Source organism: Streptosporangium vulgare (genome assembly GCF_042428775.1).
Taxonomy (GTDB): Bacteria; Actinomycetota; Actinomycetes; order Streptosporangiales; family Streptosporangiaceae; genus Streptosporangium; species Streptosporangium vulgare.
Window position 1 is genome coordinate 287584 of the sequence record NZ_JBHMBS010000007.1, and the last position, 109722, is coordinate 397305.

111 protein-coding genes and 2 pseudogenes (1 of these 113 only partly in view) are annotated in these 109722 nt (G+C 71.3%); 65 read left to right on the forward strand and 48 right to left on the reverse strand.

The features are described 5' to 3' along the window. The 3 genes from lnt to ACFFRH_RS17605 form a co-directional block, all read left to right on the forward strand. Window positions 1–866, forward strand: partial view of an apolipoprotein N-acyltransferase gene (lnt, locus tag ACFFRH_RS17595; protein WP_386157770.1) — the final stretch only. It extends 901 nt beyond the left edge of the window; only the last 866 of its 1767 coding nucleotides appear in the window; its start codon lies off the left edge, out of view; it ends in the stop codon at window positions 864–866. Between the two features lie 20 nt (window positions 867–886). After that, window positions 887–1621: a polyprenol monophosphomannose synthase gene (locus ACFFRH_RS17600; protein WP_446697420.1), complete on the forward strand. Its 735-nt coding sequence runs from the start codon at window positions 887–889 to the stop codon at window positions 1619–1621. 285 nt (window positions 1622–1906) lie between these two features. Next, window positions 1907–2473 carry an FxsA family protein gene (locus ACFFRH_RS17605; protein ID WP_344744854.1) on the forward strand — a complete coding sequence of 189 codons (567 nt, stop codon included), beginning with the start codon at window positions 1907–1909 and terminating at the stop codon, window positions 2471–2473. On the opposite strand, the gene ACFFRH_RS17610 is transcribed toward ACFFRH_RS17605, so the two are convergent. Continuing rightward, window positions 2460–2903 (reverse strand): SRPBCC family protein, encoded by a 444-nt coding sequence (locus tag ACFFRH_RS17610; RefSeq protein ID WP_344744853.1) that lies wholly within the window; start codon window positions 2901–2903, stop codon window positions 2460–2462. The two genes, ACFFRH_RS17605 and ACFFRH_RS17610, sit on opposite strands and share 14 nt — an antisense overlap. 216 nt (window positions 2904–3119) lie before the next feature. Here ACFFRH_RS17610 and ACFFRH_RS17615 point away from each other — a divergent pair, with 216 nt between their 5' ends. Further along, window positions 3120–3617: a GNAT family N-acetyltransferase gene (locus ACFFRH_RS17615; RefSeq protein WP_344744851.1), complete on the forward strand. Its 498-nt coding sequence runs from the start codon at window positions 3120–3122 to the stop codon at window positions 3615–3617. Between the two features lie 134 nt (window positions 3618–3751). Here ACFFRH_RS17615 and ACFFRH_RS17620 read toward each other — a convergent pair whose 3' ends face one another. Next, complete coding sequence (locus ACFFRH_RS17620; protein WP_344744849.1) at window positions 3752–4324, reverse strand: snapalysin family zinc-dependent metalloprotease; 573 nt, start codon at window positions 4322–4324, stop codon at window positions 3752–3754. Between the two features lie 64 nt (window positions 4325–4388). Continuing rightward, the gene (locus ACFFRH_RS17625) at window positions 4389–5510 is read right to left on the reverse strand and encodes a S1 family peptidase (protein ID WP_386157777.1); all 1122 of its coding nucleotides are present in this window, start codon (window positions 5508–5510) and stop codon (window positions 4389–4391) included. A gap of 523 nt (window positions 5511–6033) precedes the next feature. On the opposite strand from ACFFRH_RS17625, the gene ACFFRH_RS17630 reads away from it, so the two are divergent. Further along, entirely contained in the window at window positions 6034–6216 is a 183-nt protein-coding gene (locus ACFFRH_RS17630) for a hypothetical protein (protein WP_344744847.1), read from the forward strand. A 183-nt stretch (window positions 6217–6399) separates the two neighbouring features. Here the strand turns inward: ACFFRH_RS17630 and ACFFRH_RS17635 are convergent, their stop codons facing one another. Together ACFFRH_RS17635 and ACFFRH_RS17640 are read right to left on the reverse strand one after the other, a co-directional pair. After that, window positions 6400–7686, reverse strand: a complete 1287-nt coding sequence (locus ACFFRH_RS17635; RefSeq protein ID WP_386157780.1) for a phosphotransferase — start codon at window positions 7684–7686, stop codon at window positions 6400–6402. A gap of 276 nt (window positions 7687–7962) precedes the next feature. Continuing rightward, a complete protein-coding gene (locus tag ACFFRH_RS17640; protein WP_386157783.1) occupies window positions 7963–8850 on the reverse strand; it encodes an MHYT domain-containing protein in 888 nt (295 codons plus the stop codon). 249 nt (window positions 8851–9099) lie between these two features. On the opposite strand from ACFFRH_RS17640, the gene ACFFRH_RS17645 reads away from it, so the two are divergent. Together ACFFRH_RS17645 and ACFFRH_RS17650 are read left to right on the forward strand one after the other, a co-directional pair. Beyond that, the gene (locus ACFFRH_RS17645; protein WP_386157786.1) at window positions 9100–9360 is read left to right on the forward strand and encodes a hypothetical protein; all 261 of its coding nucleotides are present in this window, start codon (window positions 9100–9102) and stop codon (window positions 9358–9360) included. Between the two features lie 187 nt (window positions 9361–9547). Then, the gene (locus tag ACFFRH_RS17650; RefSeq protein ID WP_386157789.1) at window positions 9548–10777 is read left to right on the forward strand and encodes a PP2C family protein-serine/threonine phosphatase; all 1230 of its coding nucleotides are present in this window, start codon (window positions 9548–9550) and stop codon (window positions 10775–10777) included. Between the two features lie 24 nt (window positions 10778–10801). Here the strand turns inward: ACFFRH_RS17650 and ACFFRH_RS17655 are convergent, their stop codons facing one another. The 4 genes from ACFFRH_RS17655 to ACFFRH_RS17670 all read right to left on the reverse strand — a co-directional run bounded on the left by ACFFRH_RS17655 (window position 10802) and on the right by ACFFRH_RS17670 (window position 14846). Further along, a complete protein-coding gene (locus ACFFRH_RS17655; protein WP_386157792.1) occupies window positions 10802–11629 on the reverse strand; it encodes an isocitrate lyase/PEP mutase family protein in 828 nt (275 codons plus the stop codon). A gap of 449 nt (window positions 11630–12078) precedes the next feature. Beyond that, the gene (locus ACFFRH_RS17660; protein WP_089205581.1) at window positions 12079–12423 is read right to left on the reverse strand and encodes an RNA polymerase-binding protein RbpA; all 345 of its coding nucleotides are present in this window, start codon (window positions 12421–12423) and stop codon (window positions 12079–12081) included. 148 nt (window positions 12424–12571) lie between these two features. Further along, window positions 12572–13927: an MFS transporter gene (locus tag ACFFRH_RS17665; protein WP_386157795.1), complete on the reverse strand. Its 1356-nt coding sequence runs from the start codon at window positions 13925–13927 to the stop codon at window positions 12572–12574. A 121-nt stretch (window positions 13928–14048) separates the two neighbouring features. Next, window positions 14049–14846, reverse strand: a complete 798-nt coding sequence (locus tag ACFFRH_RS17670; RefSeq protein ID WP_344744138.1) for a glycerophosphodiester phosphodiesterase family protein — start codon at window positions 14844–14846, stop codon at window positions 14049–14051. Between the two features lie 277 nt (window positions 14847–15123). On the opposite strand from ACFFRH_RS17670, the gene qcrB reads away from it, so the two are divergent. Further along, window positions 15124–16860, forward strand: a complete 1737-nt coding sequence (qcrB, locus tag ACFFRH_RS17675; protein ID WP_344744139.1) for a cytochrome bc1 complex cytochrome b subunit — start codon at window positions 15124–15126, stop codon at window positions 16858–16860. 23 nt (window positions 16861–16883) lie between these two features. On the opposite strand, the gene ACFFRH_RS17680 is transcribed toward qcrB, so the two are convergent. The 5 genes from ACFFRH_RS17680 to ACFFRH_RS17700 all read right to left on the reverse strand — a co-directional run bounded on the left by ACFFRH_RS17680 (window position 16884) and on the right by ACFFRH_RS17700 (window position 21458). Then, window positions 16884–17441, reverse strand: coding sequence for a TrmH family RNA methyltransferase (locus ACFFRH_RS17680; protein WP_344744140.1), 558 nt, complete (start codon window positions 17439–17441; stop codon window positions 16884–16886). A 190-nt stretch (window positions 17442–17631) separates the two neighbouring features. Further along, a complete protein-coding gene (locus ACFFRH_RS17685; RefSeq protein ID WP_344744189.1) occupies window positions 17632–18243 on the reverse strand; it encodes a class I SAM-dependent methyltransferase in 612 nt (203 codons plus the stop codon). A gap of 289 nt (window positions 18244–18532) precedes the next feature. Further along, entirely contained in the window at window positions 18533–19480 is a 948-nt protein-coding gene (locus ACFFRH_RS17690) for a VWA domain-containing protein (protein ID WP_344744141.1), read from the reverse strand. Then, on the reverse strand, window positions 19477–20457 hold the full coding sequence (locus ACFFRH_RS17695) for a DUF58 domain-containing protein (protein ID WP_344744142.1): 981 nt from the start codon (window positions 20455–20457) through the stop codon (window positions 19477–19479). The genes ACFFRH_RS17690 and ACFFRH_RS17695 overlap by 4 nt, the downstream gene beginning before the upstream one ends. Beyond that, a complete protein-coding gene (locus ACFFRH_RS17700) occupies window positions 20454–21458 on the reverse strand; it encodes an AAA family ATPase (protein WP_344744143.1) in 1005 nt (334 codons plus the stop codon). The genes ACFFRH_RS17695 and ACFFRH_RS17700 overlap by 4 nt, the downstream gene beginning before the upstream one ends. A gap of 322 nt (window positions 21459–21780) precedes the next feature. Here ACFFRH_RS17700 and ACFFRH_RS17705 point away from each other — a divergent pair, with 322 nt between their 5' ends. The 7 genes from ACFFRH_RS17705 to ACFFRH_RS17735 all read left to right on the forward strand — a co-directional run bounded on the left by ACFFRH_RS17705 (window position 21781) and on the right by ACFFRH_RS17735 (window position 28879). Further along, window positions 21781–22545 (forward strand): hypothetical protein, encoded by a 765-nt coding sequence (locus ACFFRH_RS17705; protein WP_344744144.1) that lies wholly within the window; start codon window positions 21781–21783, stop codon window positions 22543–22545. A 260-nt stretch (window positions 22546–22805) separates the two neighbouring features. Continuing rightward, entirely contained in the window at window positions 22806–23396 is a 591-nt protein-coding gene (locus ACFFRH_RS17710) for a PadR family transcriptional regulator (protein WP_344744145.1), read from the forward strand. A gap of 1 nt (window position 23397) precedes the next feature. Beyond that, entirely contained in the window at window positions 23398–24861 is a 1464-nt protein-coding gene (locus tag ACFFRH_RS17715) for an FAD-dependent oxidoreductase (protein WP_344744146.1), read from the forward strand. Between the two features lie 51 nt (window positions 24862–24912). Then, complete coding sequence (locus tag ACFFRH_RS17720) at window positions 24913–25851, forward strand: DUF2268 domain-containing putative Zn-dependent protease (protein ID WP_344744147.1); 939 nt, start codon at window positions 24913–24915, stop codon at window positions 25849–25851. A 113-nt stretch (window positions 25852–25964) separates the two neighbouring features. Continuing rightward, window positions 25965–26357 carry a ChaB family protein gene (locus ACFFRH_RS17725; protein ID WP_344744148.1) on the forward strand — a complete coding sequence of 131 codons (393 nt, stop codon included), beginning with the start codon at window positions 25965–25967 and terminating at the stop codon, window positions 26355–26357. A 315-nt stretch (window positions 26358–26672) separates the two neighbouring features. After that, the gene (locus ACFFRH_RS17730) at window positions 26673–28331 is read left to right on the forward strand and encodes a catalase (RefSeq protein ID WP_344744149.1); all 1659 of its coding nucleotides are present in this window, start codon (window positions 26673–26675) and stop codon (window positions 28329–28331) included. A 275-nt stretch (window positions 28332–28606) separates the two neighbouring features. Then, window positions 28607–28879 (forward strand): WhiB family transcriptional regulator, encoded by a 273-nt coding sequence (locus tag ACFFRH_RS17735; protein WP_344744150.1) that lies wholly within the window; start codon window positions 28607–28609, stop codon window positions 28877–28879. On the opposite strand, the gene ACFFRH_RS17740 is transcribed toward ACFFRH_RS17735, so the two are convergent. The 17 genes from ACFFRH_RS17740 to ACFFRH_RS17820 all read right to left on the reverse strand — a co-directional run bounded on the left by ACFFRH_RS17740 (window position 28872) and on the right by ACFFRH_RS17820 (window position 46688). Further along, window positions 28872–29948, reverse strand: coding sequence for a DUF72 domain-containing protein (locus ACFFRH_RS17740; RefSeq protein WP_344744152.1), 1077 nt, complete (start codon window positions 29946–29948; stop codon window positions 28872–28874). The two genes, ACFFRH_RS17735 and ACFFRH_RS17740, sit on opposite strands and share 8 nt — an antisense overlap. 251 nt (window positions 29949–30199) lie before the next feature. Then, window positions 30200–31249, reverse strand: coding sequence for an NAD-dependent epimerase/dehydratase family protein (locus ACFFRH_RS17745; RefSeq protein ID WP_344744190.1), 1050 nt, complete (start codon window positions 31247–31249; stop codon window positions 30200–30202). Between the two features lie 248 nt (window positions 31250–31497). Next, window positions 31498–32382 carry a DUF3152 domain-containing protein gene (locus tag ACFFRH_RS17750; RefSeq protein ID WP_386157806.1) on the reverse strand — a complete coding sequence of 295 codons (885 nt, stop codon included), beginning with the start codon at window positions 32380–32382 and terminating at the stop codon, window positions 31498–31500. Window positions 32383–32834: 452 nt separating this feature from the next. Then, on the reverse strand, window positions 32835–33779 hold the full coding sequence (gene bdeA, locus ACFFRH_RS17755; protein ID WP_386157809.1) for a bis(hydroxyethyl) terephthalate hydrolase: 945 nt from the start codon (window positions 33777–33779) through the stop codon (window positions 32835–32837). A 258-nt stretch (window positions 33780–34037) separates the two neighbouring features. Beyond that, window positions 34038–36929, reverse strand: a complete 2892-nt coding sequence (locus ACFFRH_RS17760; RefSeq protein ID WP_386157812.1) for a helix-turn-helix transcriptional regulator — start codon at window positions 36927–36929, stop codon at window positions 34038–34040. A gap of 257 nt (window positions 36930–37186) precedes the next feature. Then, window positions 37187–38866 (reverse strand): phosphoenolpyruvate--protein phosphotransferase, encoded by a 1680-nt coding sequence (gene ptsP, locus ACFFRH_RS17765; RefSeq protein WP_344744154.1) that lies wholly within the window; start codon window positions 38864–38866, stop codon window positions 37187–37189. Next, a complete protein-coding gene (locus tag ACFFRH_RS17770; RefSeq protein ID WP_344744155.1) occupies window positions 38859–39164 on the reverse strand; it encodes an HPr family phosphocarrier protein in 306 nt (101 codons plus the stop codon). Before ACFFRH_RS17770 ends, ptsP begins: the two co-directional genes overlap by 8 nt. Window positions 39165–39455: 291 nt before the next feature. Then, window positions 39456–40487 carry a zinc-dependent dehydrogenase gene (locus ACFFRH_RS17775; RefSeq protein WP_344744156.1) on the reverse strand — a complete coding sequence of 344 codons (1032 nt, stop codon included), beginning with the start codon at window positions 40485–40487 and terminating at the stop codon, window positions 39456–39458. After that, window positions 40484–40942, reverse strand: coding sequence for a PTS mannitol transporter subunit IIA (locus ACFFRH_RS17780; protein ID WP_344744157.1), 459 nt, complete (start codon window positions 40940–40942; stop codon window positions 40484–40486). The genes ACFFRH_RS17775 and ACFFRH_RS17780 overlap by 4 nt, the downstream gene beginning before the upstream one ends. Then, entirely contained in the window at window positions 40935–41243 is a 309-nt protein-coding gene (locus ACFFRH_RS17785) for a PTS sugar transporter subunit IIBC family protein (RefSeq protein WP_344744158.1), read from the reverse strand. The genes ACFFRH_RS17780 and ACFFRH_RS17785 overlap by 8 nt, the downstream gene beginning before the upstream one ends. A 3-nt stretch (window positions 41244–41246) precedes the next feature. Next, a complete protein-coding gene (mtlA, locus tag ACFFRH_RS17790; protein ID WP_344744159.1) occupies window positions 41247–42362 on the reverse strand; it encodes a mannitol-specific PTS transporter subunit IIC in 1116 nt (371 codons plus the stop codon). Window positions 42363–42425: 63 nt separating this feature from the next. Then, window positions 42426–43367 carry a 1-phosphofructokinase gene (gene pfkB / locus ACFFRH_RS17795; protein WP_344744160.1) on the reverse strand — a complete coding sequence of 314 codons (942 nt, stop codon included), beginning with the start codon at window positions 43365–43367 and terminating at the stop codon, window positions 42426–42428. 133 nt (window positions 43368–43500) lie between these two features. After that, entirely contained in the window at window positions 43501–44262 is a 762-nt protein-coding gene (locus ACFFRH_RS17800) for a DeoR/GlpR family DNA-binding transcription regulator (protein ID WP_344744161.1), read from the reverse strand. A 378-nt stretch (window positions 44263–44640) separates the two neighbouring features. After that, window positions 44641–45183 carry an RNA 2'-phosphotransferase gene (locus ACFFRH_RS17805; RefSeq protein ID WP_344744162.1) on the reverse strand — a complete coding sequence of 181 codons (543 nt, stop codon included), beginning with the start codon at window positions 45181–45183 and terminating at the stop codon, window positions 44641–44643. A gap of 196 nt (window positions 45184–45379) precedes the next feature. Continuing rightward, window positions 45380–45823, reverse strand: a complete 444-nt coding sequence (locus tag ACFFRH_RS17810) for a type II toxin-antitoxin system PemK/MazF family toxin (RefSeq protein ID WP_344744164.1) — start codon at window positions 45821–45823, stop codon at window positions 45380–45382. Window positions 45824–46042: 219 nt separating this feature from the next. Next, on the reverse strand, window positions 46043–46246 hold the full coding sequence (locus ACFFRH_RS17815) for a DUF5302 domain-containing protein (protein ID WP_329079480.1): 204 nt from the start codon (window positions 46244–46246) through the stop codon (window positions 46043–46045). Window positions 46247–46505: 259 nt separating this feature from the next. Continuing rightward, the gene (locus ACFFRH_RS17820) at window positions 46506–46688 is read right to left on the reverse strand and encodes a hypothetical protein (protein ID WP_344744165.1); all 183 of its coding nucleotides are present in this window, start codon (window positions 46686–46688) and stop codon (window positions 46506–46508) included. Window positions 46689–46767: 79 nt separating this feature from the next. Here ACFFRH_RS17820 and ACFFRH_RS17825 point away from each other — a divergent pair, with 79 nt between their 5' ends. Both ACFFRH_RS17825 and ACFFRH_RS17830 read left to right on the forward strand, forming a co-directional pair. Further along, a complete protein-coding gene (locus ACFFRH_RS17825) occupies window positions 46768–47214 on the forward strand; it encodes a MarR family winged helix-turn-helix transcriptional regulator (RefSeq protein ID WP_386157820.1) in 447 nt (148 codons plus the stop codon). 37 nt (window positions 47215–47251) lie between these two features. Next, window positions 47252–47479, forward strand: a complete 228-nt coding sequence (locus ACFFRH_RS17830) for an HGxxPAAW family protein (RefSeq protein ID WP_344744166.1) — start codon at window positions 47252–47254, stop codon at window positions 47477–47479. On the opposite strand, the gene ACFFRH_RS17835 is transcribed toward ACFFRH_RS17830, so the two are convergent. The 3 genes from ACFFRH_RS17835 to ACFFRH_RS17845 form a co-directional block, all read right to left on the reverse strand. After that, complete coding sequence (locus ACFFRH_RS17835) at window positions 47480–47824, reverse strand: anti-sigma factor antagonist (RefSeq protein WP_344744167.1); 345 nt, start codon at window positions 47822–47824, stop codon at window positions 47480–47482. 81 nt (window positions 47825–47905) lie between these two features. Beyond that, window positions 47906–48577 (reverse strand): response regulator, encoded by a 672-nt coding sequence (locus tag ACFFRH_RS17840; RefSeq protein ID WP_344744168.1) that lies wholly within the window; start codon window positions 48575–48577, stop codon window positions 47906–47908. Next, complete coding sequence (locus ACFFRH_RS17845; protein ID WP_344744169.1) at window positions 48574–50283, reverse strand: sensor histidine kinase; 1710 nt, start codon at window positions 50281–50283, stop codon at window positions 48574–48576. Before ACFFRH_RS17845 ends, ACFFRH_RS17840 begins: the two co-directional genes overlap by 4 nt. Before the next feature lie 86 nt (window positions 50284–50369). Between ACFFRH_RS17845 and ACFFRH_RS17850 the strand changes: the two genes are divergently transcribed. The 12 genes from ACFFRH_RS17850 to ACFFRH_RS17905 all read left to right on the forward strand — a co-directional run bounded on the left by ACFFRH_RS17850 (window position 50370) and on the right by ACFFRH_RS17905 (window position 63453). Then, window positions 50370–51734, forward strand: a complete 1365-nt coding sequence (locus ACFFRH_RS17850) for a cation:dicarboxylate symporter family transporter (RefSeq protein WP_344744170.1) — start codon at window positions 50370–50372, stop codon at window positions 51732–51734. Between the two features lie 268 nt (window positions 51735–52002). Continuing rightward, window positions 52003–52761 carry an SDR family NAD(P)-dependent oxidoreductase gene (locus tag ACFFRH_RS17855; RefSeq protein ID WP_344744172.1) on the forward strand — a complete coding sequence of 253 codons (759 nt, stop codon included), beginning with the start codon at window positions 52003–52005 and terminating at the stop codon, window positions 52759–52761. Between the two features lie 2 nt (window positions 52762–52763). Then, window positions 52764–54113 (forward strand): class-II fumarase/aspartase family protein, encoded by a 1350-nt coding sequence (locus ACFFRH_RS17860; RefSeq protein ID WP_344744173.1) that lies wholly within the window; start codon window positions 52764–52766, stop codon window positions 54111–54113. Beyond that, entirely contained in the window at window positions 54106–55053 is a 948-nt protein-coding gene (locus ACFFRH_RS17865) for a thiamine pyrophosphate-dependent dehydrogenase E1 component subunit alpha (protein ID WP_344744174.1), read from the forward strand. The genes ACFFRH_RS17860 and ACFFRH_RS17865 overlap by 8 nt, the downstream gene beginning before the upstream one ends. Next, a complete protein-coding gene (locus ACFFRH_RS17870) occupies window positions 55046–56056 on the forward strand; it encodes an alpha-ketoacid dehydrogenase subunit beta (RefSeq protein ID WP_344744175.1) in 1011 nt (336 codons plus the stop codon). The genes ACFFRH_RS17865 and ACFFRH_RS17870 overlap by 8 nt, the downstream gene beginning before the upstream one ends. Window positions 56057–56155: 99 nt before the next feature. Continuing rightward, a complete protein-coding gene (locus tag ACFFRH_RS17875) occupies window positions 56156–57139 on the forward strand; it encodes a sugar ABC transporter substrate-binding protein (protein WP_344744176.1) in 984 nt (327 codons plus the stop codon). Then, window positions 57136–58650 carry a sugar ABC transporter ATP-binding protein gene (locus ACFFRH_RS17880; protein WP_386157829.1) on the forward strand — a complete coding sequence of 505 codons (1515 nt, stop codon included), beginning with the start codon at window positions 57136–57138 and terminating at the stop codon, window positions 58648–58650. Before ACFFRH_RS17875 ends, ACFFRH_RS17880 begins: the two co-directional genes overlap by 4 nt. Further along, window positions 58640–59902, forward strand: coding sequence for an ABC transporter permease (locus ACFFRH_RS17885; protein WP_386157832.1), 1263 nt, complete (start codon window positions 58640–58642; stop codon window positions 59900–59902). Before ACFFRH_RS17880 ends, ACFFRH_RS17885 begins: the two co-directional genes overlap by 11 nt. Continuing rightward, window positions 59899–60357, forward strand: a complete 459-nt coding sequence (locus ACFFRH_RS17890; RefSeq protein WP_386157835.1) for a VOC family protein — start codon at window positions 59899–59901, stop codon at window positions 60355–60357. The genes ACFFRH_RS17885 and ACFFRH_RS17890 overlap by 4 nt, the downstream gene beginning before the upstream one ends. An 89-nt stretch (window positions 60358–60446) precedes the next feature. Beyond that, entirely contained in the window at window positions 60447–61289 is an 843-nt protein-coding gene (locus tag ACFFRH_RS17895) for an amidohydrolase family protein (protein WP_344744187.1), read from the forward strand. 2 nt (window positions 61290–61291) lie between these two features. Then, window positions 61292–62401: a Gfo/Idh/MocA family protein gene (locus ACFFRH_RS17900; RefSeq protein WP_386157838.1), complete on the forward strand. Its 1110-nt coding sequence runs from the start codon at window positions 61292–61294 to the stop codon at window positions 62399–62401. Window positions 62402–62460: 59 nt separating this feature from the next. Next, the gene (locus ACFFRH_RS17905) at window positions 62461–63453 is read left to right on the forward strand and encodes a LacI family DNA-binding transcriptional regulator (protein WP_386157841.1); all 993 of its coding nucleotides are present in this window, start codon (window positions 62461–62463) and stop codon (window positions 63451–63453) included. Window positions 63454–63546: 93 nt separating this feature from the next. Here ACFFRH_RS17905 and ACFFRH_RS17910 read toward each other — a convergent pair whose 3' ends face one another. Then, entirely contained in the window at window positions 63547–64095 is a 549-nt protein-coding gene (locus ACFFRH_RS17910; protein WP_386157844.1) for a hypothetical protein, read from the reverse strand. A gap of 2 nt (window positions 64096–64097) precedes the next feature. Beyond that, entirely contained in the window at window positions 64098–64325 is a 228-nt protein-coding gene (locus tag ACFFRH_RS17915) for a helix-turn-helix domain-containing protein (RefSeq protein ID WP_344744801.1), read from the reverse strand. A 118-nt stretch (window positions 64326–64443) separates the two neighbouring features. Between ACFFRH_RS17915 and ACFFRH_RS17920 the strand changes: the two genes are divergently transcribed. Beyond that, complete coding sequence (locus ACFFRH_RS17920; RefSeq protein ID WP_344744803.1) at window positions 64444–64806, forward strand: DUF2203 domain-containing protein; 363 nt, start codon at window positions 64444–64446, stop codon at window positions 64804–64806. 21 nt (window positions 64807–64827) lie between these two features. Here ACFFRH_RS17920 and ACFFRH_RS17925 read toward each other — a convergent pair whose 3' ends face one another. Then, window positions 64828–65238: an organic hydroperoxide resistance protein gene (locus ACFFRH_RS17925; RefSeq protein ID WP_344744804.1), complete on the reverse strand. Its 411-nt coding sequence runs from the start codon at window positions 65236–65238 to the stop codon at window positions 64828–64830. A 79-nt stretch (window positions 65239–65317) separates the two neighbouring features. Between ACFFRH_RS17925 and ACFFRH_RS17930 the strand changes: the two genes are divergently transcribed. Together ACFFRH_RS17930 and ACFFRH_RS17935 are read left to right on the forward strand one after the other, a co-directional pair. Next, complete coding sequence (locus ACFFRH_RS17930) at window positions 65318–65749, forward strand: MarR family winged helix-turn-helix transcriptional regulator (protein WP_344744805.1); 432 nt, start codon at window positions 65318–65320, stop codon at window positions 65747–65749. Beyond that, window positions 65746–66111, forward strand: a complete 366-nt coding sequence (locus tag ACFFRH_RS17935; RefSeq protein WP_344744807.1) for an MmcQ/YjbR family DNA-binding protein — start codon at window positions 65746–65748, stop codon at window positions 66109–66111. The genes ACFFRH_RS17930 and ACFFRH_RS17935 overlap by 4 nt, the downstream gene beginning before the upstream one ends. Here ACFFRH_RS17935 and ACFFRH_RS17940 read toward each other — a convergent pair whose 3' ends face one another. Further along, complete coding sequence (locus ACFFRH_RS17940) at window positions 66112–67122, reverse strand: serine hydrolase (RefSeq protein ID WP_386157850.1); 1011 nt, start codon at window positions 67120–67122, stop codon at window positions 66112–66114. Between the two features lie 152 nt (window positions 67123–67274). On the opposite strand from ACFFRH_RS17940, the gene ACFFRH_RS17945 reads away from it, so the two are divergent. The 5 genes from ACFFRH_RS17945 (at window position 67275) to ACFFRH_RS17965 (ending at window position 72759) form a co-directional block, all read left to right on the forward strand. Then, window positions 67275–68483: an LLM class flavin-dependent oxidoreductase gene (locus ACFFRH_RS17945; RefSeq protein ID WP_386157853.1), complete on the forward strand. Its 1209-nt coding sequence runs from the start codon at window positions 67275–67277 to the stop codon at window positions 68481–68483. Continuing rightward, window positions 68480–69805, forward strand: coding sequence for an NtaA/DmoA family FMN-dependent monooxygenase (locus tag ACFFRH_RS17950; RefSeq protein WP_386157856.1), 1326 nt, complete (start codon window positions 68480–68482; stop codon window positions 69803–69805). The genes ACFFRH_RS17945 and ACFFRH_RS17950 overlap by 4 nt, the downstream gene beginning before the upstream one ends. Beyond that, on the forward strand, window positions 69802–71007 hold the full coding sequence (locus tag ACFFRH_RS17955; protein WP_386157859.1) for an LLM class flavin-dependent oxidoreductase: 1206 nt from the start codon (window positions 69802–69804) through the stop codon (window positions 71005–71007). Before ACFFRH_RS17950 ends, ACFFRH_RS17955 begins: the two co-directional genes overlap by 4 nt. Continuing rightward, window positions 71004–72137 carry an MsnO8 family LLM class oxidoreductase gene (locus tag ACFFRH_RS17960; RefSeq protein ID WP_386157862.1) on the forward strand — a complete coding sequence of 378 codons (1134 nt, stop codon included), beginning with the start codon at window positions 71004–71006 and terminating at the stop codon, window positions 72135–72137. Before ACFFRH_RS17955 ends, ACFFRH_RS17960 begins: the two co-directional genes overlap by 4 nt. 250 nt (window positions 72138–72387) lie before the next feature. Then, window positions 72388–72759, forward strand: coding sequence for a VOC family protein (locus tag ACFFRH_RS17965; protein WP_386157865.1), 372 nt, complete (start codon window positions 72388–72390; stop codon window positions 72757–72759). Between the two features lie 229 nt (window positions 72760–72988). Here the strand turns inward: ACFFRH_RS17965 and ACFFRH_RS17970 are convergent, their stop codons facing one another. Further along, the gene (locus ACFFRH_RS17970) at window positions 72989–74068 is read right to left on the reverse strand and encodes a cation:proton antiporter (RefSeq protein WP_386157868.1); all 1080 of its coding nucleotides are present in this window, start codon (window positions 74066–74068) and stop codon (window positions 72989–72991) included. Window positions 74069–74154: 86 nt separating this feature from the next. Further along, the gene (locus ACFFRH_RS17975) at window positions 74155–74637 is read right to left on the reverse strand and encodes a cation:proton antiporter regulatory subunit (protein ID WP_344744815.1); all 483 of its coding nucleotides are present in this window, start codon (window positions 74635–74637) and stop codon (window positions 74155–74157) included. A 166-nt stretch (window positions 74638–74803) separates the two neighbouring features. Here ACFFRH_RS17975 and ACFFRH_RS17980 point away from each other — a divergent pair, with 166 nt between their 5' ends. The 5 genes from ACFFRH_RS17980 (at window position 74804) to ACFFRH_RS18000 (ending at window position 80171) form a co-directional block, all read left to right on the forward strand. Further along, a complete protein-coding gene (locus ACFFRH_RS17980; protein WP_344744817.1) occupies window positions 74804–75634 on the forward strand; it encodes an ABC transporter permease in 831 nt (276 codons plus the stop codon). A 245-nt stretch (window positions 75635–75879) separates the two neighbouring features. Further along, on the forward strand, window positions 75880–76614 hold the full coding sequence (locus ACFFRH_RS17985) for an ABC transporter ATP-binding protein (RefSeq protein WP_344744846.1): 735 nt from the start codon (window positions 75880–75882) through the stop codon (window positions 76612–76614). Continuing rightward, complete coding sequence (locus ACFFRH_RS17990; RefSeq protein ID WP_344744819.1) at window positions 76611–77609, forward strand: ABC transporter substrate-binding protein; 999 nt, start codon at window positions 76611–76613, stop codon at window positions 77607–77609. The genes ACFFRH_RS17985 and ACFFRH_RS17990 overlap by 4 nt, the downstream gene beginning before the upstream one ends. Window positions 77610–77661: 52 nt before the next feature. Further along, window positions 77662–78771 carry an LLM class flavin-dependent oxidoreductase gene (locus ACFFRH_RS17995; RefSeq protein ID WP_344744820.1) on the forward strand — a complete coding sequence of 370 codons (1110 nt, stop codon included), beginning with the start codon at window positions 77662–77664 and terminating at the stop codon, window positions 78769–78771. Window positions 78772–78830: 59 nt separating this feature from the next. Continuing rightward, the gene (locus tag ACFFRH_RS18000; RefSeq protein ID WP_344744822.1) at window positions 78831–80171 is read left to right on the forward strand and encodes a saccharopine dehydrogenase family protein; all 1341 of its coding nucleotides are present in this window, start codon (window positions 78831–78833) and stop codon (window positions 80169–80171) included. A 151-nt stretch (window positions 80172–80322) separates the two neighbouring features. Here ACFFRH_RS18000 and ACFFRH_RS18005 read toward each other — a convergent pair whose 3' ends face one another. Beyond that, window positions 80323–81024 (reverse strand): TetR/AcrR family transcriptional regulator, encoded by a 702-nt coding sequence (locus ACFFRH_RS18005; RefSeq protein ID WP_344744823.1) that lies wholly within the window; start codon window positions 81022–81024, stop codon window positions 80323–80325. 71 nt (window positions 81025–81095) lie between these two features. Next, the gene (locus ACFFRH_RS18010; RefSeq protein WP_344744824.1) at window positions 81096–82268 is read right to left on the reverse strand and encodes a Rieske 2Fe-2S domain-containing protein; all 1173 of its coding nucleotides are present in this window, start codon (window positions 82266–82268) and stop codon (window positions 81096–81098) included. Between the two features lie 191 nt (window positions 82269–82459). Here ACFFRH_RS18010 and ACFFRH_RS18015 point away from each other — a divergent pair, with 191 nt between their 5' ends. From ACFFRH_RS18015 to ACFFRH_RS18085, 15 genes are all read left to right on the forward strand, one after another. After that, the gene (locus tag ACFFRH_RS18015; protein ID WP_344744825.1) at window positions 82460–83416 is read left to right on the forward strand and encodes a PDR/VanB family oxidoreductase; all 957 of its coding nucleotides are present in this window, start codon (window positions 82460–82462) and stop codon (window positions 83414–83416) included. Window positions 83417–83645: 229 nt separating this feature from the next. Next, a complete protein-coding gene (locus tag ACFFRH_RS18020) occupies window positions 83646–84659 on the forward strand; it encodes an alpha/beta fold hydrolase (protein ID WP_386157876.1) in 1014 nt (337 codons plus the stop codon). Then, complete coding sequence (locus tag ACFFRH_RS18025) at window positions 84660–84791, forward strand: hypothetical protein (RefSeq protein ID WP_344744828.1); 132 nt, start codon at window positions 84660–84662, stop codon at window positions 84789–84791. It abuts the gene before it with no gap. Between the two features lie 79 nt (window positions 84792–84870). Continuing rightward, complete coding sequence (locus tag ACFFRH_RS18030; RefSeq protein WP_344744829.1) at window positions 84871–86391, forward strand: sugar ABC transporter ATP-binding protein; 1521 nt, start codon at window positions 84871–84873, stop codon at window positions 86389–86391. Further along, complete coding sequence (locus ACFFRH_RS18035; RefSeq protein ID WP_344744830.1) at window positions 86388–87437, forward strand: ABC transporter permease; 1050 nt, start codon at window positions 86388–86390, stop codon at window positions 87435–87437. Before ACFFRH_RS18030 ends, ACFFRH_RS18035 begins: the two co-directional genes overlap by 4 nt. A gap of 115 nt (window positions 87438–87552) precedes the next feature. Beyond that, window positions 87553–88527 (forward strand): substrate-binding domain-containing protein, encoded by a 975-nt coding sequence (locus tag ACFFRH_RS18040; RefSeq protein ID WP_344744831.1) that lies wholly within the window; start codon window positions 87553–87555, stop codon window positions 88525–88527. An 88-nt stretch (window positions 88528–88615) separates the two neighbouring features. After that, on the forward strand, window positions 88616–89110 hold the full coding sequence (locus ACFFRH_RS18045) for a (2Fe-2S)-binding protein (RefSeq protein ID WP_344744832.1): 495 nt from the start codon (window positions 88616–88618) through the stop codon (window positions 89108–89110). Further along, window positions 89107–92535 (forward strand): molybdopterin cofactor-binding domain-containing protein, encoded by a 3429-nt coding sequence (locus ACFFRH_RS18050; protein ID WP_386157882.1) that lies wholly within the window; start codon window positions 89107–89109, stop codon window positions 92533–92535. Before ACFFRH_RS18045 ends, ACFFRH_RS18050 begins: the two co-directional genes overlap by 4 nt. Window positions 92536–92608: 73 nt before the next feature. Next, the gene (locus ACFFRH_RS18055; RefSeq protein WP_344744834.1) at window positions 92609–93973 is read left to right on the forward strand and encodes a M20 family metallopeptidase; all 1365 of its coding nucleotides are present in this window, start codon (window positions 92609–92611) and stop codon (window positions 93971–93973) included. Next, a complete protein-coding gene (gene amrB / locus ACFFRH_RS18060; RefSeq protein ID WP_344744835.1) occupies window positions 93970–94911 on the forward strand; it encodes an AmmeMemoRadiSam system protein B in 942 nt (313 codons plus the stop codon). Before ACFFRH_RS18055 ends, amrB begins: the two co-directional genes overlap by 4 nt. Before the next feature lie 91 nt (window positions 94912–95002). Continuing rightward, window positions 95003–95866, forward strand: coding sequence for an alpha/beta fold hydrolase (locus tag ACFFRH_RS18065; protein ID WP_344744836.1), 864 nt, complete (start codon window positions 95003–95005; stop codon window positions 95864–95866). After that, on the forward strand, window positions 95863–96903 hold the full coding sequence (locus tag ACFFRH_RS18070) for an LLM class flavin-dependent oxidoreductase (protein WP_344744837.1): 1041 nt from the start codon (window positions 95863–95865) through the stop codon (window positions 96901–96903). The genes ACFFRH_RS18065 and ACFFRH_RS18070 overlap by 4 nt, the downstream gene beginning before the upstream one ends. Further along, window positions 96900–98321 carry an MmgE/PrpD family protein gene (locus ACFFRH_RS18075; protein ID WP_344744838.1) on the forward strand — a complete coding sequence of 474 codons (1422 nt, stop codon included), beginning with the start codon at window positions 96900–96902 and terminating at the stop codon, window positions 98319–98321. The genes ACFFRH_RS18070 and ACFFRH_RS18075 overlap by 4 nt, the downstream gene beginning before the upstream one ends. A 21-nt stretch (window positions 98322–98342) precedes the next feature. Then, the gene (locus ACFFRH_RS18080; RefSeq protein ID WP_386157889.1) at window positions 98343–99146 is read left to right on the forward strand and encodes a TetR/AcrR family transcriptional regulator; all 804 of its coding nucleotides are present in this window, start codon (window positions 98343–98345) and stop codon (window positions 99144–99146) included. A gap of 332 nt (window positions 99147–99478) precedes the next feature. Further along, window positions 99479–99763 (forward strand): DUF1540 domain-containing protein, encoded by a 285-nt coding sequence (locus tag ACFFRH_RS18085; RefSeq protein ID WP_344744840.1) that lies wholly within the window; start codon window positions 99479–99481, stop codon window positions 99761–99763. Here ACFFRH_RS18085 and ACFFRH_RS18090 read toward each other — a convergent pair. Beyond that, a complete protein-coding gene (locus ACFFRH_RS18090) occupies window positions 99748–100029 on the reverse strand; it encodes a hypothetical protein (protein WP_344744841.1) in 282 nt (93 codons plus the stop codon). The genes ACFFRH_RS18085 and ACFFRH_RS18090 overlap by 16 nt on opposite strands. Window positions 100030–100263: 234 nt before the next feature. On the opposite strand from ACFFRH_RS18090, the gene ACFFRH_RS18095 reads away from it, so the two are divergent. Further along, a protein-coding gene (locus ACFFRH_RS18095; RefSeq protein ID WP_386157940.1) for an IS5 family transposase occupies window positions 100264–101024 on the forward strand; the annotation gives its coding sequence in 2 pieces (ribosomal slippage) (window positions 100264–100555 and window positions 100555–101024; 762 coding nt in all). A 9-nt stretch (window positions 101025–101033) separates the two neighbouring features. Here ACFFRH_RS18095 and ACFFRH_RS18100 read toward each other — a convergent pair. Then, the gene (locus ACFFRH_RS18100; protein WP_386157894.1) at window positions 101034–101516 is read right to left on the reverse strand and encodes a hypothetical protein; all 483 of its coding nucleotides are present in this window, start codon (window positions 101514–101516) and stop codon (window positions 101034–101036) included. Between the two features lie 403 nt (window positions 101517–101919). On the opposite strand from ACFFRH_RS18100, the gene ACFFRH_RS18105 reads away from it, so the two are divergent. Beyond that, complete coding sequence (locus ACFFRH_RS18105; protein WP_386157897.1) at window positions 101920–102684, forward strand: hypothetical protein; 765 nt, start codon at window positions 101920–101922, stop codon at window positions 102682–102684. Between the two features lie 140 nt (window positions 102685–102824). Here ACFFRH_RS18105 and ACFFRH_RS18110 read toward each other — a convergent pair whose 3' ends face one another. Continuing rightward, window positions 102825–103382, reverse strand: coding sequence for an ATP-binding protein (locus ACFFRH_RS18110; RefSeq protein ID WP_386157901.1), 558 nt, complete (start codon window positions 103380–103382; stop codon window positions 102825–102827). Between the two features lie 641 nt (window positions 103383–104023). Here ACFFRH_RS18110 and ACFFRH_RS18115 point away from each other — a divergent pair. Further along, window positions 104024–105400, forward strand: coding sequence for an NsdA family TPR-like regulatory protein (locus ACFFRH_RS18115; RefSeq protein WP_386157904.1), 1377 nt, complete (start codon window positions 104024–104026; stop codon window positions 105398–105400). Window positions 105401–105424: 24 nt separating this feature from the next. On the opposite strand, the gene ACFFRH_RS18120 is transcribed toward ACFFRH_RS18115, so the two are convergent. Beyond that, window positions 105425–105601 (reverse strand): hypothetical protein, encoded by a 177-nt coding sequence (locus tag ACFFRH_RS18120; RefSeq protein ID WP_386157907.1) that lies wholly within the window; start codon window positions 105599–105601, stop codon window positions 105425–105427. Between the two features lie 64 nt (window positions 105602–105665). Here ACFFRH_RS18120 and ACFFRH_RS18125 point away from each other — a divergent pair, with 64 nt between their 5' ends. The 3 genes from ACFFRH_RS18125 (at window position 105666) to ACFFRH_RS18135 (ending at window position 107344) form a co-directional block, all read left to right on the forward strand. Beyond that, complete coding sequence (locus tag ACFFRH_RS18125; RefSeq protein WP_386157910.1) at window positions 105666–105809, forward strand: hypothetical protein; 144 nt, start codon at window positions 105666–105668, stop codon at window positions 105807–105809. Between the two features lie 681 nt (window positions 105810–106490). Then, window positions 106491–106769 (forward strand): helix-turn-helix domain-containing protein, encoded by a 279-nt coding sequence (locus tag ACFFRH_RS18130; protein ID WP_386157913.1) that lies wholly within the window; start codon window positions 106491–106493, stop codon window positions 106767–106769. After that, complete coding sequence (locus ACFFRH_RS18135) at window positions 106745–107344, forward strand: transposase (RefSeq protein ID WP_386157916.1); 600 nt, start codon at window positions 106745–106747, stop codon at window positions 107342–107344. Before ACFFRH_RS18130 ends, ACFFRH_RS18135 begins: the two co-directional genes overlap by 25 nt. Before the next feature lie 202 nt (window positions 107345–107546). Here ACFFRH_RS18135 and ACFFRH_RS18140 read toward each other — a convergent pair whose 3' ends face one another. After that, window positions 107547–108098: a hypothetical protein gene (locus tag ACFFRH_RS18140; RefSeq protein WP_386157920.1), complete on the reverse strand. Its 552-nt coding sequence runs from the start codon at window positions 108096–108098 to the stop codon at window positions 107547–107549. 795 nt (window positions 108099–108893) lie between these two features. On the opposite strand from ACFFRH_RS18140, the pseudogene ACFFRH_RS18145 reads away from it, so the two are divergent. Continuing rightward, window positions 108894–109184 (forward strand): annotated as a pseudogene (locus ACFFRH_RS18145) (transposase); the annotation flags it as partial. 136 nt (window positions 109185–109320) lie between these two features. Next, a complete protein-coding gene (locus ACFFRH_RS18150; RefSeq protein ID WP_386157923.1) occupies window positions 109321–109626 on the forward strand; it encodes a transposase in 306 nt (101 codons plus the stop codon). A 9-nt stretch (window positions 109627–109635) separates the two neighbouring features. On the opposite strand, the pseudogene ACFFRH_RS18155 reads toward ACFFRH_RS18150, so the two are convergent. Further along, window positions 109636–109722, reverse strand: a pseudogene (locus tag ACFFRH_RS18155) (IS5/IS1182 family transposase); the annotation flags it as partial.

Consider the following 109722-nt stretch of genomic DNA (forward strand, 5'->3'; position numbering starts at 1 on the left):
ACGAGCCCGCCGTGGTCCTCGGCAACCACACCCGCATGCTCCACCAGATGGCACGGGACGTCCGGGAGGGCAGGACGCCCCGCCCCGACCTGGTCGTGCTGCCGGAGAACTCCACCGACATCGACCCGCTGCGCAACGAGTTCGCCCGGAGCGAGATCGACGCGGCGGTCAAGGACGTCGGGGTCCCCGTCCTGGTCGGCGCCGTGGTCGGGATCGGGGAGAACAACCGGGCGACCCGCAGCATCGTCTGGGACCCGGTCACCGGTCCCGGCGCCTACTACGACAAGCAGCAGCTGGTCCCCTTCGGGGAGTTCACCCCGCTCCAGGGACTCGTGCTGGCCCTGTTCGAGCGGGCCTCCCTGGTCGGCAAGCAGTCGGTGGCCGGCACCCGCGACGGCGACCTCAGGCTCGGCCCGGTGACCGTCGGCGCGATCAACTGCTACGAGGTGGCCTTCGACGGGATCGTGGGCGACACCGCGAGGACGGGCGCCACGCCGCTGGTGGTGCAGACCAACAACGCCACCTACGCCCTGACCAACCTGCCGCCGCAGCAGCTCGCCATGTCCCAGCTGCGGGCCGTGGAGCACAATCGAGCGGTGATCACTTCCGCGATCACCGGGATATCGGCGTACGTGACCCCGGACGGTTCGATCGCCTGGCGTACCGGTGAGCTGGTGCCGGCCATGAACGTGCTGACCGTTCCGGTCAGGACCGCGCGGACCGTCGCCACGCGCGTGGGCGCGCTGCCCGAATGGGCCCTGATACTTGTGGGTGCGGGTGCGCTGGCCGCCGCCTGGCGCCGCCGGACACCCGGCGTGGGGCACTCCGTGAACCGGGAGGATGATCAGCAGGTGGGAGACGCGTGATGGGGCGGATGCTTGGTCGGGTGCTCGTCATCGTCCCGACGTACAACGAGCGGGAGAACCTGCCGTTGATCACCCGGCGGCTGCGCGAGGCCGTGCCCGAGGCCCACCTCCTGATCGCGGACGACGACAGCCCCGACGGCACGGGGGCGATCGCCGACGAGCTGGCGGCCGGCGACGACCACGTCCACGTGCTGCACCGGCCGGCCAAGCAGGGGCTGGGCGCCGCCTACATCGCGGGCTTCCGCTGGGGCCTGGAGGAGGGCTTCGGCGTCCTGGTGGAGATAGACGCCGACGGTTCCCACCAGCCGGAGGAGCTGCCCAAGCTGCTGGACGCGCTGGCGAAGGGGGCCGACCTGGCGATCGGGTCCCGGTGGGTGCCCGGCGGCAAGGTCGTCAACTGGCCGGCCTCGCGGGAGTTCCTGTCGCGCGGCGCCAACATCTACACCCGGCTGGTGCTCGGCCTCCCGGTCCGCGACGCCACCGCGGGCTTCCGCGCCTACCGCGCCTCGGCCCTGGAGAAGATCAACCTGGACGACGTCGAGTCGCGGGGCTACTGCTTCCAGGTGGACCTGACCTTACGTACGGCCATCGGCGGGATGCGCGTCAGGGAGGTGCCCATCACCTTCGTGGAGCGCACCGTCGGGGCCAGCAAGATGAGCCGCGGCATCGTGATCGAGGCCCTGTGGCGGGTCACCGTATGGGGCGTCACCGGCCTGCCCGCCCGCCTGCGCCGCCGCCGCGCTCGCCGCCGCTGACCTCCACGGCTTCACGGCTTCGTGATCTTGCGGTCCCGTGATCCCGCGGTCCCGCGTCCGCTCAGGCGCCGCGAACCGCCCGGAAGGCCCGGACCGCCCGGGACGGGGCGGGCTCGGAGGTCCCGCCCGAGCCGTCCGGGGCTCCCGAGAGGTCGCCCGAACCCCCTCGGGGACGCGATCCTGAGAGTCCGCTGAGGACGCCGTCCACGCTGAGCGAACGCGGAACGCGTCGTCGCTCCGGGACGTTGTTCATGTCGTACGGCTGTCGCACGAGTTGAGGCGAAAATGCGCATTCTGCTGTTCCTGACCTTCCTCGTGGTGCCTGTCCTCGAGATATGGGTGCTCATCCAGGTAGGCCAGGTCATCGGCGGGTGGCCGACGGTGGCCCTCCTGCTCGCCGACAGCCTGCTCGGCGCCTGGATCGTGCGCCGTGAGGGCCGCCGGGCCTGGCGCAACCTCCAGGGCGCCCTGCAGAGCGGCCGGATGCCCGACCGTGAGCTCGCCGACGGTGCGCTGATCCTGGTGGGCGGCACGCTGCTGCTCACCCCGGGGTTCCTCAGCGACGTCCTGGGCTTCCTGTGCCTGCTGCCGTTCACCCGGCCGATGGTCCGCAGGCTCGGATCCTGGTTCTTCGCCCGCCGGGTCCGCACCCTCGTCGCCAGGAACGCGGCGGGCGCCGGGCTCGGCTCGCCGTTCGGCGGCCCCGGCTCGCCCTTCGACGTGCTGCGCGACACCGGGAGGCCGCCGGGCTCGGGGCCGGTCGTCCACGGCGAGGTCGTCCGCGACGAGCCGGGCGGCGCGGGGGCGCCGGGTGGCCCCGCGGGCTCCGGCCGGGGGCTCACCGATCGCTGAGCGCGGCCAGGCGGTGCAGCGAGAACCGGAACAGGACGGCGTTCAGCGGCTTGAGCACCTGCCAGCCGAGCTGCCCGACCGCGCCGAACGGCACGTCGAGCTCCTCCTCCCAGACGATCGTGCTGCCGCCGCCCTCGCGGGGCAGCACGCGGAAGACCCCGGTGCCGCGCACCAGCCATCCGGTGTGCCGGACCCCCACACTCCTCGGCGGGTCCCACTCGATGATCTCCATGGTGTCGAGGAACCCGGCCGGCCCCACTCCGGTGAAGGCCGCCAGCCGGCTCCCGACGCTGTGGCCGTTACCGGCGGTGACGCGCGCCCGGGTCAGGATCATCCACTCGCCGTGTCTCCGCCAGTCGGTCAGCACGGCGAACACCCGTTCCGGCGGTGCGTGCGCGTCCACCGAGACGCTGATACGGGAACTGGTCATTCCTGGGTCCTTCCCCCGTGACCGGTGGCCGACCCTTGGGCCTCGCCGCACCCGTGAGATCCTGCCGTGGGCGTTGACAGGAAAATCCTATTTTTCTACCTTTTAAGTCGGAATTTCGGTCGGCTCGGGATCGTGAGGGTGTGACGGCGCGACACGTGCGGCGGCGGGCCCAGGACGGTCCACGGCCGTGAGAACGGGGAGAGGGCGGTTTCGGACATGACCGCGTTCGCGCAGGGAACCGGGCTGATCGAGGTGAGGCCGGTCGGCTGGGACGACACGGCGGCCGTGGCGCTCCGGCGGGCCATGACGGAGGAGATGGACGCCCGCTACGCCGACGTGCTCGCCATCATGCCCAGCGGCATGAACGTCGAGCCGGAGACCGTCGTCTACACGGGGGTCGCCTACACGGCCGAGGGCGTCGCGGTCGGCCACGTGGCGCTGCGCGGGCTCGGTGACGACGTGGAGCTCAAACGGATGTTCGTGCCCCCGTCCCACCGGGGCACCCGCGTGGCGCGGGCCCTGCTGGCCGCCGCCGAGGACGCGGCCCGCGCCCTGGGCGCGCCCAGGGTCGTCCTGCAGACCGGCCCCCGCCAGCCGGACGCGGTGAGGATGTACGAGCGGGAGGGCTACACCCCCATCCCCGTCTTCGCTCCCTACGACCGGCTCCCCGGCTCCCTCTGCTTCGAGAAGCTCCTGTCGGCGACTCGGGGGTGAACGACCCGGCCTCGGGGCGGTGCGCCGGTGGAGCTACCGTTCGCCGGGGCCGGGTCTCCGCCGGTCCCCGGACACGGGCTCGCCGGTCCGGCCGAGGGGACGGCCGGACCGGCGAGGTGCTCGCGGGCGTCTGTCTAGGACGGGGACGCCGCGTGCTCCGGGCTGTCGACGTAGATCCGACCGAAGTCGATCGCCGGGGCGAATCCGGCGAAGTTACTCTGGACCTCGGCTTTCTCCGCCGCGTTCGGGTTCGCGTTGGTGCAACTCGTGCCCGCGCTCGCGCCGGACATCAGGTCCGTGCACCGGCCGGTACGCCGGTCGGGCAGGCCCAGGATGTGGCCGATCTCGTGGGCGGCGATCCGCAGCGGGTTGTGGCCCTCCGCGGTCGCCTGTCGTCCCATCCACACGGTTCCGCGACCCAGGCTGGTGGGCTGCGCGCGGGGCCAGCCGTTGTCGGCGATCACCACGAAGTCCGCGGGACTGCCGGCCACCAGTCGTACGTTCGAGACGCTGGAGTTCCAGATCTGGGCCGCCTGATCCACGGCGGACCGGAACTCCGCGGCCCTGCTCGCGTCGTACCTGAGCACGCGGACCGCTGCCGTCCGGGCGTCCGCCGTGTGGGCGGACGCCGCCTGGGCGGGGGTGACCGTCACCAGGAAGGCCAGCCCCAGGATGAGGGCGACGCCGAAGCGAATGATTCTCGACATTTCTAGCGGGCCTCCTCGGCCATCGGGGGGTTGCTCGCGGGGAGCAGCTGGTGAGGAGGTGAGATCAGCCGGTGACGAGCGTCAGCCCGTACGCCGAGAGGATCTCGTTGACCGGCTGGTGGTAGGTCGTGCCGCCGACGCTGCAGTTGCCCGAGCCGCCGGAGGTGACGCCCTGGGCCTGGCTGCCGGAGATGAACGAGCCGCCGGAGTCGCCGGGCTCGGCGCACGCGCTGGTACGGGTCAGGCCGCTCACCGTGCCCTGCGCATAGGTCACGCTGGCGCCGTGCTGCTGAATGGTGCCGCAGCGCCAGCCGGTGGTGGAGCCGGAGCGGCAGATCGAGGAGCCGACCGAGGCCTGGGTGGAGCCGCGAACGGTGACGTTGGCGCCGCCGGAGCCGCGGACGTAGGGGGTCATGGTGTGGCCGGGGGTGGAGACCCAGGCGTAGTCGTTGCCGGGGAACGACGAGCCGTAGAAGGAGCCGGAGGGGCTGCTGGTGGTGGCACCGGCCCTGCCGCAGTGGCCGGCGGTCACGAACCCGGGGGCGGTGCCGCGGCGCGCGGAGAAGCCGATGCTGCAGCGGCTGCCGCCGATGTAGTAGGCGTTGCCGCCGATGATGTTGATGAAGGCCTGGGGCTTCTCGGCGGAGGGCACCACCTTCACGACGCTCCTGTCCGCGCCCGCGGCGGCGGCGAGGGCCTCGCCCGCGGCCTGGTCGGCGGCGAGGACCACGACGCTGTTGGTCGTGACGTCGACGTACCAGACGGAGGCGCCCGCCTTCGCCTCCGCCGACGCCCCGTCGAGCTTGGCCTTGACGGCCTCGAGGTTGGCGAGGGAACGGCCGACGATCACGGGCTGCGCGCCCTTGGCCCTGATGGCGTCCGCGTCGGCGGCGTCGGTGGTCGCCACGGAGAGCTGGGAGGCGTCGCCGTTGAGCCAGGCGCCGGCGTACTCGGCGCCGAGCTCCCGGGTCAGGGCGGCCTCCGAGGCGGCCGCGCGGTGCTCGTTGGCCAGGCGCTGGACGGCCTGCTCGGCGGTGAGGCCGAGGTCGCGCTGGAGGGCCTCGAGCATGGTTGCCGGAGGCTGGGGGGCAGGGGGGGCTGATGCTGCGACGGCGGGCGCCACGGGGGCGACCAGGTACAGGGCCACGGTAGCGGCGCCGGCCAGGAGGGTACCTCGACGTAACATGAACACTCCTTGTGAGGGGTGATGTCAAGGTATTTGGGAGAGGCTCGCGGAGGGATCTCCCAAAGAATCCCTATCGCGATGTTATGGGGGTCTTGATGGCTTTCTGGGGGTATGACGGGTGGGGTGCGGCAGCCTGCACGAGGACCGTGGACACCTCCCTCCCGGCGCGATGATGAGACCGAAACGGCCGAGGAAGGTGGCCGAAACGGGGAGTGAGTGATCGACGATCGCGTGCTTTTCCCCCTCGCGCGGCCGGGGGGAACTCTGGAAGACTGGTCGCCGCGCCTTTGGCGCGCGGGTGCCGATTCCTGACAGCGATCAAACGGAGCAGCGTCGATGACTTGTTCTGGACATCCAGAACTCGCGAGGATGGGTCGCCGCACCGCACGTGTGGCCGGCCGCGAGGAAGGCGCCCTCGCGAGGTCCGCTCCCCGACTCTCCCGGACGCGCCCCGCGCGGGCCGTCGTCCCGGCCCCCCACCGTCCGGCCGTCACGTCCCGGACGTCACAGAAGGACACGTGTCATGACTGACGAAGCCGCCGCCGCCGACGGGAGCGAGGAGACGGCGACGCTGCCGCGCCGCGTCGACGCGCTCCGGTGCCCGCACACCGAGCCCGGCGAGCGCCGCTGCGTCCTGCCGCCCGACCACGAGCTCGACCACGTCTACCCGCACAAGAAGGACCCCGCGCTGTGCGCGGGTGAGTGACGGGCCGGCCGTTCCGTGGGACCCCGGCCCCGCGGACGCGAACAGGCCCGCCCGCGCCGGAAAGAGGGGATCCCCTCGGGAGGTCCTTCGGGGTGAGGTCCCCCTCGGAGGACCCTCGGGCCGAGGTTCCTTCGGAGGATCCTCGGGGTGAGGTCCCCTCGGCGGGCGCCGGGGAAGATCCCCTCAGAGGACGCCGACCACCTCGGCGGCCGCCACGGCCGCGCGGACGGCCTGCGCCGGGTCACCCTCGTGATAGCGCCGCTCGCTCGGCTCGATGTTGTCGAGGAACTCCTGGTAGCGGAGGGCGTACGCCAGATGCTGCAGCGGTTCGGCCAGGATCAGCGCGCGGGCCGGGTCGCAGCCGGGGACGCTCGCCGCCCACGCCGCGCACCAGGCTTCCGCGGCGGCCTCCCAGCGGTCGGCGGGCAGGAAGTCGCGGGGCCGCAGCCCGTCGAGGGCGGGGTGGCCGTAGTGGCTGTCGGCCAGGTCCAGCACGACGGGGCCGCGCGGCCCCGACACCCAGTTGCCCGGGTGGAAGTCGCCGTGCACCAGCGTGCACGGCAGGCCGCAGGACTCCAGCGCGGCGATCAGCGACGGCAGGCGACCGGCCAGCCGGTGGGCCAGTCGCAGCTCCCCGGCGTCCAGGTCGCCGCCCGCCTCGCCGTCGAGCAGCCCGCCCACCAGGGCGGCCAGGGCCGCGGGAGTGCGGTCGGGCAGGCCGTCGGGCCGTGCGCAGCCCCCGTGCCCGGCGAGAGCCGCCTGGGCCCTCGCCAACCGGCCCACCGCCTCGGCGACGACCTCCCGCGACGCACCGTGACAGCCGGGGCCGGGCACGTGCTCCAGGAGCACCCGCCGGTTCGGGGTGTCGGCCGCCACCACGGCGGGCACCAGGCCGGGATCCCGCGCCGCGAGCATCCCGATCGCGCGGGCCTCGTCGGTGGCGAAACCAGGAGTGATCTTCAACCAGACCGGTCCCGAGCTCGTGGGGATGCGGAACAGCCCCGCCAGGTTCCAGGTCTTCACCTGCCGGGCGGGACCCTCGGCCGGCCGGCCCGCCTCGCGCAGCGCGGTCCGGGCCCAGTCGAGCGCCGCGCGCACCCCCGAGGCCTTCGCCCACTCCGCCCGGTGCGTCACGGGGCCGGTCAGGTCTCCGGGCGCGGACGGCTTCCCGGCCGCGTCCGGATCGCCGGGCCGCAGGGAGGCCAGGCCGTTCGCCGGCCGGCCGAGGGCCTCGACGTGGTAGGTCGTGTGTCCCTCGCGGGGGCCACGGCCCCGGTCCTCGGCGTCGACCAGGCGCAGCACCACCACGGGTGTGCCGAGCACCTCCTCCAGGTGGGCCACGACCGATCCGACCTCGGCCCACCAGGGATCGGCCACCGGGAACGGCCCGACCGTTCCCAGCCACTCGCCGCCGGCCGTCACGAGGGCGCTCACCGTGCGGCCCGGTGCCTCGCTCGCGGGGGCGCTCACAGTGTGGCTCGATGCTTCACTCGCGGGGGCGCTCACGTGCGGCCCGATGCTTCACTCACGCGGGCAGTGTGCCGCCGGGGAGACCGTAGGCGCCACGGGTTTTCGTCGCGGCCTTCGGGCCAGAACGCCGGGCTCCTCCCGAGCTGGAGCACCTGGGCCGGAGCACCTGGGCCTCCCCGGGCCAGGGAAGCGGGACCTCTCTGTGAGAGGGCACCCGGCCATCCCGGGCCGGTCGGCGCCTGGCCGGCGCCCGGTCAGCGGCCTCAGCGGCCTGGTCTAGTGCCCGGGGCCGTGGTCGTCGAACAGGGAGGGCTCGCGCCGCCGGTTCGGCCGCGCGTGGGGTTCCATCGGCCCGGCGGGGTGGCGGCCGTCGTCCGCGCGGTCGTCACCCGCGCGATTGCGCCGCAGCTGCGACCGGAGCTCGGCGTCCTCGCGCATCTCCTGCTCGGAGGGGGACAGGAAGATGGCCAGGAGCAGTCCGAGGGTGAGCAGGCTGATCCCGACGAGCAGGGGCAGCATGAAGTCCATCCCCTGTGCCCCGCTCGTCGGCGAGACGGTGGCGTGGACGCCGACGTCCATGGCGAACATGCCGGTGTAGTGCATCCCATTGACCGCGAGTCCCATCAGCAGGGCGGCGCCGGTGGTGGTGAGCGCCCCGCGTACGCGCAGGCTGAACCAGAGCGCCACCGTCGCGGCGACCACGGCGATGAGCAGTGACAACCCGACCAGGAGAGGGTCGTAGCTCACGTGCGCGGACATGTTCATGGCCGCCATGCCCAGATAGTGCATCCCGGCCACGCCCAGGCCGGTCAGCAGCCCGCCGCCGAGGAGTGCGCCGGTGCTGTGCTCCCTGCGCGAGACCAGGAAAAGGCCGGCGCCGACGACGACGACCGCGAGCAGCGCGGACGCGACGGTCAGCGGTACGTCGTAGCGGATCGACGTGCCCCGCACGTCGAAGCCCATCATCGCGATGAAGTGCATCACCCAGATGCCGGTCCCGCCGATGGACAGGGCAGCGCCGCCGAGCCACAGGAGGGGCGAGCCCTCCTCCGTCCCGCGTGCCCGCGCGGCGAGCAACAGCCCCAGCAGACAGCCGATACTCGACATGCTGTACGAGGCCGCCGGCGTGACGAACCCATAGGAGAAATGGTCGATGGCGGGCATGGCGAACTCCTGGCGGGCGGGAGACGATTGGAACGTGCCAGGTCGAGGTCGGGCCTGGCGGCGTGCGGGGTCGGTCGTGGGGTGGTCCGGGTGGTGGCTGGCTGACCAACCAATCACTGCGAGGGGTGCTCACCTTACAGTTCCCCGGTTCCGAATGGCCATAATGGGGTGATTAAGAGTGCCAAAAACGATCACGTGGTGACTGTTCCGCTCACGTGAAGTGAACGTTCCAGGAGAGGAGGGGGCCCGATGATCAGGCTCACCGGCCAAGGACGAAAGACACCGCCGCCTCCGGTATGGCCGGAGGACCGCTACGAGGTCGTCTGCGAGCGTGACGAGCCGCACGGGAACACCCGCGACCGCTACCATTTCCCCCGGCACGCGGTGCACTCGGCTCGTGAGCTGGAGACGGCCGGGCTGGCCAGGAGGGTGCGCGTGGTCAGGCTGTCCGACGGGGTGGTGATCTACGACCGCGTCAACGGCGTCGATCTGCCCGCCGACGAATGGTGATCCGCCGGGCCCCGCGACGGGGCGCGAGGGAGCGGGGTCAATCCCCCGGGCGGGGGTAGAGGTCCTGGGTGGACGCCGGGCGTCGCTCGTGTCGGCCACCCGGCGGTGCCGTGAGTGTCGAGGAGTGGTCGTGGACGGATCTGTGCCATCTGTGCCGCGAACGGACGGAAATCGCGGGAACGGCGAGATGGGGCTTGACGAGGGGCGCGCGAGAATGCTCGCGGGACTGGCCGAGGCCAGCCACATGAGCGCGGTGGAGGACCTGCCGGCCCTCGTCGAGGAGCACGCCGCCCATGCCGGGCTGTACGACGTGCTGATCTACCTGGCCGACCTGCAGCAGGACGTGCTGCGCCCGCTGACCGGCCGAGGCGCCGGTGAGGAGGCGGAGCGGGAGAAGAGGGAGCTGCGGATCGACGGGACGCTGGCGGGCCGGGCCTTCCAGGAGGTGCGGGTCCTGTCCAGGCTCCCCTCGGAGGAGGAACCGGGCCGTTGGTGGGTGCCGCTGCTCGACGGCACCGAACGTCTCGGGGTGCTGCGCGTCAGCGTCCGGCCGGTGACGGACGGGAAACGGGCCCAGGAGGACATGAGGCATCTCGCGTCCATGGTCGCGTTGCTGCTGGTGAGCAAGCGCTCCCAGAGCGACTCCTACGCCCAGCTGGTGCGGACCCGGCCGATGAACGTCGCCGCCGAGATGCAGTGGAACCTGCTGCCGTCGCTCACCTTCGCCAACGAGGAGGTGGTGATCGGCGCCGCGCTCGAACCGGCCTACGCGCTCGGCGGCGACGCCTTCGACTACGCGCTGGCCGGAGACTGCGTCCACCTGGCGGTCTTCGACGCGATGGGCCACGACGCGTCCGCCGGGCTGACCTCGAACCTCGCGGTGGCCGCCTGCCGCAACCGCCGCCGCCAGGGGGCCGGCCTCGTCGAGGTCAGCGAGGGGATCGAGGAGGTGCTGATCAAGGAGTTCGGCCTGGGCAACCGCTTCGCCACGGCGATCCTCGCCAACCTGGACATGCGTACCGGCGTGTTCACCTGGGTCAACCGCGGACACCACCCCCCGGTGGTGATCAGGAGAGGACGCTGGGTCGCCACCCTGCAGTGCCCGCCCGCCCACCCGATGGGACTCGGCCTGGGGCTGACCGTGAGCCTGTGCAGGGAGCAGCTGGAGCCCGGTGACCGCGTGCTCCTCTACACCGACGGCATGACCGAGGCCCGTAACCGGCTGGGCCAGGAGTTCGGCCTGGAGCGTTTCGTCGACTTCATCATCCGCCGCAGCGCCGACGGCCTCCCGGTACCGGAGACCCTGCGCCGCCTGGTCCGCAGCGTGCTGGAGTATCACGACGGGAGGCTGCAGGACGACGCGACCGTCCTGCTGGTGGAGTGGCGCGGCGGCGCCCAGGGGAAACTGCGCCTCTGAGCCGGGGGCCGTGGAGGCCCGGGGTCAGGGGGCGAACAGCTCGGGGGAGTAGGGGCTCCCGCCCTCCCGGATCGCCGAGAGCATCCGGGCCGCGTACGCCCGCACCGCCTCGTGCAGGCCGTGGCCGAAACTCACGCGGGCCACCCCGAGGTCCGCCAGCTCGCCGAGCGACGGCGTGCCGGGGCGGAACAGGATGTTGATCGGCCCGCCCATCTCCTCGACCAGCGCGCGGACGGCCCCCGCCTCGGCCGCGAGGATCGGATAGACGCAGTCGGCGCCCGCCTCCAGGTAGCGGCGGCCCCTCCGCACCGCCTCGGCCAGCCGCTCCTCGGCGCTTCCCGTGCCGTGGAGGTAGGTGTCGACCCGGGCGTTGATCACCAGGTCCACGCCCGCGCCGGTCGCGGCGGCCCTGACGGCGCCGAGGAAGGCGGCCTGCTCTTCGGCGTCGACCATCACCTCGGTACGGGGGTCGGAGTCCTCCAGGTTGCAGCCGGACGCCCCCGCGGCCACGAGCCGCTCGACCAGCTCCGCGGGCTCCAGCCCGTAGCCGCGCTCCATGTCGGCGGTGACGGGCAGGCCGACCGAACGGCTGATCCTGGCGACCGCGGCCAGCATCTCCTCGACCGGTGTCTCCTCGCCGTCGTCGTACCCGAGCACCGGGGCGATCGCGGCGCTGCCGGTGGCGATCACCGGGAAGCCCGCCGCCTCGACGGCGCGGGCCGACGCGGCGTCCCAGACGTTGGGCAGCACCAGCGGACGGCCGGGAGTGTGCAGCGCCCGCAGTGCCGAGGCCTTCCCCTGGGCCGTCGTCGATGTGGTGCCGCCGGTGTTCTCGCTGGTCGAAGTGGTCATGGGAGCGACCCTAGGGGGAGAGCGGACCGACCTTAAGAGCCAATTCCATACCAATCGATTGGGCCACTTTCCCCGAACCCGTCGCCCGGGGAGGAACCGGACGATCTTCCGCGGCGGGACGGTCCTTCAGGGTCGGGAGCCGGTGAGACGGGGGCGGCCGGAAGATCGGGACGCGGGGACCTCGGAGAAGCCCGGACAAGGAGGTACCGGAGGAAGAGGGGGCCCGGGGAAAGCGGGGAAGGTCTCGGGATCCAGGGGAGGAGCCTCAGATGACAGAGGTCCTGGAAGGCCGGGAGGCCGGGAGAAGGGGATCTCGGAGACGGTGCCTTGGAAAGCATCTCGGAGACGGTGACCTGGAAGGCGGGGAAACGCCCTCGGGAGTGGGGAAGCGGAGACCCCCGGCCCTGGTGGGGCCGGGGGTCTCCGACTCTTCGAACTCTCCGAATCGGTCAGGCGCTCTTGCGGCGCTGGGCGCGTAGAATCGCCAGGCGCTCGTTGAGCACCTCCTCCAGGTCCTCGATCGTGCGGCGCTCCAGCAGCATGTCCCAGTGCGTCCGTGGGGGCTTGGCCTTCTTTGCCTCCGGCAACTCGCCGTCCACCCGGAGGGCGGTCGCGCCGCACATGCGGCACTCCCAGGTCGCCGGGATCTCGGCTTCAGCGGCAAGCGGAACGTCGAATCGATGACCCTTCGGGCAGGTGTAGGACACCTCCTGGCGCGGGGCCAGATCGGTGTTGCGGTCGTTCTCGTAGCTGGTCGCCCCGAGTCTGGTGCCGCGTAGCGCACGCTCGCCCATGTCTGAATGCCTCCTGAGGGCCCCGTCGTGAGGGGTTTGTCTCCCACGGCGTACAACGCTTGATACCGTGTGTGGATTCCCACAGACAGGGTGATCCAATCGCACGTTCTTGACCCGGTCTGCGAAGGACCCTTTTTTCTGGGTGTCCTCAGATGCGTTCCGGCACCTGGTTCCCGGCCGCTCTGATGGCCTTGGGCAGGTCGATGAGGGCGAGCAGCACGAAACCGAGCACGAAGAAGATCACCAAAGAGATGATTCCCAGGCGATAGCTGTCGGTCAGCTGGAGCGCCAGACCGAGGGTGAACGAGCCGAGGAACGTCGATCCCTTGTCGCTGATCTCGTACAGGCTGTAGTACTCTGCCTCCTTGCCCTTCGGGATCACGTGGGAGAACAGTGATCGCGACAGGGCCTGTGTCCCGCCCATCACGATCGCGATGGCGAACCCCAGCCCGAAGAAGGGCAGGGCCGCGCCCCTGGGCAGGAAGTAGGCCACGGCCACCACGGCGATCCAGGCGATCAGCGCGACCATCACGACCCGTTTGGCCCCGTACGAGGTGGCGAGCCTGCCGAGCAGCAGCGCCCCGAAGAAGGCCACGAACTGCACCATCAGGATCGCCGCGATCCGCACGGTCTGGTCCAGCCCGAGCTCCTTGTCGGCGTAGGTGGCCGAGAAGGAGATGACGGTCTGCACGCCGTCGTTGTAGATGAGATAGGCGACCAGGAAGCCCAGGGTGAGCGGATAGCGCCGCAGCTCTTTGATCGTGCGGCCCAGCTGGCGGAAGCTGCCCGTCACGGCCTGGCCCGCGCTCTCCGCACCCGAGGGGAGTGCCCGCCGGTTGCGCAGCCGCAGCAGCGGGATGATCGTGAACCCGCCCCACCACAGGCCCGCGGACGACAGGGCGATGCGCACGGCATCGCCCTCGGTGATGCCCAACCCCTTGTGGCCGAGGAAGAGCGCGAGGTGGACGGCGAGCAGCAGGCCGCCGCCGAGATAGCCGAAACCCCATCCCCTGGCGGAGACCTTGTCGCGCTCGTCCGCGGTGGAGATCTCGGGCAGGAACGAGTTGTAGATCACGAACGCGGCGGCGAAGGCGACGCTGGACACCAGGAACAGCACGCCGCCCAGCAGGTAGCGCCCGTCGGCGACGAACCAGAAGCAGACGGTCGCACCCGCGCCGATGTAGGCGAAGAGGCCGAGCAGCTCCTTCTTGCGGCCGGTGTGGTCGGCCAGCGCGCCCACCACGGGCATCAGGATGATCTGCAGGATGGCCGCGACGCCCACCACGAAGGAGTAGTAGGCGCTGGGCCGCACGTCGAACCCGATCACGTCCACGTACGGGCGTCCCTGGGCGGCGGCCTTCGCGATCGTCGTCAGGTACGGGCCGAGGAAGACCGTCAGGATGGTGGTCGGGAAGGCGGAGTTCGCCCAGTCGTAGAAGTACCAGCCGCGTTGCTCGCGGCGCCGGGACTGAGGGGAGTCCTCGACGGCCTGTTCGGAGGTCATGAGCGGTCCTCGGTCTGTCGGGGGGAGCCGGGGGGAGCGGGAGGGAGGGGAAAGAAGAGGGAAAGAAGAGGGAAAGAAGAGGGAAAGAAGGGGAAGAGGCGGGATCGGCGCTCGTGGAGGTCTACACGGCGAGACGGCCCGGATACCACTGGCCGCGGGCCTCGAGCACGTCGCGCAGCCCCGAGATGTTGTCGGTCATCAGGCCGTCCACCCCGAGGTCGAGCAGGCGTTCCATCACCCCGGTGTCGTTCACGGTCCACACGTGGATCTGCATGCCGAGCGCGTGCGCCGTGCGGATCAGGGCGGGCGTGGTGATCCGCAGGCCGCGGAAGCCCACCGGCACCTGCGCGCACGGCACCCCGGCGCGGGCCAGGCGGGCGAGCAGACGGCCGTACCCGGAGGTGGTGGCGGCGGCGCGCAGGGTCGCCACGCCGCGCGGGCCCAGCGAGGAGCAGACCTCGCGGCCGATCGCGGCGCGGGCCCTGGCGAGCCGCTCCTCGGAGAAGGAGGTGAGGCAGATCCGGTCGTGGGCGGCGGTCCGGCCGATCGCCCTGGCGAGCGGCGCTATGGCCGCCGACTCCTTGACGTCGATGTTGAAGCGCGCCTCGGGCCACGAGCCCAGCAGGTCCTCCATCAGCGGGATCTCGTCCACGCCGCCGATCCGCGCCTCGCGCACCGTCCGGTACGGCAGCTCGGCGATCCGGCCCCTGCGGTCGGTCACCCGGTCCAGGGTGTGGTCGTGGAAGGCCAGCAGCACCCCGTCGGAGGTGGCGTGCGCGTCGGTCTCCAGATAGGTGTAACCGAGTTCGACGGCCCGTTCGAAGGCGGCGAAGGTGTTCTCCCTGCCCTCGGCGGCTCCACCCCGGTGGGCGAAGGGCAGGGGCCCGGGATGGTCAAGGAAGGGATGACGACGTCGCACGTGCAGGAGTATGCCCCCTGAGGGCTGGACACGTCATCGCGGGTGGGTGAACGTTTGGATCACAAGGTGCGGAACGGGACGCGGCGACGGCCCCGGCGCGGCCGTACGCCGGGCAGGGCTTTGCCCTGACCTGCCCGTCGCCGTGAACGAACCTGCCCATCGCCGTGGATGATGGGAAATACCTGGTTGTTCACGGCGGACCTCGCCGTTCCGCCTGATTTCCGGTCTTCGGGCGCGGCGATGTCGAGGCGGAGGTCCGTGAGAGCGGAGGCCGCGCATGAGCAAGGGAAGCACGCCCGGACACCTGGCGCGGGTGGGTGGTTTCGCCGACGACCGCCTCGGCGCGGCGGGGTTCCTCAAGCGGAACATGCGGAAGATCTTTCCCGACCACTGGACGTTCCTGCTGGGCGAGATCCCCCTCTACTCGTTCGTCATCCTGCTGCTGACCGGCACGTTCCTGACGTTCTTCTTCAAGCCCGGCATGGAGGAGATCGCCTACGGCGGCTCCTACGCGCCGCTCAAGGGCGTCATGATGTCCGAGGCGTACGCCTCGTCACTGGACATCAGCTTCGACGTGCGCGGGGGCCTGCTGATGCGGCAGACGCACCACTGGGCGGCCCTGCTGTTCATCGGCGGCATGATGATCCACATGCTCCGGGTGTTCTTCAACGGCGCCTACCGCAAGCCCCGCGAGCTGAACTGGCTGATCGGCGTCGCCCTGCTGGCCCTCGCCCTGTTCGAGGGCCTGACCGGCTACTCCCTGCTCGACGACCTGCTCTCCGGCGCCGGCCTGCGGATCACCGCCGGGGTGGCGCAGTCGCTGCCGGTGGTCGGCACCTGGCTCACCTTCTTCCTCGTCGGCGGCGATTATCCCGGTGACGACATCATCTCGCGCTTCTACTCGATCCACATCCTGCTCCTGCCGGGCATCCTGCTCGCGCTCATCACCGCCCACCTGATCCTGACGTGGGTGCTGAAGCACACGCAGATGCCGGGCAAGGGCCGCACCAACGACAACGTGGTGGGCGCGCCGACCTACCCCTCCTTCATGGCCAAGTCGGGCGCCTACTTCATGTTCACCTTCGGCGTCGTCGCGCTGCTGGGCACCTTCGCCCAGATCAACCCCGTCTGGCTGTACGGCCCCTACAAGCCGTCCGACATCTCGGCGGGCTCCCAGCCCGACTTCTACCTGGCGTTCCTGGACGGCTCGCTGCGCCTGATGCCCGCCTGGGAGATCAACTTCCTGGGCTTCACGCTGCCGATGAGCGTGATCGTCCCGGCGCTCGCCCCGCTGGGGATCATCCTGCTGGGCCTGGTCCTGTACCCGTTCGCCGAGCAGTGGATCACCGGGGACCGGCGCGAGCACAACCTCGTCGACCGTCCCCGCAACAACCCGCACCGCACCGCGATCGGCATGTCGGCGGTCACGTTCTACGGCGTCCTGTGGCTGATGGCCGCCACCGACGTGATCGCCGCGTTCTTCCACCTCTCGATAAACATGATCATCTACGTCGGCCGGGGCCTGGTCTTCCTCGGCCCGGCCCTGGCGTACTTCGTCACCTACCGAATCTGTCTGGGCCTGCAGCGCCGCGACGCCGACGCCCTCGGGCACGGCGTGGAGACCGGCGTGATCAAGCGCCGGCCCACCGGGGAGTACATCGAGGTCCACGTCCCGCCCATGGAGTCCATCGAGGCCCAGGTGCGAGGCAAGGAGCCGGTCCCGATCGTCGCGGGGACGGACGAGGACGGCGACGCTGTCCAGGCGCACAACGGCGAGCACCACCCGCTCCGCAGGCTGCGCGCCATGATGAGCAGGGCGTACGGCGGGGAGAAGGTCCCGCTCGACGGGGGCGACGACCACGACGGCCACGGCGAGCGTGACCGCGCCGGGCGCGGCGAGCACAACGGTCATGACGGTCATGACGACGGCGACGGGCACGACAGGCGCGAGGGACGTGACCGCGCCGGGCGCGCGGCCGTCGGGCCGGGAACGGACGAGAACAGGCCGCCGTGACCGGTCCGACGGCCGCACGGCCCTCACTCCTCGGGCGGCACCTTGCCCGACCACTCCTGGCGGCGGGCCTCGGCCACCGCGATCGCCGCCGCCACCGCGACGTTGAACGAACCGACCCGGCCGACCTGGGGGATGTAGCAGACGCCGTCGGCGGCCTCCAGCAGCGCGGGGGAGCACCCGTGGTCCTCGCTGCCCACCACCAGGCACACGTCCCCGCCCAGCTTGGCCTCGAACAGGGGCACGGCGTCCCCGGTCAGCTCCACCGCGACCACCGCGAACCCGTCCTCCTTGGCCGCCCGTACGGCCTCCAGGACGGGGACCGGCTCCTCCCAGGCCACCAGCCTGTCGGTGCCCAGCGCGGTCTTCTGCGCCTTGGGGTTGGTCGGCGGCGTGGCGTTGCCCGCCAGCCAGACCCGCTCCACGCCGAAGGCGGCGGCCGTGCGGAAGATGGAACCGATGTTGAACGGGCCGGTCACCGACTCCAGGATCAGGGCCAGCCGCCCCTCGGTGTTCCTGCGCCAGGTGCGGTTGAGGCGCTTGACATCGGTCGGGCGCAGCTGCCTGCGCGGGTTCGCCGTCATCGGTCGTTCACCGTTCCTCGTCGTTCCTCGTTCGTTCCGCGTGTCTCGCGGTGATCCGCGCCTCGCCCGTCACCGTGCCCCCGGTCGTGCCCGCCTGCCCGCGCCTGTCCGCCCGCGCTCGCCCGCCCGTGCCCGCCTGCCCGTACCCGGCCCCGCCGTGCCGGTGCGCGGCTCGCGGGGGAGCGGGGGCTCACCGCGGCTCCGCCTCCGGGCGCGCCGCCACCCGGAGGATCCGGTACGAGGAGCGGGAGGCCACGCGCTCGGTGGGCCAGCCGCGCTCGTTCAGCCAGCGCTGCAGGGAGTCGGAGCCCAGGTGCTTCTGGACCACCAGGTGGGCGACGCCGTCCGGGGTGAGGCGCGACAGCCAGCGGGTCAGCATCTCGTGCATCGCGGCCTTGCCGATGCGGATCGCCGGATTGGACCAGATGGCGGAGAACCGCACCTCCGGCGGGACCTCGTCGACATGCATGGACCTTACTTTGTCAAGGGAGGCGGCCCTGGCGTTTCTCGCGCACAGCTCGACCGACCTGCGGTTGACGTCCACCGCCCAGACCGTCGCCTCCGGGGCGCGTGAGGCCATCGTCAGCGCGATCGGCCCGTAGCCGCAGCCCAGGTCGAGCAGGTCGCCGCCCGGCGGCGGAGGGGGGACGCTCTCCAGCAGGATCCGGGTGCCCTGGTCGACGCGCTCGGCGGAGAACACCCCGCTGTCGGTCTCCAGCTTCAGATGGAGGTCGGGGAGCACGAGCGTGACCGAGCCGGGACGGCCCGCGGTCTCCGGACGCTCCTCGAAGTAATGTGCCACGTCGTAGAACGTTACCAACGGCCGGGACCGGCTCAGGGCGGCCGCGCCCCCGGCCCCGTCCCTGGCCCTGTCCCTGCTTGCCCTTGCCCCTGCCCCGGCCATGCCCCCGGCCATGCCCCCGGCCATGCTGCCTGCGCTGCCCGCCGCGACTCCGGTGGGACCCTGGTCGTGGCCCCACCGCGGGGCCGCCCGTCACGCCCGTCCGCACCACGTGAGGCCGCACGGGGTGTGATGGGCGCGAGACCGCGTGAGGCCGCAAGGGGTTGAGGGGCGTGAGGCCGCGGGAGGGTCAGGGGATCCGCGACCCCAGCAGCAGGGCCGTCCCGGCGGTCACCAGCCCGGCCAGGATCGCCGCCACCACGAACCACTGGGTGATCTCCTGGTTGACCGTCCGGTACCCCAGCGAGGTGCCGATCTGCTCGTACACCTGCTTCAGCTCGCTGCCCGACTCCGCCTCGTAGGCCCGGCCGCCCGTGCCCTCCGACAGGGTCTGCAGGGTGGCCTTGTTCACCGGTACGTTCACGTCGCGGCCGTCGATCGAGACCGTCCCCTCCTGGGTGCCGTAGGCGATCGTGGAGACCGGGACCCGCACGCTCTTGGCCGCGTCGATCGCCTCGGCCACCGAACGTCCCGAGGTGTTGTCGCCGTCGGACAGCAGCACGATCGCGGCCGGGGGCGGGTCGGTCACCGCCTGCTGGTCGAAGGAGCGCAGCGACTCCAGGGAGCTGAACACCGCCTCGCCGATCGCGGTGCCCGCCCGGGTGCTGAGGGTGCCCAGGGAGGTGCCGACCGCCTGGTGGTCGGTGGTGGGCGAGACCACGACCGAGGCGGACCTGGCGAAGGCGACCAGCCCGACGTTGAAGCGTTCCGGCAGGTCCGTGACGAACTTCTGGGCGGCCTCCTTGGCCGCGGTGATCCGGTTCGGCTGGACGTCGTCGGCCTCCATCGAGAGCGAGACGTCCAGCGCGATGATGATCGTCGCCCGGTCGCGGGGAATGCGCACCGAGTCGGCGGGCCGGGCCGCGCCCACGATCAGCAGGCTCATCATGACGAGGAACAGCGCCGGGGCCACGTGCCGCCGCCAGCCGGGCCCCGCGGGGGCCACCAGCGTCAGCAGGGGCAGGTTGGTGAAGCGCAGCGCGTAGCGGCGCCGGGCGAACTGGGCGGCCACGTAGCCCGCCACGAGCAGCGCCAGCGCGGCGAACAGCCACAGCCAGACCGGAGAGAGGAAGGTCACCGTGTCGCTCCCGACCTCGGGGGCCGATGGGTCAGGTGCGCCATGCGGCGCTGCCGCAGCACGAACTGGGCGATGTCGAACACCCAGTCGCGGTCGGTGCGCAGCACCAGGTGGGCCACCCCGCAGCGGCGCAACGCCACCTGGTTGGTCATCCGCTGCGCGGCGGCGGCCTCCGCGTACGCCCGGCGAACCCTGGGCGTGAGCTGGATCTGGCGGCTCCGCCCCGTCTCCGGGTCGGTCATGCTGACCAGCCCCACCGGCGGCAGCTCCAGCTCGCGAGGGTCGATCACCTCGACGGCCAGCACCTGGTGGTGGGCAGCCAGGCGGCGGATCGGCCGCTCCCAGGGCAGCTCCAGGCCGGGATCGAGGGTGGGCTCGGGATCGAGGAAGTCGGAGACGATCACCCGCAGGCCGCGCCGCCGCCGCGCCGAGGCCAGGATCTCGATCGCCTCGGCCAGGTCGGGGGCACCGGCGACGGCGCGTCCCCTGGGGGCGTCCATCAGCGAGTGCAGCAGGCCGTACAGCGCCGGGCGGCCGTTCCTGGCGGGCATCCGGTGGACGTACTCGTCGTGCAGGACGTACGTGCCGAAGCGGTTGCCGATCCGGCCCGACAGGAAGCCGATCGCCCCGACGGCGGCCACGACCAGGTCCCGCTTCTCCATGGCGGCGGTGCCGAAGTCCATGCTGGGCGACAGGTCCGCCAGGGCCCAGGTCTCCAGCTCCCGGTCGGCGATCAGGTCGCGCACGTGCGGGACGGTCGTGCGGGCGGTCACCGACCAGTCCATCCGCCGGATGTCGTCCTCGCCGGGCACGTAGACCCGGCTGTCGCCGAACTCGCTCCCAGGACCGGGAAGCAGCCCCTGGTACGCGCCCTGCAGCAGCCCGTCCAGGCGCCGGACGATCGTGAGCTCCAGACGCCGCAACGCCTGCTCGGCCGTACTCAGGTCAGGATCGCCGGTGCCCTGGAGGCCGGTCACCGGGGGCCCTGGTTCCAGACGACCAGCGGGGGCGGCACGGCGGCGAGGATCTGGCGGACCACGTCCTCGGGGTCGATCCCGTCGGCGATGGCGTCGAAGGTGAGCATCAGCCGGTGGGACATCACGTCCACCGCCACGTCGCGCACGTCGTCGGGGAGCAGGTAGTCGCGGCCGCGCAGCAGCGCCAGACCGCGTCCCGCGGCGACCAGGCCGAGGGTGGCCCGGGGGCTCACGCCGATCTCGATGTTCTCCTGCAGCTCGGCCAGGCCGTACTCGGCGGGGGAGCGGGTGGCCATCACGAGCCTGACCACGTAGTCGGCGACGAGCTGGTGGACCGAGACCTGGTCGGCCATGGCCTGCAGCGCGGCCAGCCGCGCGGGGTCGAGCACCGGCCTGGGGGTCGGCGGGGTCACGCTCATCCGGTGCAGGATCTCCAGCTCCTCGTGGGCGCTGGGATGGGTGACGCGGACCTTGAACAGGAACCGGTCGCGCTGGACCTCGGGGAGGGGGTAGACGCCCTCGGACTCGATCGGGTTCTGGGTGGCCAGCACGATGAACGGTCTCGGCAGCGAGTGGGTCTCCCCGGCCAGGGTCACCTGCCGCTCGGCCATGACCTCCAGCAGCGCCGACTGCACCTTGGCCGGGGCCCTGTTGATCTCGTCGGCGAGCAGGAAGTTGACGAACACCGGGCCGAGCTCGACGTCGAAGGCCTCGCGGGAGGGGTGGTACACCCGGGTCCCCACGATGTCGCTCGGGACCAGGTCCGGGGTGAACTGGATGCGGGCGAACTCGCCGCCGACCACCGTGGCCAGGGTCGAGGCCGCCAGGGTCTTGGCCACCCCCGGCACCCCCTCCAGCAGGCAGTGGCCCCTGGCCAGGAGCGCCACGAGCAGCCGCTCCACCATGTGCTCCTGCCCGACGATGACCCGCCGGACCTCGGCCAGGGCGTCGCGCAGCAATCCGGTGTCGGTCTCGCTCGGCAGTTCTTCGGCGACGGTCATGTCGGTATTCCATCAAATGAAAAGGCGGCTCGCACGACGGGCCCGCTCCGTATTTCCTGACAGTGCCCGCCGACCGTCCCCCGATCGCCCGCCGATCGCCCGCCGACCGCCCCCCCGCCTGCCCTCCGCCTGCTCGGCGCGTGCCCTCCGGTTGCCCGCCGCGAGCCCGTGCGGCGCCTCCCGCGTGTCTCTCGCCTGCCGCCGCACGCCTCTCACGTGCCCGCCGCGTGCCCTCCTCGTGTCCCCGGGTGTCCCCCGGGTGTCCCCGGCTGCCCACCGGGCGTGGCCGCGGGGCGCGGTGTGATCGGCGGGGTGTGCTTTCATGTCAGACGTGGCCACTCCACTCCAGTACGGTGACCCGCCCCAGCTTGGGCCCTTCCTCGTGCAGGCCCGGCTGCGCGTGGGACCCGCCGGGCTGGTCTACCTCGGGCTGGCGCCCGACGGCCGGGCCGTCTCGGTCGCGGTGCTGACCAAGGGGGCGGCGCTCGACCCGGCGGCCCGCGACCGCTTCGTCACCGGGGTCCGCGACGCGACGGCGAGCCGTTCCGGCGTACGGGGCTGGGTGGCGAGGGCGACACGCGCGCGCACCGCCGTGGCCGACACGGTCCCGCAGGTGCTGGCGATGGACGGCGGGAGCGCCCCGTGGGTGGCCACGCCGTACGAGCCCGACAGGGCCGGGGCGGAGCGGTTCCTGGAGCCGGTGCTGGTCAGCGGCACGCTGATCGGCGAGCAGCACGGCCCCGATTTCGCGCCGCACTGGGTGGGCGACCGCTCGCCCGCGCTGCCCGCGCCGCCCAAGGGCGCGGCGCCGCTGACCGAGACCCGCAGGTCCGTGATCATCGCCGGGGTCGTGCTGACCGTGCTGCTCGTGCTGCTGGCGGTGATGGTCTGGTTCCTGCTGCGCAAGGAGGACGACTTCGAGCCGCTGCCGAGGCCGCTGCCGCCCACGGTGTTCGTCCCGACCCCGCCGCCGGTCCCGGCGACGCCCGAGCCGGGCCAGCCCACCCCGTCGCCGTCGCCGAGCCAGAGCGGGACCGGCACGCCCGGCCCCGAGGAGGGCGACGAGAACGAGGGCGAGCCCATCTAGGGACGCCCGTCCGGGGGCGCCCGACGCGCCGGGGCCGGATGTACCCGCTGTACCCGCCGGGCTCGAAGCGAGCCGGTGCCGGTGGATGCCCGCGTGGAGGGAACACGTGGGTCTTCCCTGGTGAGTACACGCCCGCCGGGCTCGAAGACGAGCCGGTGGAGGTCCGGGCAGGGCGATTTCATGGATCTCCCCTTATCCTACTACTCGTTTACGAGTACTCATGTTTGACTTCCTTCGCCTACTCGTGTTTGAGTAGTCGCATGAGTAGTACACGATTGTTCATCCTGGGGGCGCTGGCCCGCCGGGGGCCGATGCACGGTCACCAGATCCGCCAGAGCGCGCAGACGGACCGGACCGAGCTGTGGACCGACATCAAGGTCGGATCCCTGTACGGGGCCCTGCACCGGATGGAGGCCGAAGGGGTGATCGAGACGGTGCGCACCGAGCAGCAGGGCAACCTCCCGGCGCGGACCGTCTACGCGATCACCGAGGACGGCGGGCTGGAGCTGGAGTCACTGCGTGAGGCGGCCCTGCGTGACACCCGCCTGCGGCCCGATCCCGTGGACCTCGCCCTCCAGCTCAGCTCCGACATGGGCGAGGGGGAGCTGCGGGCCGTCATCGAGGACCGGCACCGCAAGCTCACCGCCGAGCTCCAGACCTGGCAGCGGCTGAGGGAGGCGGCCACCCCCCACCTCCGTGGCCTCGAACCGCTCGGCTTCGACCACACCCTCGTCCGCCTGCGGGCGGAGATCGCCTGGCACGAGACGCTGCTTGAGGAACTGCCCCGGCTTCTCGGCGCCGAGGAATCCCCCGGGACGCCCTCCGGCGACGACGAGGGTGAGGGAGCCTGACATGCCCGCAAAACCACTCGACGTCCTCGTCGTCGGAGGCGGCATAGGGGGCCTGGCGCTGGCCCAGGCGCTGCTGCCGTCCGGGGTGAACGTCCAGGTCTACGAGCGCGAGCGCGACGCCGCCGACTGGGTGCGGGGCTACCGTATCCACCTGAACCAGGTCGGCAGCCGGGCGTTGCACCGGTGCCTGCCGGGCCCGCTGTGGGAGGCGTTCCTCGCCACCTCCGGCCACCCAGGCCCCGGCTTCGGCTTCCACACCCATCGGCTGCGGGAGCTCGTGTTCGTGGAGGAGAGCGTGATGACCGGCGGGGCCGCCGACCCCTCGGGCGGCCAGTACGCGGTCAGCCGCACCACCCTGCGCAGGCTCCTGCTGGCCGGGCTGGAGGGCGTCGTCCACCACGGCAGGACGTTCCAGCGCTACGAGGTGAGGCCGGACGGCAGGATCGTCGCCTTCTTCGCCGACGGCACCTCGGCCACCGGGGACGTGCTGGTCGGCGCGGACGGTGCCGGCTCGCGGGTACGCGGCCAGTATCTGCCGCGGGCCCGCCGCGTCGACACCGGCGCGCTCGCGATCGGCGCCCGGCTGCCGCTGGACGACCAGGCCCGCGGGTGGCTGCCGGGAAACCTCGCCGACGGGCTCAACCTCATCCTGCCGCCGAGCGGGAGCGCCATGTTCACCGCCGCCTTCAACGGCAGGCGCAGGGCGGAGAGCCTCCTCGCCCGGGGGACGGGCCCCGGTCCCGCCCGCGAGGCCGGGACCGCCGCCGGAGGGGCCGCCGCCGCGCGGGAAGGGGGCCTCGCCGATCTGGAGACCGGCCTCGCCGGGTTCGGGCTCGACCTGAGGTCCCTCGCCGATGATCTGCAGGACTACGTGCTGTGGGCCTTCGTCGCCCCTCGCGGGGCCTACCCGGCCGGGGCCGCGGGCCTCGACGGCGACGGGCTCAAGGATCTGGCCGGGACGATGACCTCCGGCTGGCACCCCGCCCTGCGCCGTCTGGTCGCCGAGGCGGATCCGGCCAGTGTCCAGTTGATGCCGTTCAAGACCTCCGTCCCGGTCGGCAGGTGGCCCGCGACGCCGGTGACGCTGCTCGGGGACGCCATCCACAACATGACGCCCGCGATGGGCTTCGGCGCCAACACGGCGCTGCGCGACGCCGCCCTGCTGGCGAGCGGGCTGGCGGCGTTCCAGCGGGGTAGGGGCACCCTGACGGAGGCCATAGGCGGCTACGAGGCACGGATGCGCGCGTACGGCTTCGGCGCCGTCCGTACCTCCGCGAGGTTCACGGAGTTCATGATCTCCGGCAGTCCTCTCGTCCGGCGCGGCGCGAAGGCCTGGTTCCGCCTGTGCGACGCCCTGCCGCCGGTCAAGCGGATGAGCTTCGGCCGCCTGTGGACCGACAGCACCGACAGCACCGGCCCTGCCGACAGCACGGCGCTCCCGCCTTCCCCGGGTCCTCGCGGGTGAGCGGGGAATTCGCTTGAGTCTCCCGTAACGGGAGCTTTTACCATCCGGGGCATGGAAATCATCGTTCACGACACCCCCCGGGCCATGCTTGACCTGGTGAACCTCCCGCTGGAACGGCGTCCGGAAGCATTGCGCGCGATGCTGGCGCCGATGCGCGAGGCCATCCCCATGCCCGGCGATCTCGTCGACATCCACCACGTGGGCGGCGGCTTCCGGGTGGACCGTGACGACGACCGCCACCTTCCCGCGCTGCGGCGGCTGGTCGAGCGGGACGTGCGCGGCCAGGTCGAGGATGCCCTGCGGTCCGCCTGGAGGCGCCTCGGCGAGGCCGTGCCGGATATCAAGGGGCCGGAGAGCCTGCGGGTCATGTTCGTGCTCGGCGACCCCGACGACGCGTACCTCATGAACACCGCCGGTGGCTACTACGGGATGGGCGGCTCGCCGGGCTGGCTCTACCTGCTGGCCTGGCCCGCGGACGACGTCATCGGCAGGATCGCCCACTGCGCGGTGCACGAGTTCCACCACCAGGTGCGCTACCACAACGTGGAGTGGAACCCCGCGACGGTCACGGTCGGCGAGCACATCGTGTCCGAGGGGCTCGCCGAGGCGTTCGTCAGGGAGCTGTCGGGTCCCGAGGCCATGGGCCCGTGGTCGGGGATGGTGACCGGCGCGGAGTTCGACCGCGCGTACGACACGATCACCGCCGCCGCCGGTCTGCAGGGCATGTGGAACACCCCGGCCTACGTGCTGGGCGACACGGCCATGAGCAGGTTCGGCCGGGAACCGGCCGGCGTGCCCGACATGGCCGGCTACGGCGTGGGCCTGCGCATCGTCGACGCCCACCTGGCCGCGTCCGGCCTGACGGCCGTGGAGAGCACGGTGCTGCCCGGGGAGGAGATCCTGCGCAACGCCGGGGTGATCGTCCGGCCTCATGCCCTCCCTCCCCAGGAGTCCGGCCGCCGCTCTCACGACAGGGGGCTCGCGAGCTGACATGCGAGCGGGTGCCGGCCGCCGCGGCGCGGGAGGTGAGGGCATGATTGGCGGCCGGGTGGGCATGTCCGCCGTCGAGGTTGTGACCTGCGAAGAGGAGAGGTGATCACGCCATGCCGGCACGCGAGGAGATCCCGACCACCCTGCGGCGTTCGCCGAAGAAGGCGCAGGAGACGTGGATCAAGGCACATGACTCCGCGGTGGAGACCTACGGGGAGGGGGAGCGGGCGCACCGTACGGCGTTCGCCGCGCTGAAGCACTCCTTCGAGAAGGTCGGCGACCACTGGGAGCCGAAGGCCCGCAAGGGGCCGTCCGACGACCGCGCCGCCCGGGGCGGGCTCAGGGGAGGCCGGAGCGCGGAGGGGGTGGACGCCAACGCCTCCAAGCGGCACCTGTACGACGTGGCCAGGCGCCTGGACGTCAAGGGGAGGTCCACGATGTCGAAGGAGGAGCTGGTCGCGGCCATCGGGAAGGCGAACCGGCGGGCCACGGCGAAGGCCCGCTGAGGCCCGCTGAGGCTCCCTGAGGTCCGTTGAGGCTCCCCTGGGTCCGGGTGGCTCCGCCGAAGCCTGTAGTGGCGAGGGGAGCCCCACCGGGGCTGATGGTGGCGCGGGCTCGCCGGGGTCCTGGACGCCGGACGCCTCGCCCGAGAACGGCCGTCCGTTCTCGGGCGAGGTATCACCGCGTTTAAATTGCTGTCCCTTTTGCGTAGATTCCCTTCCTTATCGCTATGAAGCGACTTATGTCGGATAAGGAGGATCGTGTGCCGATGTGCGGATCGGTGCGCCGGAAGCGACCGCAGCAGGGAAGGAAGCGCCGTCATGACGGATGTGTCGAGCATGGGACCCCAGCCGGGCGATGACCGTCCGGTCCTGACCAATCGCCAGGGGCACCAGGTCTACGACAACCAGAACCAGCGCACGGTCGGCGCGAGGGGTCCGGCCACGCTGGAGAACTACCAGTTCCTGGAGAAGATCAGCCATTTCGACCGCGAACGCATCCCCGAGCGGGTGGTCCACGCCCGGGGGGTGACCACCTACGGCTACTTCGAGGCCTACGGCAAGCTCGGTGACGAGCCGATCGGCCGCTACACGCGGGCGAAGCTCTTCCAGGAGGCCGGGAAACGGACCGACGTGGCCGTACGGTTCTCCACGGTGATCGGCGGCAGGGACTCCTCGGAGGCCGCCCGGGACCCGCGCGGGTTCGCGGTGAAGTTCTACACCGAGGACGGCAACTGGGACCTCGTCGGCAACGACCTGGCGGTCTTCTTCATCAGGGACGCCATCAAGTTCCCCGACGTGATCCACTCGCTCAAACCGGACCCGGTGACGTTCAGGCAGGAGCCCGGCCGGATCTTCGACTTCATGTCGCAGACCCCGGAGAGCATGCACATGATCGTCAACCTGTTCAGCCCGCGCGGCATCCCCGCCGACTACCGGCACATGCAGGGATTCGGCGTCAACACCTACAAGTGGGTGAACGCGCAGGGCGAGACCCACCTGGTCAAGTACCACTGGATGCCCAAACAGGGCGTGCGCAGCATGACCGCCGAGGACGCCGCCGCCGTACAGGCGCGGGAGCTCGGGCACGCCACCAAGGACCTGCACGAGGCGATCGACCGCGGCGACTTCCCCGAGTGGGAGCTGCTGGTGCAGATCATGAGCGACGACGACCATCCCGAGCTGGACTTCGACCCGCTGGACGACACCAAGGTGTGGCCGGAGGACCGGTTCCCGGCCATGCCGGTCGGCAGGATGGTCCTGGACCGCAACGTGGCCAACAACTTCGCCGAGAACGAGCAGATCTCCTTCGGCACCGGCGTCCTGGTCGACGGTCTCGACTTCTCCGACGACAAGATGCTGACGGGCCGCACGTTCTCCTACAGCGACACCCAGCGCTACCGGGTGGGTCCCAACTACCTGCAGCTGCCTGTCAACCAGGCCAAGCACGCCGAGGTGCGCACCAACCAGCGTGACGGCCAGATGACCTACCACGTCGACGGGGAGGGCGAGAACCCGCACGTCAACTACGAGCCGTCCATCACCGGGGGGCTCAGGGAGGGGCGCTACCCCACCCACGACGAGCAGGGCCCGGTCGTCTCGGGACGGCTGACCCGCAAGCGCATCCCGCGTACCGACGACTACACCCAGGCGGGCCAGCGCTACCTGCTGATGGAGCAGTGGGAGCGCGACGACCTCGTCCTGAACTTCGTCGACATGCTGTCCCAGGCCGCGCGCCCGGTCCAGGAGCGCATGGTCTGGCACTTCCTGATGGTCGAGGACGATCTCGGTCTCAGGGTCGGGGAGGGGCTCGGGATCGCTCCCGACGACGTCTCCCACCTGGAGCCGCTGGCCGGTCAGGACCTGAGCGACGAGGACCGCGAGCGGATGTCCCGGCTCGGCAAGAACGGGTCCCGCGACGTGAGCGGTATGAAGATGACCCACTGCGTGCCCAACGAGCGGGCGCGGGTGGAGCGGTAGGGGCCGCCACCGGGCCGGAGCGAGCGGTGCTCCGGCCCGGTGGGGTGGGAGGCGTGAGCGGGTGACCACCGCGCCGAGACGGCGTCCCGAGACGGGAGAAGATGATCCACCCGCTCCGGGAGGCTGTTGACCAGGAGCTTCGAGGCAGGGAGAAACCCTCGGTCAAGGTCGCCCGATTTTTCCGCTTAAAAGGTATGAATGCCATTACAGCGGGCACGCGATCCTCAACCCGAGCCGCCAGCACCTGAGCCGTTCCGACTCCCAATTGGATTGCCATGCCTGCTAAGAGCAACGTCATTCCGATCATCCACTGGTCCCGCCGCTCGTCGTGCCTGAGTGAGGACCCCGAGCTGTTCTTCCCCGTGTCCTACGAGGGGCCGGGCCGTGAGCAGTACGAGCGCGCCAGAGCCGTGTGCCGCCGTTGCCCGGTGCGCGGGCGCTGCCTGGAGTACGCGTTGAACACCCAGCAGATGTACGGCGTCTGGGGAGGCACCACCCCGGAGGAGCGCAGGGCCACCATGACCGGGGCGAGACGGCGGGTCAGATAGCGGCTCCGCCGCGCCGGCCCGCGCTTCGGCCCTTTTCCGGCCCGCCCGCTCCGCCTCCGCCGTGCCCGTTCGGCGCCCGCTCCGGTGTGTCCGGTCCACCTGGTTCTTCGAGGTCACCCGGCTCACCGGCCTCACCGGCCTCACCGGCCTCACCGGCCTCACCGGCCTCACCGGCCTCGCCGGACCCGTCTGATCCGCCGACGAGGGCGCGGAACCGGGCGGCGTTGCGCTGGGAGTTGTCCGCGCAGCAGTTGTTGAAGAGCACGTGGGTCGTCTCGGCGCCCTCCGCGAGCTCCCGTACCCTGGCCGCCCACCGCCCGAGTTCCGGCTCCGAGTACATGTACGCGAAGCGCTCGTCGATGTTCTTGCTGGTCCACTTGTCGGAGTGCCCGTGCAGCCGCACCACGGCGAGGTCGGAGGTCGCGGCCAGGACCGGCGGGATCGACGAGGTGTGCCCCTGGGGCATGTCGACCCCCACGTACGCGAGGTCGTGCCCGGCCAGGAAGGCGAGGGTGTCCTCGCGGTTCTCCTCGTCCATCCAGGTGTGGTTGCGGAACTCGACACTGACGCGCATCGGCGCGCAGCGCCGGGCGCACTCCAGGATGTAGCGCCTGTTGCCCTCCCCGATCGGGAACCACGGCGGGAACTGGAAGAGCACCGCCCCCAGCTTGCCCGCCTCGTGCAGCGGCTCCAGCGCGCCGAGGAAGCGCCGCCAGACCTCGTCGGCGATCTCCGGCGGCACGTCCTTCGGGTAGAGGTTGCGCTGCGGCGGCGCGCCGAGGCTCTCCCGCAGGTCCTTGTAGAGGGAGGCGGGCCGGGTGGGGTGCCCGGTCAGCAGGGAGAACGCCTTGACGTCGAAGGTGAACCCCGGGGGCGTGCGGTCCCGCCACGCCTCCACGGTGCTCAGCGACGGCGGGTGGTAGTAGGTGGCGTCCACCTCGGCGATCGGGAACCTCGTCGCGTAGTAGGCCAGGCGTTTCGCCGGGGTCGAGGCGTCGTCGGGGTACCAGCCCGACTCCAGCAGCGACCGGTGCGTCCACGAGGCCGTGCCCACGAGGATCCTGCCCATACTCGCGTCCTCCCTGACGGGTCCGATGTCCGGTCCGAGCCCGGGTTCCGAGCCCTGCCCCCCGCCCCTGCCCCCTGAGCCCCGTTTCTCTCGATCTCGTCCCCCGGAATCCCGCTCCCTCCGGAGTCCCGCTCCCTCCGCGCCCCGTTCCTCGCCGGTCGGCGGCCGTCCGCCGCTCGGTGACGGCCCCGGCCGGGGGAGCGGGCGCGGGGGCGTCGCGTCGCCGGGGGCCGCCGGGGCTTCGGGGGCGGCTAGGGCTTTCCGCCGACACCGTCGGCCAGCTCGCCCAGGCGCGCGGGTCCTCCGGTGTGTGGCGACAGCGGCGGGGTGTTCATCCCCTCGGCGCTTCGCAGCCCCTCGAACATCTCCCGCATCGCCTCCGTCGCCGTGCGGCGCGGCTGCCAGCCCAGTTCGGCGCGGGCGCGGCCGATGTCCATGATCGGCATTCTGAGCACCAGGTCGACCAGGCCGGGCGAGGCGGGGATCAGCCTCATGTGCCAGGCCGCGGCGACGGTGCTCCTGAGCGCCCAGCCCGAGACGGGAACCAGTCGGGCACCGAGCAGTTCGGCCAGCACCGAGGGTTCGATCACCGGGTCGGCGGCGATGTTGAAGGCGCCCGACACCGGCCGGGTGACCGCGAGCCGGTAGGCCTCGCCGACGTCGTCGCTGTGGACCGTCTGGAAGCGGAGCCCGGGGGTGTCGGGCACGAACGGGATCAGGCCCGGCCGCACCAGCCGCTGCGGCACGAACGGCCCGCCGAACAGGCGCCGCTGCCCGACCGCCGCCTCCCGCTTGAAGATGAAGCCCGGCCGCAACCGTACGACCCTGATGTCCGGGTGGTCGCGCTCGAACAGGTCGAGCACCCGCTCCACGTAGGCCTTCTCCCGGCCGTAGGCGGCACCGGGCCAGCCGTGGGTCGGCCAGTCCTCGGTGACGGCCCGGTCCTTGGGAGCGGAGGAGTACGCGCCCACCGAGGAGGCGTGCACGAGCGCGGAGACACCCGCCCGCGCGGCGGCCTCGAAGACCCTGATGCTGCCCAGGACGTTGTTCCGCCAGGTCGTCACCGGGTCTCGGGTGGGCTGGAACAGCCACGCCAGGTGGACGACCGCGTCGGCCCCCTCCAGGTGCGGCGCCAGGTCGCCGGTGGCGACGTCGGCGGTCCGCCAGGTGGTGTTGGGCGGGCTCCAGTCCGGCCGCCTGCGGGCCAGGCCCACGATGGATGTGACCTCCCGATCGGCCGCGAGGGCGGACACCACGCTCGTGCCCACGTTTCCCGTCGCGCCGACTACTACTACTCGCATGCCTACCGGGTGCCCGGGGAAGGCCCGGCGAACCCGGTCTTCGCGACGGCTTTGCCGTACGGGGAGACGATCCGGCGACACGCGATCGCCGCGAACCCCGGGTCCGGTTCTTCGGAAGCCCGCCGGACGCGGGAGCCGGGGGCCGTCGCCCGCGCGGGCCCGGCCGGTCGCGCGCCGGGTTCCCGGAGCCGCCCGCGAGGGGCGGTGAGGGGAGGGCGAGGGATCAACCGGTGAGGGACGACGGGCAGTCAGCGCCGGGGGGACGGCCAGGGGTTGGGGCGGCAGCCGTACAGGGACTTGGTCTGCTGGAGCATCACCGGCGCCCGCCGGCCGCGTCCCGGGCAGGACACGTGGCTGTGGCCGAGACCGTGGCCGACCTCGTGGCTGATGACGTACTCGCGGTAGGAGGCCACGTCCCGGCCGTAGCCGGTCGCCCCGCTGTTCCAGCGGACCGCGTTGATGACCGCGCGCTCGCCGTTCCAGCAGGAGAGTATGCCGTTGGTCCGCATCGGCAGGCACCGCCGGTCGGCCGTCTCGGGGCTGGACAGCGAGACCCTGATCCTCACCGGGCCGCGGGCCACCCGCTTGAACCGGTACCCCCAGCCGCGCCGGTCGTTGAGGATCCGGTGCACCTCGGCGGCGAACTCTCCCGCCTCGAACGGCAGCCCCCGCTCGACCTCCACCGCGTACCGGATCACCTTGCCCTTCCCCCGGGGAGGCCGGTCCTCGCCGGGGGCGACGGCGTAGCGGCCCTTGGCCGACCGGGGCACCCTCACCTTCAGCGGCTGCTGCCGGCCGTTGGCGAGCAGCAGCGGCTCCTTGACCGGTGACGGGGTCTCGGGACCGGCGGAGTTCGCGGGGGCGGCCGTGTTCTGGTCGTCCTGGTCGTCCTGGTCGTCCTGGCCGTCCTGGCCGTCCTGGGGGTTCTGGGTGTCCTGTGCGTTCTGGGGTTGCGGCGGCGGGGTCGGCGTCGCGGGCACCGCCGGTATCCCGGGCGGGGCGGCGTCAGGAGGCGCGGGCCTGTCGGGAACGGGTTCGAGATGACCGCTCAGCACCGTGGCCCCACCGGCCGAGAAGGTGACCACGATGCTCAGCGCGAGAAGCCACAGAACGGTCTTGGGGTCACGTCTCATTGCGTTCCTGGACATAGACCGTAAACCTTATTGCCCCTCGGCGGTAACTAATCAAACCAGGAGAAAATCCATCATATGACGGCACTGCAGGGGGACTTTGGGGGGATATGCCAACGGCGGCCGCATGCTGCGGCCGCCGTCGGGTCAGGCGTTTTGCGGACTAACAGGGTTAACAAGGCTTTCGCTGGCCTAGCAGGTGGTTTGGGTTCTAGGTCGCGGAGGACCACCGGCCGTTCCCGGGGGCCGGCGACGGTCGCCGGGAACCACCGGCTCTCGCCGGTGACCCCGCTACCGCCGGGAGGCACCGGCCGTCGCCGTGAACCCCCGCTGCCGCCACCGGACCACGGCCGGGGTCGCGATCCGGTGACGGCCCTGCGGCCCCGCGGTCTTATGGCCCCGCGGTCTTATGGCCCCGCGGCCCCGCGGCCCCGCGGCCCCGCGGCCCCGCGGTCCTACGAGTGCGGGCAGGTGTCCTGGTACTCGGAGATGTTCAGGTCGACCCGGGGCGCCGGGCACAGGAACTGCTCGTACCGGGTGTCGTTGTCGATGAACCGCTTCATCCACGAGACGCTGTACTTGGCGATCGTGGTGTTGGACACGTTGGGCGCCGTGTGACCGGCGTTGTTGAGCTCCAGGTAGGCCTTCTCGGAAGAGGCCGGGATGCTGTTGTAGAACGGTTTGGCGTGCGCGCCCACCGAGGCGATCACGTCGTTCTCCGCACCGATGACCAGTGTCGGGACGCGCACGCCCGACCAGTTCTTGGTGGTGTGCCACGGGGTCAGCGGGATGGCCGCCTGCAGCTGCGGCCGGCTGTCGGCCGCGGCCAGCGTGCCGCCGCCGCCCATCGAGTGCCCGGCGACGCCGAGCCTGCTCGCGTCGACCCGGTTCGCGACCGAGCTCTCCTGCGTGAGGTAGTCGAGGGCGGCCAGCAGCTGCCGTCCCCGGCTGGCGGGCTGGTCGGAGCGGGTGAGGGTGTCGATGTTGAAGACCACGAAGCCGTGGGAGGCCAGCCGCGAGGCGAGCCAGGCCATGGTGGACCTGCTCGCGGTGTAGCCGGGGGCGATGGCGATCCCGCCGAACGTCCCCTCGGCGGTGGACGTCGGGTAGTAGATCGTGCCTCCGCCGAAGCCGGTCACCCGGAGCGAGGAGACGGTGGTCTCCGAGATCGCGAACGGTCCCCTGGACGCCTCGATGAGGGAGACGGTCGGGTCGGGGCCGCGGTCGTAGGGGCCGGCGGAGGCGGCCTGCGCGGCCGGAGCCGCGACGGCCTGCGCGGCGGGCGCGAGGGTCCCGCCGGTGCCGAGCAGAGCGAGTGCGAGGGTCAGCGTGGCGACCGTCGTCGCCCGGCGGGAACGCCTGGACGCGGGGGCCTGGGGGGTGGTGCCGTACGGCTGCACGTTGCTGTACTCCGTTCCTGTGGGGGGAACACGGCGATGTCCGGGGAACACGGCGTACGGCGGTCGGCGCTGACAGCCGTTCGTCGCGCGTCGGCCCGCCACCGGGAACGGTGGCGGTACGGTCAGCGTCGCCGGGGTGACCCCTCGGGTTTCTGACAGACGCCACTTTCTCCCTGTCAGCCCCGGAGTGCATCGGTGAAATCACCCGTACTCCATCGCACTGGTTAACACCGGTGAATAACTACACCAATCGGTGAATCACGACATCAACCGCACCAGTTCCACCCGCGAGCGGATGTCGAGCTTGGCGAAGATGTTCCTGAGGTGGTGCTCGACGGTCCTCGGGCTCAGGAAGAGCCGGGCCGCCACCTCCCGGTTGGTGGCGCCGTCCGCGACGATGCGCGCGATCTGGTACTGCTGCGCGGTGAGCTTCTCGGTGGCCTTCGGGCGGTGCGACCGGACGGCCTCTCCCGCCCCGCGCAGCTCGGCGCGGGCCTGCTCGGCCCAGAGCCGCGCGCCGGAGCGCTCGAACGTCTCCAGCGCGCTGTGCAGGTGCTCCCTCGCCGCTCCCGGGCGCCGGTTCCTGCGCAGCGCGCTGCCGAAGAGCAGCTGGGTGCGGGCCGTCTCGAACTCGGAGAAACCCTGGTGGTGCAGGTCGAGCGCGGCCCTGAAGTACTCCTCGGCGTCGCCCGGGGCGGCCAGGAGGGCGTGGCAGCGCGTGGCCAGCGCGCGCCGGTCGGGACTGCGGGTGCTGCCCACCCAGCGGTCGAGCACCCGCAGCGCCTCCCCGGCCCGCTCCCGGTCACCCGTACGGGCGCTGGCCTCGACGAACAGCGGGGTCGACATGACCCGCATGACGAGGTGGCCGTTGGTCCCGTCCGCCCTGGCCGTGGTCCGCAGCCGCTTGGCGGCGTCGGCGTGACGGCCCGCCGCGAGGTCGAGATGGGCCAGTGCCCAGTTGCCGAGCGCTCCCGCCACGCACACGCCGTGGGCGCCCGCCAGCTCGATGGCGCTCGCCGCCCTGATCGCGCAGGTCTCCGCGTCTCCCTCGACGGCCGCGGTGAGCGCGAGCCACCCGAGGTGCTGGCCCGCGCTGTTGGGCCGCCCGCGCTCCTGGGCGAGCCGGAGCCCCTCGACGGCGCTGGCGGTGATGGAGGCGTAGCGGCCCATCCAGAGCTCGGCGTGGATCATGAACTCCAGGACCTGCGGCACGGTGGAGACCGCCCCGCGGGCGCGCGCCGTCTCCACCGCCCGGCCGCACAGCCGCACCGCCTGCGCGTCGTCGCCGAGCAGCAGGCTGGCCACGCCCGCCCACACCAGCACCGAGGGGGTCCGCACCGAGGGCGCGAGCTCCAGCACCCGGCGGAGCGGATCGGCCGCCTCCCGGTGACGGCCGTCGAACGTCGCCGCCGTACCGGCCAGATACTCGAACATCAGCTGGGTGGCCGCCGGGTCGTCCGGGCGGCGCAGCGTGGCGGCCCACCGCGCCATGTCCAGGTAGCGATGGTTGTCACCGGCCAGGTAGTTCGCCTCGCCCGCGCGGATGAGCACCCGGACGGCCTGCCCCCGGTCCCTGTCCAGCAGAGACTCGGCCGCCGCCATCAGGTCGTCCCCGGCGCTGCCGGTCTTCCCGCTGCGCAGCTCCAGGCTGCCGCGGATCAGCTCGGCCTGGCTCCGCACCTCCTCGGAGATCGTCAGCGACTGCAGGCGGGTGAGCAGCGACCGGGCCCGCCGGGGCAGGCCCGCGTGCCAGGCGCGGTTGGCGGCGGCGGCCAGGCGCGCGGCCTTGACGTCGCCGTGCTCGGTCAGCTCGGCCGCCCGCTCGAAGGCGAGGAAGGCCGCGGGGTGGCCACCGTGGGACTCCTCCTCGGCCGCCGCCGAGGACAGCTCGTCGGCGAGCGTCTCGGCGGGTCCGTCCATCGCGGCCGCCCGGTGCCAGGCCCGCCGCAGCCGCTGGTGGTCGTGGCGCAGCATGCCCGCGAGCAGGCGGTGCGCGGCACGGCGGCGGGCGAGGGAGGCGCCCGCGTAGACGACCGTCCGCATCACCGGCTCGCGGAAGTCGTAGCGGTCACCGTCACCGTCCATGTCGCCGCCGCCGGCACCGGCGACATGGACGACCACCCCCGCCCGCTCCGCCGGTTCCAGCGCGGTCAGCGCGCACTCCGGCCCCGCGGCGCCGGCCAGGGTGACCGTCTCCAGGCCGGGATCCGCCGCGAGCAGCAGGAGCACGTCCACGGTCTCGCGGGGCAGCCGCGCCAGCCGGTCGGCGTACGCGCGCCAGAGCCGCCCGCCCCTCGGCAGGGTCGCGGGCGGGGCGGCGGCGCCGGAGATCTGCTCGGGGCTCAGCGACCCGGCGAGCTCTCCGAGCGCGAGCGGGTTGCCGCGTGCGATCTCCAGCAGTGAGGCCCGCACGTCGTCGGCGAGCCCCGGCACCAGGTCGTCGGCGAGCCGCCTGGCCGCCTCCTCGTCCAGGGCGCCCAGCTCGAACGCCGGTATGTCGTCGGGGGCGGTGGCGCCGCCGTCGCCGCGGTCGTCGGCCCCGAACAGCAGCACGACCGGTTCTCCCGCCAGTCGTCTGGCCGCGAAGAAGAGCGCCTCGCGGCTGGGCGCGTCGAGATGGTGGACGTCGTCGACGCAGGCCAGCACCGGGCCACCGGCGGCCACCAGGAGGTTGAGCACCGCCGCGGGAAGCGCCAGCCCGCCGTCCGCCGCGCCCAGCTCCAGCGCCCGGGTCAGCGCCTCCGCCTGCGCCGGGGGGAGCGCGGGGAGCCGGTCGGCGACCGGCCTGAGCAGTCCGTGCAGTCCGGCGTACGGCAGGTGCGACTCCGTCTCGGTGCCGCGCACCCTGAGCACGACGAAGTCGCCGGTGCCGACGGTGCCGACGGTGCCGCCGGTGCCGTGGACGCCGTCCGTGTCGCGGGTGCCGTCCGCGTTGCCGCTACCGCTGTTATCGCCGTTACCGCCGCTACCGCGCGCGTGGGCCGCCGCGAGGTCGAGCAGCGCGGTCTTTCCCGTACCCCGCGCCCCTCGCAGGATCGCCGCGCCCCCGGAGCCGCCACGGGCGGCGTCGAGTAATCGCAGCAGCGCGTCCTGCTCCGTGTCACGGCCGTGCAGCGCCGGTGACCGGGTGGCGGCGGAGGGGGAGGGCATGTCTCAGTGTTACGCGCGTGTGTCGCGCCTGGAAAGAGCCTGGAAAGAGGGGGTGGCGGGGCTCCCCACCGGCCTCCGCTGGCCTGCACCGGGGTGCCGGTGGCCTCGCGAAGACCGGTGATTTCACCGATGCGCGCCGGAGGGTACGCGGGGCGGACCTCGGGCGGACCCCGAGGAGGCGGACACGGGACACGGAGTGGAGGAGAGGCCGGGCCGGCGAGGGGCCGGTCCGGCCGGGGGACGGAGGCCGGGGTGCCTCAGCGGTCCGGGACGATCGCCTTCCTGGCCTGTCCGGGATCGTCGGCGGCCAGCGCGATCCGGGCGTTGTCGCGGCACCGGGCCAGGGAGTGGGCGGCGAGACTCTCCCGCACCGGGGAGATCCCGGGGGCGGACATCGACAGGCTGCTGACGCCCAGCCCGACCAGGACGGTCGCCAGCAGCGGGTCGGCCGCCGCCTCCCCGCAGACGCCGACGGGTTTGCCCGCCGCCCGCCCGGCCGCCGCGCAGTCGGCGATCAGCTGGAGCAGCGCGGCCTGCCAGGGGTCCAGCAGGTCGGCGAGCTCCCCGTGCTGCCTGTCGGAGGCGAAGGTGTACTGGCTCAGGTCGTTGGTGCCGATGCTCAGGAAGTCGAGCTCCTCCAGCAGGCGCCCGGCGCGCAGCGCGGCGGCGGGGACCTCCACCATCGCCCCGACGTGAGCGATGCCCCGGGCGCGGGCCCGCCCGGCGAAGTCGGCGGCCTCGGCCACCGTCGTCACCATGGGCGCCATCACCCACGGCTCGGTCCCGGTCTCGCGGGCCGCCTCGGCGATGGCGTCGAGCTGGGTGTCGAGCACCTCGGGCCTGACCCGGGAGACCCGCAGTCCCCGTACGCCCAGCGCCGGGTTGGTCTCCTCGGCCAGACCGAGGAACGGCAGCGGCTTGTCCGTGCCCGCGTCGAGGGTGCGGACCACGACGTGCCCGCCGGGGGCGGCGCGCAGGACCGCGGCGTAGGCGGCCACCTGCTCCTCGCGGCTCGGCTCCTCGCGCCGGTCCAGGAAGAGGAACTCGGTGCGGAACAGCCCCACCCCCTCCGCGTCCACGCCCTCGGCTCCCTCCGCCGAGGGCGCCGGGTCACGCGGCGCGAGGTCGGCCGCCGAACCGATGTTGAGCAGCAGCTTGACCGGGTGGCCGTCGGAGGTCCTGCCGGGGCCCCGGACGCTGCCCGCCCGGCGGCGGTCGGCCTCGGCCCGGCGCCGGATCTCGGCGGCCGCCTCCTCGCCGATGCCGACCTCCACCTCGCCCCGCAGGCCGTCGACCGACACCCACGTCCCCTCGCCGATGTCACCCGCCCCCCGGCAGGCGACCACGGCGGGCAGGCCACGGGCGCGGGCCAGGATGGCGGTGTGGCTGGTCGGGCCGCCCTTCTCGGTGACGAGGGCGAGGACGGCTCCGGGATCCAGGTTCACCGTGTCGGCGGGGGACAGGTCCGTGGCGACCAGGACGAACGGATGACCCGGGTCGGGCACCCCGGGGAGGGGCAGGCCCAGCACCGACGCCACGGCCCGGTTACGGATGTCGTCGAGGTCCGCGGCGCGCTCGGCGAAGTGGCCGCCCGCCGCCAGCAGCGCGCGCCGGTGATGGGCGCAGGCCTCGTCGATGGCGTGCGCCGCGTCCTTGCCCGACCTGATGTTCGCCTCCACGGACTCGTGCAGGCCGGGGTCGTCGGCGATGAAGGACTGCGCCTCCAGGATCGCCCTCGCGTCGGCGTCCGGCGCCTTCTCCGCCCGTGCCTCCAGCTCGGCGACCGTGGCCCGCAGCGCGTTCATCGCCTGGTCGAGCTCGGCGTCGGCGTCGGTGACGGGGGAGGGCGCGGGCAGCTCCGGCGGGCCCGCCATCCGGCAGACCCGCCCGGCGGCCCGGCCCGGGCTCACCCCCAGGCCGCTGAGCGTCTCAGCCACGGGAGGTCTCTCCGGCGCCACGGGGGGTCTCCTCGGCGTCGAGGTCGCGGGCGAGCAGTTCGGCGAGGGAGTCGAGCGCCTCGTCGGCCCCGGGTCCCTCCGCCTCGATCGTGACCTCCGTGCCGTGCGTGGCGCCCAGGGCCAGCACGGCGAGCATGCTGTTGGCGGGTACGGGCTTGCCGTCCCCGACGCGGATGCGGACGGGCATCCCCTGCTTCGCCGCGGCCTGCACGAAGATCTTCGCGGGCCGGGCGTGAAGGCCCGTGCTTGAGGCGACGACCACTGTCCTCTCCGGCATCTCCGGTTCTCCTTCTACGCGTTCTGCGAGTGGTGCGAGCTTTGAGGGGGCCTGCGCGGGTTCGACGGGCTCACGCGGGCTTCGTGCGGAGTCGTGGAGCGGGCCTGCCCGGACTGCCCGAGCTGCCCGAGCTGCCCGGACCTGTCCGGGCTCGTGCGATCCTTCGCGGGCCCGTTCGGACCTCGTTCCGGGCCCGTCGGGACCGTTCGTTCCGAGCCCGCGGGTCTTCCGGGCCCGCGCACCGGGCCCTCCCGCCGGGCCGGGCGGGAGGGGGCCGGGGACCGGGGCCGGTCAGGGCTCGATGGTCACCTTGATGGCCTCGCCCCTGCTGACGATGTCGATCCCCTCCAGGACCTCCGTGAGCGGCAGCCGGTGCGTGATGAGGTCGGCGACCGGCACCGAGCCGTCGGCGATCAGCCGCAGGGCCCGGGCGTTGTGCGCCGGGCTGGACCCGTTGGCGCCGACGATGGTCAGCTCCCGGTAGTGGACCAGGTTGGAGTCGCACCGGATGATCGGGTTGTCCTTGGGCAGGCCGCCGAAGAAGCTGATCCGCCCCTGGCGGGCCGCCATCCGCAGCGCCTGCTCCTGGGCCGCGCCGGAGGCGGCGGCGGTGATGACGACGTCGGCCCCCCTGCCGTCGGTCAGCTTGAGCACCTGCTCGACGACGTCCTCGCCGTGGACGACCGCGTCGGGGTGGACCAGCCTCGCGGCCATCTCCAGCCGCCCGGCGTTGATGTCGACCAGGAAGACCCGCGCCGCGCCCCGCGACCGCGCCAGCCGTACGTGCAGGCAGCCGATCGGGCCGGAGCCCATGATCACCACGTCGTCGCCCTCACCCACGCGGGCCAGTTCCTGGCCGTTGAGCACGCAGGCCAGGGGCTCGGCCACCGACGCCTCGGCGAAGCCGATCTCGTCCGGGATGCGGTTGACGCCGTCGACCGCGAGGACCGTCGCCGGGATGATCATGTACTCGGCGAAACCGCCGTCGTAGTGGTAGCCCATCGACTCCTGGTTCGGGCAGACGGTCATCCGGCCCCGGCGGCACTCCGCGCACTTTCCGCAGGGGATCGCGGCGATCACCTGCACCCGGTCACCCGGGGCCCACCCGCCCGCCTCGGTGACCTCGACCACCTCGCCGGCGATCTCGTGCCCCATCACCCTGGGCGGCTTGATGTGGTGGTGGCCGTGCTTCTGGATCTTCGCGTCGGTGCCGCAGGTCGAGCAGTTGCGCACGCGTATCTTGATCTCGCCTGGTCCGGCGACGGGCTCCGGCGCCTCCTCGACGCGGATGTCGCCAGGGGCGTAGAAACGGGCGACCTTCACGATGCTCTGTCCTCTTCGTTCGGTTGCAGCAGCCGGACCACCTCGGCGACCTCCGTCGCCTCGCGAAGGGTCCTGGCCTGGTCGGGATCCATCAGGATCTGGGCGAGTTCGGCGAGCAGCCGTACGTGGCCGTCGCCCTTGGCGGCGATGCCGATGCACACCGTCACCTGGTCGCCGTCCCAGTCGACGCCGCCGGGAAAGCGCACGACGCTGATGGCGTCGTGCCGGACGGCGTCCTTGGCGGCCAGGGTGCCGTGCGGGATGGCGACCCCCTCGCCGACGTAGGTGGAGATCGAGCGCTCCCGTTCGAGCATGGTGGCGACGTAGGCGCTCTCCACCGCGCCGACGGCGAGCAGGGCCTCCCCGCACTGCCGGATCGCGTCGTCGCGGTCGGTGGCCGAGGCCGTCAGCCGGATGGCGCGCGGGTCCAGCGGCAGCGGCGCCGTCTCAGGCATTGACGGTGCCGCCGCTCTTGATCGTGCTGACCAGCCTGGTCACCGCCGGGTCCCCGATGAAGACCTGGAACGGGATCAGCACCTTGTCCGGGGCCCCGGCCCTGGCCCGGTTCGCCAGGCCGGCGTGGCAGACCACCACGTCGGCGTCGGCGGGGATCGAGTTCACCGGGGTGTGCTCCACCTGGACGTTCTGGTCCTTCAGCTGCTTGCGGAGCTGGGTGGCGAGCATGACGCTGCTGCCCATGCCCGCGTCGCAGGCCACGACGATCTTGTGGATGTCCTTGCTCTCGATGCTGGCCATCGGTCAGGCCTCCTTGACGACGGGTGCGGTCTCGGTCTGGGTGGGGGGCTCCTCGGGGTTCTCCTCCGTCTCGTCCTTACCCCTGCCGAACCCGAGGAGCGCCGAGGCGACGGCGAAGGAGACGAGGGTCGCGGCGAGGACGCCGGCGATGGTGCCGAACCACCCGCCCCTGGGGGTCACGGCGAGGAAGGCGAAGATGCTGCCGGGCGACGGCGTGGCCACCAGCCCGGCCCCGGTCAGCAGGAAGACCAGGACGCCCGTGGCGCCGCCGGCGATGACCGCGAGGATCAGCCGGGGCTTCATGAGCACGTACGGGAAGTAGATCTCGTGGATGCCGCCGAAGAACTGGATGATGATCGCGGCGGGGGTGCTGGGGCGCAGCGCGCGGGGGCCGAAGAACATGAAGGCGAGGAGCAGGCCGAGCCCTGGGCCGGGGTTCGACTCCAGCATGAACAGGATCGACTTGCCCGTCTCGGCCGCCTGCGCCACGCCCAGCGGGCCCATCACGCCGTGGTTGATGGCGTTGTTGAGGAACAGCACCTTGGCGGGCTCGATCACGACCGAGGCCAGCGGCAGCAGGTTGTTGCCGATCAGCCAGGCGACCGCGTCGCTCGCGACGTCGGTGATCGCGGCGACGATGGGGCCGACGGCCTTGACCCCCACCAGGGCCATGGCGCCGCCGATGATGCCGGCGCTGAAGTTGTCCACCAGCATCTCGAAGCCGGCCTTGACCCGGTCGGCGACGAGCCCGTCGAACAGCTTCAGGAGGTACGCGGTGAGCGGCCCTATGATCATCGCGCCGAGGAACATCGGGCTCTCGGCGCCGGCGACGACACCCATGGTGGCGACGGCGCCGACCACGGCGCCGCGCTGGCCGTGGACCATCCGCCCGCCGGTGTAGCCGATCAGGATAGGCAGCAGCACCTTCACGATCGGGTCGACCAGGACGGCGAACTCCTTGTTGGGCAGCCAGCCGGTGGGGATGAACAGGGCGGTGATCAGGCCCCAGGCGATGAACGCGCCGATGTTCGGCATGATCATTCCGGCGAGATACCCGCCGAAACGCTGAATGCTCGCTCTCGCCCCGGTTCCTGTGACGGTTGGGGTGTACTCGCTCATGTGTGCTGCTCCTTCCGGGGTGGCCGGCGACAGGCCGGCCAGGGGGGTGGTTCTGCGCCGCTGTCAGCCCCCGGACCGCAGCGGCAGAGCAGGATCGGCTTTGGTGACGCGGACGTCGTCACGGTGGATGTGGTGGGGGGAGGGCATCCGGCTTCCCGGCAGCCTGACCGCGGCGGTCGCCCAGGCCAGCGCCTCGACCAGCGCGCTCTCGCCGCGCGCCCCGGCGGCGAGGAACCCGGCGAGCATGGCGTCACCGGCGCCGACGGTGCTGCGCGGCTCGGCCACCGGGCACTGGCCGTGCCAGATCTGGTCGTCCTGCAGCAGGATCGCGCCGTCGGCGCCCAGGCTGGCCAGGACGGCGCCCGCGCCCCGGGCCCGCAGGTTCTCCGCGGCCTTGATGGCGTCGCCCATGGACGAGATGACGATCCCGGTGGCCTCGCCCAGCTCCTCCCGGTTGGGCTTGACCAGGGCGGGAGCCTCGGCGAGCGCCGCGACGAGCGCGGGCCCGCTGGTGTCGACCGCGACGTTGATGCCCGCCCCGCTGAACCGCTCGCACAGGCGGGCGTAGACGTCGGCGGGCACCTCGGGCGGGAGGCTGCCCGAGGCGACCACCCAGTCCGCGGAGCTCGCCGCGCCGAGCACGGCCTCGGCGATGGTGTCGAGCTCGGCCGGTGACAGGGCCGTCCCCGGCTCGTTGATCTTGGTGACCGTGCCGTCGGGCTCGGCCAGCGCGACGTTGGACCGGGTGGTCCCGGCGACCGGGACGGTGATCATCTCGATGCCCTCCGCCGAGAGCAGGCTCACCAGCTGCCGTCCCTCGTCGCCGCCGAAGGGGACGACCGCGCACGAGCGGACCTGGTTGGCCAGCAGCGCCCGGGAGACGTTGACGCCCTTGCCACCGGGGTCGAGGTGGGCGGCGGCGGCGCGGATGACGGCCCCGCGGGTCAGCGACCCGATCTCGATCGTGCGGTCCAGGCTGGGGTTGAGGGTGAGGGTGACGATCACGCCGGGACCACCTCGATCGTACGACCGGGACCGGGACCGGCACCGATACCGGGACCTGGACCCGGGCCGGGGCCGGGAGCTGGACCGGCGCCGGGGCCTGGGCAGAGGTCGGTGCCGGGGGGCGGGGGGACGGTCACGCCCGGACCACCTCCGGACCGGCGGCGGCCATCTCGGCCGCGACCCCGGTGTCGAGCCCCGTGTCACTGATCACCACGTCGATCTCCTGGATCGAGGCGAAGCGCGCCAGGTAGGTGTTGGCGAACTTGGTGTGGTCGGCGAGCAGCACGCACCGCTGCGCCGCGCCGATCATCGCCCGCTTGATGGCGGCCTCGGCCGGATCGGGAGTGGTCAGCCCCTTGGCCACCGAGCACCCGTTGGCCGCCATGAACGCCACGTCCACGTGCAGGTCGGCGAGGGGGCGCAGTGCCCAGTCGTCGACGGTGGCCAGGGTCCGCCCGCGCACCCGCCCGCCCAGCATGATCACCGTCAGGTTGGGGCGGGTGGCCATCGCCGTCGCGAGCGGCGGGGAGTTCACGATCACGGTCAGCTCCCGGTCGACCGGGAGCGCCTGCACCAGCCTGCCGGTCGTCGAGCCGGCGTCGATGATGATCGCGCCGTCCTCGGGGAGCTCGGCGAGCGCCGCCTTGGCGATGCGCTCCTTCTCTCCGATCATCACCTCGTCGCGGGCGGCCAGCTCGGGCTCGAACCCCAGCCGCTCGACCGGGATCGCACCGCCGTGCACGCGCCGCAGCATCCCGGAGCGCTCCAGCGCGGTCAGGTCGCGGCGGATGGTCTCCGTGGTGACGGCGAACTCCTCCGCCAGCGTCACCACGTCCACCCGTCCGACGGTCCGCGCCCGGCGCAGGATCTCCTGTTGCCGTTCCTCGGCGTACATGCTGTTGATTCACCACCGTTTCGATGTTGTTTCAGCTTTATTTACACCCGTATGTGTTGGAACGTCAATGGGTTGACTTCCCACCAAACCAGCATGAACATGAAAAAACCCCAGGTGCTTGCCCGGGGGTGCGATGTGGGGTGGGAGTGGCCTGCGGTTGGCCCAGATTTTGGAATGCGTTGGAAATCCTGTGTCCTCCGGGGCGGGGGCGGAGACCCGGCATTCTCCCGGCGCGGATGGCGGGGCCGGGGATTCCCCGGCTGGGGCCGGCGGGGGTCCGGGCCTCGGAGGTGGGGGCGGGACCACGGGGGCAGGGACCGTGGAGGGGCGGGGGTTGTGCCGGGGGCGTTCCGTGAGGTCGTCCTGCGGCCGAGTCCCTCAGCCGGGGAACGAGATGTGGGCGGCCGGCACGTGGGCGGTCAGCCAGACGCCGTTGGCGCTGACCTGGAACTCGTGACCCGCCCGGTGCATCTCCCCCGAGCGGACGACCAGCACGACGGGCCTGCCCCGGCGCGCGCCCACCCGGGCCGCGGTCTCCCGGTCGGGGGACAGGTGGACGGCGTGCCGGTCCATCGGCCGCAGGCCCTCCTCCCGGATGGCGTCCACGTACGAGCCCACCGTCCCGTGGAACAGGAACTCGGGCGGCTCGGCCGGGAGGAGGCCCAGGTCGACGTCGATCGTGTGGCCCTGGTTGGCGCGGATCCGGCCGCCCTCGACGACGAAGCGCCGCTTGTCGTTGCCCGCGACCACCCGCGCGAGCTCCTCACGGGTGATCGCGAAACCGTGCCGCGCGGCGGCCTCCAGCAGGGCGTCGACGTCCGTCCAGCCCTGTGGATCGAGGGTCAGCCCGATGCGTTCCGGCTGGTGCCTGAGGTGCTTGGAGAGATATTTGGAGACTCGAACGAGCCGTCTGTCGTCCATGGGACACCAGGATGCTGGCTCACCCCGCCGTTTTCCACCGGATTCGCGCCCGGCGCCTCCACGCTGGAGCGCGCGTCAGGACGTCACCTTCCGGCCTCGTACGTCCTCGCGAGTCCGCGCCTTCGCCGGAACGCCACCCCGAGCCGGTACGGCCGGTGTGGGCCGGGCCGGTGCGGGCCGGTGGGGCGGTGCGGGCTCAGCCGTCGGCGGCCCAGCCGTGGGTGCGCTTGAGGACGGCGGCCACGCGGGCGAAGCGGGCGCCGTCGAGGACGGAGCCCTCGCGCCGGATGTCACCCTCGGCGAGGGTGAAGACCCGGTCCAGGCGCAGGTAGGAGACCCGGTTCTCCCGGTCCCACTGGCCGGGGCCGATCTCCAGCCAGTCGTCGGGGTCGCCGCCGCCGGCCCGGCTGGACAGCATCAGCGCGAGCAGCTTGCGCCCGTGCCGGCCGACGACGAGCAGCGGCCGGTCCTTGCCCCGGTCCGGATCCTCCTCGTAGGGGACCCAGGCCCAGACGATCTCGCCGGGGTCGGCGAGCCCGTCGAGGTCGGGGGAGTAGTGCAGGGTCGCGCTCCGGTCCACGCGGTGGACCTCGCTGACCGCGCCTCGGGCCGGCCGGGGGTCCTCACCAAGATCACGCACGTGCACAGCCTATTGCAGACCCCCGCACGCTTCCAAGGGGGCCGGGAGACGACGGAGATCGACGGGGAGGCGGGACGCCTCCGCCGCGATCGGGATCATCTCGGTGCCGGGAGACGAAGGTCGACGGAGGGAGCGTGCCGCCCGCTGGCCGGGGGCCAGCGGGGCGGCCGAGATCCGGGTGGGCGGGTGCCCCGGTCCGGACCTGGTTCGAAAGACGGCTCAGCCGCCGCTCTTGCGGCGGAAGGAGCGCTTGGCCGCAGCCGGGCCGTGAGCACCGTGGATCTTCGAGGAGTTCTTCCCCTTGCCCCCGGCGCCCGCGTCCGCCTGGGCGAGCTTCTTGCGCTCCAGTGCTTCGCGGAACTTGCGCTTCAGCTCGTCGTCGGAACTTTCGGAACCTTCGGGCTCCGGTGTGACGTCAGACATTACAGACCTCCTGATCTATCGGGCGGTCCAACCCCGACCAACAGGATCATCATCCTCTCATCCGGACCCTTCCGGCGTGCAGGCCCCCCGCTTCGGCTCTGAGAGGAAGCCCCTGGAGGAAGCCCCGGGAAAGAGTCCCGGAGGGATCCTCGGGAGAGGGTCCTGGGAAGGGGCCCGAGGGGAGGCTCGGGAGAACTCCGGAGGGAAGGACGGGGACAGGCGCGTGCCGCGAGCTCCGCGGGTGCGCCGTCCGGCCACGTCAGTGCATGCCCAGGGCCATCATCAGCAGCAGGCCGGCCAGGTGGCCGACGACCACGAAGACGATCACGAAGACGAAGACGAACTTCGCCGGGCCGTGCTCGAAGTGCCGGCCCTCCTTGAGCGTGGAGCGCTTGGCCTCGCGCTCGGCGATCCGCTCCTCGATCGGCTTGCTGTGAAACATGGGGATCCTTTGCTCGCCGACGGTTGGGGCGATAATAGTTTGTGTACTAATTATCGTACTATGTCGGTTGGAGGCGCGCGTGAGTGACATGGCCGACCCCCTGAGCCTGGACCGTCAGGTGTGTTTCGCCCTGGCGATCGCCTCGCGCAACGTCATCGGGCTCTACCGGCCCCTGCTGGAGCCGATGGGACTCACCCACCCCCAGTATCTGGTCATGCTCGCCCTCTGGGAGCGGGCACCGCTCTCGGTCAAGGAGCTGAGCAAGCTACTGAGACTCGACCCCGGTACGCTGTCCCCGCTGCTGAAGCGTCTCGAGGCCGTCGGCTACATCCGGAGGCGGCGTGACAGCCAGGACCAGCGTGTCCTGGCCGTCTCGCTCACACCGGAGGGTCACAGGCTGCGGGGCGAGGCGGAGAAGGTTCCGCCGGCGATCGTCGGGCGTCTGGGGATGAACATGGAGGAGCTCCAGGAGCTCCACCGGTCGCTGACACGGGTGATCGCGGCGGCGGACGGCGCGCATCACTGATTCGCGGAGAATCAGAGGACAGGGAGAGGAAAGGCTCATGGCCGGAAGTCACGGGGGAAGCCCCAAGTCTTGGCTCGCGGTGATCGTCATCCTGCTGGGGTTCACCGTGGGGGGCGTCGCCCTGTGCCTCGGCCCCAACTGGACGTTCTTCTGGGTCGGGGCCGGGATCATCGCGATCGGCGGCGTGATCGCCCTGATGGTCGACATCTTCTCGGACGTCATCATCGACGCGCCCCGCGTGCCGATGGACCAGGGCAACGGCTGATCAGGTCTTCTGCAGCGCCTCCTCGACAGAGGTGAAGACCTCGAAGGAGGCGCGCAGGCCGGTGATGGTGAGGATCCGCTCCAGGGTGCCGTGTACGCCGACAAGGGCGAGCCGGATGCCCAGGGCGCGGCTCCGCCGGAGCGCCAGGATCAACTCGGCGACCCCGGTGGAGTCACAGAAGGTGAGGCCGGCGACGTCGGCCACGACCATGGAGGGCGTCTCGGCGGCCCACGCCTTGTCCATCTCCGCGCGCAGGGCGGGGGAGTGCTGATAGTCGAGCTCTCCGAGCGCCCGGACGACGAAGACCGTTCCGAGCAGGCTCGATGAGACCGTGAAAAAGGCCATGCTGCGCTCCTTTGCCCGCGGGTGGCAGGGCGGGCTGCCTTTTTCCTACCAGTTCCGGGACCACCGTGCCCCGACGGGGCCTCAAATGATCCGATAGAGCAACTCGGGCCGTCCGAGGCCACCGTACTGGGGCACCCGGTGTGTGATCCCGCTCTCCGTCAGATGCTCCAGATAGCGGCGGGCGGTCACCCGGGAGACGCCGATCGCCGCCCCGGCGGTCTGGGCCGACAGGCCGCCGGGGGACCTGCGCAGCTCCGCCAGTACGGCGTCGAGGGTGGCCTGAGTCATCCCCTTCGGCAGGAGGTTCTGCGCCGGGCCGCGCAGCGCCGCCAGCGCGCGGTCCACCTCGACCTGACCGCTCGCCTCCCGCGCGCCCTCCACCGACGACCGGAACTCGGCGTAGCGGGTGAGCTTCTCGTTCAGCGAGGCGAAGGTGAACGGTTTGAGCAGGTACTGGGCCACGCCGACGGAGACGGCCGACCTGACCACCGACAGGTCCCGCGCGGAGGTGACCGCGATGACGTCCGACATCACGCCCGCCGCCCGCAGCGCCCGGCACACCTCCAGCCCGTGCATGTCCGGCAGGTAGAGGTCGAGCAGGATCAGGTCGACGGGCTGCCGCCGCAGGAAGCGCAGCGCGTCGCCGCCGGACCTGACCACCCCCGCCACCCGGAAGCCGGGCACCCGCTCCACGAAGACCCGGTTCGCCTCGGCGGTGATCTCCTCGTCCTCGACGACCAGTACCGAGATCATGAGGTGTCCTTCCCTCGCAACGGCAGCCGTACGGTGAACAGCGCGCCCGCCCCGCTCTCCGCCGGCCGTCCGGCACCCGCCTCGCCCGCGACCGCGCGAGCGGCCCCCACGGCTCCCGCGGCCGGACCCGGCACGGTCAGGCCCGGCTCTGTCACCAGGTCCGGCTCGACCGCGCCGCCGACCTCGATCGTCCCGCCCATGCGGCGGACCGCCTGGCCGACCATGGCGAGGCCGAGGCCGCGGCCGTCGCCCTTGGTGGTCCAGCCCCGCCGGAAGGCCTCGCCCGCCGTCGCCGGGTCGAGGCCGGGCCCGCTGTCCGCCACGCTGATCACGAAGGTCGCCTCGTCGGCGCGCAGCCGCACCTCCACCCGCGCGGGCCGGGTGCCCGACATGGCCGCGTCCGCCGCGTTGTCTATCAGGTTGCCGACGATCGTCACCAGGTCGCGGGTGTCCAGGCCGAGGTCGTCGAGCTCGCTGTCCGGGGTGATCGACAACTCCACCCCCCGCTCCCCGGCCTCGGCGCTCTTGCCCAGCAGCAGCGCGGCGAGCACGGGTTCGCGTACGGCGCCCACCACCCGGTCGGTGAGCTGCTGCGCGGCCTTGATCTCCTCGGTCGCGAACGCGACCGCCTGCTCGGCGCGGCCCAGTTCGACGAGGGTGATGACCGTGTGCAGGCGGTTGGCCGACTCGTGCGCGGCGGCCCGCAGGGAGTCGGCGAAGCCGCGCTCGGCGCTGAGCTGCCCGCTCAGGGACTGCAGTTCCGTGTGGTCGCGAAGGGTGATCACGGTGCCGAGCGAGCGGCTGCCGGAACGGACCACCGCCACGTTCACCACCAGCGTCCGCTCCCCGGTCATGTGGATCTCGTCGGTGCGGTTCTCGGTCGCCGAGAGCCGCTCGCCCAGCGAGGAGGGAAGGCCCAGCCTGGTGACGTGCCTGCCGCTCACCTCGCCTGACAGGCCCAGGAGCTCCCTGGCCCCGTCGTTGCAGAGCGTCACCGTGCCCGCGTTGTCGACGAGCAGCAGTCCTTCCCGTACGGCGTGCAGGATCGCGTCGTGGTACTCGTACATCCGGCTCAGCTCGGCGGGGCCCATCCCGTGCGTCTGGCGGCGCAGCCGGGCCCCGACCAGGTAGGTGCCCACCCCGCCGACGGACAGGCCGAGCAGGCCGATCAGCACGGCGCCGGTGATCTGCCCGCGGAGCCTAACACTGATCTTGCTGATCGTGATGCCCCCGCTGACCAGGGCCCGTACCTCGCCGCCGGCGTCGCGGACCGGGGCGACGGCGCGGACCGAGGGGCCGAGGGTGCCGGTGTAGGTCTCGGTGAAGACCCGCCCGGCGAGGGCGGGCGCGGTGTTGCCGAGGAAGCGGCGGCCGATCTCGGCGGGGTTGGGATGCGTGTAGCGCACGCCGTCGAGGCTCATGATCGTGATGAAGTCGACCCCGGTCTCCCGCCTCACCCGTTCCGCGTACGGCTGCAGGGCCGCGGAGTCGCCCAGGGAGGCGAGGACGGAGGGGGAGTCGGCCACGCTGACGGTCACCGCCCTGGCGGTGACGGTGGCCTCCTCGACGAGCAGGTCACGCATCTGCAGGAACGCCAGCAGCGCGCCACCGGTCACGGTGACGCCTACGACGACGATCTGGAGGGCCAGCATCTGCCGGGCCAGACTCCAGTCGCGGATGCGTCTGGGAAGTTTCCGCAAGTTCACGAACGAAATGTACGCAATGGTGACTTAGATCACAGGGCCGGAGATAGTCGCTCGACCGGATTTTTCCTCTAGCGCGTGGAGCACGCATGAGCGCGGCCCGAGACAAAACACATTACCTGTACATCGCCGTCATCGTCGCCGTGGTCGCCGGTATCGCGATCGGCTTCGCGGCCCCCGACGTCGGTGTGGCGCTGAAGCCGCTCGGCACCGGCTTCGTCGCCCTGATCAAGATGATGATCAGCCCGATCATCTTCTGCACCATCGTGCTCGGCGTCGGATCGGTCACCAAGGCCGCCAAGGTCGGCAGGGTCGGCGGCCTCGCGCTCGGCTACTTCATCGTCATGTCGACCGTCGCGCTCGGCATCGGCCTGCTCGTGGGCAACCTGGTCGACCCCGGACAGGGCCTGCAGCTCACCGACGAGCTGCGCAAGGCCGCCGAGGCCGAGGCGGCCAAGGGCGGCGAGACCGACACGGTGTCGTTCCTGCTCGGGATCATCCCGACCACGCTGGTGTCGGCGTTCACCGAGGGCCAGGTGCTGCAGACCCTCCTGGTCGCGCTGCTCACCGGGTTCGCCCTGCAGGCGATGGGCGAGCGCGCCAAGCCCATCCTGAACGGCATCACCCACATCCAGCGGCTCGTCTTCCGGATCCTCGCCATGATCATGTGGGCCGCCCCGGTCGGCGCCTTCGGCGCGATAGCCGCGGTCGTCGGCGCCACCGGCATGGACGCGCTCAGGAGCCTCGGCGTCATCATGCTCGCCTTCTACCTGACCTGCGTGCTCTTCGTGTTCGTCATCCTCGGCCCGATGCTCTTCCTGGTGGCGCGGGTCGGCCTGTTCTCGCTGCTGCGCTATCTGAGCAGGGAGTTCCTGCTGATCCTGTCGACCTCGTCGTCGGAGTCGGCCCTGCCCCGCCTGATCGCCAAGATGGAGCACCTCGGCGTGAGCAAGCCCGTCGTCGGCATCACCGTGCCGACCGGGTACTCCTTCAACCTGGACGGCACGGCCATCTACCTCACCATGGCCACGCTGTTCGTCGCGAGCGCCACCGGCGCCCCGCTCGCCTTCGGCGAGCAGGTCTCCCTGCTGGTGTTCATGATGATCGCGTCGAAGGGCGCGGCCGGGGTCACCGGCGCGGGCCTGGCCACCCTCGCGGGCGGCCTGCAGTCCCACCGCCCCGACCTGGTCGACGGCGTCGGCCTCATCGTCGGCATCGACCGCTTCATGTCCGAGGCGCGGGCGCTGACCAACTTCGCCGGCAACGCGGTCGCCACCGTCCTGATCGGCACCTGGACGGGCGAGTTCGACCGGGAGCGCGCGACCGAGGTCCTGGCGGGCAGGGCGCCGTTCGACGAGACGACCCTCCTCGACGACGACGAGCGCGGCGACGACGGCCCGCCGCCCCCGCCGCCCGCCTCGCGGACGGACGACCCGGCCCTGACCCCGGCGTAGCGACGGCGGCCCGCGGCGGGCGCATGGGCCGGTGCCGGACGCTTGTCTCGGGGGAGCGAGTGTCCGGCACCGGCCCGTATCCGTACCGGAACGCTCCAGGTGAGGCCCGCGACTTCCGGGTCCACACCGGCTCGCGGAAGCCTTGCGGGATGTGTTAACGCCAGAAAAACTTCTTAATAAAAACGATTGACCGACCTCTTGTCCGTTTTGTGAGCCCCCTGCTACATTCCCAGTCAATCGTTTGACCAACCAAAGGGGATCCTCGGGGATGGCTGTCACGATCGACCTGACGGGACGCACGGCGCTCGTCACCGGTGCCGCGGGAGGCCTGGGTTTCGGATGCGCCCAGGCGCTGGCCGAAGCGGGAGCCGACCTCGTCGTCTCCGATCTCGCAGGGCCGCGGCTGACCGAGGCCGCCGCCTCTCTCGGAGCGCGCGAGCGGGCCGCCGACCTCACCGATCCCGGCCAGGCGGTGGCGCTGGCCGAGGGGATCGGCCGGATCGACATCCTGGTGAACTGCGCGGGGATCATGCGCACCACACCCCTGCTGGAGGTGTCGCCGGAGGAGTGGCGACGCGTCGTCGACGTCAACCTCAACGGCGCCTTCTGGATCACCCAGGCCGTCGGCCGCCGGATGGTCGAGCAGGGCGGCGGGTCCATCGTGACCCTCGCCTCCGTCGCCGCCCGCTCGGGGCGGCCCAACGCCGCCCACTACTCGGCGACCAAGACCGCGCTGCTGTCGCTGACGAAGTCGGCCGCGGAGGCCTTCGCGCCGGTGCGGGTCAACGCGGTCTGCCCGGGGATCTTCCTCACCCCCATGTGGGACGGGATCATCGCCGATCGTGACGCCCGCTTCGGCCCGGACGCGGGCGCGCAGTATCTCCAGGAGGTCAGCGACCGCTCCTCGCTCCGGCGTCCCGGCCGCCCGGACGAACTGGCCTCCGCCGTGCTCTTTCTCGCCAGCGACCTCGCGTCGTTCGTCACCGGCCAGGCGCTCAACGTCGACGGCGGACTGGAGATGAACTGACCGTGCAGACCTTCAAACTGCTGCCCAAGCTGTTCGGCGACGCGGGCATGGCCGATGTCTTCTCCGCCGAGCGCACAGTGCTCTCCTGGCTGCGGGTCGAGGCCGCGCTGGCCCAGGCACAGGCCGAGGCGGGGGTGATCGACGAGAGCGACGCCGAGGCCATCATCGGGGCCTGCGTCCCGGCCAACGTCGACATCGAGCGCCTCTGGCAGGAAGCCGTCAACGTCGGCTATCCCATCCTCCCGCTGGTGCGCATGATCGCCGCGGCGCTGCCCGAGGGGCCCAACGGTCGCGTGCACTACGGGGCGACCACCCAGGACATCATGGACAGCGGCCTCTCGCTGCAGATGAAGGAGGCGCTGGACCACCTGACCGCGCTGCTGGACACCTTCGGCGGAGTGCTCGCCGAGCTGGTCGAGGAGCACGCGGGCACCGTCGTGGCCGCGCGGACCCACGCCCAGCAGGCCGTGCCCACCACCTTCGGCGCGAAGATGGCGGTGCTGCTCGCCGAGGTCACCCGCCAGCGCCGGCGGCTGCGTACCGCCGTGAGGCAGGTCCCGCTCGTCTCCCTGTTCGGCGCCGGTGGCACCTCCGCCGCGATGGGCGAGCAGGCGGCCGTGGTCAGGAAAGGCATGGCCTCCCGGCTCGGGCTGGTGCCTACCGACGTGCCCTGGCACGTGGCCAGAGACGGAGTCGCAGAGTTCGGAGTCGTCTGCGCGGGTGTCACGGCGACCGCCGCCAGGTTCGCCCGCGAGATCGTCGACCTGTCCAGGACCGAGGTCGGAGAGGTTCGCGAGGCGGGCGGTCACCACCGAGGCGCGTCCTCCACGATGCCGCAGAAGGCCAACCCGATCGGCTGCGAGGCCATCATCGGGATGTCCGGTACGGCGGGGGCGCTCAGCTCCGCGCTGTTCCGGGCGATGGAGGCGGGACACGAGCGGGCCGCAGGTGAGTGGCAGGTGGAGTGGTACGTGGTGCCGCAGCTCGCCGAGCTCGCCGCGGGCGCGTTGGCCACGGCCGCGGAGGTGGCCCGGGGGCTGCAGGTCTTCCCCGAGGCGATGCGGAGCAACCTCGATGCCGAGGGTGGCCTGATCATGGCGGAGGCGTACATGATGCGTCTCGCCCCCGCCCTGGGGCGGGAGCAGGCGCACGACCTGGTCTACCAGGCGGCCCACGAGGCGCGGGCGCACGGCCGCGCGCTCGCCGAGACCCTGCGGGAACTGGCCGCTCCCGGTGATCTCGCGAGCCTGGGACCGCTGCCGATGCCTCCCGAGTCCTACCTCGGCGATGCCGAGACGATCTGTCTGACCGCGCTGGCGGCGTGGCGAACCGAGGAGAACGACGATGAGTGAGCGACGGCTCGCGGACCTGCTGGCCATGTGGCGGATCCGGGCCTTCGAGGAGAAGGTGCGCGACCTGCGGCTCGAAGGGCCGATCGTCGGCTCGGTGCACCTGTGCATCGGCCAGGAGGCGATCCCCGTCGGCGCCTGCGACGCCCTGGAAGCCGAGGACGCGCTGTTCGCGACCTACCGGGGTCACGGCTGGGCGCTCGCCAGGGGCGTGCCCGCCGAGCCGCTCTTCGCGGAGCTGATGGGCCGGGCCACCGGCGTCAACGGCGGGAGGGGCGGCTCCGCCTACTTCACCGCTGCCGAGTACGGCTTCCACGGTGAGAACTCCATCGTGGGCGCCGGCGCCCCGATCGCCTGCGGCGCGGCGCTCGCCGGCCGGTTCGACGGCTCCGGCCGGGTGGCGGTCACCGTCTTCGGCGACGGTGCGATGAACCAGGGCGCGGTGCACGAGGCGATGAACTTCGCCGCAGCCTTCGACCTCCCGGTGGTCTTCGTGTGCGAGAACAACCGCTACTCGGAGCTGACCCCGATCGCCGACATGGTCCGCGGCGGCAGGCTGGCCGACCGGGCCGCCGCCTACGGCATGCCCGGCCATCGCGTCGACGGCAACGACGCCGAGGCGGTCCGCTTCCATGTGCGCGACGCCGTCGAGGTCGCCCGCGAGGGTGGCGGACCGACGCTGCTGGAGTGCATGACGGAGCGCATCTCCGGCCATTACATCGGTGACGCGGAAAGCTACCGCAGGCCTGGGGAGATGGACCGGATCATGCGCAGGGAGCCGATCGCGCGGCTGTGTGAGGGCCTGCTCGCCGACGGCGTTCCCGCGGCCGAGATCGACGCGGTCGAGAGCCGCGCGAGGGCCGAGACCGAGGCCGCCGCCGCGGCCGCGCTGGCCGCACCGCTCGCCGACCCCGCGACCGTGATGGAGCACCTCTATGCCTGAGAGCACCGTTTCCGAGACCACCCGCAAACTGTCGTACGGAGAGGCCGTCAACGCGGCGCTGCACCGTCTGATGGAGGAGTTGCCGGAGACGCTCGTCTATGGCGAGGACGTGGGCGTACCCGGCGGCGTCTTCGGCGTGACGCGGGGCCTGCGCAAGCAGTACGGCGACCGTGCGTTCGACACTCCGATCAGCGAGTCGGCGATCCTCGGCAGCGCCGTGGGTGCGGCCATGATGGGTCGTCGCCCGGTGGTCGAGATCATGTGGGCTGACTTCTCGCTCGTCGCGCTCGACCAGATCGTGAACCAGGCGGCGAACGTCCGCTACGTCTCCGGCGGGCGCCTGGCGGCGCCGCTGACGATCCGCACCCAGCAGGGCAACGGGCCGGGCGCGTGCGCGCAGCACTCCCAGTGCCTGGAGGCGCTCTTTCTGCACGTTCCCGGGCTGCGGGTGTGCATGCCGTCCACCTCGCAGGACGCCCACGACCTGCTGGTCACGGCGGTGCACAGTGACGACCCCGTTCTGGTGGTCGAGAACAGGACCCTCTACTTCGGGGCGAAGGAGGAGGTGCGCGTCGGTGGCCCGGTTCTGCCGATGGGCGGCTCGCGGATCCGCCACGAGGGCTCCGACGCCACCGTCGTCACCTGGGGCGCCATGACCTGGCGGGCTGTGGAGGCCGCCAGGACCCTGGCCCTGGAGGGCTTCGGGGTCGAGGTGGTCGAGACCCCCTGGCTCAACCCGTTCGACACCGGCGCGGTGGTCGGCAGCGCCCGCCGCACGGGCAGGCTCGCGGTGGTCCACGAGGCCAACGTCACCGGTGGCTTCGGCGCGGAGGTCGTCGCGCGGGTGGCCGGCGCGGGGGTGGCGCTGAAGGCACCCCCGATCCGCGTCGGCACACCGGATGTCAGGATGCCCGCCGCGCCGGTCCTGGCGCAGGAGCTCGTCCCGGACGCGCGTCGTATCGCGGACGAGCTGCGAACGCTCATCCTGGGCGGTTCGCGATAGCGGTCCCGATGACGAACCGGCCCGTGGGGCACCGTCGGGAGCATTGTCGGGGGATTGTCGCCAAGTCAAACGTTTGACCTATTGCAAGCAGGAGAAACAATGAAGAAGGCATTCCTCGTGGTGGCCGCCCTCGCGGTCGGTGCGACCGCCTGTGGCGGCTCCTCCGCTGCGGATGAGGCCGCGCCGGAGAGCGGGAAGAAGCAGTACACGATCGGCGTCTCCAATCTCGGGCTGAGCTTCCCCTTCCCCGCCGCGATCGGCAAGGGCATCAAGGAGGAGGCGGCCAAGCTCGGCGTCACGATCGTCGAACTGGACGCGCAGGGCAAGGCCGACAAGCAGAGCAACGACATCCAGGACCTGATGGCCCAGCAGCCCGACGGCGTGCTGATGCTGCCGGTCGACTCCGGTGTCGCGCAGGGCCTCGCCGACCGGCTGAAGGCCGCGAACATTCCCACGGTCGCGGTGGCCTCCCAGGTCGGCGACCCCAAGGCCCGCAAGCTCAAGGACGTCTACCCCGGGCTGGTCGCCCTGGTCACCCAGGACGAGTACGCGGCCGGTGGCAAGGCCGGAGAGATCGCCGCCCAGGTCGTACCCGGCGGAGGCAAGATCGCCATCGTCGAGGGCGCGGCGGGCTTCGCCGAGGTCGTCAACCGCTGGCAGGACTTCCCCGCCGCCTCCGAGGCGAAGGGGGCGAAGTTCGAGGTCGTCGCCAGGCAGCCCGGCGACTGGGTGCAGGACAAGGCCCAGTCGGCGTGCCAGAACATGCTGGCGTCAAACCCCGGCGTCCAGCTCTTCTACGCCCAGTCCGACGACATGTCGGTGGGCTGCTCCAAGGCGGTCAAGGCCGCGGGCTCCGAGGCCAAGGTCATCGGCATCGGGGGCAGCAAGCTCGGCATCGACGCGATCAACGCGGGCGACGTGGTGGGCACGGTCTGTTTCAAACCCGAGGACCTCGGCAAGCTCGCCCTGACCACCCTTTACAAGCACCTGACCGGTGAGCAGAGGCAGGACGCCGCCTTCGTGACCTACGACACCCCGTCGATCACGAAGGACAACGTCGCCGACTGCACCCCGCAGTGGTGACCGCCCCGCTGCTCTCCCTGGAGGGCGTCGGCAAGTCGTTCCCCAACGGCACCGTCGCACTGCGGGGGGCGAGGCTGAACATCCTGCCGGGAAGCGTGCACGGTCTGGTGGGTGCCAACGGCGCGGGCAAGTCGACGATGATCAAGGTCATCGCCGGGGTGCACGCGCCGACGACGGGCACCGTGCGCTGGAAGGGCGAGGAGGTCGTCTGGCGTGACCCCGGATCCGCCAGGAAGGCGGGTGTCGCGACGATCATGCAGCACGTACCGCTCGCCCCGTCGCTCACCGTGCTGGAGAACGTCTTCCTCGGCGCTCCCGGGCCGTGGCGGCTGCCGCGCGCCCGCCGCGCGGAGTTCGCCGGGCTGCTGGAACGCGTCAACTACCTGATCGACCCCGACGCCGAGGTGATGGACCTGGCCATCGGGGAGCGGCAGATGGTGGCGATCCTCCAGGCGCTCGCCGTCGGCGCCGAGCTCGTCGTCATGGACGAGCCGACCGCCTCGCTCGCCGAGGGCGAGCGGCAGGTCGTCTTCGAGGTGGTCAGGAGACTCAGCGCCCAGGGCACCGCGTTCTTGTACGTCTCGCACTTCCTCGACGAGGTGCTCTCGCTCACCGACCGGGTCACCGTCCTGCGGGACGGGACCGTCGTCGAGGAGGGGGAGACGGACGTCTACGACGAGGACCGGCTGGTCCAGGCGATCGTCGGCCGGGACCTGCTCGCCGTGGAGCGTCGCACGGCCCCGCCCGCCGAGACCTCCGGACCGGCGTTGCTGGCCGTGCGGGAGCTGAACGCCCCTGCGGGCGTACGCGACGTCTCCTTCGAGGTACGTCCGGGAGAGGTCGTCGGCTTCGCGGGCCTGCTCGGCTCCGGGCGCTCGGAGATTCTGCACGCCGCCTACGGCGCCGACCCCCACGCCCGCGGCGAGGTGCGGGTCGCCGGCGAGAAGGTGCGGCGAGGCCCGCGCGCGGCCGTCGCCGCCGGCATGGCCCTGGTCCCCGAGGACCGTAACGCACAGGGCCTGATCGGCACCTTCCCGATCTGGAAGAACATCTCACTGCCCGACCTGCCGTCCCTGGCCCTGGGCCGGGTGATCCCGAGTGAGGGCGCGGAGACCGAGCGTGCCGCCCGGGTCATCGAGGACCTCGGCATCGTCTGCCCAGGACCCGAGGCCATGGTCACCGAGCTGTCCGGCGGTAACGCGCAGAAGGTCGTCTTCGGCAAGTGGCTGCACGGCGGGACCCGGATCCTCATGCTCGACGAGCCCACCGCCGGAGTCGATGTCGGGGCCAAGGCCGACATCCTCGAACTCGTCCGCGGGTTCGCCGCCCGGGGCGGCGCCGTGCTCATGGTGAGCAGCGAGTTCGAGGAGATCCTCGCGGTGGCGACCCGCGTGTTCGTCGTCCGCGAGGGCCGGATCGTCGCCGAACGACCGGCACACGAGACATCCGAGGAGGAACTGCTGATGCTGGCCAACGGATTCGGTGAGGGAGGTGTGCAGGGTGCCGCCTGAGACCTCGCCCCGCACCCCCGCGGCCCTGCCCGCGCGGCGCTCGCGGCTGACCGCCGCGCTACGGCCCGGCAACGCCGGGGTGGTCTACGCCTTCGTGCTCATCGTCGCCGTGCTGACGCTGCTCTCGGCCCAGCTGGGCCGGCCGAGTTACCTGTCACCGACCAACATCGTCAACATCCTGGACCAGTCGTCGCTGGTGGCCATCCTCGCCGTGTTCACCACGGTGGTCCTGATCAGCGGGAACTTCGACCTCTCCGTCGCCTCGGTCTCCGCCTTCTCGGCCGCGACGGTGCTCAGCGTGGTCAGCACGCTCGGGCTGCCGATGGCGATGGCGATCGCACTGGGCGCGGGGCTCCTCTGTGGCGCGGTCAACGGGCTGATCGTCCAGCGGGTCGGTATCAACGCCTTCATCGTGACGCTGGGAACCATGACGGCCGTACGCGGCCTGGTGCTCATCCTCACCGACGGCCGCACGATCACCGCCGAGGACCCCGACGCGCAGCGGGCGCTGATCGCGCTACAGGCCGGATACTGGACGGTCCCGCACATCCTGGCCGTCGCCGGAGCGGTGGTCCTGGTCGTCGGGGCGGTGCTGGTTCTGCTCGCACGCAGGTCCGGCGGCAGCCCGCTGCGCGGTGGCGTCGCGGTGGCGGCCGGTGCCGTCCTGATCGCGCTCAGCCCAATCCTCGGCTTCGAGTTGCGGCTGAGCAAGCCCACGTACTATCTCCTCGTGATCGTCACGATCACCTGGGCCGTGCTGCGCTACACCGTGATCGGCCGCCGCCTGTACGCCGTCGGCAGCAATGCCGAGGCCGCCCGCCTGTCCGGCATCAACGTCGACCGCTACAAGATCGGCGCGTTCGTGCTCAACGGCCTCGGCTCCGGTTTCGTCGGCGTGCTGTTCGCCGCCAAGCTGCTGGCCATCAACCCGACAGGCCTGCAGGGCACCGAGCTCACCGTGCTCGCCGCCGCGATCCTCGGCGGCACCTCGCTGTTCGGCGGCCTCGGCAGCGTGCTGAAGTCCGTCGTCGGCGCGCTGATCCTGTTCACCCTGGACAACGGGTTCAACGTGCTCAACCTGGGCGCCAACTACCAGGGCCTGATCGTCGGCACCGTGGTCATCGTGGCCGCGGCCATCTACACCATCGCCGGGCGGCAGCGCCAGGTTCGCCGGGTGCGGGAGTCGCAGGCGAAACCGGTGGATACCACTTCGAAACCCAGTGAATCCGAAAGACAGGGGGCTCTGCGATGAGGGGAGTCTGGCACTTCTCCTTCACCGTCGCCGACCTTGACAGGTCCGTGGCCTTCTACCGCGATCTGCTCGGCTTCACGCTCGTGCACCGGCAGGACCAGGACAACGACTACACCCGCAGCCTCGTCGGCTACCCCGACGCCGTGCTGCGCATCGCGCAACTGGCCGTACCCGGTCAGCCGCGCGGGGTCTCCAGCCACGACCTGGAACTCGTCGAGTATGTTCGCCCGCGCGGCGAGGGCAGGGACCCGGCCAGGCACCTTCCGGGCGCCGCCCACCTGGCGCTCACCGTCACCGACGCCCGTGCCGAGTACGCGCGGCTGTCGGCGGCGGGGGTGCGTTTCGTCTCGCCGCCCAACGAGATCACCGCCGGGGTCAACGCGGGCGGGTTCGCCTGCTATTTCCTGGACCCGGACGAGATCACCCTGGAGTTCGTACAGCCACCGCCACGCTGACGAACTCCAGGGATCCAGCGGCGTTGACACCCCCGGTGGAGCGTCCTAGTTTGTGCAAACTCAAACGACTGATCGAAAAGGAGCGGCGGATGGCCGTCATCGATGCCCACCAGCACTTCTGGAACCTGGAGACGGGTTCCTACTCCTGGTTGACACCGGAGGCGGGGCCGATCCACCGCACCTTCGCCCCCAAAGAGCTCCTCGGTCAGCTCGCCGCCGCCGGTGTGGAGCGGACCGTGCTGGTCCAGGCCGCCGACACCTACGCCGACACCGACGCGATGCTGGCGCAGGCGGACGCCCACGACTTCATCGCCGCCGTGGTGGGCTGGGTTCCGCTGAACCGGCCGGACGAGGCCGCCGAGGCGCTGGAGCGCTATGGGCGGCACCCGAGGTTCGCCGGGGTCAGGCATCTCATCCACGACGACCCCGACCCCGACTGGGTGATCCAGGACTCGGTGGTCGAGGGGCTGGGCCTCCTCGCGGCGGCGGGGCTGCCGTTCGACGTGGTCGCGGTGCTGCCCAGGCATCTGGAGCACGTGCCGGTCCTCGCCGAGCGTGTCCCCGGGCTGCGGCTGGTCATCGACCATCTGGCCAAGCCGCCGATCAGGGAGAAGGGCTGGGAGCCGTGGGCGTCGCTGATCGCCCGAGCCGCCGAGCATCCCAATGTGTACGCCAAGGTGTCCGGCCTCAACACCGCCGCCGATGCCGAGAGCTGGACCGCCGAGGACCTCCGCCCCTACGTCGACCACGCGATCGAGGTGTTCGGCCCCGACCGGCTGATGTTCGGCAGTGACTGGCCGGTGGCCATCCTCGCCGGAGACTACGCCAAGGTGTGGCGGGAGACGGGCGTGCTGCTCGCGGGCCTTGGCGGGAACGACCGTGCGGCCGTACTCGGAGGTACGGCCGCGCGCTTCTACGGGATCGGGGTCTGACCGTGCTGGACCTGCTCACCCCGATCGCGGCCGCCGCCGACCTGACCATCCCCGCGGGACACCGGCTCCCGATCGCGGTCGTCGGGGCGGGCGCCATCGTCGACGTCGCCCACCTGCCCGCCTACCGCGCCGCCGGTCTGGAGGTGACCGGCCTGTACGACCTCGACGGGGAACGGGCCCGTGAGGTGGCCGCCCGGCACGGCGTCGCGACGGTGTACGGCTCCCTGGGGGAGTTGCTCTCCGACGAGCGGATCGCGGTGGTGGACATCGCCGTCGCACCCGGGGCGCAGCCCGGCATCGCGCGGGCGGTCCTGGAGAGCGGCAGACACGTGCTCTGCCAGAAGCCCTTCGCTCCCGACGTCGCCACCGGAAGGCAACTCGTCGACCTGGCCGCCGCGCGCGGGTTGAAGATCGCGGTCAACCAGCAACTCCGCTTCGACGAGGGAATCGCCGCCGCGCGGGCCATGGTCAGGGCCGGATGGATCGGCGAGCCGACCACGATGACGTTCACCGTGAACATAGCCACCGACTGGAGCGGCTGGGAGTGGCTCGTCTCCACGGACCGCCTGGAGATCGTCTATCACTCGATCCACTACCTGGACGCCATCCGTTCCTTCCTCGGCGACCCGGTGACCGTGTTCTGCACCGGCAGCCGTACGGCGGGTCAGCTCCCCAAGGGGGAGACCCGCACGATGAGCACTCTGGTCTACCCCGGTGACGTGCGGGCACTGGTCCACGTGACGCACGAGAACCGGACCGGCGACCACGAGGCCGCGTTCAGAATCGACGGCACCGAGGGGGCGATCAAGGGCACCCTCGGGCTCCTCTACGACTACCCGCACGGCCGTCCCGACACGCTGCTGGTCAACAGCCGCACGGTACCGACCGACGGCTGGCTGCCGTACCCGGTGACAACTCGCTGGCTGCCGGACGCGGTCGCCGGGCCCATGGGGTCGCTGCTCGCCGCGATCGCGGAAGGTGGTGAGCCGGAGACGGCCGGTGCCGACAACCTCGGCACCCTCGCCTTGCTCGACGCCCTCTACCGCTCCATGGAGACCGGGGAGAGCAGACGCCTGCGGGCCGGGCCGGAGCCGGTGGGGGAGGCACGGTGAGGTCCGGGACGGACGGCGGTGTGAAACCCGGTACTGGGGGCGGAGGGAAACCCGTCCGGGTGACCCTGGCCCACGTCGCGGCGGCGGCGAGGGTCGACCGCGCGGTGGTCTCGCGGGTGGTGAACAACGACCCGTCGCTCAACATCCGGCCGGAGACCAGGGAGCGTGTCCTCGCCGCGGTCACCGCGCTGGGATACCGGCCGAACGTGGCGGCCCGGAGCCTGCGCACGGCCCGCGCCCACATGTTCGGCCTGTTCATCCCCGACTTCGCCAACCCCGTCTACGCGGAGATCATCAAGGGGGCCGAGGCCGCCGCGGCGGCGCTGAGCTACGTGCTCGTCACCGGCAGCGCCGCGGGGGCGGGGCTCGGCGGCTACATGGATCTGCTCGGGCAGGGCAGGATCGACGGCTTGCTGCTGGCGGGCGCCGAGGGCGAGTCCGGCCTGATCGAGCAGCTGGATCGGGCGACGGTTCCATGGATCATGCTCAACCGCAGGAGCCCCTCGGTCAAGCGCTACGTGATCCTGGACGACGAGCGGGCGGCCAGGCTCGCGGTCGAGCATCTGGTGGGGCTCGGCCATCGTCGTGTCGCCCATCTAGCCGGGCCCGACGGCGCCGACACGGCGTTGCGGCGCCGGGCGGGATACTCCATGGCGATGCGTGCCGCGGGCCTGCCGGAGGGGCAGGTCGTCGCCGCCGACTACACTCCCGCCGGCGGTGCCGCGGCGATGGCCGAACTGCTCGCCGCCCCCGACCCTCCCACCGCGGTCTTCGTGGCCAACGTCGCCTCCGCCATCGGCGCCATGGAAGCCGTACGGGCGGCGGGTCTGGAGATCCCCCGCCAGATCTCCATGGTCGCCGTGCACGACTTGGACCTCGCCAGCTACCTGGCACCGCCGCTCACCACGGTCCGGATGCCTCTGGCGGAGCTTGGCAGGAGAGGGGTGGCCCTGCTCGGCAGCCTCAAGCCGGAGGAGAGCGTCGAGGAGGTTCTCGACGGTCCCATCGAGCTGATCGTCCGCCGCTCCACGGCCCCGCCGCACGGAACCTGAGCCGTGACCCCGGCCTGTCCGGAGCGTCCGGGCCGAGCCTGCCCGGGGTCGGGCCCGGACCGGCACTGTTCGGCCCTGGGCGTCCGGGAGCGCTCAGGCCGACCGGTGCAGGAAGCCGATGCTCGCGGCGAGACCGCGGAGGTCGACGCCGAGGCGGCGCAGGATGGAGACCGAGGCATTCGAGCCGTCGGCCAGCAGGCCCTTGAGCAGGTCCTGCCCGGTCACCCCGAAGTGGTCGCCGGTGCTGACGGCGACCTCGACGACCTTCCTCGCCCTCGCGGTGAGGGGCAGGTCTCCGGCCGGGCCGCTGAGCGTGACGTTCAGCGGGCGGAGTCGGGAGCGCGTCAGCCGCCACGCCAGGGGGTCGTCCCGCCGGGCCGGGAGGCGCCGCCTGATCTCGTCCAGGTCGATGCCGATGGCGGCGAGCAGCGCCCGGTCGCCCGCCCGGCCCTTCGCGGCCTCGCGGTTCCGGATCTCCGCGCCGACGGCCTCCGGGGTGACCGCGAGATCCGCCACCGGCCATGACTCGGCCAGGGCGAGCAGGAACATGTCCTCGTCGAGTGCGGTGCGGCCGTGGTCGAGCGACAGCAGTCCGGCGCGGACCGTGGTCCGCCGGGCTTCGGGGGTGAATCTCGCGAACATCGTCAGCTCCCGCCCTCGGTGATTCGGTGTGCGTGCTTGCGGTGCGCCGTCTGCCGCCTGACTCCGAGCGCCGCGGCGATGACCTCCCAGGACGAACCCCGGTTCCTGGCCTCGATGACGTGCGCGGCCTCAAGCTCCTCCAGCAGCCTGCGCAGTGCCGCCACGGCCGCCAGCGCCACCACCGGATCCTCGCCGTCGACGGCCTCGGTGAACTCGCTCAGCGATCCCATGCTGTCAGCATAAGCTGACAAACTCATTGCTGTCAGCATTTGCTGACACTATTTCCGTATCTCCTGGTGCTCCCGGTGCCTCGTCACGTTCCGGGTGGGGACGCGCTAGCGTGCAGGGGTGGACAGGATCTTCACCGTCGAGGAGGCGCGGGCGCTCATGCCCGTGCTGCTGGAGCGGGCCGCCGCGTTCGTGGCGATGCGGGGTGAGCTGGCCGAGCTCGCCTACGAGCTCCGCAGCACCGGGACCTCCCCGGCCGGAGGGCTGGCGGAGGCGAAGGCCTACGAGGCCAGGCTGGAGGAGATCCTCGGCTGGTTCGAGGAGCGGGGCATCGAGGTCAAGGGCGTCGCGCCCCTGCTGGTCGACTTCCCCTCGGTGCTCGACGGGGTGCGCGTGCGGCTGTGCTGGCTCGAAGGGGACCGCGAGCTGGTGTGGTACCACCGGGACGAGCTCGGCTTCGCCGGTCGCAGGCCCCTTCCCTGACCCCGGTCCCCGAGAGCCCGGCTACTCGATCACGAGGTTGACCGGGATGTTTCCCCGGGTGGCGTTGGAGTAGGGGCAGACCTGGTGGGCGGCCTCCACGAGGGCGGTGCCGGCCTCCCCGTGCAGCTCGTCGGGGAGCTCGACGCGCAGCGTCACGGCGAGCGCGAAGCCCTTGCCCGCGGGGGAGAGGCTCACCTCGGCGGTCACCGAGGCCTCGGAGACGTCGGCCTTCTGCTTGCGGCCGACCAGCTGGAGCGCGCTGGCGAAGCAGGCGGCGTATCCGGCCGCGAACAGCTGCTCGGGATTGGTGCCCTCGCCGGAGCCGCCCATCTCCTCGGGCGGTGCGAGCCTCACGTCGAGGCGCTTGTCGGACGAGACCGCCCGTCCTTCCCTGCCGTTGGCGGTGGCGATGGCGGTGTAGAGCGTACTCATCGGGATCCTCTTCTCGATTGTGGACAACTCAATTGTGTGCAATTTAGTTGATAACAGTCAAGTTCGGTACAATCGCGATGTGAAGATCTCCGTCGAGAACCTGGTCTGCTTCGACGTGCACGCGGCGTCCCGCGCGCTGGACGCCGTCTATCGCAGGGTGCTGGCCGATCTCGGGCTGACCTATCCCCAGTATCTGGTCATGATGGTGCTCTGGGAGCGCGAGCCGGTGACGGTCAAGGAGCTCGGCGTGAGGCTGCGGCTCGACTCGGGCACCCTGTCGCCGCTGCTGAAGCGGCTGGAGGCGGCGAGCCTGGTGCGCCGCGAGCGCAGCGCCGACGACGAGCGCTCCGTGCTGGTGCGGCTCACGTCCAAGGGGATCCAGCTGGGGGAGCGGGCGTGTGACGTCCCCGCCCAGATCTTCGAGGCGGCCGGTCTCGCCCCCGCCGAGGTCCTCGGCCTGCAGCACACCCTGCGCCGCGTCATCGCCTCCCTCGACGGGTCGGCGCGATGACCACGGCCGACGACGTGCGCCGCGTCGCCCTGGCGCTGCCCAGGACCGAGGAGAGGATCGTCAGGGACCGGGTGACGTTCCGGGTGGGCCGGATCGTCTACGTCGCGATCTCGCCGGACGAGACCTCGATGGGCTTCGCCTTCCCCAAGGAGGAGCGGGCCGCGCTGGTCGCGGCCGAGCCGGAGAGGTTCCACATGCCCCGGCCCTCCGACGAGCGTTACAACTGGGTGCGGGTGTGGCTCGCGGCGATCGACGAGGCCGAGACGCGGGAGCTCGTCGAGGAGGCCTGGCGGATGGTCGCGCCCAAGAGGCTCGCGGCCGCCCATCTCGGAGAGCGGCCGCCCGCCTCGGGGAGCCGGTGATCAGGAGGTTCCGCTGAGGTGGACCTCCCGGGCCAGTTTCGTCGTCTGGGCGGTGGAGCGCTGCCAGGTGGCCCCCGCGGGGTGGGCGGTCAGCAGGACCACGATCCAGCGTTCCTTGGGGCCGACGAGCCCGGTGGTGTGCAGGACCGGGCGCCCCAGGTCGGGCACCGGCCCGGCCTGGACGGGGACGACCCGCGCGGCGGGCGCGACCTGGGCGCTGAGCGGGATCTCGCCGCCGGACGCGGGCCGAGCCGCGGAAACGGGCGCGGATGTGGACGCCGCGAGGGTCGCGGACAGGGCGGTGGGCACGGATGCGGATGCGGCGAAGGTCGTGGGCCGGGTGGCGGGCGCGGAGGAGGTGGCCGGGGAGGTCGTGGGACGGCAGCGGACCGGGGGCGTGGAACCGTACCCCGACCAGCCCTGCTTGACCGCCCACGGCCCGCGCACCGCGCGGGGGATGCCGAAGTGCTGGTCGAAGCCGTCGGAGCCGCACTGTCCCGACCTGCGCAGGTGGCCCAGGATCAGGTCGCGGACCCTGGGGTCGGCCCGGTCGAGCAGATAGCGGTAGGTCGTGACGACGTCCATCGCGCTGAGCGAGGTGTAGCCCCAGAAGCCCGGCTTGTCGGCCGGTGGGGGAGCGGTGTCGGTGAGCCGCAGCCTGCGGGCCATCCGCTGGACGATCCTTCCCTGGCCGCCCCGGGTCCAGAAGGACGTCGCCGCGCCGTCGTCGCTCACCCGCAGCATGACCTTGAGCAGCGCCAGGTCCCGCGCGGGAACGCTCCTGTGCGACTCCAGGTAGTCGATCGCGATGAGGATCTTCACCACCGACGCCGACCGGAACCTCCGGTGCGCGTTGCGGTACTCGGTCACCTTCGCGGCCTGCCGGTCGAAGACCACGTACCCGGCGGTCACCCCCGCCGGGACGTGTGGCTTGCCGGGGGCCGCAGCCGAAGCCGGAGCCGTGGCTGCGACAAGAGGGATGAGCATCGCGGGGACTACCAGAAAACGCATCACGGGACGAATGCCTATCAGATCCCGGCGCCGACGTCAGGAGGACGCCCTTCCCGGGGGTGTTCCGGAGGCGAGGGGCTCGACGGGCGGGCTCCGGCGATATAACCGACTAAACATGTAGAGATTAAGGGTTTTAGTGTTATCGTCGTTACATGTCGGCAGTTCCCTTGCATCTCGCCGTCGCTCTCGACGGCGCCGGATGGCATCCCGCGGCCTGGCGTGACCCCGCCGCCTCCCCGAAAGCCCTGTTCACCGCCGCCTACTGGGCCGCCCTGGTGGCCGAGGCCGAGCACGGCCTCCTCGACTTCGTCACCATCGAGGACTCCCTCGCCCTGCAGACCACGCTCCTGGACGGCCACGACGGCCGTACCGACCAGGTGCGCGGGCGTCTCGACGCCGTCCTCGTGGCCTCCAGGATCGCCCCGCTCACGGGCAGGATCGGGCTGGTGCCCACGGCCACCACCACGCACACCGAGCCCTTCCACGTCGCGAGCTCCATCGCCACCCTCGACTACGTCAGTTCCGGGCGGGCCGGATGGCGCGCCCAGATCTCCGGGCGCCACACCGAGGCCGCCCACTTCGGCCGCAGGGAGGTTCCCGAGCTGAGGCCCGAGGACCTCGGCGACATCGACAGGTCCCCCCTGGTGCGGGAGCTGTTCGGCGACGCCGCCGACGCCGTGGAGGCGGTGCGGCGCCTCTGGGACAGCTGGGAGGACGACGCGGTCATCCGCGACGTGGCCACCGGCCGGTTCGTCGACCGCGACAAGCTCCACTACGTCGACTTCGAGGGCGAGCGCTTCACCGTCAAGGGGCCGTCCATCGTGCCGCGGCCGCCCCAGGGGCAGCCGCTGGTCACCGCGCTGGCACACGCCCGCCTGCCGTACGAGTTCGCCGCCCGCGGCGCCGACGTCGTCTACGTCACGCCGCACGACACCGAGCGGGCGCGGGCCGTCGTGGCGGAGGTACGCGAGATCGAGCGCGAGGTGCGCGCCCCGGACGCCGGAGAGCTGAAGATCTTCGCGGACCTCGTCGTCTTCCTGGGAGAGGACGGGGACGAGGCCCGCGAGCGCAGGGCCAGACTCGACGAGCTCGACGGTGCCGCGTACACCTCCGACGCCGCGATCTTCACGGGCACGCCCGGCGAGCTCGCCGACCTGCTCCTGGAGTGGCGCGCCGCCGGGCTGGAGGGCTTCAGGCTCAGGCCCGCCGTGCTGCCGGCCGACCTGAACGCGATCACCCGCGGCCTGGTGCCCGAGCTCCAGGCGCGCGACGCCTTCCGCCGCGCGTACGAGGCCGACACGCTCCGCGGCCACCTCCGCCTGCCCCGACCCGCCAGCCGATACGCAGGGAGCCGACGATGAAGCAGGTCATCCTCGCCGCCCACTTCCCGGGCGTGAACAACCACACGGTCTGGAGCGATCCCGCCTCGGGCAGCCAGATCGACTTCGCCTCGTTCACCCACCTGGCGCGGACCGCCGAGCGCGGTAGGTTCGACTTCTTCTTCCTCGCGGACGGGCAGCGGCTGCGCGAGCAGCGCGGCAGGATCCACGACCTCGACGTGGTCGGCCGCCCCGACTCGCTCACCGTGCTCTCCGGCCTCGCCGCGGTCACCGACCGCCTGGGCCTGGCCGGGACGATCAACGCCACCTTCAACGAGCCGTACGAGCTCGCCCGCAGGCTCGCCACCCTCGACCACCTGTCCGGCGGCCGGGCCGGGTGGAACGTCGTCACCTCCTCCGACGCGTTCACCGGGGAGAACTTCCGCAGGGGCGGCTTCCTGGAGTACGCGCGGCGCTACGAGCGGGCCGAGGAGTTCGTGCGGACCGTCAACGAGCTCTGGGACTCCTGGGCCGCCGAGGACCTCGTCGCGGACCCGTCGGCGGGCACGTTCGCCAGGCGGGAGGCGGGGGAGTTCGCCCACCGGGGCACCCACTTCGACATCGGCGGCCACTTCACCGTGCCGCGCAGCCCGCAGGGGCGCCCGCTCACCATCCAGGCGGGAGACTCCGAGGGTGGCAGGGCCTTCGCGGCGGCCACCGCCGACGCCGTCTTCTCCCGGCACAGCAGGCTCCAGGACGGGCAGGCCTTCTACCGCGACGTCAAGTCGAGGCTGGCCGCGCACGGCCGGTCGCCCGACTCCCTGAAGATCCTGCCCGGCGCCACGTTCGCGCTCGGCGACACCGACGCCGAGGCCCAGGAGAACGCCGACCACATCCGCCGCCAGCAGGTCAGCCCGCAGACCGCGATCCTGCTGCTGGAGCAGCTGTGGAACCGCGACCTGTCGGCCTACGACCCCGAGGGCCCGCTGCCCGAGATCGACCCGGACGTCTCGGACGACTCGATCGTCAAGGGCCGGACCCGGATGTCCCGCGACCCGCTCAGGACGGCGGCGGAGTGGCGGGCCCTGGCCGAGTCCAAGAAGCTCGGCATCCGCGACCTGATCATCGAGGTGACCGGCAGGCAGTCCTTCATCGGCTCGCCCTCGCGCGTCGCCGAGGAGATCAACGAGTTCGTGCAGGGCGACGCCTCCGACGGCTTCATCCTGGTGCCGCACCTCACCCCCGGCGGCCTGGACGACTTCGTCGACAGGGTCGTACCGCTGCTGCAGGAGCGTGGGGTCTTCCGCGCCGACTACGAGACCACCACGCTGCGCGGACACCTGGGCCTGGAGAACGAACGATGAGATTTCTGGCCATCACCCTGATCGTCCATGGCCCCGACCCCATCACCGGCGAGCTCAAGTCGACCAACGCGCGCCTGCGCGAGGTCGTCGAGAACGCCGTGCTCGCCGAGGAGCTCGGCTTCGACGGCTTCGGCGTCGGGGAGCGGCACGAGCGCCCGTTCATCTCCTCTTCCCCGCCGGTCGTGCTCAGCCACATCGCGGCCAGGACGTCGGCGATCAGGCTGTTCACCGCGGTCACCACGCTGAGCCTGCTGGACCCCGTACGCGCCTACGAGGACTACGCCACCCTCGACCACCTCTCCGGCGGACGCCTGGAACTCATCATCGGCAAGGGCAACGGCGCCGCGCAGGCCCAGCTGTTCCACGTGACCGGCGAGGACCAGTGGGAGCGCAACCGGGAGGGCTACGAGCTGTTCCGCCGCCTGTGGCGGGAGGACAGGGTGACCTGGTCGGGGAGGTTCCGGCCGCCCCTGACCGACGCGGAGACCTGGCCGCGCCCGCTGCAGCGGCCCATCCGCGTCTGGCACGGCAGCGCCACCAGCAAGGAGTCGGTGGAGCTCGCCGCCCTGTACGGCGACCCGCTCTTCTCCGCCAACGTCAGCAACCCGGTCGAGCCGTACGAGGAACTGGTCCGCCACTACCGGGAACGCTGGGAGTTCCACGGCCACGACCCCGCCGACGCCCTGGTGGGCGCGGGCACCGCGGGCTACTACGCGACGAAGAACTCCCAGGACGCGATCGAGACCTACCGGCCGATCTTCAACGCCCGGCTGGAGCTGTTCAGGAAGGCCGGCGTGGAACCGGTCTTCCACACGCTGGAGGACGCGATCGAACGCAGCTCGATCCTGGTCGGCAGCCCGCAGCAGATCATCGACAAGGTCCACAGCTACCACGAGCGGCTCGGGCACGAGGTCATGCACCTGCACGCCGACGCGGACGGCCTCACCGACAAGCAGCACCGGACGGCCCTGGAACTCTTCCAGAGCGACATCGCCCCCGTGCTGCGCGCGGAGATCCCCAGCAGGCCGTTCCCCCGCCACGAGGACTCCGAGCCCGGGACCCCGGCCTCGTCCCCGAGTCCGGCCCCGGCCCCGGCTCCGAGCGCGAGTCCGGCCCCGGCCCCGGCCCCGGGCCCGGGCCCGGACGGCGCCCGGCACGAGAGCCCGTGGCACGGCGACGCGCGGGACGGGGGACGGCCGTGACCTCCCTGTCGATCCTCGACCTCGCCCCCGTCCCCTCCGGCGGCACGCCGGGCGACGCGCTGCGCAACACCCTCGACCTGGCCCGGCGGGCCGAGGAGTTCGGCTACCGGCGCTACTGGGTGGCCGAGCACCACCTCGCGCCCGGCGTCGCCAGCGCCGCCCCGGCCGTGCTCATCGCCCTGGTGGCCGCCGCGACCAGCACGATCAGGGTCGGCTCGGGAGCCGTCCAGCTCGGCCACCAGACCGCGCTGTCCGTGGTCGAGCAGTTCGGCCTCGTCGACGCGCTCCACCCGGGCCGCGTCGACCTCGGTCTGGGCCGCTCCGGCCAGCGCAAGGCCGAGTTCGCGGAACTGGCCAAAAAGGCCCCGCCCCCGCCGAAGCCCGCCAGGGTCGTGGACGGGCTGCTCATCCCCGAGGCCTTCTCCTTCGCCGCGCTCGCGAAGTCGCCGCTGTTCTCCCTGTACGGCGTGCTGCTGCAGCAGCCGGGCGCGGAGAGCCCCGACTTCGCCGACCAGGTCGACGAGATCGCGGCCCTGCTGGCCGGGACCTACCGCTCCCCCGAGGGGGTGGCCGCGCACGCCACCCCGGGCGAGGGCGCGGATCTGCGGCTGTGGATCCTGGGCAGCAGCGGCGGGCAGAGCGCGCAGGTGGCGGGGGAGCGGGGACTGCCGTTCGCGGCGAACTACCACGTCAGCCCGTCCGGCGTGCTGGACGCCGCGGAGGCGTACCGGGAGGCGTTCAAGCCCTCGGAGGTCCTCGCCGAGCCCTACCTGGTCGTCTCGGCCGACGTCGTCGTGGCGGAGGACGACGAGACGGCCAGAGAGCTCGCCTCCCCGTACGGGCTCTGGGTCCGCAGCATCCGCACCGGCGCCGGGGCGATCCCGTTCCCCACCCCGGCCGAGGCGGCGGCCCACGAGTGGACCGAGGAGGACCGCGCGCTGGTCGCCGACCGGCTCGCCACCCAGTTCGTCGGCTCCCCGCGGACCGTCGCGGAGAGGCTGCGCGTGCTGCGCGACGTCACCGGCGCCGACGAGCTGCTCGTCACCACCATCACCCACGACCACGCCGACCGGGTCCGCTCCTACGAGCTGCTCGCCGCGGAATGGGAAGGAGGCGCCGTCACGCGTTGAGCCCGCGTCACCCACACCCCTTCCGGCACCCGGCGGTCACCGCCGGGTGCCGGAAGTTTTCTCCGGGAATCCGGTGAGGGACGTCGAGAACGTGTCGCGGGCTCCGACGTCCCCGGTGAGGCGCCCCACAGGGGGGCGCTCCCGATCCGCCACCGGAAGGAGTCCCCGGCCGGAGGACAGCCCGCCAGGGAAACAGGATCGGAAAGGCCCGGAAGAACCGTTCCCCTCGGGGGCGGGAAAGGACAGTGCCGTGAAAACCTCTGCCCTCGGCAGCATCCTGTTCGGCAGCGCCGACCCGGCCAGGCTGCACGCCTGGTATCTCGCCGCGCTGGAGCCCGAGCACTTCGGCGACGGCTTCATCGACTTCGGCGGTGTCCGGGTGCTCTTCGAGGCCCGCGACGACGTCGCCCCCGCGACCGCCGAGCCCGGACGGGTGATCTTCAACTTCCACGTGGAGGACGCCCGCGCCACGGCCGCGCACCTCGACGGCCTGGGGGTGACCTGGCTGGTCGAGGTCGAGCGCCGGGAGGCGGGGCTGTTCGGCACGCTGGTCGACCCGGACGGCAACTACCTCCAGATCATCGAGCTCAGCCAGGAGTACCTCGCCGCCGCGCGGCGATGACCTGTCCGGCGGACGACATCGACGCCGCCGTCGGCGGGCCGGCCGGGCGCGGGGTGGTCTTCGAGCGGTACGACGGCCTCCCGCAGGACGACAGGGGCGTCATGCGGGGGGTTCCCCATCGCGTGGTTCAAGGACCCGGCGGGCAACGTCCTGTCCGTCCTCCGGGACGGATGGCCGGCCCTTGACGGATCGCGCCCGGCCCGCCCGGGAGGGCGGGCCGGGCGCGATCTCAGGCGCGCTTGGCGATGGCGGTGATGAAGGGCTGGACGAGCCGCGCGGCCAGCGGGCCGAACGCGGCGAGGATGAGAACGTACGCCGCGGCGAGCGGGCCCAGGTCGGGATGGGCCCCGGCGGCCACCGCGAGCCCGGCGATCACGATGTTGAACTCGCCCCGGGGGATGAGCGCGATGCCGGCCCGCGCCTGCCCGGCCTTGGCGATGCCCGCCCGGCGGGCGGCGTAGGCGCCGGTGAGCAGCTTTGTGATCATGCTGATCAGGGCGAGCAGCGCGGCCAGCCCGGCGACCGGCAGGATCTTGGTCGGGTCGGTCTGCAGGCCGAAGAAGACGAAGAACACCGCGGCGAACAGGTCGCGGATCGGGGTGAGCAGTGCCTGCGCGTCCTCGGCCAGCTCGCCCGAGAGCGCGATGCCGACGAGGAAGGCGCCGACCGCGGCCGAGACCTGTAGCTGCTGGGCCACCCCGGCGACCAGCAGCGCGAGCCCGATGACCTTCAGCAGCAGCACCTCGGAGTTGGGGCTGGAGACGAACGCCTCGATGGCCTTGCCGTAGCGGAGCGCGACCAGCAGCACGACGCTGACCGCGGCGAGCGCGATCGCCACGGTGACCGCGCCGCCGGCGAAGCTCAGCCCGGCGAGCACCGCGGTGAGGACCGGCAGGTAGATCGCCATCGTGAGGTCCTCGAAGACCAGCAGCGACAGCACCACCGGCGTCTCGCGGTTACCGATCCACCCCAGGTCGGACAGGACCTTCGCGGTGATGCCCGAGGAGGTCGCGTACGTGACGCCGGCCATCGCGATGGCGGCCACCGGACCCCAGCCCAGCAGCAGCGCGGCGATCGCGCCCGGCGCGGCGTTGAGCACCAGGTCGACGACGCCCGCCCGCGCGTTGCTCTTGAGACTCGTCACGAGCTCGTCGGCGTTGTACTCCAGGCCGAGGGTGAGCAACAGCAGGATGACGCCGAGCTCGGCGCCGACCGAGATGAACTCCTCGCTGGTGGCGAGGGGCAGGATGCCGCCGGTGCCGAAGGCCAGGCCGGCGATGAGGTAGAGGGGGATGGGCGATATGCCCACCTTCAGGGCGAGTGCTCCAAGTATGCCGAGCCCAAGAAGGACAGCACCGAGCTCAAGGAAGAGGATCGCAGTGTGCACCCGGTGCCCTACCCGCCGGAAAGGATGTCGGAGACGGCGGATGTGCTCTCCGGGCTGCCCACCACGACCACCACGTCACCCTCGACCAGTCCGAAGTCGGGGGCGGGGCTGGCGAACACCTGCCCGTCGCGGACCACGGCCACGATCGAGGCGCCGGTGCGGGTGCGGACGCGCGCGTCACCCATCGGGCGACCGGCGTACGGGGAGCCGGGCAGGATCGGCAGCTGCAGGCTGACCAGGCCCTCGACCTCGCGGTGCAGGTCGTTGAGGCGCTGCACGATGCGCGGGGCGCCGAGCAGCTCGGCGAGCGCGTCGGCCTCCTCGTCGTTCATCTTGATGGTCTCGCACGCGCGGTCGGGATCGTCGGGGTCGTATATCACCAGGTCGCGGCGTCCGGTGCGGTGAGAGACGATCCCGATGCGCCTGCCCGACCGCGTCGTGAACTCGTGCCGCAGTCCTATACCGGGCAGTGCCGTCTGCTCGACCTCCACCGTGCCAGCTCCTCGCTTGCGTGTGCGTTCGTCCTTTACGGAAAACCTACCAACCGGGGGTCCGCAACGCGTTGTCGGCTAAATCATGTATTTCCGATTGACTTTGTGGGTTATTTGCCGGACGATGAACGGGAACCCAGCCCTCCCGCCGTGAATGAGGTCTTCCGTGTCCGCTCCCGCCGTCGACGCGGGGATGCGACAGCGGGCCGTGCCACCGCGGTCACGTGCCCCCCTGTCCTCCTCCGCCGCCTGGCAGCGTCTCGCCAGCCCCCTGGTCATCGTCGTCGTCTGGCAGATCGCCAGCGCCACCGGACTCCTGCCGGAACGGCTCCTCGCCTCGCCCCTGAAGATCCTCACCACCGCCGCCGGGCTCGTCCAGGAGGGCGTCCTGCCCGAGGCGATCGCCGTCTCGCTCCAGCGGGCCGTGATCGGCTTCACCCTGGGCGCGGTCGCCGGGATCGGCCTGGCCCTGGTCGCGGGGCTCAGCCGCGTGGGCGAGAACGCCGTCGACCCGCCGCTGCAGATGCTGCGGGCGCTCCCGCTGTTCGGGCTGATCCCGCTGTTCATCCTCTGGTTCGGCATCGGGGAGACCCCCAAGGTGGCCCTGGTCGCCCTCGGCGTGCTCTTCCCGCTCTATCTCAACACCTTCTCCGGGATCCGCGGCGTCGACGGCAGGCTCGCCGAGGTGGCCCGGGTGCTGCGGCTGAGCCGCACGGAGACGGTCACCCAGATCGTCCTGCCGGGCGCGCTGGCCCAGACCCTCGTGGGCCTGCGGCAGAGCCTGGGCGTGGCCTGGCTGGCGCTGATCGTGGCCGAGCAGATCAACGCGGACGCCGGACTGGGATACATGATCAACAACGCCCGGGAGTTCCTGCGCACCGACGTGGTCGTCGTCGGTCTGATCGTCTACGCGATCCTCGGCCTGCTGACGGACGCGGTGGTGCGCCTGCTGGAGAGGAGGGCCCTGTCATGGCGGCAGAATTTCCTGTCACGCTGACCTCGTCCCGTACGGAGGCCCCTGACCGTACCGAGACTCCTGACCGTACCGAGGTCCCCGACCGGACGGGGACCCCTGGCCGTACGGAGACCACCGGACGGACGGAGACCACCGGCCGGGGCGAGGTCCCCGGCCGGGTCGAGGCTCGATCCGCCACGAGGACCCGGCCCTCCGGGGAGACCTCGCCCGCCACGGAGACCCCGTCCTCGGAGGCCCGGTCCTCGGAGCCCCCGTCCCTGGAGCCCCTGTCCTCGAAGGCCCGGCCCCGTACGGCGGCTCCGGTGGCGGCCGTGCGGGGGCTCACCCGGGCCTTCGGGGAGCGGCGGGTCCTCGACGGGGTCGACCTGGAGATCGGCCGGGGCGAGTTCGTCGCACTGCTCGGCCGGAGCGGCTCGGGCAAGTCCACCCTCCTGCGGGTGCTCGCCGACCTCGACCCCGGCGCCGAGGGCGAGGTCGAGGTCGGCGACACCGTCGCCGTGGCCTTCCAGGAACCCCGGCTCGTGCCGTGGAAACGGGTCCTGGCCAACGTCGCCCTCGGCCTGCGCGCCCCCGACCCGCGCGCCGCCGCGCTGGCCGCGCTGGAGGAGGTCGGCCTCGGCGGTCTGCGCGACGCCTGGCCGCTCACCCTGTCGGGCGGCGAGGCCCAGCGGGCCTCCCTGGCCAGGGCGCTGGTCCGCGAGCCCGGCCTGCTCCTGCTCGACGAGCCGTTCAGTGCCCTGGACGCGCTGACCCGCATCACCATCCACCGGCTCGTGCTCGACCTGTGGGCGAGGCACCGCCCCGGCATCCTGCTCGTCACCCACGACGTGGACGAGGCCCTGCTGCTGGCCGACCGCGTCCTGGTGCTCGACGAGGGCGCCATCGCCCACGAGTCCAGGGTCGAGCTGCCCCGGCCCCGTCACCGTGACCACCCCGATCTCGTCGCACTGCGCTCCACCCTGCTCAACCGGCTGGGCGTCACCCCGGAAGGAACCACATGAAACGTCGTGTCACCGCCCTGATCGCCGCGGCGCTGCTCCTCACCGTCACCGCCGCCTGCGGGGCGGGGGAGGAACAAAGCGTCCGCGCCGACGGCTCGGTCGACCTGTCCCAGGTGACGCTGCGCATCGGCGACCAGAAGGGCACGGGCCTGCAGGCGCTGCTGACCGCGGCCGGCCAGCTCGACGACGTCAAGTACGAGGTGGCCTGGTCCCAGTTCACCTCGGGGCCGCCGATCCTGGAGGCCATCAACGCCGGTTCCCTGGACTTCGGCGCGGTGGGCAACGCCCCGCCGGTCTTCGCCGCGGCGGCCGGAGCGAAGATCGCCATCGTCGCGGTCGCGGAGAAGGGGGTCGGCGGCCAGGCCGTCGTCGTCCCGGCCGACTCGCCCATCAAGACCCCGGCCGACCTGCGCGGCAAGCGCGTCGCCGTGGCCAAGGGCAGCTCCGCGAACTTCCACCTGCTGGCCGTGCTGAAGAAGGAGGGACTGGGCTTCGAGGACATCCAGCCCCAGTACCTCCAGCCGCCGGACGCCCTCGCCGCGCTCTCCTCCGGCAAGATCGACGCCTGGGCCATCTGGGACCCCTACACCGCCCAGGCCGAGGCCCAGACCAAGGCGCGCATCCTGGTCGACGGCGAGGGCTACGCCAACGGCTTCGAGTTCCAGATCACCGGCAAGGACACCCTCGCCGACCCGGCCCGCACGGCGGCGCTGGGCGACTGGGTGACGAGGATCCGCAAGGCGCACCAGTGGGCCAACGACCACCAGGACGAGTGGGTCAAGGTCTACTCCGAGCTCACCGGGCTGGACCCGGGGATCGTCGGCACGGCGATCAAGCGCAGCTCGTTCAAGGACCTCAAGCTCGCCGGGGACGTCGTCGAGCGCGAGCAGCTGGTGGCCGACGCCTTCAGCGAGGCCAAGCTCATCCCGGTACCCGTCACGTTCGCCGACGTCGTCGACACCCGCTTCGACGCCACCCTGGAGAACCCCTCGTGACGTTCCTCGTGACGCCCCTCGCGACGTCCCTTTCGAGGCCCGGAGGCACCCGATGAAGTTCCACTGGTTCCTGCCCACCGCCGGTGACAGCCGGGTCCTCACCGGGGGCGGTCACGGCCTCGCCAGGGGGCACGGCCGCTCCGAGGCGGCGGCGTTCCGCCCGCCGGACATCGAGTATCTGGCGCAGGTCGCCCGCTCGGCCGAGCAGCTCGGCTTCGAGGCCGTCCTCACCCCGACCGGCACCTGGTGCGAGGACGCCTGGCTGGTCACCGCCGCGCTGACCCGCGAGACCGAACGGCTGAAGTTTCTCGTCGCGTTCCGGCCGGGCCTCATGTCCCCGACGCTGGCCGCGCAGATGGCCGCCACCTACCAGCGGCTCTCGCGCGGCAGGCTCCTGCTCAACGTGGTGACCGGCGGGGAGACCGTCGAGCAGGCCAGGTTCGGCGACCACCTGTCCAAGGACGAACGCTACGAGCGCACCGACGAGTTCCTCTCGATCGTGCGCGGCGCCTGGAGCGGCACCCCGTACGACTTCGAGGGCAGGCACTACCGCGTCGACGGCGCGATGGTGTCCGAGACGCCCGACCCCGTCCCGGAGATCTACTTCGGCGGCTCCTCGCAGGCGGCGGGACCGGTCGCGGCCAGGCACGTGGACGTCTACCTCACCTGGGGCGAGCCCCCGGAGCAGGTGGCGAGGAAGATCGAGTGGGTCCGCGAGCTGGCCGAGGAGCAGGGGCGCGAGCTCCGCTTCGGCATCCGGTTGCACGTGATCACCCGCGACACCGAGCGCGACGCCTGGGCGGAGGCGGAGCGGCTGCTGGCCGCCATCGACCCGGCCGACATCGTCTCGGCCAGGAAACTGCTGAGCCACAGCGAGTCGGTCGGCCAGAAGCGCATGCTGGAGCTGCATGAGGGCTTCGCCGGTGGCACCGCCCGCGACCTGGAGATCCACCCGAACCTCTGGGCCGGGGTCGGTCTCGTCAGGGGCGGCGCCGGGACAGCGCTGGTCGGCAGCCACTCCCAGGTCGCCGAGCGGATCGAGGAGTACGCCTCGCTCGGCATCGAGGAGTTCGTCCTGTCCGGCTACCCCCACCTGGAGGAGTCGTACTGGTTCGGCGAGAACGTGCTCCCCCGGCTCGCCGCCACCTCCGTCCCGGGGTGATCACGCGACACCCGGCCGTCCGCCTTGCGCCCGGCCCGGGCAGGGAGGATTCTCGGCGCATGCCTCACGACCGCCCGTACGACATCGTGCTGTTCGGCGCCACCGGGTTCACCGGGGCGCTCACCGCGGACTACCTCGCGCGCCACGCCGGGCCCTCCCTCCGCTGGGCCCTGGCCGGGCGCAACCGCGCCAGGCTCGAAGCGGTCAGGGAGCGGATCGGCCTGCCCGAGCTGCCACTGCTCCACGCCGACGCGACCGATCCCGCCTCCCTGGTCGAGATCGCCCGGCAGGCGAGGGTCGTCGCGACCACCGTGGGTCCCTTCGTCTCCTACGGCGAGCCGCTCGTGGCCGCCTGCGCCGACGCGGGCACCCACTACGCCGACATCACCGGCGAGCCCGAGTTCGTCGACCGCATGTTCATCCGCCACCACGAGCGGGCCAGGCGGACCGGGGCCAAGCTCGTGCACTCGTGCGGTTTCGACTCGATCCCGCACGACCTCGGCGCCTACTTCACCGTCAAGCACCTGCCCCAGGGGGTGCCGCTGGAGGTCAGCGGGTTCGTCCGGGCCTCCGGCGCCCCGTCGGGTGGCACCGTGCACTCCGCCGTGATGGCGATCTCCCGCCTCCGTCAGTCGGCCGAGGCCGCGCGCCTCCGGCGCGAACTCGAAGAGCGCCCCTGGGCGCGTCCCGCGACCGCGACCGGTTCCGCGCCCGGCACAGCGACCGCGGCCGAGACCGGGACCGGCTCCGCGACCGGGACCGGAGCCGAAGCCACGGCGGGCTTCGAGACCGAGAGCGCGGCCGGTCACGCGAGCGGTCTCGCGCCCGCGTCCCCGGCCGGAGACGTGGCGGTCTCCGGGGGCAGGAAGGCGCACGGCGGGCCCGGGTCGCTCCGCTACGTCGGAGGCTGGGCCCTGCCGCTGCCCACGCTCGACCCGCAGGTCGTCGCCCGCTCGGCCCGCGCGCTGGAGTGCTACGGCCCCGACTTCACCTACCGCCACCACTTCGCGGTCAGGCGACTGCCCGTCGCGCTGGGCATCGTCGCCGGGGTGGGCGCACTCGCCCTGCTCGCCCAGATACCCCCGGCGCGGTCCCTGCTGCTGCGCGGCTTCGCCCCCGGCGACGGTCCCGGCGTCGAGCAACGGGCCAGGAGCTGGTTCAAGGTCACCTTCCTCGGCCAGGGAGGTGGGGCGCGCGTCGTCACCGAGGTCGCGGGCGGCGACCCCGGCTACGGCGAGACCGCCAAGATGCTCGGCGAGTCGGCGCTCTGCCTGGCGACCGACGACCTGCCCGACGTGTCGGGCCAGGTCACCACCGCCGTGGCGATGGGCGACGCGCTGATCGACAGGCTCGGGCGTGCGGGCATCACGTTCAGGGTGCTGAGCGACTCACGGAAGTAGGCGCCGGGAGACGGGCGTCCGGAAGCGGACGCCCGTCCGGGATCGGAATCCGCCGGACCCGGCCGCGACCCGCCGGACCGGGACCCGGAGCGAGTGGAACCCGCTGGTCCGGGACCCGCTGGGCCAGGACCCGGCCGGGCGAACCCCGCGATCACGCGGTGGACGACATCTCGGCGACGAGAGAGCGGGCCAGGAGACGCAGGCCGCGGGTGAACTGGTCGTCCGACGGCAGCGTCGTCAGCTCTCCCGACAGTTCGACCATGGTGGGAAAGCGGTCGGCGGGCAGGCCCGCGTAGAAGTGGCGGCGCCGGCGGCGTAGCTCCTCGACGTCCTCTCCGTCCTCCCCGCCCGCGTGCCCCCACACCCTGGGAGCCTGGTAACTGGAGAAGCCGAGCGCATACGTGATCAGCAACCCGTACGCCTGGACGGTGAGCCGCTCGGACAGCCCCGCGGCGCGCAGCAGGGCGAGCACCCCCTCCATCGACCCCGCGAGTGAGGCGTGGCTCGTGTTGACCCGCGTCGACAGCAGGCGCACCACGCACGGATGGGTCCGCATCATGTCGCGGAAGGCCATGCCGCAGGCGACCAGCAGGGTCTCGGGATCGCCCGGATCGACCTGCGGGAGCCGGATGCGGCCGAGGACGTCGTCCGCCATCGCGTCGAGGATCTCGTCCTTGCTGCGGAAGTAGCTGTACAACGTCATGGTGCCGACGCCGAGTTCGGTGGCGAGCCGCCGTATGGTCAGCGTGTCGAGGCTTTCGATGTCACCGATGCGGACCGCGGCGTCGACGATCCGCTGGCGGGTCAGCGCGCGGCCGGTCTCCCGTCCGCGCACACCCCCTCGTGCGATCATTGCCCCTCCGTCGTTCCCTCGGTACGCGGCACACTACCGCGCACGACCTGCCCGATCGAGAGCCGCGGGCATCACCGTTTGTTGTCCAGCGCCTCCGTCGGCTGGACCTTCGGGGAACTCCGCTCGACCAGGCGGCGCCAGGCGGTGATCGACAGGTCCGGCCGGTAGAGCTTCTCGGGGGGCGCGTCCATCACGTCGACCATCCAGGCGTCCTGGGCGGTGAACTGGCCGTGGAACAGCCAGCGGACCGCCGCCAGATACTTGAGCTTGAACGCCTGAGCCTTCAGCCCGGTCTCGAAGCGCGCCATGAGCTGCACGTACCGCACGTGGTCCTCGTCGACGGGCACGTACCACTCGTAGTGGATGAAGTTCGGGTAGGCGACACGCAGGATGCCGGGCAGCCTGATCGAGACGAAGCCCGGCAGGTCCAGCGACGCGATGACCGGGTTGACGTTCTTCGCCTTGCCGGGCGCGTCGGGCAGCGGCATCCGCTTCCACCAGCGCTTGTTGGTCCACAGGCCGAGGCCGGGCATCTCGGCCTCCCAGTGCACCTCCTCCTGCACCCGGACGATCCACTTGTCGCGGTTGACGACCTTGGTCTTGTTCCAGGCGGGCATCACCTTGAACAGCCGCCACAGCGCCGTGTTGTGCAGGTATTTCGCGTGTCCCTCGTCGAAGCCGTTCTCGGCGGCGAAACGCCAGTTGCCCTTGCGTATCTCGGTGCGGCCGCCGAGGACGAAGGTGTTGTCGCGCAGCTCCTCGGGCAGGTCGTCGTCGAGAGGGTGCGGCTCTCCGTCGCCGACGTACACCCAGATGAGGCCGAAGCGCTGCTCGACGGGGTAGGTGCGCACCGAGACGCGTCCGCGGATGGGGGAGTCGGGGCCGTCGGTGAGGACCCCGCAGAGTTTGCCGTCGGTGAGGTCGTAGGTCCAGCCGTGGTACGGGCAGCTGATCGTGCCGGGAAACTGCCGGCGGCCGAGTGACAGCGGAACGCCGCGGTGCGGACAGCGGTCGTGCAGGGCGTGGATCCTGTCGTCCTGCCGGACGAGCGCGATCCGCTCGCCGAGGAGCGTGACGGGGACCGGCTTGCGGCCGACCTGCTCCTCCCAGAGGACCGGGTACCAGTGGTCGCGGAACCCGAGGGAGGCGCTGTCGTAGATCGGCCAGGATGACCAGTCCTGGCCGGGAGGCTGCCGCTCAGGCCGGGCACCGGTGGATTCCGCCGGGTTGCTGCGCGTGGTCAATCTGGCCTCCGGGGTCAGGTGTCGGCTGACGATGTCCTCGCGGGACGGTGGCGACTCTCGTGGACAATGTCTCGTACTTTGTACGATGCGCTGACCATTGTCAATGCCGACTCTCTCTTGACCTCGTGCTTAGCACCGTACATAGTACGAGCACGCCCGAACGCCGCTGGGGACACGATGGGAGACGGTCGATGGACGAGAGCGGGACCGTGATGCACCTGCTGGTGCGGACGATGACCCTGGAGTCGGAGGGAGTGCTCTCGGTGATCCTCGAAGACCCGGGCGGTGGCCCGCTGCCGGACTGGGAGCAGGGCGCCCACCTGGAACTGGAGCTCGGCGGCCTGCCTCGGCACTACTCGCTCTGCGGAACGCCCGGCGACTCCCGGAGGTACCGGATCGCGGTGCTGCGTGATCCGGGCAGCCGTGGCGGGTCCGCCCACGTGCACGAGATGTTGCGCCCCGGCCATCTGGTCACGGCGCGTGGGCCCCGCAACCGCTTCCCGCTGGTGGCCGCGGAACGCTACCTGTTCATCGCCGGGGGGATCGGCATCACCCCCCTGCTCCCCATGATCGCCGCCGTCGAGGCCGCCGGCGTGCCGTGGCGGCTGGCCTACGGCGGGCGGCGGCGCGCGTCGATGGCGTTCCAGGCGGAGCTGGCCGCCTACGGGGACGCCGTCACGCTGCTCCCCGAGGACGAGCTGGGCCGGATGGACCTCGACGCGCTGCTCGGCACGCCGGACGCGGCCACCGCCGTGTACTGCTGTGGACCCGAGGGGCTGCTGGCGGCGGTCGAGGAGGCCTGCGCGGCCTGGCCCGAGGGCAGCCTGCACGTCGAGCGCTTCGCCGCCGCGCCGCGTGCGGAGGTCGACGCCGGCGAGGAGCGGGAGTTCGAGGTGGAGTGCCGCCAGTCGGACGTCCGGGTGACGGTGCCGCGGGACCAGCCCGTCATCGACGCGCTGGAGGCGGCGGGGGTCTGGGTGGCGAGCGCCTGCCGCGAGGGCATCTGCGGCAGCTGTGAGACCAAGGTCATCGAGGGTGAGCCCGACCACCGCGACTCGCTGCTCACCGACCAGGAGCGGGTCACGGGCGCCACGATGATGCCCTGCGTCTCGCGCTCGTTCTCCGACCGTCTCGTGCTCGATCTCTGATCACTCCGTGCCGGGCCTCCGGCACACACGGCAGGTAAACATTGCGTTTCGGACATGGCGGAAAAGAAGAATGTCATTGACCGGAGTGCAAAGTAGTGTACATAGTACGCACACCGCTTACCTGTGTTTCTGTCGGCAGACGCCTGGTTCGGAACCGTACGGTCCCGGCCGGGTGTCCCTCCTCCGGGTCAACGAGCCGGTTCGAGTCCACTCGCTACGGAGTTTCGCCATGTCCGAAGAAGATTCAGCGCCGGCCGCCGAACCGCCGCCCCCCTCGCCCGCCGCCCCCGCGCTGGTGTGGGAACACCGGCGCCACCGGGTTCGCGGGCTCGACCTGCACGTGCGCTCGACCGGGACCGGCACGCCGACGGTGTTCCTGCACGGAGGCGGTCCGGGCTGCTCGTCGTGGACCGACTTCGCCCCGGTCGTGGACGCGCTCGCCCCCGGCCGCAGGCTGGTCCTCGTCGACCTTCCGCAGTACGGCGACTCGGACAAGCCGCCGATCGAGGGACCCCTGTTCGGTTTCCACGCCGCCCACGTACGCGGGCTGCTCGACACCCTCGGCCTGGCGCGCGCCGACTTCGTCTGCCAGTCGCTCGGCGGCGGGGTGGCGCTGCGCCTGGCCGCGGACAGTCCCGGGTCGGTCGGCGGCCTGGTGATCACCGGCAGCCGGCCGACGGCCCGTCCGGCCCCGGAGGCCGGGGACGCGCGAGGCCCTCGGCTCCGCGAGGACTACTACGGCGGTGAGGGCCCGACCCACGCGAAGATGCGCCGCCTCATCGCCCGCTACGAGTGGAACGATCCAGCGGGGATTCCGGAGGAGACGGTGGCCGAGCGCTACCGCAACAGCGTCGATCCCGGCGCGCTCGCCCTCGGCACCGCGACCGAGGCCCGAGGCGCCGCCGAGGACCTGGGCCCCGACCTGGCGCGGGTGACCTCGCCCGTCCTGCTGCTGTGGGGGGAACACGACGCCTTCGCCGGTCTGGGCTACGCGCGGCACCTTCTGGGGCTGCTCGCCGACGCCCGGCTGGAGGTCGTACCCGGGACGGCGCACCACCCGCAGGAGGAGCGCCCCGCCGAGTACGCGGGGAGGGTCGCCGCGTTCCTGGCCTCCCTCCCCGGCCGTGAGCCTCACCGGGGCGCGCACTCCCCGGCCGCGCCGTCCACACCCACCGCGCCGTCCACACCCACCGTGCCATCCGTGCCATCCGCGTCCGCCGCGCCGATCCCTGGAGGTAACTGAATGCGACACCCTGTCCTGATCACCGTGGTCCTGCTCGCCGCGGCACTGGGAGTCCCGCGGGTGCGCCGCGCCCTGAGGGCCGCGCTGATCCGGGCGACCGGTACGGCCCTGCACACGGAGCACGGGCGATGACCTCGTCGATCCCGCCGATCCCGGCGATCCGGTCGATCCCGGCGGTTTCGCCGTACCCCACGGGCCCGGGGGGTGGGCGATGACCTCGTCATCCGCCGTCCCCGCGGTGCGCACGGCCGGGATCACCAAGAGGTTCGGCGCGTTCACCGCGCTGAGCGAGGTCGATCTCGACCTGGCCCCCGGCGAGGTCCACGGCCTGATCGGTTCCAACGGGGCGGGCAAGTCAACCCTGATCAAGGTGTTGTGCGGCGCGATCACGCCCGACGAGGGAACGCTGACCGTCGCGGGCGACCCCGTCTCCTTCACCCTGCCCGCCCAGGCCGAGCGGGCGGGGATCACCGTCATCCACCAGGAGACGCAGCTCTTCCCCGATCTGTCGGTGGCCGACAACGTCGTGGTCTCCCGCCCCAACCTGAGGGGACCGGCGGGGCTGGGCCTGCGGGACCGGCGCGCCGACCGCGCCGAGGCGGCGCGCCTGCTGGAGTCCCTCGGCCTCACGATCGATCCGGGCCGCCTCGCCGGTACCCTCGACCTGGCCGAGAAGAAGCTCCTGCAGGTGGCCCGCGCGCTGCGCTCGAAGCCCAGGCTGCTGATCCTGGACGAGCCCACCGCGGCCCTGGAGGCCCGGCAGGCCCGAAGGATCACCACGCTGATCCGTGGCCTGGCCGCCGACGGCCTCGCCATCCTGTTCGTCAGTCACAACCTGGACGAGGTCCTCGAAAGCTGCGACCGGATCACCGCCCTGCGTGACGGCCGGACAGTCGCCCGGCTCGCCGGTGACCAGGCCACCCCGCACCTGCTCGCCGAGCTGGTCGCGGGGCAGCAACTCGCCAACGCCCCCGACCGCACCCCCCACGAGGCGGGCGACCTCCTGGTCGAGGCCGAGCTGGGCGGCGCGGACATCGCCCCGACCGCGATCACGCTGCGCCACCGCGAGGTCGTGACGCTGACCGGTCTGCTCGGCTCCGGTGCCGGGCGGTACGCGCGGATGCTCTCCGGCGCGACACGGCCGGACAGCGGCGGTGTCCGGATCGCCGGCAGGCTCCTGCGTCCGCACAACCGCAGGCAGGCGGTGGCCGCCGCGGTCGGCTTCGTGCCCGAGGAGCGCAAACGGGACGGCATCCAGCCGATGCTGAGCGTGGAGCGCAACATCGCGCTCGGAGACATCCGCAGGTTCAGCCGGTTCGGGATGCTCGACCGGCGGAAGATCCGCCGCACGGCCGAGCGGCTCATCGACGACCTGGACGTCCGTCCGGCCGACCCGGCCTTCCAGGCGGGCCTGATGTCGGGCGGCAACCAGCAGAAGGTCCTCATCGCCCGCTGGCTGGCGGCGGGGGCGCGGGTGCTCATCGTCGAGGAGCCGACCCACGGCATCGACATCGGCGCCAAGCAGAACGTGATGCACCAGCTCCGCCGCTTCGCGGACGAACGCGGCTGTGTGGTCGTCGTGGCCCTGGAGGGCGACGAGTTTCGTTCCATCACCGATCGGTTCGTGGCGTTCCGGCGAGGCCGGCTGGTCGCGGAACTGGCAGGAAACGTCCCTCACGCCGACCTGATGGCGGCGTGCCTGGGCACAACCTCGGAAGGTCGTGAATCGTGACCGGGAACCCGGTATCCGCCACGCGGGCCGCGCGACGCGGCCGTCCCCGGCCGGCGCTGGAGGACGCGTTCATCCCGGTGCTGCTCGTCGCTCTCGTCGTCGTGCTGACGATGTCCACCGACTCCTTTCTCAGCAGGGGCAACATCCTCAACGTCCTGACCTCGATGGCGATCCTCGCGATCGTCTCGTTCGGCCAGACGTTCGTGATCGCCGGAGGCGGTTTCGACCTGTCCATCGGCGGTCAGGTGGCGCTGCACGGAGTGGTGGCCGCGCTGGTGATGGCCGCGACCCAGAACATCCTGCTGGGGCTGCTCGCCGCGGCCGTCACCGGTGTGCTGTTCGGCCTGCTCAACGGTCTCCTGGTGATCTGGCTCAAGGTCCATCCGTTCATGATCACGCTGGGCACCTCGGTGGTGGCCACCGGCGTGACGCTGATCGCCTCGAACTCGGAGTCCGTCGGCGGTCTGCCCCCCTCGATCGCGGGATTCGGCGTCGGCCGTCCGCTGGGTGTCCCCTGGATCGTCTGGCTGATGGTGGCCTGCTTCGCGATCTCCCTCTTCCTGCTCAGCGTTAGCCCCTTCGGCCTGCGGGTGCTGTCGACCGGTGGCAACCGTGAGGCGGCCAGGCTGGCCGGGCTGCGGGTCGACCGCACCACCGTGACGACCTTCGTCATCGCCGGGGTGTTCGCGGCCGTCGCCGGTGCGGCCATCACCGCCCGCCTGCAGTCGGCCCAGCCGACCGTCGGCGGTGAGCTGGAGCTCTTCTCGGTCGCCGCCGTGGTGCTGGGGGGCAGCGCCCTCCACGGTGGCAAGGCCTCGATGTGGCGCACGCTGCTCGGCGTGCTCGTCATCTCGGTCATCCAGAACGGGCTCAACCTGCTCGGGGTCGGCGACGCCTGGCAGGCGGTCGCCGTCGGGCTCGTCTTCATCCTCGCCATGTCGGCGGAGCTGCTGCGCCGCCTCTCACCGGTCAGGAGGTCACGCCCGGTCGAGCCGCCCTCCGCGGGAAAGCCCGACGCGGCGAAGGGCACCCCCGCCGCCGTCTGATCCTTCGTCCGCCCTCTGCCCAGACGTCCCGCCCTCCTCACCCCCGTACCGCGCCGTCCGGTCCTCGCAGCTCTTCGAAGACCTCGCCGGCAGACCGAACCCCCTGGAGGGGATCATGAAATTCCGGAAGACACCCGTTGTGGCCCTCGCGCTCTGCGCCGGCCTCGCCACCGCCTGTTCCTCCTCCGCGGCCGACCCCGCCGCCGAGGGGGCGGCCAAGGCCGGCACCAGGACCATCGGTGTCAGCTTCGCCGCCCCCCGCATCGCCCTGTACGCCGGCATCCAGAAGGGCATCGAGGCCGAGGCCGGGAAGCTCGGCGTCAAGGTGATCTTCACCGACGCGAACGGCGACCCGCTCAAGCAGGCGAACGACATCAGCGACCTGATCGCCAAGGGCGTCGACGGCATCCTCGTCTCGGCGATCGACGCCAAGGCGGTCGTGACGCCCCTCGCCGACGCCAAGGCCGCGAGCATCCCGGTGATGACCGTCGCCCGCGACGTCGCGGACCCCTCCAGCCGGGCGGCCTTCATCGGCAACGACTGGGGCAAGTCCGGCACCGAGATCGCCGAATGGACGTGCAAGAACGTCGGCAAGGGCAAGATCATCATGATCAAGGGCCCCTCGTCCGCGCCGTACGTGCAGGAGATGACCAAGGCGTACAAGGAGGTCGTCGGATCGGCCGGCTGCCCGGACATGAGCGTCGCGCACGAGGTCAACCTGAACGAGATGACCACGGAGAAGGGGCTGGAGGCGACGAAGGCCTCCCTGTCGGCCGTGCCCGACGCCGCCGTCGTGTACGCCAACCTCGACGACTTCGTCGGCGGCGTGATCCAGGCCGTCAACGAGGCGGGACTGACCGGCAAGGTCACCGTGACCGGCTTCGACGGCATCCCGTCCACGCTGGAGATGGTCCGCAAGGGGCAGCTCGGCTTCGAGATCGGCCTGCAGCCGCAGAAGTGGGGGGCCAAATCCCTGCAGAGCATGGTCGACAAGCTCGACGGCAAGGAGGTCCCCGACAAGGTGACCATCGAGACCCTTCCGTTCGACAAGACCAACGCCGACCAGCTCACCGAGGCCGACCTGCAGTAGCGGCGGCCCTCGGCGGCACGGCCTCCTCACCTCACGAAGGCCCCACGAAGACCCACGAAGACCCACGAAAGGCGCGAAAGGAGTTTCGATGGACACCTTCACGGTCAACGGCACGACCCGGGCGGTGCGTACGGCGCCGGGGACGACTCTGGCCTCGCTTCTCCGCGACCAGCTCGGGCTGACCTCGGTCAAGCTCGCCTGTGAGCGGGGCGAGTGCGGCACGTGCACGGTGCTGGTGGGTGGCCGGCCGCGCCTGTCGTGCGTCACCCTGGCCGCTCTCGTGGACGAGGAGGTGACCACCGCCGAGGGGCTCGCGGAGGAGAGCGCCGACCTGCGCGCGGCCTTCGCCGACCGGGGCGCCTTCCAGTGCGGCTTCTGCACCCCCGGCCACGTCGTGCACGCCACGGCCCTGCTCCGGGGCGGCCTGCCCGCCGCGCCGGAGCGGGCGGCGCGACACGTCCGCCGGGAGCTGTCGGGCAACATCTGCCGCTGCACCGGCTACACCGCGATCGTCGAGGCCGTGTGCGAGACGGCCCGGCGCCGCGCCGCCACGGAGGGCGTCCCGGGAGAGGAACTGACATGAGCGGACCTCACGGTCCGGCGGGTCCCGGAGACACCCAGATCGGCCGCCGCGCCCGGCCGCTGGACTGGGAGGAGCGGACGCTCGGCGGGACCCGCTACACCGCCGACCTGACGGAACCCGCGCACCTGCACGCCGCGGTCCTGCGCTCGCCCGTGCCGTACGCGCGGGTCACGGGGCTCGACGTCACCGGCGCGCTCCGGATGCCCGGCGTGCGAGCCGTCGTCACCGCCGCCGACTTCGCCCCGGGCATCACCTACATCCACCGCGGCGGCCACATGTCCGACCGGCCTCCGCTGGCGGACGGGGTGGTCAGGTTCACCGGGCAGGAGATCGCCGCGGTGGCCGCGGACACCCCCGGCCAGGCGCGCCGGGCGGTCGCGGCGATCCGCCTCCGGCTGCGGCCGCTGCGCGCGCCGCTGACCGTGGCCGAGGCGCTGCGGCCGGGTGCCCGCGCGCTGCACGAGCGGCCGGTCGAGCCGAACGTGGCCACGCGGTGGAACAGCGCGTGGGGTGATCCGGCGGCGGGGATCGCCGCGGCGACGGTCATGACCGAGGGGGACTTCGTCTACCCGAGCGTCGTGCACGCCTGCATGGAACCCAACACCACGCTCGCCCGGTGGGACCCCGAGCGCGAGATCATGGAACTGTGGACCTCCACCCACTCGCCGTACTTCGTCGTCAAGGAGGTCGCCCACCTGCTCGGCCTGGAGCGCGAGCAGGTGATCTGCCGCGAGGTGGCCACCGGTGGCAGCTTCGGTTCCAAGTCCAAGGCCTCCGAACACGAGGTGCTGGCCGCCGCCCTGGCCCGTAAGAGCGGGCGGCCCGTGCTGCTGGCGCTGACCCGCGAGGAGGAGTTCGCGGCCAACAAGCCGAGACACCGCTTCGAGACGCGGCTGCGCACCTACGCCGACGCCGACGGGAGGCTACGCGCCTTCGAGACCGAGGTCAACGTCGACAACGGCGCGTACTCGCACATGGGCTCCTCGGTGATGCGCGTCGGGGTGATCACGCTCGGCTCGGTCTACCGGGTGGACGGTGTCCGCTTCGACGCGCGGCTGGTGGACACCGCGACGCAGCCCGGCGGCCAGTACCGGGGGTACGGCACGCCGCAGGTGGCCCTGGCGATGGAGAGCCAGATCGACGAGATCGCCGAGAAACTCGGCATGGACCCCATCGACATCCGCGTGCTCAACGCGGTCGAGCCGTACACCGAGACGCTGTGCGGATACCGCCTCACCACCAGCGCGCTGAGGGAGTGCCTGGAGGCGGTCCGCTCCGAACTCGACTGGGACGCCAAACGCGCCCGCCGGACACCGGGGCGCGGGCTCGGCGTCTCGTGCGCCGCGCACGGCTCGGGCGCCTACGCCTACGAGTTCGCCAACCTGAGCGAGGCCGCCGTCGACGTCTTCGAGAACGGGCGCGCCCGGGTGCGGTTCGGCGGGTCGGACGCCGGAACCGGCCAGAACACGATCCTGGCGCAGATCGCCGCGCAGGAGCTCGGCCTGCCGCTGGATCGGGTGGACGTGCTGTCCATGGACGGCGAGCTGACCCCGCTCGACCTCGGCGCGTGGTCCTCGCGCGCCACCCACATGTCCGGCATGGCGACCGGTGAGGCCGCCGCGGCCGTCGCCGAACGGCTGCGTGAGCTGGCCGCGGACAAGCTGGGATGCGCCCCGGACGAGGTGGGGCTACGCGACGGCTCCGCGCACGCGGGCGGCGAGGAGGTCACGATCGCCGACCTCGTGCGGCTCGACGGTGACGTCCTGACCCGTCAGAGCCACTACAGGGTGGACGGCACGGAGATGATCGCCCCCGGTGAGGACCGGGCGAACCTGTCTCCCACCTACTCCTTCGCCGCGCACGGCGCCGAGGTCGAGGTCGACCGGCGGACGGGAAAGGTGACCGTCGTCGACTACGTCGCCGCCCACGACGTAGGGCGGGCCATCAACCCGACCATGGTCGAAGGCCAGATCATCGGCGGCGCGGTGCACGGCATCGGCGGCGCGCTGGGCGAGGAGGTCGTCCGGACGGACGGCAGGGTGGCCAACCCCGCTTTCGTCAACTACGCGCTGCCCCGGGCGGCGGACGTGCCGCCGATCAGGCCCGTCATCGTCGAGGGCCACGACGACGCGGGCCCCTACGGCGCCAAGAGCGTCGGTGAGATCCCGATCATCCCGCCCGGCGCGGCCATCGCCAACGCGGTCTACGACGCGGTCGGCGTCCGTGTCAGGGAACTGCCGATCACCCCGGACAAGATCCTGACGGCACTCGCCGCCAAGGAGGGCCGCCGGCGTGACCACCGGCTGTGGCGGCGGCCGGGCCGCTGGTGGATCGCGTTGCTGCGGGCGCTGTACCCCAGGGGCGTCCATGCCCTGCTGGACCGCTGGGGCACCAGGTTCGGGCGCCACGGCAGGTTCGGCGACAAGGTGGGCCCGGCCCCGGAGATCGGCGAGGTGCGCAGGCCCGAGTCGGTGGCCGACGCGTGCGCCGCGCTGAGCGAGGGCGCCCTCGCGTACGGAGGCGGCAGCGACGTGCTGCCGAGCCGCCGCCAGCGGCTCATCGCCCCCGCGGTTCTGGTGTCGACGGCGAGGATCCCCGCCATGCGCGGCATCACCGGCACCGGCACCGGGACCGGCATTGTCATCGGCGGTGCCGTCACCCTCGCCGAGGTGGCCGAGGAGCTGGGGGAGCGGCTGCCCGCGCTGAGAGAGGCGATCGAGACCATCGCCTCTCCCCAGCTCCGCGCCGCGGCGACCGTCGCGGGAAACCTGCTGCAGGCCAAGCGCTGCTGGTTCTTCCGCAACGACTTCCCCTGCTACAAGCGCAACGGCGCGAGCAGCCCGTGCTACGCGATCCTCGGTGACCACCGCTTCCAGCACGCCGCCGTGGACGGGCACCGCTGCCAGGCGGTCACCCCCTCCGACCTGGCGACGGTGCTGATCGCGCTGGACGCCGTGGCCGAGATCGCCGACGGCAGGGGCACCCGGGCCGTGCCGCTGGCGAAGCTGTACACCGGACCGGGGGAGACGAGCCTGAAGGAGGGCGAGCTCCTGGTCTCGGTCACCGTCCCGGAGGAGGCCGGGCGCGCGTGCGTGTTCGAGAAGCTCGCCCTGTGGGAGGGGGACTTCGCGGTCGCCTCGGTCGCGATCTCCACCAGGGCCGTGCCGGGGGAGCCGATCACCCGCTGGCAGGACACCCGTGTGGTGCTCGGCGCGCTCGCCCCCACCCCGTGGCGTCCGCGCGACGTCGAGCGCGCGCTGGACGGCACGGAGACGGGAGCCGATGCCGCGGCGCGCCTGCGCGAGATCGTGGACGACCGGCTCACCCGCCACGCGCACCCGCTCCCCGGCAACGGCTGGAAGCTCGACGCCGTGGCCGGCCTCGCCGAGAAGGCGGCCGAGCGGCTGCTCTCCCCCTCCCGATGACGACCGGTTCGGACGTCGCGGCACCTCCCGCCCGAGAGAGGGGAAGGCCGTTGACCTCACCCAAGGAGATTCGATGACCGTGAGTGACCCGCGCGGCGGGCCCCCGCCCGACACCGCGCTCGACGAGCGGCGGCTGGAGTGGGTGAGGGCCGCCGAGGCCGCCCTCGACACCGACAGGCTCGCCGAGATCGTCATGGGCATGACCGACATCGCCAGCCCGACCGGCGAGGAGGCCGAGCTGGCCCGGTGGCTCACCACGACCATGGCGGGCTCCGGCCTGGAGGCCGCCTACCAGCCCGTCGACGACACGCAGGGAAACGCCGTGGGACGGCTGCGTGGTGACGGCAGCGGACCGGACCTGCTGCTCTACGCCCCCATCGACACGCTGACCGTGGGCGAGGAGTCCGAGGACGTCCCGTGGGTGGGCGACACCCTCCGCCACGACCTGCGCCCCGAGGCCGTGCGGCGGGGCCCGTACGTCATCGGCCTCGGCGCCAGCAACCCCAAGGGGCACGGCGCCTGCCTCGTCGCCGCCGCCGAGGCGCTGAAACGGGCGGGCGTGCCGCTGCGCGGCGACGTGATCGTCGGACTCGGAGCGGGGGGCATGCCCACCAACAGGCGCACCGCCCCCCACGTCCGCCGATACAACGCGGGTCAGGGCAACGGCTGCTCCTTCATGCTCGAACAGGGCGTCTGGGCCGACTTCGCGCTGCTGGCCAAGCCCGGCTGGGCCGTGGCCTGGGAGGAGGTCGGCCTGTGCTGGTTCGAGGTGCGGGTGCGCGGCAGCTACGCCTACGTCGGCAGCCGCCACCGCATCGACTACCGCAACGCGATCCTCGGGGCCGGCGTCGTCGCCGCCGAGCTGGAGTCGTGGTTCGCCGAGTACACGGCCCGCCACACGCATGACACGGTCGCGCCGCAGGGCAACATCGGCGCCATCGAGGGCGGCTGGATGCGGATGCCGGCCGTGGCGCCCGCCCTGTGCCGGTTCATGGTCGACCTCCGTACCAGCCCTCGCAGCACGCCCGCGAGCGTCAGGCGTGAGTTCGGCGCGGCCGTGGAACGGATCAGGGCCGCCTTTCCCGAGCTGGAGGTGGAGTGGGACATGGTCCTGTCCATCCCCGGGACCGCGACCCCCGCCGACGACTGGATCGTCCGCTCGGCGGTGGAGGCGTGGGAGGCGGAGGAGGGCCGGCCGCACGAGCCGATCCTGGCCAACAGCGGGGCCACCGACGCCAACATCCTGCGCGGCCGGGGACTGCCGACCGCGCGCATCGGCATGACCAGGGTCGGGCCCGAGGGGCCGCTGCCGGTGGACTTCCCCTCGGGAATGAACGTGGCCGACCTGCGCGAGATGCGCAGGCTGACCCGCCACGTGCTCCGCACCGTCGTCAACACCTGCACGCGCACCCGAGAAGAAGTGGGCATCAACGCATGAGTCGCATCGTCCTGGGCGTCGGAGCCTCACACAGCACGCTCATGAACACCAACTGGGACGAGGTCGCCCACCGCGACGACGCCCGGCGCTTCCGGGCCGGCCTGGGCGAGGCACGCGAGCTCGTCGAGGCGGCCAGGCCCGACGCCGTGGTGGTCATCGGGTCGAACCACTTCCGGGGGTTCTTCCTCGACCTGATGCCGGCCTTCACCGTGGGGGTCGCCGAGTGCGTCGGCAGCGGCGAGTCGGGCACCCCCGGCGGCCCGCTCCCCGTCGACACCGACCTCGCCAGGAAGCTGATGTGGTCGCTGTCGGACGCGGACTTCGACGCCGCGTTCTCGCTGCGCCTTCAGGTCGACCACGGCATCACCCACGCCCTGCAGTACCTGCTGCCCGACCTCGACGTGCCCATGGTGCCGGTCGTCATGAACATGTTCGCCCCGCCGCTGCCCTCACTCGCGCGCTGCGACGCCTTCGGCACCGTGCTGCGCCGGGCCATCGAGTCCGACGGACAGGACAAGCGGGTCCTGGTGGTCGCCTCCGGCGGGCTCTCGCACCGCCTGCCGTGGCCCAAGTGGTTCTCGGCGATGTCGGACGACGACCGCTTCCTCGTCGAGGCGTGGCTGAACGGCCGCGACTCCTGGAAGGACTACGAGGTGCGGCGCAGGCAGATCATCAGGGCCGCCGAGGCGGACATCAACCCCGAGTTCGACCGCCGGTTCCTCGAGCTGCTCCTGGAGGGCGACCTGTCGGAGATCGTCGCCAAGAGCTCCGCGGAGATCGAGGAGGAGGCGGGGAACGGGGCGCAGGAGATCCGCAGCTGGGTGGCGATGTCCAGGGCCCTCGGGGCCGCCAAGGGGAGAGTCCTCGCCTACGAGCCGATCGACACCTGGATCACCGGCATGGCGGTAGCGGTGCTCGAACCGCTCCCCGGAACCTGACCTCCTTCCCGTCCCGGCCCTTTTTGTCCCGGCCCGGACGACGGCCGGACACGTCGTACCGGCCCACCAGAACCGTGTCCCGAAGAAAGGCATGACGCAGATGAGTATCTGGACCGATCTGACCGGTGTGGAGCACACGCTCAGGTACGTGGACGCCGGAGGTCTCAGGACCCGGGCGCTCCAGGCCGGCACCGGTGAGCCCGTGGTGTTCCTGCACGGCACCAGCGGCCACCTGGAGGCGTTCGTCCGCAACCTCCCCGCGCACGCGGCCGCCGGCTACGCCTGCCACGCCATCGACATGGTCGGCCACGGCTACACCGACGGCATCGACGAGCCCTACCGCATCCCCCGCTACGTGGAGCACGTGCTCGCCTACCTGGACGCCATCGGCGCGGAGCGGGCCCACTTCGTGGGAGAGTCGCTGGGTGGCTGGGTGGCCGGGCGCCTCGCCGCCGACCACCCCGAGCGGGTCGGCAGGCTCACCCTGGTCGCCCCCGGCGGCACGGTGGCCAACCCCGAGGTGATGGCACGGATCAAGACCAGCACCCGCCTGGCCGTGGAGACCGACGACATCGACCTGACCCGCAAGCGGCTCCACCTGCTGATGCACGACCCGGCCAAGGACGTCTCCGAGGAGCTCGTCCAGGTCAGGCACGACATCTACCACCGCCCCGACTTCGTCAGGCGGGTCGGCAACCTCCTGTGCCTGCAGGAGATCGAGAACCGCCGCGAGGACCTGCTCACTCCCGAGCAGATGGCGCGCATCACCGCGCCGACCCTGATCGTGTGGGGCGCGCAGAACCCGTTCGGCGACATCCCCGAGGCGCACCGCATGAACGAGAGCATCCCCGGCTCCCGGCTGGAGATCTTCGGCGAGTGCGGCCACTGGCCCCAGCACGAGCACTCGGAGCGGTTCGACAAGCTCAACCTGGCCTTCCTCGGGGAGGACGCGTGAGCGGCGGCGCGGTGCCGAGCCTGGGCATCCGGCTGCCGCCCTGCGACCGGGCCGACCGGATCGCCGACGCGGCCGCCCACGCCGAGCGGCTCGGGTTCGACAACGTGTGGCTGCCCGACTCCCAGCTGCTGTGGCGCGACGTCTTCACCGCGCTCACGGCGGTGGCCCTCCGGACCGAGCGCGTCGGCCTCGGTACGGCGGTCACCAACCTGGTCACCCGGCATCCCGCGGTGGTGGCCTCGGCCGCCCGCAGCATCGCCGAACTGGCCCCCGGCCGCTTCCACCTGGGCGTGGGCGTGGGCAACAGCTCGGTGGGACCGGTCGGCCTGCGCTCCAGCACCAGGGCCGAGCTGACCGAACGTCTGACGCAGGTCCGTGCGCTGCTGCGCGGCGAGGAGTGGGACTACGGCTCCACGCGCTCCCGCCTGCGCGATCCGGGCCCCGCCGTGCCCATCCATCTGGCCGCCAGCGGCCCGAAGAACCTGCGGTACGCGGGCGAGGCCGCGGACGGGGTGATCCTGCTCAGCGGGATCGCCCCGGCCAACCTGGCCGACAGCCTCGACCGGGTCCGGGAGGGGGCGCGCTCGGCGGGCCGCGACCCGGCGGACATCCAGGTCACCGCCTCCGCCTACTGCCATGTCACCGACGACGTCGAGCGGGACGCCCGGATCCTCAAGCCCGTGTGCGCGACCATCGCCCGCTACGGAGGCCGTACCTCGCTCGCGCTCGCCGGGATCGAGGTGGACGTGCCCGAGCGGTTCGACGAGGGCGAGGTCTACCCGGACCTGATCCACGCCGAGGACTGGGACCTGGCCGTGGAGGTGGCCGGCCGCTGGGTCAGCGACGAGGCCGCCGTGAAGTTCGCGCGGGCGTTCTGCCTGTTCGGCACGACCGGCGAGATCGGCGCCCGGCTCGCCGAGCTGGGCGCGCTCGGCGTCACCGGCCTGCTGGTGCAGCACGTCGGCTCCTACTCGCTGCCGTACGAGCTGATGGACGCCCTGGGCGACGTGCTCGCGAGGTCCGGAAGCCGAGCGTGAACGACGGGACGAGGGAGGTGCCCCTGGCCGAGGCGATCCTCGACCGGGCGGAGGCCGTCGCCGGGGGCGCGGACGCGACGCTGCTCGGCCGGGCGGCCGAGCACGTGCTCGACACCACGGCCTGCGTCGTCGCCGGAGCCGACCACCCCACCGCGCTGCGGCTCCGCGCGGCGGGCGGGCTCCGGCGGGGGCGGGAGGAGCACGAGGAGGGGGAGGCCGATCGCCCGGCCGGCGCCGGGGCACGCCGGGAGACGGCCCTCCGGGAGGCGTCCCTCCGCGAGGCGGTGCTGGAGGGGGTCACCCGGGCACACGTGGACGAGTTCGACGCCATCCACACCGGGTCGGCGACCCTGCCCGCCGCCGTGGTGATCCCCCCGGCCGTGCTCGTCGCGACGGCCCTGCGCCGCGGCGGCGACGAACTGCTCCGCGCCGTGATCGCGGGGTACGAGGCGGTGGCCGAGGCCGGCACGAGGTTCGGCGGCCCGGCCCTGTACGCCGACCGCTGGTGGCCCGGCGCGCTGTTCGGCCCCCTCGGCACCGCCGTCGCGCTCGCCCGGCTGTACCGGCTGTCCCGGGAGCGCACGCTCGCCGCGATCGGCCTGGCGGTCGGAGGTATGGCCGGTCTGCTGCCGCCGGACCGTCTGGGCGACGCGCACTACGTCGCCCTCGGCAGGTCCGCCTGCGCGGGCCTGGACGCGGTACGGTTCGCCGCGGCGGGCATGGAGGCCGATCCCCGCCTGCTGGAGGCCGCCGCTGCCGCCGTGCTGCGCGGGGAACCCGCCGAGGCGGGTTCGGGGACGCCGCATCTGCTGGGGTGCTCCCTGAAGGCCTATCCCTGTGCCCGCCCGTTGCACGCCGCGGTGAGCGCGCTGGAGGGGCTGGTCGAGGAGGGGCTGCGGCCCGAGACGCTGGCCGAGGTCAGGATCGGCCTTCCCGCCGCCGCGCTCCGGTTCGTCACCGCCGACCCGCGCCCCGCCGATCCGGCCGCCGCGGCGGCGAGCGCCCCGTTCGTGGTGGCCGCCACCCTGAGCGGAGATATCCGAAATATCTCCATATTTAGGAGTGCTGGTTCCGTGTCCGGCACGGGAGAGACCGCGCCTGCGATTCCCGGTACGGTGGGCGGTCCCGGAGCGGGACCCGAGGTCACGATCGAGGCGGGGGAGGTCGTCGGAGCCGCCTATCCGCGTCACTGGGGTGCCGAGGTCACGGTGACGACGTCCACGGGCGCGTCGTACCGGCGGGTGGTGCTGGATCCGCCGGGTGACCCGGCGTCGCCGATGACGCGCGGGCAGCTGACGGCGAAGGCGGAGCGGCTGCTGCGGGGGCATGAGGGAGCCGCGCGGCACATCGCCGGCTGCCTGGCGCTGGAGCGGGCGACGGACGTGGCACGACTGCGCCTGCTGTCCACGGGACTGTGAAACGATCTGAGAGTGAGACCCTTGGAAGACGGTTTGACGGCGCACGACACCGGTGCGGGAGCGGGGACGCCGAACGGGCAGGGACCGTCCGGGGGAGGCGTCCGTAAGAACGAGCGGGCGCTGACCGCCGACGACATCCTGCGTACCGCCATCGAGATCGGCGACCACGAGGGACTCCACGCCCTGACCATGCGCAGGCTCGCCGCCAAGCTGGGCTTCAGCACGATGGCGCTGTACCGGCACTTCAAGAACAAGGACGAGATCCTGGACGGCATGGCCGACCTCGTCCTCGGCAACCTCAGCCTGCCCGAGGAGGCCGGTCTCGATCCCGAGACCGTGATACGCGACCTGGCCCGGGCGCTGCTCGGGATGATGCGCTCGCACCCGAGCGTGATCCACCTGCTGTCGACCCGTGCGACGACCAGCCGGACCTCGCTGAGCGGCGCGTTCGAGCGCGTGCTCGAACGCCTGCGCGCCACCGGGCTGTCGGCCGATCTGTCGGTGCGGGTCTACGGCGCGCTCATGACCTACACCATCGGCTTCGCCTCCTACCAGATGCCACGCCCCTGGGGCGGGAGCGGCGAGGACGCCCGCGAACTCAGACGCCAGCGCGGCCATTTCTACGCCTCCCTGCCGGCGGACGAGTTCCCCCACATGGTGGAGCTGTCCGGGCTGCTCGTCGACCTGCCGCACGACTCGCAGTTCCAGGTCGGGCTGGAGTTCATGCTCGGCGGCATACTGTCCGCGCACAACGGCGACGCCTCCGCGCCCGAAGCGGGCGACGGCTCCGTGGCGGCCGGCCGGCAGGACCGGTCACCGTCCTGACCGGTCCGCCCCCGAGCCCTGCCGGGCGTCCGCGCACCCGAGACCTGTCCGGGTCGGCGCGGGCCGCTCTTGGGGAAGCCTTGAGGGCCGGATGGGCGTGAGGGCGACCCGGGCGCGGTACTAAACCGGGTAGTCCCCGAGCCCGCGTGCGGGAACGGGGACCGCGTCATGTCCGACTCGTGAGCACAGAAGATCGTGACGAGGACCTGGCGGCCCGCCGCCGGCCGGACGCATCGGTCCGCCGCGCGGTGACCCAGCAGACCACTGGGCGACAGGCCCCGGCGATGGCTCGCCGAGCCCGGGACCGGCCCGAGCCCTAGGAGAGTTCAGCCATGCAGATGCCCACGGTCAACGAGTGTCAGGTCGAGGCGTGCGCGTACAACACGGAGCACGCCTGCCACGCCCTGGCCATCACGGTCGGCAACAGCAGCCACGCGGAGTGCGAGACCTTCTTCAAGGTCTCCTCGAAGGGCGGCGACCCGGCCGCCACCGGCCGCGTCGGCGCCTGCAAGATGGCCAACTGCCAGCACAACGTCCAGTACGAGTGCCAGGCCTCCGGCATCGTCGTCGGCTACGCCCAGCAGGACATCGACTGCCTCACCTACGCACCCGCCTGACGTCGGGCGGCCCGGATCAGGACGACGGCAGGGCCGGGCCGCGCCGTCCGGCGATGAGCGGTGGTCCTGCTGTGCTGGATGGCGGCAGTCAGTGGCAGGACGCGCCCCAGGTCACCCGGCATGAGGAGGTGGTCACCGACGGCGTCCTCGACAGCGCCGAGCGTGGCACGGTCGACCGCGACGTGCTCGATCGGGCCGGGTGGGTTCGAGAAGGACAACCGCCACGCCGGGACGGTGGCCATGCCGCGCAGGGTTCGCAAGCGCATGGTCGTGAGAATGGTGAGTGGTCATCTGCCTGTCCGGTTCGACGGACAGGCTATGGCGCGTTGGATTCACTCGGAAAAGCCATGGTCTTTGAGGTGTGCGATCAGGTCGTCCATGTTTTGGGCTCTGCCCATCCTGAGCGAGTGCCCGCGACGTCCAGCGGCTCGATCCCACCCACGAGGGTTTGGCCGCCTGCGCTTTTCTGCTGAACAAGTGTCTGATCTTCAAACACGAGACTGCTGCCGCCGCATCCGCCCCGTCGCCGACACCATCCAGGGCGGCGACCGATCGATGACCGCATGGCCCTGGCCGGCATCATCTACGTCCTGCGCACCGGTGTGGCCTGGCGCGACGTTCCCGCGTCGGTGATCGGCTGCTCGGGCGTGACCTGCTGGCGGCGGATGCGCGACTGGACGGAGGCCGGTGTCTGGCCACGCCTGCAGCAGCAGCTGCTGAGCGAACTACGGGCCGCGGGTCTGCTTGATCTGGACACCGCTGCCATCGACGGCTCGCACATCCGCGCTCTCAAAGGGGGGATCACGTCGGGCCCTCACCGGTCGACCGCGGTCGGCCCGGCTCCAAGCACCACCTGATCGTCGATGCGCACGGCACTCCGCCGGCGGTCTCGGTGACCGGTGGCAACCGCCACGACGTCACACAGCTCCTGCCTCTGCTGGACAAAGTCCCGCCCATCCGCGGCGTGCGCGGTCGGCCTCGGCGCAAGCCCCGCCGCCTGTACGCCGACCGTGGCTACGACTACCTCAGTCACCGCCGCCACCTGCGCACGCGCGGGATCACGCCAGCCATCGCCCGCCGCGGCATCCCGCAGGGCTCCGGGCCGGGTGCCGTCCGGTGGGTGGTCGAGCGGACCTTCGCCTGGCTGCACCAGTTCAAACGGCTCCGGGTGCGCTACGAGCACCACGCCGACCTCCATCAAGGTTTGCTCGACCTGGCGTGCAGCCTCATCTGCCTGCGCCGCCTTCGGACCTCATTTTGAAACGATCAGTTATTCGGGAATGATGCCCAGAAGTCCCTGCGACGAAAACCAGTCGCGGTCGAGAAACCGCCCACTGACTCTTCCCAAGACACATAGATACTCCTCTAGCTGCCCTTCTAGTGAATTAAGGTCATATCTTAGATCCTCCCAGTAAATGCGATATCCTTCCTCATCGTAGATGGTTCCATCCCATACACCATCGTGGATGTAGGAGAGTTCGTCGATTTCTCCAATACCGTAGATGCATGAGACATCGAAAACGCGCTGGCCGCCTAGGCTGAGGGCCTCCGGAGATGACCTCAATCCATTGAGATAAAGAACTAGGGACCAGCCGGGAGCAAGGCGGGTAATCCAAGCCCGATGCGACCCGTCGGACGTAGAACCGTAGAATTCCATGGCAGCCTGAAAGTCGCACACGAATGTCGTCTCCGCTTCGATGTGCAGCCGCCGGGCCACCTCGCCGATGTCTTCGATGCTGACCCATTGGGCCATAAAGAATCCATGGAGTCCATGTTCACGTAGGAGACTCTGTTGATTTTCAGCAGGAAGGGCATTCATAGAAGATATCCAGATTCTGTACGACGACGGCGAGAGGAAAGCGGGCGAGAAGTTTAGCAATGTCACTCCTCGTCCGCACGCCTCGGTCGCCCCTCACCACCATTGCATCAAGACGGTCTGCCACGAACTCGGACACTCGGTCGGACTCGCGCACTACAATCCGAACCTCAATCCTCCGGACGTCCCGGGTGTGGCGGGTCAGCCTCATGACTGCCAGGCGAGCGGATCCGTGACAAGTGCGAATCTTCCTGGGGCGTCCGGGTCATGTATATGGCAATACAATCAGCACCATAAAGACCACATTAACGCTTGGTTCTAGATCGGGGGGAAGGTAGCAATGAAAAAGCGTGCCGGCGTTACCGTCCTACTGGCAGCTGCTCTGCTGCTCACCGGGTGTGCAGCCCACGAGAACGAAAGAAAAGCGGCTGAGGCGTCGCCGAGTAATGGTTATGTGGGTGACACCGGGGAGTCGTCCCGAGGGTCCCTGGACGTGTCCGTTCTGCGTGGATCCGAAGCGGACTACGATTTCTCACCCTCGCCGGAGGCTCTGGCCGGAAACCGCCCCATTGTGGCGGCCGGGGTGGTGGAAGGCTGGCAACAGGGGCCCATCCTGGAAAGTTACGAGGGCGGCCCTCTCGATTACCGCGTGGTGCTGAAGGTCAAGGTGACCGACGCGCTCAAAGGCGTGAAGGGGCGGGCGTCCATTCCCGCGAACCTGGTTTTCGTCGAGCTCGACCAAGGGGCGGTCATCCGGGATGACTCCCTACCGCCCGAGGAGTGGAAGCCTGAGAGGTCGGTCCAGGACTTCGCGACGTCGATTCCGGCCGGGACGAAGGTCATGATCTTCCCGACGGAGCGGCCGGCGCATGAGCAGAAGGTTCTTGACGAGGGAGAGCGACTTCCGGCGGGTGCGCGCCTGATGAGCGTTCCACCGCAGGGCCTGGTCTTCGAGGACCCTCTCCTGGCCCAGCAGAAGTCGGGTCAGTCCGCGCTCGTCGGTGGCAAGGAGCCGCTGGGAGTCGCCGGGCGTTCACCGTGGCTGGAGCCGAAGAGTATGAGTGAGCTGGTCGACCGGCTGAGAAGCAAGGGATTCTCGGAGTAGACGAGTGGTCCGTCGGGTGTGGTCGGCAGGCTCTGGAGCCGACCACACCCGACGGCATGCGCGGGGTTCCGTTCGCTTCGCGGGCGAGGCGAGGCCCGTTCTGATGAGTCGACCCGTGCGAGGAAGCGAACCCTCGGCCATCACAGAGGACGATCGGTGGCACGGATCGTGTTCGTCCCGGTGTCGAGGTCGTCCCCGGTGCGGAGGGACGAGAAGGGCGGACTGGCGCCCGAGCGGGTGGGCAGGGCGAAGGTGACGGCCTTGCCGGGGGTGCCGGTGGTGTGGGTCGTGGCGGGGTGGACGTGGCACCGCCCTTGGGAGAGCCGGTGGACCAGGAGCAGGCCGCGGCCGTTCTCGGTGAGCAGGGGCAGGCCGATCTCCTCCACCGAGTCGAGAAGGCCGAGGATGATGCGGACCTCGTGGAGGTCGGGGTCGCCGTCGACGACCTCGCACCAGGTGGGGACGCCGTCCAGGCTGAGGACGCGCAGCTCGTACGGGGGATGGGCGTGCCTCTCGGCGTTGGCGGCCAGCTCCGCCACGATGGTCTCCGCGTCGGAGACGGCCTCGTCGTCCAGACCGGCCTCCCTGAGCACCTCCCGGAGCACGGCGCGGGCGCGACGTGAGGCCGAGCCCGGCTGAAGGATCTTGATCAGTACGCGAACGTCACCGCCTCCCATCACGCCGGCGTGCTCTCCCATCAGGCCGCCTCCTCGGTCGTGATCCGGAGGGAAGACCGGATCCTCGCCGGGGTGGTCCTGGGCACCGTGGGGGATGCCGCCGGATGGCCGCATGAGCATGCTCCGTTCGCTGTCGGTGACTGTGGACAGCAGGAAACGCGACGGGCGGAGTGAGGTGAACGTCGAGCCCCGCTCGTTCACCGAGGTTCCAGGAACAGCGTGTCCGGCGCGGCCGTTCTCTGGTCGTTTCCCCAGTTCAAGCGGTTATTCGAGATCAAATCTGGTGCAAACAGAATCTATGCGGATGTATAGGCAAACCTGTTGTCGTGGTGGTGATAACCAGTATTGGCTGCGTTGAATGGAACAGGGTAAGCAAGCGAGTGAGTTCCGGGCCACGGCTCGGTGGTCCGGTGGCTGGTGGGCGCTAAGGATCGAAGGGGCGGGGTTGTCGCGTCCCGCGCACACACAGGTGCGGCGCCTTGGCCAGATCAAGGAGACGGTCCACGACCTGCTGGCGCTCCGTTTCGACGCAGAAGTGGAATGCCGACTCGCGTCTGCTCGCGTGGGGTGGTCGGTTTCTGGTCGTTCTTCTCGGCGGGGTGGTGTGCAGTGGTTCTCCCTCATCACAATAGGTAGCCATTCGGCTACCTTGGGAGGGCGACATGGGTGGGCAACGGAGTCGTAAGACTCGTCCCGAGCTGGTGAGGGCTCGGGTGCGGCGGGGGATGAGCCAGGAGGCGGCGGCGGAGGCGCTCGGGGTGACGCCGACGACCTGGGCGCGCTGGGAGCGCGGAGAGCAGGGGGTCCGTGCCTGCTACCGGCCGCTGATCGCCGCCGTGTTCGGGGTCGAGGCGGTCGAGGTCGAGCGGTGGATAGACGGCTGGTCCTACGGGGAGACATCATCGTGGCCGATCGCGGGCTGTGACGACGACTCACCGGCGGCTACCGTGAAGTCGGCCGCGCTTCTGTGGAGGTTGGAGATGGATCCGTCCCGGCGTCACCTACTGGCCTCGCTGCCGTTCGTGCCCGGAGCCTTGGGCGAGTGGCTGGTCTCCTGGAACTACGGCACCCCGACCGCGTCGGCCGCCAGGCAGGACGAGGGGCGCGAGGTGGGTCTCGCCGACGTGGCGCGGATCGTCGAGGCGCAGAAGGCGTTCGGCCAGATAGACCAGCGGTTCGGGGCCGGGCTGGTGCGTCCGGTGGTGGTCAAATACCTGCACGAGACCGTGGCGCCACTGCTGCGAGGCCGTTACGACGAGCGGGTGGGCTCCGAGCTGATGACGGCGGCGGCCGGGATGACCTGGCTCGCGGGCTGGACGGCCTTCGACCTGAACCGGCACGGCCAGGCACAGCAGCACTTCGGCCAGGCGCTGCGGCTGGCCAAGAGCGGCGACGACCCGCTGACCGGCGCCTGGGTGCTGGCGACGCTGACCCGCCAGGCGATCCACCTGGAGCAGGGGGCCTGGGCTGTATGGCTGGCCCGAGCCGCCGTCGACACGGCCCGCCGGGCTGAGGCGTCCCCGCATGTCATGGCATTGATGCTGGTCAGAGAGGCGTGGGCGACGGCCTTGCAGGCCAAGCTGGCCGAGAATCCTGATCGGCATACCGCCAAGCAGGTCGAACGACTGATCACCGAGGCTGAGCGGGCTTACGCCCAAGGAGCCACCGATCGTGATCCGGAGTGGGTCGGCAGATACGAGGAAGTGGAGCTGAACGCACAGGTGGGTCGCTGTTGGAGCATGCTCGGCGAACACCGGCGAGCGGTAGGCCCCGCGGAGGCAGCCGTGATCGAGTTCGGCGAACGAGTTCCTCGGACCGCCCAGTTCAATCAGCTGCATGCCGCCGAGGCGTACCTCGGTATGGGGGAGTTGGAACAGGCTCTTGACTCCGCCCGAGCCGCGATCCCGGCGACCAAGACGCTGACCTCCGCCCGCACGGTGGAGCTTGCCCGCCAGTTCGCCGGACAGCTTGAGCCGTACGGGGACAGTGTGATGGTCCGTGAGTTCCGGGATCACCTGAACAGCGAGCTGGCCGCCTGACCGGAGCGACCTTGAGGTTGTTGTTTACAGACGGTGCCAGGTGGCGTCGATCGCCTCAACGATCTCCCGGTCACGAAGGGCCTCGGCCATCATGTCGCGGTAACGGGACGAGAGGTTGTCCTCGCCGCTGTCGAAGCAGCCGACCCAGGGAAAGCGCCGCCGGATGGCCCCCGCGTCGGATGTGTCCGCCGGTCCGCTCATGCTCCCAGTGTAAATAGTCACGCAGGGAGCTTATTTGATCACGTACAGGCAGTAGGGGTTTGCGGTGAGTGAATACAGCGAGGTCGAGGAGCTACTGATCAACCAGCTCAAGAAGGTGGGCTGGACTCACCTGGCTGAGGCCGAGGCGGGCGCGCTGGACATACTGGAGTCCGAAAACCCTACAGATCCTCCGGCTGCCCGTCGATGACCAGCGCGTCTACGAGGAGGCGTTAAAAGGCTGATCGACTTCGAGGACGCCGTCCGCGAGGTGAGGGTGGCGACACTGGAGAAGACGCCGAGGAACGCCACACATTGGTCACGGACATCGATGGCGAAAACGATCTGGACTGTTGAAATTTGTCACGTAAGTTTGCGTCCTGATGTGCATGTCAAAGGGTCCGTCGCGCTGGAGATCCAGTTGATCGAGGCCGAGCGCGCTCAGTTGACTACCTCGTCGACGGAGTCGTCGAGATTGATGATCCAGGCGAAGATTGTGCCGGTGTGTGCCGAGTCGGGGACGAGTAACGCACAGGTGTTACGAGAGCTGGAAACAACGTCTAAGAAAGCTGCAGCTACTGATCTTGAAAGGCTGAGGTTACGTTAGGGACGGGCCGGTCGAGGGCGGTTGTTTCCCGGGTTGTAGACCGGAGGTATGAGGTATCCAGATAGAGGGGGACTGTCCGCGCAGGCTCGGGTGCAGCGTGAGCAGCTGCGTTTTCGGGCGGCAGACATGTTCGCTGTGGGAATGACCGCGCCGCAGGTCGCCCGACAGCTGAAAGTGACTCGCAAGTCGGCGTGCTCGTAATCGCGGGCATACAAGGCCGGCGGCAAGGCCGCGCTGGCCTCCAAAGGGCCGGGAGGAGCGCGGTGCCGGCTGTCGCCGGAGCAGTTGCAGCGCCTGGAGGCGGAGTTGGAGCGCGGCCCGGCCGTACACGGCTGGCGTAGCGACCAGCGCTGGACACTGGCGCGGGTCGCCGTGCTGATCGCTGAGCTGTTTCGGACGCGCTACACCCCGCGCGGGGTGGCCTACCTGCTGCGGCGCCTGGGCTGGTCGCCGCAGGTGCCCATCCACCGGGCCGCCGAACGCGACGAGGAAGAGATCGCCACGTGGGTCAAGGAGGTCTGGCCCGATATAAAAGCACTGTGGCGGCCCGTGGAGCATGGCTGATCTTCGCTGACGAGTCCGGTCAAAGCCTACGGCCACCCAAAGCGCGCACCTGGGCACGGCGGGGGCACACGCCGGTGGTGGGGGTATCGGCCAAGGGCTCGGGCCGGATATCGGTCGCCGCGCTGCTGTGTCTCAAGCCCGGCCGCGAGCCTCGGCTGCTATATCGCCTGCTTGGCTACCACGGTCGCGCCCGCGAGCGGAAGGGCTTCGACGTGCGCGACTTCCAAGCCCTGCTGATGGGCGCCCACCATCTGCTGGATGCTCCGATCGTCGTGGTCTGGGACAACCTGGGCCGCCATACCTGCGCGCGGATGCGCGCGTTCGTCGGACGCCATGACTGGCTGATGGTTTATCAGCTGCCGTCGTATGCGCCGGAACTCAATCCGACCGAGGGAGTGTGGGCCAATCTCAAGGGTATGTTGGGCAACCTGGCCCCCCACAGTGTCGATGAGCTCGCCGCTGCCATTCGCAGTCACCTCAAGGATGCAGTACCGGCCGACGCTATTGAACGGCTTCATCGCCGGGACCGGCCTGATCCTCGATCTGCCGTAACCCTAGCTATTCAAGATCAGTAGCGCTGCATCGCTAAATTACGAAGGGAGTCTGCACATGTTTGAGATTCTTGTTTTCAGGCTGTGATCCAGGTCTGCCTCAGAGAGCGGTTGTAAGGTCACTGCGGTTGCCTGGCCGGTTCAGTTGGTGCGCCGCTCCATCCAGTTGGGGGAGGGGAACGGCTACGTTACCTGAGCAGATTTTCCTGGTTGGAGTGCATCTTGGTTACCAAATCGTGTTGAAATAGGGTGGGCTAACGCCACCGGTATCCGCATCCGGGGTTACCTGGAACGGTGAGTACGGATCTCCGCTGTTGGAGGCGGAAAGCTTCCAAGAGTCGGAGCAGGGCTTTTTTTCATCTCCTGGCCTGCCATATGCACGCAAGTCGCCCGGCGGAACCATGAGGTTTGTTCGCGGATAGTTATCCTGCCAGATGATTAGCCCGATGTTGTAGTGGATGACAGTGTCGCATTTTCCTAGCCTGTACCGGTTTGCTGATCCGGGAGCTAAGTACACTTCTCCTGTGTCTCTATGGCCTGCGAATCCCTTTTGCTTGTATATTATTGAGACACCAACGTCGTTTTCGGTATCATTTTTTATGTAAATGAGATAGTCATTTAAGGCTGCATCGTTTGGCGGCGGACTGGGGGTCGCCGCAGAAGTCAAGATTGCCGCAGGAAGAAGAAGAGCTAAGGTGAACGAGCGCCTGAAACGGAGGGGATTCCACATGATGCCGTCCTTGGGAAAATCAGCGAATAGTGCGCCATGTATAAGCATCTCCTTTGGCGTGGGGATGCGTCCAGTCAATTTGTTAAACCGTTGAGCATAAATCACTATAAGAGGTCCGCGCGAAGAGAATTCCGGTGAGGTCTTTGACGGTAGTAAAGATATCCTTTTGGGGTTCGTAGTCTCACGCTGGTGTATGATCTACTAAGTTCGGTAACATAGCCTATGAGGCCATCAGGCAGCCGCCCGCCGGCGAAACGTGAGGAAGGCGGGCGAGCCCCAACTGCTGCCTCTACCCGGGTTGGTGTGCTCTTATTGCTCAATCGTGATCGTCTCGTTCTGCTGGACCCACTAAATAACCGTTAGTGTCCCGCGCCGGAAATTCGCTGTAGATACCGGGCGAATGGGTCGAGGATCTCGTCAGGGGTCTTCGTCCATACGAACGGCTTGGGGTTGGGGTTCCAGTCGGTGATCCAGGCGCGGATGTCCTTCTCCAGGGCCCGGGCGTTCTTGTGTGCCCCGCGGTGGATCCTCTGTTTGGTCAGGTAGCCGGACTACCATTCGACCTGGTGATCCACTGGACCCGGGACAGACCAAAGTCTCCACCGAACCCAGGGCGATTCACAACAGATACTTTGTCGACGTGAGGAGAGCTCTGCACCCGGACGACCTAAGAGCCTGCTGACAAAGGGGTTTGGCGTCATGGCCTGAGTCAGGAGACCGCCGGGGTGTGGCCATTTTCGGGTCGTTGACCCGTGCACGGGAGCGGGCTCCCGGTAGCTGAGGTGTTGTCTAAGCAGCTCAGCGGACAGGAGCCCGTGGTTGTCTGTCTACACGCCCGCGTCCGTGAACGCCAGCGATTGCGCCTCACCGGGGTGCCGATGTCACGGGCGGAAACCGGCATATCCATCGGCCCTGACTGATAGTGAATGGGCGGTGCTGGAAGGCGAGTCTCGGGCGGTGATGGCCGAACTGGTCGCGCCCACCGGCAGGCCGATGGTGCATGACCTGCGAGCTGTGCTCGACACAATCACCTATGTGACCCGGTACGGGGTCGAGTGGCGAGCCCTGCCGATCGACTTCCCGCTGCATGAGGCGGTGTACGCGTTCTTCCTGCGCTGGTCCCGGCGTGGCCTGCCTGAACGGCTCGCCGGGCGGCGCAAACTGCCAACGGCAGGGTGTGTCGACTTCCAGACGGTCAAGGCCGCCGAGACCGTCGGGGCCGCGGCGTGCGGTTACGACGGAGGCAGGAAGATCAAGGGGCAGAAGCGGAATGTCGTGGTTGACACGCTCGGGTTGCTTGTTGTGCGTGATCGTCACCGTGGCGCCGGTCCAAGACCGCGACGGAGCCCATTCCGTGCTGGCCCGGCTGCGAGAGGAGTTCTCCACCATCAGCCTGGTCTGGGCCGACGGCTACACCGGACGTTTGGTGACCTGGGCCGGGCAGGTTCTCGGCCTAACCGTCACGATTGTCAGACGCAGCGACGACGTCCGCGGCTTCGTCGTGTTACCTCGCAGGTGGGTGGTGGAAAGAACCTTCGCCTGGCTGGCCCGCTACCGTCGGCTGGTCCGGATCTAAGAGCGTGACTCATTTGGTGAGTCTTCGGTAGCAGATAAGCGCCGCTGCGAGAGCGACAAAAGATGCGAAGTGATCGGCGCGGCGCTCGTAACGGCG

Coding starts and splice junctions, on each gene's coding strand:
- ACFFRH_RS17605 (WP_344744854.1), top strand. CDS start 1,907: ATGCGCATTCTGCTGTTCCTGACCTTCCTCGTGGTGCCTGTCCTCGAG.
- ACFFRH_RS17610 (WP_344744853.1), bottom strand. CDS start 2,903: ATGACCAGTTCCCGTATCAGCGTCTCGGTGGACGCGCACGCACCGCCG.
- ACFFRH_RS17615 (WP_344744851.1), top strand. CDS start 3,120: ATGACCGCGTTCGCGCAGGGAACCGGGCTGATCGAGGTGAGGCCGGTC.
- ACFFRH_RS17620 (WP_344744849.1), bottom strand. CDS start 4,324: ATGTCGAGAATCATTCGCTTCGGCGTCGCCCTCATCCTGGGGCTGGCC.
- ACFFRH_RS17625 (WP_386157777.1), bottom strand. CDS start 5,510: ATGTTACGTCGAGGTACCCTCCTGGCCGGCGCCGCTACCGTGGCCCTG.
- ACFFRH_RS17630 (WP_344744847.1), top strand. CDS start 6,034: ATGACTGACGAAGCCGCCGCCGCCGACGGGAGCGAGGAGACGGCGACG.
- ACFFRH_RS17640 (WP_386157783.1), bottom strand. CDS start 8,850: ATGCCCGCCATCGACCATTTCTCCTATGGGTTCGTCACGCCGGCGGCC.
- ACFFRH_RS17645 (WP_386157786.1), top strand. CDS start 9,100: ATGATCAGGCTCACCGGCCAAGGACGAAAGACACCGCCGCCTCCGGTA.
- ACFFRH_RS17650 (WP_386157789.1), top strand. CDS start 9,548: ATGGGGCTTGACGAGGGGCGCGCGAGAATGCTCGCGGGACTGGCCGAG.
- ACFFRH_RS17655 (WP_386157792.1), bottom strand. CDS start 11,629: ATGACCACTTCGACCAGCGAGAACACCGGCGGCACCACATCGACGACG.
- ACFFRH_RS17660 (WP_089205581.1), bottom strand. CDS start 12,423: ATGGGCGAGCGTGCGCTACGCGGCACCAGACTCGGGGCGACCAGCTAC.
- ACFFRH_RS17665 (WP_386157795.1), bottom strand. CDS start 13,927: ATGACCTCCGAACAGGCCGTCGAGGACTCCCCTCAGTCCCGGCGCCGC.
- qcrB (WP_344744139.1), top strand. CDS start 15,124: ATGAGCAAGGGAAGCACGCCCGGACACCTGGCGCGGGTGGGTGGTTTC.
- ACFFRH_RS17680 (WP_344744140.1), bottom strand. CDS start 17,441: ATGACGGCGAACCCGCGCAGGCAGCTGCGCCCGACCGATGTCAAGCGC.
- ACFFRH_RS17700 (WP_344744143.1), bottom strand. CDS start 21,458: ATGACCGTCGCCGAAGAACTGCCGAGCGAGACCGACACCGGATTGCTG.
- ACFFRH_RS17705 (WP_344744144.1), top strand. CDS start 21,781: ATGTCAGACGTGGCCACTCCACTCCAGTACGGTGACCCGCCCCAGCTT.
- ACFFRH_RS17710 (WP_344744145.1), top strand. CDS start 22,806: ATGAGTAGTACACGATTGTTCATCCTGGGGGCGCTGGCCCGCCGGGGG.
- ACFFRH_RS17715 (WP_344744146.1), top strand. CDS start 23,398: ATGCCCGCAAAACCACTCGACGTCCTCGTCGTCGGAGGCGGCATAGGG.
- ACFFRH_RS17720 (WP_344744147.1), top strand. CDS start 24,913: ATGGAAATCATCGTTCACGACACCCCCCGGGCCATGCTTGACCTGGTG.
- ACFFRH_RS17725 (WP_344744148.1), top strand. CDS start 25,965: ATGCCGGCACGCGAGGAGATCCCGACCACCCTGCGGCGTTCGCCGAAG.
- ACFFRH_RS17730 (WP_344744149.1), top strand. CDS start 26,673: ATGACGGATGTGTCGAGCATGGGACCCCAGCCGGGCGATGACCGTCCG.
- ACFFRH_RS17735 (WP_344744150.1), top strand. CDS start 28,607: ATGCCTGCTAAGAGCAACGTCATTCCGATCATCCACTGGTCCCGCCGC.
- ACFFRH_RS17740 (WP_344744152.1), bottom strand. CDS start 29,948: ATGGGCAGGATCCTCGTGGGCACGGCCTCGTGGACGCACCGGTCGCTG.
- ACFFRH_RS17745 (WP_344744190.1), bottom strand. CDS start 31,249: ATGCGAGTAGTAGTAGTCGGCGCGACGGGAAACGTGGGCACGAGCGTG.
- ACFFRH_RS17750 (WP_386157806.1), bottom strand. CDS start 32,382: ATGAGACGTGACCCCAAGACCGTTCTGTGGCTTCTCGCGCTGAGCATC.
- ACFFRH_RS17760 (WP_386157812.1), bottom strand. CDS start 36,929: ATGCCCTCCCCCTCCGCCGCCACCCGGTCACCGGCGCTGCACGGCCGT.
- ACFFRH_RS17770 (WP_344744155.1), bottom strand. CDS start 39,164: ATGCCGGAGAGGACAGTGGTCGTCGCCTCAAGCACGGGCCTTCACGCC.
- ACFFRH_RS17780 (WP_344744157.1), bottom strand. CDS start 40,942: ATGCCTGAGACGGCGCCGCTGCCGCTGGACCCGCGCGCCATCCGGCTG.
- ACFFRH_RS17785 (WP_344744158.1), bottom strand. CDS start 41,243: ATGGCCAGCATCGAGAGCAAGGACATCCACAAGATCGTCGTGGCCTGC.
- mtlA (WP_344744159.1), bottom strand. CDS start 42,362: ATGAGCGAGTACACCCCAACCGTCACAGGAACCGGGGCGAGAGCGAGC.
- ACFFRH_RS17800 (WP_344744161.1), bottom strand. CDS start 44,262: ATGTACGCCGAGGAACGGCAACAGGAGATCCTGCGCCGGGCGCGGACC.
- ACFFRH_RS17805 (WP_344744162.1), bottom strand. CDS start 45,183: ATGGACGACAGACGGCTCGTTCGAGTCTCCAAATATCTCTCCAAGCAC.
- ACFFRH_RS17815 (WP_329079480.1), bottom strand. CDS start 46,246: ATGTCTGACGTCACACCGGAGCCCGAAGGTTCCGAAAGTTCCGACGAC.
- ACFFRH_RS17820 (WP_344744165.1), bottom strand. CDS start 46,688: ATGTTTCACAGCAAGCCGATCGAGGAGCGGATCGCCGAGCGCGAGGCC.
- ACFFRH_RS17830 (WP_344744166.1), top strand. CDS start 47,252: ATGGCCGGAAGTCACGGGGGAAGCCCCAAGTCTTGGCTCGCGGTGATC.
- ACFFRH_RS17835 (WP_344744167.1), bottom strand. CDS start 47,824: ATGGCCTTTTTCACGGTCTCATCGAGCCTGCTCGGAACGGTCTTCGTC.
- ACFFRH_RS17840 (WP_344744168.1), bottom strand. CDS start 48,577: ATGATCTCGGTACTGGTCGTCGAGGACGAGGAGATCACCGCCGAGGCG.
- ACFFRH_RS17850 (WP_344744170.1), top strand. CDS start 50,370: ATGAGCGCGGCCCGAGACAAAACACATTACCTGTACATCGCCGTCATC.
- ACFFRH_RS17855 (WP_344744172.1), top strand. CDS start 52,003: ATGGCTGTCACGATCGACCTGACGGGACGCACGGCGCTCGTCACCGGT.
- ACFFRH_RS17865 (WP_344744174.1), top strand. CDS start 54,106: ATGAGTGAGCGACGGCTCGCGGACCTGCTGGCCATGTGGCGGATCCGG.
- ACFFRH_RS17870 (WP_344744175.1), top strand. CDS start 55,046: ATGCCTGAGAGCACCGTTTCCGAGACCACCCGCAAACTGTCGTACGGA.
- ACFFRH_RS17875 (WP_344744176.1), top strand. CDS start 56,156: ATGAAGAAGGCATTCCTCGTGGTGGCCGCCCTCGCGGTCGGTGCGACC.
- ACFFRH_RS17890 (WP_386157835.1), top strand. CDS start 59,899: ATGAGGGGAGTCTGGCACTTCTCCTTCACCGTCGCCGACCTTGACAGG.
- ACFFRH_RS17895 (WP_344744187.1), top strand. CDS start 60,447: ATGGCCGTCATCGATGCCCACCAGCACTTCTGGAACCTGGAGACGGGT.
- ACFFRH_RS17910 (WP_386157844.1), bottom strand. CDS start 64,095: ATGTTCGCGAGATTCACCCCCGAAGCCCGGCGGACCACGGTCCGCGCC.
- ACFFRH_RS17915 (WP_344744801.1), bottom strand. CDS start 64,325: ATGGGATCGCTGAGCGAGTTCACCGAGGCCGTCGACGGCGAGGATCCG.
- ACFFRH_RS17925 (WP_344744804.1), bottom strand. CDS start 65,238: ATGAGTACGCTCTACACCGCCATCGCCACCGCCAACGGCAGGGAAGGA.
- ACFFRH_RS17935 (WP_344744807.1), top strand. CDS start 65,746: ATGACCACGGCCGACGACGTGCGCCGCGTCGCCCTGGCGCTGCCCAGG.
- ACFFRH_RS17940 (WP_386157850.1), bottom strand. CDS start 67,122: ATGCGTTTTCTGGTAGTCCCCGCGATGCTCATCCCTCTTGTCGCAGCC.
- ACFFRH_RS17945 (WP_386157853.1), top strand. CDS start 67,275: ATGTCGGCAGTTCCCTTGCATCTCGCCGTCGCTCTCGACGGCGCCGGA.
- ACFFRH_RS17950 (WP_386157856.1), top strand. CDS start 68,480: ATGAAGCAGGTCATCCTCGCCGCCCACTTCCCGGGCGTGAACAACCAC.
- ACFFRH_RS17955 (WP_386157859.1), top strand. CDS start 69,802: ATGAGATTTCTGGCCATCACCCTGATCGTCCATGGCCCCGACCCCATC.
- ACFFRH_RS17990 (WP_344744819.1), top strand. CDS start 76,611: ATGAAACGTCGTGTCACCGCCCTGATCGCCGCGGCGCTGCTCCTCACC.
- ACFFRH_RS17995 (WP_344744820.1), top strand. CDS start 77,662: ATGAAGTTCCACTGGTTCCTGCCCACCGCCGGTGACAGCCGGGTCCTC.
- ACFFRH_RS18000 (WP_344744822.1), top strand. CDS start 78,831: ATGCCTCACGACCGCCCGTACGACATCGTGCTGTTCGGCGCCACCGGG.
- ACFFRH_RS18005 (WP_344744823.1), bottom strand. CDS start 81,024: ATGATCGCACGAGGGGGTGTGCGCGGACGGGAGACCGGCCGCGCGCTG.
- ACFFRH_RS18015 (WP_344744825.1), top strand. CDS start 82,460: ATGGACGAGAGCGGGACCGTGATGCACCTGCTGGTGCGGACGATGACC.
- ACFFRH_RS18020 (WP_386157876.1), top strand. CDS start 83,646: ATGTCCGAAGAAGATTCAGCGCCGGCCGCCGAACCGCCGCCCCCCTCG.
- ACFFRH_RS18025 (WP_344744828.1), top strand. CDS start 84,660: ATGCGACACCCTGTCCTGATCACCGTGGTCCTGCTCGCCGCGGCACTG.
- ACFFRH_RS18030 (WP_344744829.1), top strand. CDS start 84,871: ATGACCTCGTCATCCGCCGTCCCCGCGGTGCGCACGGCCGGGATCACC.
- ACFFRH_RS18040 (WP_344744831.1), top strand. CDS start 87,553: ATGAAATTCCGGAAGACACCCGTTGTGGCCCTCGCGCTCTGCGCCGGC.
- ACFFRH_RS18045 (WP_344744832.1), top strand. CDS start 88,616: ATGGACACCTTCACGGTCAACGGCACGACCCGGGCGGTGCGTACGGCG.
- ACFFRH_RS18050 (WP_386157882.1), top strand. CDS start 89,107: ATGAGCGGACCTCACGGTCCGGCGGGTCCCGGAGACACCCAGATCGGC.
- ACFFRH_RS18055 (WP_344744834.1), top strand. CDS start 92,609: ATGACCGTGAGTGACCCGCGCGGCGGGCCCCCGCCCGACACCGCGCTC.
- amrB (WP_344744835.1), top strand. CDS start 93,970: ATGAGTCGCATCGTCCTGGGCGTCGGAGCCTCACACAGCACGCTCATG.
- ACFFRH_RS18065 (WP_344744836.1), top strand. CDS start 95,003: ATGACGCAGATGAGTATCTGGACCGATCTGACCGGTGTGGAGCACACG.
- ACFFRH_RS18085 (WP_344744840.1), top strand. CDS start 99,479: ATGCAGATGCCCACGGTCAACGAGTGTCAGGTCGAGGCGTGCGCGTAC.
- ACFFRH_RS18090 (WP_344744841.1), bottom strand. CDS start 100,029: ATGCGCTTGCGAACCCTGCGCGGCATGGCCACCGTCCCGGCGTGGCGG.
- ACFFRH_RS18100 (WP_386157894.1), bottom strand. CDS start 101,516: ATGGCCCAATGGGTCAGCATCGAAGACATCGGCGAGGTGGCCCGGCGG.
- ACFFRH_RS18105 (WP_386157897.1), top strand. CDS start 101,920: ATGAAAAAGCGTGCCGGCGTTACCGTCCTACTGGCAGCTGCTCTGCTG.
- ACFFRH_RS18110 (WP_386157901.1), bottom strand. CDS start 103,382: ATGGGAGAGCACGCCGGCGTGATGGGAGGCGGTGACGTTCGCGTACTG.
- ACFFRH_RS18115 (WP_386157904.1), top strand. CDS start 104,024: ATGGGTGGGCAACGGAGTCGTAAGACTCGTCCCGAGCTGGTGAGGGCT.
- ACFFRH_RS18120 (WP_386157907.1), bottom strand. CDS start 105,601: ATGAGCGGACCGGCGGACACATCCGACGCGGGGGCCATCCGGCGGCGC.
- ACFFRH_RS18140 (WP_386157920.1), bottom strand. CDS start 108,098: ATGCTTATACATGGCGCACTATTCGCTGATTTTCCCAAGGACGGCATC.
- ACFFRH_RS18150 (WP_386157923.1), top strand. CDS start 109,321: ATGTCGTGGTTGACACGCTCGGGTTGCTTGTTGTGCGTGATCGTCACC.